This is a genomic window from Streptomyces sp. NPDC001532, from assembly GCF_040298625.1.
In the GTDB taxonomy this organism is placed as follows: domain Bacteria; phylum Actinomycetota; class Actinomycetes; order Streptomycetales; family Streptomycetaceae; genus Streptomyces.
This window is the reverse complement of record NZ_JBEPAL010000017.1, coordinates 1-88,592: the sequence shown is the minus strand read 5'-3', so window position 1 is coordinate 88,592 and position 88,592 is coordinate 1. Positions and strand designations below refer to the sequence as shown.

General features: G+C 73.5%; 82 protein-coding genes, 1 tRNA gene and 2 pseudogenes. 39 read left to right on the top strand and 46 right to left on the bottom strand.

The window, feature by feature from the left end; translation table 11 throughout:
- Nucleotides 1-182: 182 nt before the first annotated feature.
- The 5 genes and pseudogenes from ABT232_RS17880 to ABT232_RS17860 all read right to left on the bottom strand — a co-directional run bounded on the left by ABT232_RS17880 (nucleotide 183) and on the right by ABT232_RS17860 (nucleotide 6,674).
- Complete coding sequence (locus tag ABT232_RS17880; protein ID WP_351840866.1) at nucleotides 183-2,315, bottom strand: SpoIIE family protein phosphatase; 2,133 nt, start codon at nucleotides 2,313-2,315, stop codon at nucleotides 183-185.
- A 64-nt stretch (nucleotides 2,316-2,379) separates the two neighbouring features.
- Nucleotides 2,380-2,860 (bottom strand): annotated as a pseudogene (locus ABT232_RS17875) (hypothetical protein).
- A gap of 254 nt (nucleotides 2,861-3,114) precedes the next feature.
- Nucleotides 3,115-4,029, bottom strand: a pseudogene (locus ABT232_RS17870) (molybdopterin-dependent oxidoreductase); the annotation flags it as partial.
- 125 nt (nucleotides 4,030-4,154) lie between these two features.
- Nucleotides 4,155-5,402: an MFS transporter gene (locus ABT232_RS17865; RefSeq protein WP_351840865.1), complete on the bottom strand. Its 1,248-nt coding sequence runs from the start codon at nucleotides 5,400-5,402 to the stop codon at nucleotides 4,155-4,157.
- A gap of 333 nt (nucleotides 5,403-5,735) precedes the next feature.
- The gene (locus tag ABT232_RS17860; protein WP_351840864.1) at nucleotides 5,736-6,674 is read right to left on the bottom strand and encodes a LysR family transcriptional regulator; all 939 of its coding nucleotides are present in this window, start codon (nucleotides 6,672-6,674) and stop codon (nucleotides 5,736-5,738) included.
- Between the two features lie 139 nt (nucleotides 6,675-6,813).
- On the opposite strand from ABT232_RS17860, the gene ABT232_RS17855 reads away from it, so the two are divergent.
- From ABT232_RS17855 to ABT232_RS17810, 10 genes are read left to right on the top strand one after another with little or no spacing between them, the layout of a single operon-like run.
- The gene (locus ABT232_RS17855; RefSeq protein ID WP_351840863.1) at nucleotides 6,814-7,815 is read left to right on the top strand and encodes a fumarylacetoacetate hydrolase family protein; all 1,002 of its coding nucleotides are present in this window, start codon (nucleotides 6,814-6,816) and stop codon (nucleotides 7,813-7,815) included.
- Entirely contained in the window at nucleotides 7,812-8,768 is a 957-nt protein-coding gene (locus tag ABT232_RS17850; protein ID WP_351840862.1) for a cyclase family protein, read from the top strand. The genes ABT232_RS17855 and ABT232_RS17850 overlap by 4 nt, the downstream gene beginning before the upstream one ends.
- Nucleotides 8,769-8,817: 49 nt before the next feature.
- Nucleotides 8,818-9,948: an FAD-dependent oxidoreductase gene (locus tag ABT232_RS17845; protein ID WP_351840861.1), complete on the top strand. Its 1,131-nt coding sequence runs from the start codon at nucleotides 8,818-8,820 to the stop codon at nucleotides 9,946-9,948.
- Nucleotides 9,945-10,943, top strand: coding sequence for an amidohydrolase family protein (locus ABT232_RS17840; protein ID WP_351840860.1), 999 nt, complete (start codon nucleotides 9,945-9,947; stop codon nucleotides 10,941-10,943). The genes ABT232_RS17845 and ABT232_RS17840 overlap by 4 nt, the downstream gene beginning before the upstream one ends.
- 4 nt (nucleotides 10,944-10,947) lie before the next feature.
- The gene (locus tag ABT232_RS17835; RefSeq protein WP_351840859.1) at nucleotides 10,948-11,880 is read left to right on the top strand and encodes a VOC family protein; all 933 of its coding nucleotides are present in this window, start codon (nucleotides 10,948-10,950) and stop codon (nucleotides 11,878-11,880) included.
- A 13-nt stretch (nucleotides 11,881-11,893) separates the two neighbouring features.
- On the top strand, nucleotides 11,894-12,865 hold the full coding sequence (locus ABT232_RS17830; RefSeq protein ID WP_351840858.1) for a fumarylacetoacetate hydrolase family protein: 972 nt from the start codon (nucleotides 11,894-11,896) through the stop codon (nucleotides 12,863-12,865).
- The gene (locus tag ABT232_RS17825; RefSeq protein WP_351840857.1) at nucleotides 12,862-13,617 is read left to right on the top strand and encodes an SDR family NAD(P)-dependent oxidoreductase; all 756 of its coding nucleotides are present in this window, start codon (nucleotides 12,862-12,864) and stop codon (nucleotides 13,615-13,617) included. The genes ABT232_RS17830 and ABT232_RS17825 overlap by 4 nt, the downstream gene beginning before the upstream one ends.
- Nucleotides 13,614-14,384 carry an SDR family NAD(P)-dependent oxidoreductase gene (locus ABT232_RS17820; RefSeq protein ID WP_351840856.1) on the top strand — a complete coding sequence of 257 codons (771 nt, stop codon included), beginning with the start codon at nucleotides 13,614-13,616 and terminating at the stop codon, nucleotides 14,382-14,384. The genes ABT232_RS17825 and ABT232_RS17820 overlap by 4 nt, the downstream gene beginning before the upstream one ends.
- A gap of 12 nt (nucleotides 14,385-14,396) precedes the next feature.
- On the top strand, nucleotides 14,397-15,152 hold the full coding sequence (locus ABT232_RS17815; RefSeq protein WP_351840855.1) for a CoA transferase subunit A: 756 nt from the start codon (nucleotides 14,397-14,399) through the stop codon (nucleotides 15,150-15,152).
- On the top strand, nucleotides 15,152-15,838 hold the full coding sequence (locus tag ABT232_RS17810) for a CoA transferase subunit B (RefSeq protein WP_351840854.1): 687 nt from the start codon (nucleotides 15,152-15,154) through the stop codon (nucleotides 15,836-15,838). Before ABT232_RS17815 ends, ABT232_RS17810 begins: the two co-directional genes overlap by 1 nt.
- Here the strand turns inward: ABT232_RS17810 and ABT232_RS17805 are convergent.
- A complete protein-coding gene (locus ABT232_RS17805) occupies nucleotides 15,787-17,667 on the bottom strand; it encodes an ABC transporter ATP-binding protein (protein WP_351840938.1) in 1,881 nt (626 codons plus the stop codon). The genes ABT232_RS17810 and ABT232_RS17805 overlap by 52 nt on opposite strands.
- Nucleotides 17,668-17,853: 186 nt before the next feature.
- On the opposite strand from ABT232_RS17805, the gene ABT232_RS17800 reads away from it, so the two are divergent.
- Nucleotides 17,854-18,771: a lysylphosphatidylglycerol synthase transmembrane domain-containing protein gene (locus tag ABT232_RS17800; protein WP_351840853.1), complete on the top strand. Its 918-nt coding sequence runs from the start codon at nucleotides 17,854-17,856 to the stop codon at nucleotides 18,769-18,771.
- 42 nt (nucleotides 18,772-18,813) lie between these two features.
- On the opposite strand, the gene ABT232_RS17795 is transcribed toward ABT232_RS17800, so the two are convergent.
- The 6 genes from ABT232_RS17795 to ABT232_RS17770 all read right to left on the bottom strand — a co-directional run bounded on the left by ABT232_RS17795 (nucleotide 18,814) and on the right by ABT232_RS17770 (nucleotide 24,326).
- Complete coding sequence (locus ABT232_RS17795; protein WP_351840852.1) at nucleotides 18,814-19,254, bottom strand: SRPBCC family protein; 441 nt, start codon at nucleotides 19,252-19,254, stop codon at nucleotides 18,814-18,816.
- A gap of 30 nt (nucleotides 19,255-19,284) precedes the next feature.
- Nucleotides 19,285-19,620 carry an ArsR/SmtB family transcription factor gene (locus ABT232_RS17790; protein WP_351840851.1) on the bottom strand — a complete coding sequence of 112 codons (336 nt, stop codon included), beginning with the start codon at nucleotides 19,618-19,620 and terminating at the stop codon, nucleotides 19,285-19,287.
- Nucleotides 19,617-20,075 carry an SRPBCC domain-containing protein gene (locus ABT232_RS17785; protein WP_351840850.1) on the bottom strand — a complete coding sequence of 153 codons (459 nt, stop codon included), beginning with the start codon at nucleotides 20,073-20,075 and terminating at the stop codon, nucleotides 19,617-19,619. Before ABT232_RS17785 ends, ABT232_RS17790 begins: the two co-directional genes overlap by 4 nt.
- A 119-nt stretch (nucleotides 20,076-20,194) precedes the next feature.
- Nucleotides 20,195-21,412, bottom strand: coding sequence for an NAD(P)/FAD-dependent oxidoreductase (locus tag ABT232_RS17780; RefSeq protein WP_351840849.1), 1,218 nt, complete (start codon nucleotides 21,410-21,412; stop codon nucleotides 20,195-20,197).
- Nucleotides 21,409-22,890, bottom strand: coding sequence for an FAD-dependent oxidoreductase (locus ABT232_RS17775; RefSeq protein WP_450871797.1), 1,482 nt, complete (start codon nucleotides 22,888-22,890; stop codon nucleotides 21,409-21,411). The genes ABT232_RS17780 and ABT232_RS17775 overlap by 4 nt, the downstream gene beginning before the upstream one ends.
- Nucleotides 22,887-24,326: an FGGY family carbohydrate kinase gene (locus tag ABT232_RS17770; protein ID WP_351840848.1), complete on the bottom strand. Its 1,440-nt coding sequence runs from the start codon at nucleotides 24,324-24,326 to the stop codon at nucleotides 22,887-22,889. The genes ABT232_RS17775 and ABT232_RS17770 overlap by 4 nt, the downstream gene beginning before the upstream one ends.
- A gap of 259 nt (nucleotides 24,327-24,585) precedes the next feature.
- On the opposite strand from ABT232_RS17770, the gene ABT232_RS17765 reads away from it, so the two are divergent.
- Together ABT232_RS17765 and ABT232_RS17760 are read left to right on the top strand one after the other, a co-directional pair.
- Complete coding sequence (locus tag ABT232_RS17765) at nucleotides 24,586-25,575, top strand: hypothetical protein (protein WP_351840847.1); 990 nt, start codon at nucleotides 24,586-24,588, stop codon at nucleotides 25,573-25,575.
- A gap of 31 nt (nucleotides 25,576-25,606) precedes the next feature.
- The gene (locus ABT232_RS17760; RefSeq protein WP_351840846.1) at nucleotides 25,607-27,121 is read left to right on the top strand and encodes an amino acid permease; all 1,515 of its coding nucleotides are present in this window, start codon (nucleotides 25,607-25,609) and stop codon (nucleotides 27,119-27,121) included.
- A gap of 9 nt (nucleotides 27,122-27,130) precedes the next feature.
- On the opposite strand, the gene ABT232_RS17755 is transcribed toward ABT232_RS17760, so the two are convergent.
- The gene (locus ABT232_RS17755) at nucleotides 27,131-28,330 is read right to left on the bottom strand and encodes an IS701 family transposase (RefSeq protein ID WP_351840845.1); all 1,200 of its coding nucleotides are present in this window, start codon (nucleotides 28,328-28,330) and stop codon (nucleotides 27,131-27,133) included.
- Nucleotides 28,331-28,523: 193 nt separating this feature from the next.
- Between ABT232_RS17755 and ABT232_RS17750 the strand changes: the two genes are divergently transcribed.
- Complete coding sequence (locus ABT232_RS17750) at nucleotides 28,524-29,360, top strand: SDR family NAD(P)-dependent oxidoreductase (RefSeq protein ID WP_351840844.1); 837 nt, start codon at nucleotides 28,524-28,526, stop codon at nucleotides 29,358-29,360.
- Nucleotides 29,361-29,528: 168 nt separating this feature from the next.
- On the opposite strand, the gene ABT232_RS17745 is transcribed toward ABT232_RS17750, so the two are convergent.
- From ABT232_RS17745 to ABT232_RS17735, 3 genes are all read right to left on the bottom strand, one after another.
- Nucleotides 29,529-31,019: an MFS transporter gene (locus ABT232_RS17745; protein WP_351840843.1), complete on the bottom strand. Its 1,491-nt coding sequence runs from the start codon at nucleotides 31,017-31,019 to the stop codon at nucleotides 29,529-29,531.
- Between the two features lie 77 nt (nucleotides 31,020-31,096).
- Entirely contained in the window at nucleotides 31,097-31,552 is a 456-nt protein-coding gene (locus ABT232_RS17740; RefSeq protein ID WP_351840842.1) for a VOC family protein, read from the bottom strand.
- A 160-nt stretch (nucleotides 31,553-31,712) separates the two neighbouring features.
- Nucleotides 31,713-33,146 (bottom strand): MFS transporter, encoded by a 1,434-nt coding sequence (locus ABT232_RS17735; RefSeq protein WP_351840841.1) that lies wholly within the window; start codon nucleotides 33,144-33,146, stop codon nucleotides 31,713-31,715.
- Nucleotides 33,147-33,380: 234 nt separating this feature from the next.
- Here ABT232_RS17735 and ABT232_RS17730 point away from each other — a divergent pair, with 234 nt between their 5' ends.
- Entirely contained in the window at nucleotides 33,381-33,827 is a 447-nt protein-coding gene (locus ABT232_RS17730) for a nuclear transport factor 2 family protein (RefSeq protein WP_351840840.1), read from the top strand.
- A 104-nt stretch (nucleotides 33,828-33,931) separates the two neighbouring features.
- Here the strand turns inward: ABT232_RS17730 and ABT232_RS17725 are convergent, their stop codons facing one another.
- The 3 genes from ABT232_RS17725 to ABT232_RS17715 form a co-directional block, all read right to left on the bottom strand.
- Nucleotides 33,932-35,101, bottom strand: coding sequence for an acyltransferase family protein (locus tag ABT232_RS17725; protein ID WP_351840839.1), 1,170 nt, complete (start codon nucleotides 35,099-35,101; stop codon nucleotides 33,932-33,934).
- A gap of 257 nt (nucleotides 35,102-35,358) precedes the next feature.
- Nucleotides 35,359-35,652, bottom strand: coding sequence for a putative quinol monooxygenase (locus tag ABT232_RS17720; protein WP_351840838.1), 294 nt, complete (start codon nucleotides 35,650-35,652; stop codon nucleotides 35,359-35,361).
- 29 nt (nucleotides 35,653-35,681) lie between these two features.
- Complete coding sequence (locus tag ABT232_RS17715) at nucleotides 35,682-36,503, bottom strand: ester cyclase (protein WP_351840837.1); 822 nt, start codon at nucleotides 36,501-36,503, stop codon at nucleotides 35,682-35,684.
- Nucleotides 36,504-36,802: 299 nt separating this feature from the next.
- Between ABT232_RS17715 and ABT232_RS17710 the strand changes: the two genes are divergently transcribed.
- Nucleotides 36,803-37,900, top strand: coding sequence for a mechanosensitive ion channel family protein (locus ABT232_RS17710; RefSeq protein ID WP_351840836.1), 1,098 nt, complete (start codon nucleotides 36,803-36,805; stop codon nucleotides 37,898-37,900).
- 34 nt (nucleotides 37,901-37,934) lie between these two features.
- Here the strand turns inward: ABT232_RS17710 and ABT232_RS17705 are convergent, their stop codons facing one another.
- Nucleotides 37,935-38,984 carry a YncE family protein gene (locus ABT232_RS17705; protein WP_351840835.1) on the bottom strand — a complete coding sequence of 350 codons (1,050 nt, stop codon included), beginning with the start codon at nucleotides 38,982-38,984 and terminating at the stop codon, nucleotides 37,935-37,937.
- A 231-nt stretch (nucleotides 38,985-39,215) separates the two neighbouring features.
- Here ABT232_RS17705 and ABT232_RS17700 point away from each other — a divergent pair, with 231 nt between their 5' ends.
- Nucleotides 39,216-41,435, top strand: coding sequence for an NADP-dependent isocitrate dehydrogenase (locus tag ABT232_RS17700; RefSeq protein ID WP_351840834.1), 2,220 nt, complete (start codon nucleotides 39,216-39,218; stop codon nucleotides 41,433-41,435).
- A 61-nt stretch (nucleotides 41,436-41,496) separates the two neighbouring features.
- Here ABT232_RS17700 and ABT232_RS17695 read toward each other — a convergent pair whose 3' ends face one another.
- Nucleotides 41,497-41,838 (bottom strand): DUF5713 family protein, encoded by a 342-nt coding sequence (locus tag ABT232_RS17695; RefSeq protein ID WP_351840833.1) that lies wholly within the window; start codon nucleotides 41,836-41,838, stop codon nucleotides 41,497-41,499.
- Between the two features lie 89 nt (nucleotides 41,839-41,927).
- On the opposite strand from ABT232_RS17695, the gene ABT232_RS17690 reads away from it, so the two are divergent.
- Nucleotides 41,928-42,710: an N-formylglutamate amidohydrolase gene (locus ABT232_RS17690; protein WP_351840832.1), complete on the top strand. Its 783-nt coding sequence runs from the start codon at nucleotides 41,928-41,930 to the stop codon at nucleotides 42,708-42,710.
- Nucleotides 42,711-42,729: 19 nt separating this feature from the next.
- Here the strand turns inward: ABT232_RS17690 and ABT232_RS17685 are convergent, their stop codons facing one another.
- Genes ABT232_RS17685 through ABT232_RS17675 form a run of 3 tightly spaced genes read right to left on the bottom strand, consistent with a single transcriptional unit; the run spans nucleotide 42,730 to nucleotide 45,380 of the window.
- A complete protein-coding gene (locus ABT232_RS17685; protein WP_351840831.1) occupies nucleotides 42,730-43,290 on the bottom strand; it encodes a hypothetical protein in 561 nt (186 codons plus the stop codon).
- The gene (locus ABT232_RS17680) at nucleotides 43,287-43,925 is read right to left on the bottom strand and encodes an RNA polymerase sigma factor (RefSeq protein WP_351840830.1); all 639 of its coding nucleotides are present in this window, start codon (nucleotides 43,923-43,925) and stop codon (nucleotides 43,287-43,289) included. Before ABT232_RS17680 ends, ABT232_RS17685 begins: the two co-directional genes overlap by 4 nt.
- A gap of 24 nt (nucleotides 43,926-43,949) precedes the next feature.
- Nucleotides 43,950-45,380, bottom strand: coding sequence for a S8/S53 family peptidase (locus tag ABT232_RS17675; protein ID WP_351840829.1), 1,431 nt, complete (start codon nucleotides 45,378-45,380; stop codon nucleotides 43,950-43,952).
- Nucleotides 45,381-45,497: 117 nt separating this feature from the next.
- Between ABT232_RS17675 and ABT232_RS17670 the strand changes: the two genes are divergently transcribed.
- Nucleotides 45,498-48,101 (top strand): CHAT domain-containing protein, encoded by a 2,604-nt coding sequence (locus tag ABT232_RS17670; RefSeq protein WP_351840828.1) that lies wholly within the window; start codon nucleotides 45,498-45,500, stop codon nucleotides 48,099-48,101.
- Nucleotides 48,102-48,488: 387 nt separating this feature from the next.
- Nucleotides 48,489-49,001 carry a cytochrome P450 gene (locus ABT232_RS17665; protein WP_351840827.1) on the top strand — a complete coding sequence of 171 codons (513 nt, stop codon included), beginning with the start codon at nucleotides 48,489-48,491 and terminating at the stop codon, nucleotides 48,999-49,001.
- 56 nt (nucleotides 49,002-49,057) lie between these two features.
- Here the strand turns inward: ABT232_RS17665 and ABT232_RS17660 are convergent, their stop codons facing one another.
- Nucleotides 49,058-50,947: a LuxR family transcriptional regulator AbsR2 gene (locus tag ABT232_RS17660; protein WP_351840826.1), complete on the bottom strand. Its 1,890-nt coding sequence runs from the start codon at nucleotides 50,945-50,947 to the stop codon at nucleotides 49,058-49,060.
- A 98-nt stretch (nucleotides 50,948-51,045) separates the two neighbouring features.
- Here ABT232_RS17660 and absR1 point away from each other — a divergent pair, with 98 nt between their 5' ends.
- Both absR1 and ABT232_RS17650 read left to right on the top strand, forming a co-directional pair.
- A complete protein-coding gene (absR1, locus tag ABT232_RS17655; RefSeq protein WP_351840825.1) occupies nucleotides 51,046-52,131 on the top strand; it encodes a beta-glucuronidase AbsR1 in 1,086 nt (361 codons plus the stop codon).
- Nucleotides 52,132-52,445: 314 nt separating this feature from the next.
- A complete protein-coding gene (locus tag ABT232_RS17650) occupies nucleotides 52,446-52,883 on the top strand; it encodes a hypothetical protein (RefSeq protein WP_351840824.1) in 438 nt (145 codons plus the stop codon).
- 28 nt (nucleotides 52,884-52,911) lie between these two features.
- Here the strand turns inward: ABT232_RS17650 and ABT232_RS17645 are convergent, their stop codons facing one another.
- Nucleotides 52,912-53,298 carry a hypothetical protein gene (locus ABT232_RS17645; protein ID WP_351840823.1) on the bottom strand — a complete coding sequence of 129 codons (387 nt, stop codon included), beginning with the start codon at nucleotides 53,296-53,298 and terminating at the stop codon, nucleotides 52,912-52,914.
- A 268-nt stretch (nucleotides 53,299-53,566) separates the two neighbouring features.
- On the opposite strand from ABT232_RS17645, the gene ABT232_RS17640 reads away from it, so the two are divergent.
- The 15 genes from ABT232_RS17640 to hypE all read left to right on the top strand — a co-directional run bounded on the left by ABT232_RS17640 (nucleotide 53,567) and on the right by hypE (nucleotide 68,878).
- A complete protein-coding gene (locus tag ABT232_RS17640) occupies nucleotides 53,567-55,282 on the top strand; it encodes a hydrogenase maturation protein (protein ID WP_351840822.1) in 1,716 nt (571 codons plus the stop codon).
- Between the two features lie 57 nt (nucleotides 55,283-55,339).
- Complete coding sequence (locus ABT232_RS17635; RefSeq protein WP_351840821.1) at nucleotides 55,340-56,428, top strand: NADH-quinone oxidoreductase subunit B family protein; 1,089 nt, start codon at nucleotides 55,340-55,342, stop codon at nucleotides 56,426-56,428.
- Between the two features lie 71 nt (nucleotides 56,429-56,499).
- Complete coding sequence (locus ABT232_RS17630; RefSeq protein WP_351840820.1) at nucleotides 56,500-58,281, top strand: nickel-dependent hydrogenase large subunit; 1,782 nt, start codon at nucleotides 56,500-56,502, stop codon at nucleotides 58,279-58,281.
- Nucleotides 58,278-58,856: a NifU-related iron-sulfur-binding protein gene (locus ABT232_RS17625; RefSeq protein WP_351840819.1), complete on the top strand. Its 579-nt coding sequence runs from the start codon at nucleotides 58,278-58,280 to the stop codon at nucleotides 58,854-58,856. Before ABT232_RS17630 ends, ABT232_RS17625 begins: the two co-directional genes overlap by 4 nt.
- Entirely contained in the window at nucleotides 58,853-59,554 is a 702-nt protein-coding gene (locus tag ABT232_RS17620) for a DUF5947 family protein (RefSeq protein ID WP_450871999.1), read from the top strand. The genes ABT232_RS17625 and ABT232_RS17620 overlap by 4 nt, the downstream gene beginning before the upstream one ends.
- 23 nt (nucleotides 59,555-59,577) lie before the next feature.
- Nucleotides 59,578-60,216: a DUF6084 family protein gene (locus ABT232_RS17615; RefSeq protein ID WP_351840932.1), complete on the top strand. Its 639-nt coding sequence runs from the start codon at nucleotides 59,578-59,580 to the stop codon at nucleotides 60,214-60,216.
- Nucleotides 60,213-62,021, top strand: a complete 1,809-nt coding sequence (locus tag ABT232_RS17610; RefSeq protein WP_351840818.1) for a hypothetical protein — start codon at nucleotides 60,213-60,215, stop codon at nucleotides 62,019-62,021. The genes ABT232_RS17615 and ABT232_RS17610 overlap by 4 nt, the downstream gene beginning before the upstream one ends.
- Nucleotides 62,018-62,533 carry a hydrogenase maturation protease gene (locus ABT232_RS17605; protein ID WP_351840817.1) on the top strand — a complete coding sequence of 172 codons (516 nt, stop codon included), beginning with the start codon at nucleotides 62,018-62,020 and terminating at the stop codon, nucleotides 62,531-62,533. Before ABT232_RS17610 ends, ABT232_RS17605 begins: the two co-directional genes overlap by 4 nt.
- A 50-nt stretch (nucleotides 62,534-62,583) precedes the next feature.
- Nucleotides 62,584-62,700, top strand: coding sequence for a DUF6893 family small protein (locus ABT232_RS38465; protein ID WP_450872000.1), 117 nt, complete (start codon nucleotides 62,584-62,586; stop codon nucleotides 62,698-62,700).
- Between the two features lie 132 nt (nucleotides 62,701-62,832).
- Nucleotides 62,833-63,228: a hydrogenase maturation nickel metallochaperone HypA/HybF gene (locus tag ABT232_RS17600; protein ID WP_351840816.1), complete on the top strand. Its 396-nt coding sequence runs from the start codon at nucleotides 62,833-62,835 to the stop codon at nucleotides 63,226-63,228.
- 2 nt (nucleotides 63,229-63,230) lie between these two features.
- Nucleotides 63,231-63,926 carry a hydrogenase nickel incorporation protein HypB gene (hypB, locus tag ABT232_RS17595; RefSeq protein WP_351840815.1) on the top strand — a complete coding sequence of 232 codons (696 nt, stop codon included), beginning with the start codon at nucleotides 63,231-63,233 and terminating at the stop codon, nucleotides 63,924-63,926.
- Nucleotides 63,923-66,304 (top strand): carbamoyltransferase HypF, encoded by a 2,382-nt coding sequence (gene hypF / locus ABT232_RS17590; RefSeq protein ID WP_351840814.1) that lies wholly within the window; start codon nucleotides 63,923-63,925, stop codon nucleotides 66,302-66,304. Before hypB ends, hypF begins: the two co-directional genes overlap by 4 nt.
- Before the next feature lie 39 nt (nucleotides 66,305-66,343).
- Entirely contained in the window at nucleotides 66,344-66,652 is a 309-nt protein-coding gene (locus ABT232_RS17585; protein ID WP_351840813.1) for a HypC/HybG/HupF family hydrogenase formation chaperone, read from the top strand.
- On the top strand, nucleotides 66,649-67,818 hold the full coding sequence (hypD, locus tag ABT232_RS17580; protein WP_351840812.1) for a hydrogenase formation protein HypD: 1,170 nt from the start codon (nucleotides 66,649-66,651) through the stop codon (nucleotides 67,816-67,818). The genes ABT232_RS17585 and hypD overlap by 4 nt, the downstream gene beginning before the upstream one ends.
- Complete coding sequence (gene hypE / locus ABT232_RS17575) at nucleotides 67,811-68,878, top strand: hydrogenase expression/formation protein HypE (protein ID WP_351840811.1); 1,068 nt, start codon at nucleotides 67,811-67,813, stop codon at nucleotides 68,876-68,878. Before hypD ends, hypE begins: the two co-directional genes overlap by 8 nt.
- A gap of 9 nt (nucleotides 68,879-68,887) precedes the next feature.
- On the opposite strand, the gene ABT232_RS17570 is transcribed toward hypE, so the two are convergent.
- From ABT232_RS17570 to ABT232_RS17535, 8 genes are all read right to left on the bottom strand, one after another.
- Nucleotides 68,888-69,118: a hypothetical protein gene (locus tag ABT232_RS17570; RefSeq protein ID WP_351840810.1), complete on the bottom strand. Its 231-nt coding sequence runs from the start codon at nucleotides 69,116-69,118 to the stop codon at nucleotides 68,888-68,890.
- Nucleotides 69,102-69,359, bottom strand: a complete 258-nt coding sequence (locus ABT232_RS17565) for a DUF6400 family protein (RefSeq protein WP_351840809.1) — start codon at nucleotides 69,357-69,359, stop codon at nucleotides 69,102-69,104. The genes ABT232_RS17570 and ABT232_RS17565 overlap by 17 nt, the downstream gene beginning before the upstream one ends.
- Nucleotides 69,360-69,511: 152 nt before the next feature.
- Nucleotides 69,512-69,585 (bottom strand) — tRNA-Pro (locus ABT232_RS17560).
- Between the two features lie 120 nt (nucleotides 69,586-69,705).
- Entirely contained in the window at nucleotides 69,706-70,785 is a 1,080-nt protein-coding gene (locus tag ABT232_RS17555; RefSeq protein WP_351840808.1) for an Ldh family oxidoreductase, read from the bottom strand.
- Nucleotides 70,786-70,805: 20 nt separating this feature from the next.
- Nucleotides 70,806-72,521 (bottom strand): thiamine pyrophosphate-dependent enzyme, encoded by a 1,716-nt coding sequence (locus ABT232_RS17550; protein ID WP_351840807.1) that lies wholly within the window; start codon nucleotides 72,519-72,521, stop codon nucleotides 70,806-70,808.
- A gap of 12 nt (nucleotides 72,522-72,533) precedes the next feature.
- A complete protein-coding gene (locus tag ABT232_RS17545) occupies nucleotides 72,534-73,394 on the bottom strand; it encodes an amidohydrolase family protein (RefSeq protein WP_351840806.1) in 861 nt (286 codons plus the stop codon).
- Between the two features lie 159 nt (nucleotides 73,395-73,553).
- Nucleotides 73,554-74,753, bottom strand: coding sequence for an L-2-hydroxyglutarate dehydrogenase (lhgD, locus tag ABT232_RS17540; protein WP_351840805.1), 1,200 nt, complete (start codon nucleotides 74,751-74,753; stop codon nucleotides 73,554-73,556).
- Nucleotides 74,754-74,768: 15 nt separating this feature from the next.
- Nucleotides 74,769-76,211 carry an aldehyde dehydrogenase family protein gene (locus ABT232_RS17535; protein ID WP_351840804.1) on the bottom strand — a complete coding sequence of 481 codons (1,443 nt, stop codon included), beginning with the start codon at nucleotides 76,209-76,211 and terminating at the stop codon, nucleotides 74,769-74,771.
- 171 nt (nucleotides 76,212-76,382) lie between these two features.
- On the opposite strand from ABT232_RS17535, the gene ABT232_RS17530 reads away from it, so the two are divergent.
- Nucleotides 76,383-76,670 (top strand): putative quinol monooxygenase, encoded by a 288-nt coding sequence (locus tag ABT232_RS17530; protein ID WP_351840803.1) that lies wholly within the window; start codon nucleotides 76,383-76,385, stop codon nucleotides 76,668-76,670.
- A 53-nt stretch (nucleotides 76,671-76,723) separates the two neighbouring features.
- On the opposite strand, the gene ABT232_RS17525 is transcribed toward ABT232_RS17530, so the two are convergent.
- The 12 genes from ABT232_RS17525 to ABT232_RS17470 form a co-directional block, all read right to left on the bottom strand.
- Nucleotides 76,724-77,710, bottom strand: coding sequence for a methionine synthase II (cobalamin-independent)-like protein (locus ABT232_RS17525; protein WP_351840802.1), 987 nt, complete (start codon nucleotides 77,708-77,710; stop codon nucleotides 76,724-76,726).
- A gap of 5 nt (nucleotides 77,711-77,715) precedes the next feature.
- Complete coding sequence (locus tag ABT232_RS17520) at nucleotides 77,716-78,183, bottom strand: GlcG/HbpS family heme-binding protein (RefSeq protein WP_351840801.1); 468 nt, start codon at nucleotides 78,181-78,183, stop codon at nucleotides 77,716-77,718.
- A 9-nt stretch (nucleotides 78,184-78,192) separates the two neighbouring features.
- Nucleotides 78,193-78,966: an alpha/beta fold hydrolase gene (locus ABT232_RS17515; protein WP_351840800.1), complete on the bottom strand. Its 774-nt coding sequence runs from the start codon at nucleotides 78,964-78,966 to the stop codon at nucleotides 78,193-78,195.
- A gap of 34 nt (nucleotides 78,967-79,000) precedes the next feature.
- Nucleotides 79,001-79,372, bottom strand: a complete 372-nt coding sequence (locus ABT232_RS17510) for a VOC family protein (RefSeq protein WP_351840799.1) — start codon at nucleotides 79,370-79,372, stop codon at nucleotides 79,001-79,003.
- Nucleotides 79,369-80,166, bottom strand: a complete 798-nt coding sequence (locus ABT232_RS17505; RefSeq protein ID WP_351840798.1) for a fumarylacetoacetate hydrolase family protein — start codon at nucleotides 80,164-80,166, stop codon at nucleotides 79,369-79,371. Before ABT232_RS17505 ends, ABT232_RS17510 begins: the two co-directional genes overlap by 4 nt.
- On the bottom strand, nucleotides 80,166-81,614 hold the full coding sequence (locus ABT232_RS17500; RefSeq protein WP_351840797.1) for an NAD-dependent succinate-semialdehyde dehydrogenase: 1,449 nt from the start codon (nucleotides 81,612-81,614) through the stop codon (nucleotides 80,166-80,168). Before ABT232_RS17500 ends, ABT232_RS17505 begins: the two co-directional genes overlap by 1 nt.
- A 22-nt stretch (nucleotides 81,615-81,636) precedes the next feature.
- Nucleotides 81,637-82,554 carry a VOC family protein gene (locus ABT232_RS17495; protein ID WP_351840796.1) on the bottom strand — a complete coding sequence of 306 codons (918 nt, stop codon included), beginning with the start codon at nucleotides 82,552-82,554 and terminating at the stop codon, nucleotides 81,637-81,639.
- A 97-nt stretch (nucleotides 82,555-82,651) separates the two neighbouring features.
- Complete coding sequence (locus ABT232_RS17490; RefSeq protein ID WP_351840795.1) at nucleotides 82,652-83,563, bottom strand: LysR family transcriptional regulator; 912 nt, start codon at nucleotides 83,561-83,563, stop codon at nucleotides 82,652-82,654.
- A gap of 108 nt (nucleotides 83,564-83,671) precedes the next feature.
- Nucleotides 83,672-84,631 (bottom strand): sugar ABC transporter substrate-binding protein, encoded by a 960-nt coding sequence (locus tag ABT232_RS17485; protein WP_351840794.1) that lies wholly within the window; start codon nucleotides 84,629-84,631, stop codon nucleotides 83,672-83,674.
- A gap of 108 nt (nucleotides 84,632-84,739) precedes the next feature.
- The gene (locus ABT232_RS17480; protein WP_351840793.1) at nucleotides 84,740-85,762 is read right to left on the bottom strand and encodes an ABC transporter permease; all 1,023 of its coding nucleotides are present in this window, start codon (nucleotides 85,760-85,762) and stop codon (nucleotides 84,740-84,742) included.
- Nucleotides 85,759-87,270 carry a sugar ABC transporter ATP-binding protein gene (locus ABT232_RS17475; protein WP_351840792.1) on the bottom strand — a complete coding sequence of 504 codons (1,512 nt, stop codon included), beginning with the start codon at nucleotides 87,268-87,270 and terminating at the stop codon, nucleotides 85,759-85,761. The genes ABT232_RS17480 and ABT232_RS17475 overlap by 4 nt, the downstream gene beginning before the upstream one ends.
- A gap of 20 nt (nucleotides 87,271-87,290) precedes the next feature.
- Nucleotides 87,291-87,854 carry a carboxymuconolactone decarboxylase family protein gene (locus ABT232_RS17470; protein ID WP_351840791.1) on the bottom strand — a complete coding sequence of 188 codons (564 nt, stop codon included), beginning with the start codon at nucleotides 87,852-87,854 and terminating at the stop codon, nucleotides 87,291-87,293.
- A 246-nt stretch (nucleotides 87,855-88,100) separates the two neighbouring features.
- Between ABT232_RS17470 and ABT232_RS17465 the strand changes: the two genes are divergently transcribed.
- A complete protein-coding gene (locus tag ABT232_RS17465) occupies nucleotides 88,101-88,508 on the top strand; it encodes a cupin domain-containing protein (RefSeq protein ID WP_351840790.1) in 408 nt (135 codons plus the stop codon).
- Nucleotides 88,509-88,592 lie beyond the last annotated feature (84 nt).

The following is an 88,592-nucleotide window of genomic DNA, read 5'->3' as shown; positions in this document are numbered from 1 at the left end:
AGGCGGCGCGTCTGCCCTCCACCTCGGCCGTGAACCGTCCCTGGAGGCGGCGCGTCTGCCCTCCACCTCGGCCGTGAACCGTCCCCGAAGGCGGCGCGTCTGCCCTCCACCTCGGCCGTGAACCGTCCCCGAAGGCGGCGCAGCGCCCACGGCCTCGGCCGTGCGCCGGTCTCGGCGCGGCGTCAGTGCTCCGGCTCCGGCTGGTGGTGCAGGACCAGCAGGGCGATGTCGTCGGCGCGCTGTCCCGCCGTGCCCCCCTTGCGCAGCAGCTCGTCGACGAGTGCGTCCAGGTCCCGCGTGTCGGCGTGGGCGAGATGGCGGGCGAGCTTGGCGATCGACTCGTCCAGGTCCTCGCCCGGTGCCTCGACGAGGCCGTCGGTGTAGAAGAGCAGCAGCATGCCGGGGACCAGCGGGATCTCGGTGACGGGGAAGACGGCGTCGGGGACGATGCCGAGCAGCGGGCCGGGCGGGGCGACGACCGGCCGCGTGTCGCCGTCGGGGAGGCGGAGCACCGGTGGCGGATGGCCGGCGCTGGCCAGCGTGACGCGGCGGCGGGCGAAGTCGAGCTGGGCGTAGAGACAGCTGGTGAACAGGTCGGGGCCGAGGTCGACGAGGAGCCGGTTGGTGGCGCGCAGGACCTGGTCGGGAGGTGTGCCGACGGTGGCGTGGGCGTGGACGCCGGTGCGCACCTGGCCCATGAGGGCCGCGGCGGCGACGTTGTGGCCCTGGACGTCACCGATGACGGCGGCGGCGCCGGTGTCGCCGAGGCGGAGCAGGTCGTAGAAGTCGCCGCCGATGTCCATGCCGCGGGTGGTGGGCAGGTAGCGGGCGGCGACCCGCAGGCCGGTGACCGCGGGCAGGGCGCGCGGCAGCAGCGCCTCCTGGAGGCCGTGGGCGAGGTCGTGCTTGGCGTCGTAGAGCCGGGCCCGGTCGAGCGCCTGGGCGATGAGTCCGGCGAGCGACGTCAGCACGGCGCGTTCCTCGGACGAGAAGTCGTGCGGGTGGTCGTAGGACAGGATGCAGATGCCGACGGGCCGGCCGGAGATGACCAGCGGCAGGAAGGCCCAAGCCTGTTTGCCGCTGACCAGCGGGGCCTCGGGGTAGATGCGCCGCATCTCCTCGACGTCGGCGAAGAAGGCGGGGATGCCGCTGCTGAGGGCGCGCCCGGCCGGGGTGAACGCGGTGTCGATGGGCAGGCCGTCGAGGCGTTCGATGGCCTCGGGGGCGTAGCCGCGGTGGCCGGTGATCCGCAGGCGGCCGGCGTCGGCGGCGGACAGCACCAGTCCCTCGGCGCCGAAGGCGGGCATGATCTGGTCGGCGGCCAGGTCGATGACGTCCTGGACACCGACGACCTCGGTGAGCGCGGCGGCCAGGTGCATCAGTTGGTAGAGCTGTCCGGCGCGGGCCGGGGTCACGGCGCGCGAGGTGAGGCGGGGCGCCGGGACGGGCGGAGGCGGGGCGCCGCTGGGCACGACCCGGATGCTGATGCCGCTGGCGTCCGGGTACAGGTGCAGCTCCAGCCAGCGGCCCGGCGGGCGGCAGGCGGTGAAGGACACCGGCTCGCGGCTGAGCACGGCGGCGCGGTAGCGGTCCTCGTAGGTGGGGTCGTCGAGCCAGCGCAGGGACTGCCACGGCCGGGTGCCGAGCAGCCGGCCGGCGTCGGCGCCGAGCAGTTCGCAGGCACCGGAGCTGAGGTAGGTGAAGCGGCCTTCCAGGTCGAGCGCGCAGCTGCCGCCCGGCAGGCGTTCGATGAAGTCGGTGGCGGCCCAGGACGAGCCCGCGGCGGGGCGGTCGACCTCGGCGGGCACCACCCGCGGGCGGTCGGCGGGGACCGGGGGCCGCCCGCGTTCGGCGGCCTCGTCCAGCAGCAGGGCCAGCCGGCGGCAGCTGGACTCGACGTTGCCGCGTTCCCGCCCGGTCATGTACGGGGGCCGGCCGGCCGGCCACATCAGCAGCAGTGCTCCCCAGCGCCGGACCCCGTCGACCGGCGCCGCCACCAGCGCCAGGGGGTAGGGCAGGGCCATCGCGGTGCGCGGGTAGGCGTGGGACATCTCCTCGTGGCTCGCCACCCACACCAGACGGTCGTCGCGGACCGCGTCGGCCACCGGTGCCGGTGCGGCCAGCGGCACTCGCGCCCAGGGGGCGGCCAGCTCGGCGGACGCCCCGGCCAGCAGGTGCAGGCTCAGCACGTGCTCGTCGGGGGCGACCAGGTAGAGCGCGCCGATGGACGCGCCGGTGCGGCGGACCGTCTCCGCGAAGGCCGCCCGCAGTTCGTCGTCCTCGGTGGCCGGATCAGCCGTACCGGCATCGCCCATAGGGGAACGCTATGCCGGTACGGGGCGGTAGGCACGCCGTGCCCGCTCGCTCTCGGGGCGCGGTTCACACGCTCGTGAGGACCTGTGGCGAGAGATTCTTGATCATCGTGTTGGTCCAGCGCATCTGGCGCAGGGTGCGCGGGTGGCAGCCGCCGGCCAGGGCCAGGAGGCCGTCGTCCCTGGTGGCCTGCGCGGCCTGGGCGAGCATCTCCCAGTACAGGGAGTTCTCCGCGGCGGCCAGATGCACCGCGCGCAGGTCGCGCAGGAGCAGCAGGCCCGGCTCGGGGCGGTGACCGAGCGCTTCGGCGGCCGTCTCCGCGTGCTCCGCCTTCTCCGCGTTCTCGGAGGGTGCCGCGAGGTCGAGGCCGTGCGGCTCGGCGGCCTCGGCCAGCCGCCGGACGTGCTCGGCGGACCAGCGGGCGAGGTCGGTGGCGACGTGGTGGACCTCGTGGTCGGTGCGGTGCCGTTCGGCCAGCGCCGTCAGCTGCCGGGCGAGCCGCCGCTCGCCGTGGTGGAGGGCTCAAGGTGAGGGTGATGCCGTTCACTCGGGGTCCTCCTCGCGGCGGGCGGGCCGGGCCGACTCGGTCACGAGGGCGGCCGGTCCGCCGGTGGTGGCCGGGACCGCGTCGGCGCGCACGGGGGCGGACGCGGTGGTGGTCGGGGCGGGCGCGGCGCTGCCGTCGCCGCGTGCCACGAGCCGCAGCGCGGCCGCGGCGGTCTTGAACAGGGGCTGCTTGGAGACGGGATCCCAGTCGGTGACCGTCGTCTCGTTCGCGGCGCGCCCCTGGGTGTCGCCGTCGGGGCCGTGACCGCCCACCCGGGCCGCCAACTCCTCGAAGCCGACGGTGTTGGCCTCGACGTAGGCGTGGTCGACGCGGTCGGTGCGGATGATCTCGTGGAGCAGCGCGTTGAGCAGCGCCACGTTCGTGCCGGCGCGGGGCGCGAGGTGGACGGCCGCCTCGCGGGCGACCCGGGTGGGCCGCGGGTCGACGCACAGCAGGCGGGGCGGGTCGCCGCCCGCCAGCCGGTCGAGGACGCGCATCCATTGCACGGGCTGGGTCTCGGCGACGTTGTGGCCGAACAGGGCGATGACGTCGGCGTGGTCGATGTCGTCGTAGCTGCCCGGCTGGCCGTCGCAGCCGAAGGACTCCTTCAGTGCCTCGGCGGCCGTGGCGGTGCACAGCCGGGTGTTGCCGTCGAGATGGTGGGTGCCGATGCCGGCGCGGGCCAGCACGGCGAGGGTGTAGTACTCCTCCAGGAACAGCTGTCCGGAGGTGTAGAAGCCGATCGAGCCGGGGCCGCGTTCATCCAGCAGTTCCCGGGTGCGGCCGACGACGTGCGCCATGGCGGTGTCCCAGTCGCACTCCACGAGCCGCCCCTCGCGCCGGATCAGCGGCCTGGTCAGCCGGTCCGGTGAGGCGTTGGCCTGCCAGGCGAAGAGGTCCTTCGGGCCGAGCCGGCCGCGGTTGACGCGGTCGCCGGCCCGGCCGCGCACCCCGGCCATGCGTCCGTCGACGACGGCGATGTCCATGGCGTCGCCGTCGGAGTGCAGGAGCGACGCGGTCTGCACCCACCGCTCCACCCGGCGCGCCTCGACGCCCTCGGCGAGGTGGGTGTCCACCCGCACGGGCCACGGCTCATGACGTCCGTACGGGGTACGTCCGCCCCACGGGTCCGCGATCCGGTCCGCGATCCGGTCCGCGATCCGGTCCACCGAAGCGTCCACGTCTGCCTCCCAGCGCGCTGCGGACGGCAGTGGACCGCACCGCGCGTCCACCGGTACCCCACCGGCACCGCCGCGTAACGCCCGCCCGGCGCGGGAGCGTCCGCGCCCGCCGGCTACGGCGCCGTCGGGCTGCCCGCGTCCACGGCGGTGCCGGTCGCCCTGGCGCGGCCGGCCGTCGTCAGGGGCAGGAGTACGGCGGCCATGAGGGCGGTGACCAGGCCGAGCAGGGCGACGGACGTGGCGAGGTCGCCGAGCGCGCCCTGGCCGCCGAGCAGCACGAGCGGGCAGACGAACTCACCGAGGAAGAAGGCCGACGTCCACAAGCCGGTGCCGCGGCCCCGGTCGGCGAAGTCCAGCCGGGACATGGCGAGCGTCAGCAGCGACGGCAGCAGGAGCCCGGTGCCGACGCAGTTGACCACGGCGCCCGCGATCAGCAGGGCCGGACTGTCGGCGAGGCCCATGATCCCGAACCCGGCGGCGCACAGCAGGAAGAGGGCGGGCAGCCGGCGTCGCGGACCGTCGGTGAGCCGGGTGAAGGCGATCGAGCCGAGGACGGTGGCGGCACTGGCGAGGGCGGTGGCCGCGCCGATCGCGCCGGTGGAGGCCACACCGACGTCGTCGAGGAGATAGGCCATCTCCACGGGAACGGTGTAGAAGACGATCGCGCCGAAGACCGTCAGCAGGCAGATCCCGGCCATCCGGCGCACCGGGAAGGGGCGCGGCGCGGCGGGCTCGGCGGAGGTCCGCGGCGCCTCGGGGGCCGGGGCCGGCAAGGCTTTCGCCATGGCCGGGGCGAGCAGCAGGCCGACGGTGTAGAGCCAGAACGGCGCCTGCCAGCCGGCCGCGCCGAGGGCGCCGCCGAGGACGAAGAAGACGGTGGCGGAGGCGGAGGCGCACATCGTCTGCAGGGCGAGGTACCGGTCGCGGACCCGGCCGGAGTAGTAGTCGCCGATCAGCGTGGTGCAGGCGGTCATGACGGCCGCCTCGGCGACGCCGACGAGGACGCGGCTGGCCAGGATGCCGTAGAGGGAGTCCAGCCACAGCGGGACGGTGCCGAAGAGCGCGTACAGGACGGTGGCGGCCACCAGCAGGCGCTTGCGGCCGAGCCGGTCGACGACCACGCCGGCGAACGGGGCGAGCAGGGCCAGCGACAGGGCCGGCACGGTCAGCACGAGCGGCACCAGGGCGGTGCTGCCGGCCACGTCCTCGAAGTGGTCCTGCATCCGGGGCAGCACCGGCGCGAGCAGCACCGCGCCGAGGACGGGCAGACAGCTGCCGGCCATCAGCAGGACGGCGGGCAGCCTGCCGGGGACGGCCGTGGCGGCGCCGGGGTCTGGAGCGGGCGGGGCGGAAGCGGGCATGGCGGCACTCCAGGGAGCGAGGCGGGAGGGCGGCGCCGCATGGCGGGCGAGGAGGGCCGGCCGGCGCGCGATGTGCCACGACTATGCGTCCCGCGCACCGGCCTGCCCAGCCCCGGGGCGATCGGAGTTCCGGATGCCGCTGATCCAGGGCGTGGATACCGCCCCGAGCGGGGGCGCTCCCCGGCCCCGCACCCGCTCACACCCTCCCGCACCCGCTCACGCCCCGACGCTCCCGCTCAGGGCCCCTCCCCGACACTCCCGCTCAGACCCCCTCCCCGACACTCCCGCTCAGACCCCCTCCCCGACACTCCCGCTCAGACCCCCTCCACCGCCTTACCCGTCTCCCCCGCCGCCCCCCGCCGCCCCCGCCTCCCCCAGCCGCTTCCCCACCCGTGCCGCCGTCTCGCGCAGCCAGATGTGGGCCGCGTCGTGGGTGTGGACCGGGTGCCACCACAGGGCCTCGCGCAGGGGGACCGCCTCGTACGGGGGTTCCACGACGCGGACCGCGGCGAGCGGGGCGAGGAGGCGGGCGAGGCGGGCCTGGGCCAGGGCGATGCGGCGGGTGCCGGCGACGAGGAGCGGGAGCAGCTGGAAGCTGTCGACGGAGACCTCGACGCGCGGTTCGATGCCGAGCATGCCGAGCTGGCGGACGGCCGGGGCGTCGTAGGTGCGCTGGTAGGTGACCCAGGGCAGCCGGGCGAGGTCCTGCCGGGTGAGCCGGTCGTCGACGCTCGGGTGGTCCTCGGAGACGAGGAAGACCCACCGGTCGTCGTAGAGGTCGGTGGCGGGGAAGTCGCTGATGACGCCGTGCGGCATGAGCAGTCCGTCGGTGGCGCTGAGCAGGGTGGCGGTGTCGTCGACGACGGTGGGCGGGGTCTGGGTGAACCGCAGCCGGATGCCCGGGGCCTCCTCGTGCACGACGCGGGCGAGTTCGGTGCCGAAGACGGCCACCGCGTAGTCGGAGGCGACGAGTTTGAACTCGCGGCTCTCCTGCGCGGGGTCGAAGTCGGCCTGGCTGGCGAAGAGGCGTTCGAGGACGGCGTAGGCGGTGGAGGTGCGGTCGAGGAGGACCTGGCCGAGGGCGGTCAGCTCGTAGTGACCGCCGACGCGGGCGAGCAGGTCGTCGTCGAAGTGCCGGCGCAGCCGGGCGAGGGCGGCGCTCATCGCGGGCTGGCTGAGGCCGACGCGCTGTCCGGCGCGGGTGACGTTGCGTTCCTCCAGCAGGGCGCGCAGGGCGACGACGAGGTTCAGGTCGAGACGGGCCAGATTCACGGGACTCCCCTTGCGGTACGGCGCCGAAGCCAGAGCATACCCGCAGTATATAAACGCGATGGATGTCGATCATCCACAGAATCTATTTCCCTGATCACGGGTGGCGGGTCCAGATTAGTCACACCGCAATCAGGAGGACATGTTCGTGAAACCTGAACCCGCGTCGGCTCTCTTCGCCGGACCCTTCGCGCTCGCCACCCTCTCCGCTCCCGACGGGCCCGCCTTCCCCGCCCTCGTCACCCCGGACGCCAAGGTGCTCGACCTCCGGGTCGCCTTCGACGCGCCGCGGCTGACGGTCCGGGGCCTGCTGGACGACTGGGCTGCGGCGCTGCCCAGGCTGCGGACGCTGGCCGACGACGAGAGCGCGCGCCGCGAGCCGCTGGCCGGCTTCCGGGTGCACGCCCCGGTGGAGCCGCGCCAGGTCTTCCAGTCCGGCGCCAACTACCGGCAGCACGTGATCGATCTGCACGTGGCCCACCGCGCGCCCGGCGACGACCGGCCGGACGAGGAGCGGCGCGCCGAGGCGGCGGAGATCATGGACCGGCGGGCGGCGGAGGACCTGCCGTACGTGTTCATCGGTCTGCCGAGCGCCATCACCGGCCCTTATGACGACGTGGTGCTGCCGGCCTGGGCCGAGAAGCCCGACTGGGAGCTGGAGCTGGCGGCCGTCATCGGCCGGCCCGCGTACCAGGTGTCCGTCGAGGAGGCGCTGGAACACGTCGCCGGCTACACCATCGCCAACGACCTGACCGACCGGGCGACCGTCTTCCGCCGGGACATGCCGCAGATCGGCACCGACTGGCTGCGCAGCAAGAACGCGCCCGGTTTCACCCCGCTCGGTCCGTGGATCGTGCCCGCCGAGTCGGTCGCGAACCCCGGCGACCTGCGGGTGACGCTGAAGCTCAACGGCGAGACCATGCAGGACGAGTCCACCAAGGACATGATCTTCGACGTGGCGCGGATGGTGTCGTACGCCTCGCAGAGCGCCCGTCTCCTCCCCGGCGACCTGGTGCTGACCGGCAGCCCGTCCGGCAACGGCATGCACTGGGGCCGGCTGCTGCGCGACGGCGACGTCATGGACGGTTCCGTCACCGGTCTCGGCGCGCAGCGCACCCGCTGTGTCGCGGAGGAGACCTCGTGAACCGCGACGACCCCGAGGGCGCGATCGCCGAGGCCGCGAAGGCGTACTCGAACTGGGGCCGCTGGGGCGAGGACGACGTGCTCGGCACGCTGAACTTCCTCGACGAGGCCAAGCGCCGTGAGGGCGCGGCGCTGGTGCGGCGCGGGGTCAGTTTCTCGCTGTCGCAGCGGTTCGACATGAACGGCCCGCAGAAGGGCTGGCGGCGGCGCACCAACCCGGTGCACACCATGCTGGACACCGGCACCGACGCCGCCCTCGGCAACCAAGGCTTCCCGCACGGGATCGGCGGCGCCGACGACGTGATCGCGATGCCGTTGCAGTGCTCCACCCAGTGGGACGGGCTCGGCCACATCTTCGACCACGGCAAGGCGTGGAACGGGCGGCCCGCGGAGAAGGTCGTCACCTCCGAGGGCGACCTGGTCACCGGTATCGAGCACATGGCGCCGCATGTCGCGGGGCGGGGTGTGCTGCTGGACGTGGGCCGGGTCGTCGGGGAGGACGGCGAGCTGCCCGACGGGTTCGCGATCACCGCGGAGCACCTGACCGCGACCGCCGAGGCGCACGGGGTGACCGTGGGCCGCGGGGACATCGCGCTGGTCCGCACCGGGCAGCTGGCCCGCGTCCGGCGGGACGGCTGGGGCGAGTACGCCGGCGGTCCGGCGCCCGGTCTGTCCTTCACCACGGCGGGCTGGCTGCACGGCACGGAGATCGCCGCGATCGCCACCGACACCTGGGGTTTCGAGGTGCGGCCCAACGAGTTCGAGCACGCCTTCCAGCCACTGCACCAGGTGGTCATCCCCAACACCGGTCTGCTGATCGGCGAGATGTGGGACCTGGAGGCGCTGGCCGAGGACTGCGCCACGGACGGCGTGTACGAGTTCTGGCTCACCGCCGCGCCGCTGCCCATCACCGGCGCGGTCGGCTCCCCCGTCAACCCGATCGCCGTCAAGTAGCCCGGCCTTCAACAGCCCTCAACCCGCTTGAGGAACAAGGGAGTTCCCCATGACCCAACCCCGCACGGTCCTCGTCGTCGGCGGCGGCGCGGCCGGCAACGCCGTGACGATCCTGCTGCGCCGCGCGGGCCTCGCCGTCGACCTGGTCGAGGCCAAGGACGACTGGAACGCCACCGCGGGCTCCGGTATCACCCTCCAGGGCAACGCCCTGCGCGTGCTGCGCGAACTGGGCGTCTGGGAGCAGGTGAAGGCGTCCGGCTTCGGCTTCGGCTCGGTCGGCATCACCGCCCCCGACGGCACGGTCCTGCACGTCCAGCGCGATCTGCGCACCGGCGGCGACGACCTGCCCGCCACGGTCGGCATGCAGCGCCCGCAGCTCCAGCGGATCCTGATCGACGCGGTCCGCGCCTCCGGCGCCACGGTCCGCCTGGGCACCCGCGCGGAGATCCTGGAGCAGGACGGCGACGGTGTGCGCGTGCGTCTCAGCGACGGCACCGAGTCCCGCTACGACCTGGTGATCGCCGCCGACGGCCTCGGCTCCGCCACCCGCGCGGCGATCGGCATCACCGCCAAGCCCGAGCCCACCGGCATGGCCATCTGGCGGATCGCGGCCCCGCGCCCGGCGGGCGTGGTGCGCACCGACCTCGCCTACGGCGGCCCCGCCTACATCGCCGGGTACTGCCCGACCAGCGACACCACGCTCTACGCCTACGTCGTCGAGGCCAACCGCGACCGGGCGTCGATCCCGGCCGACTCCTACGCCGACGAGATGCGCCGCCTGGCGTCCTCGTACGGCGGGTTCTGGCCGGAGATCACCGCGCACATCACCGACCCGGCGAAGGTCAACTACACCTGGTTCGACCGGATGCTGGTGGAGGGTTCCTGGCACCGCGGCCGGGTGGTGCTGGCCGGTGACGCCGCGCACTGCTGCCCGCCCACCCTGGCGCAGGGCGCCGCCATGTCCCTGGAGGACGCCTGGGTGCTGGCCGAGCTGCTGACCGGCTCCGACGACTGGGACGACGCGCTGTTCCAGGCGTACTACGAGCGGCGCATCGGCCGGGTCCGCCCGGTCGTGGAGGCGTCCGTACAGCTCGGGCAGTGGCAGCTGGACGGCGTGCGGGACGCGGACGTGCCCGGACTGATGGCCCGCACGATGACGATGCTGAGGGAACTGCCGTGACCCCACCCACCGTCGACGTCCACGCCCATGTCCTGCTGCCGGAGGTCGAGGCGCTGGTGGCCGGGCTGCCCGGCCACGACGCGGCCCGTGCCCTGGACGCCCGCCGCAACGGCCCCGACGCCCTCGCCGTCAACGGCCCGATGGTGCGCGACCGCATCCCGCGGCTGACCGATCCCGCCGTGCGGCTGGCCGCGATGGACGCGCAGGGCGTGGACGTCCAGCTGGTCAGCCCCTCCCCGTCGCACTACCACTACTGGACGGACGCGGCCACGGCCGAGAAGGTGTACCGGCTCGCCGACGAGGCGACCGCCGCGCACTGCGCGGCCGCCCCGGACCGGCTGCGCGGCCTCGGCCTCGTGCCGCTGCACCACCCCGAGCAGCTGGTGCCCGCCCTGGACCACGCGCTGGAACTGGGCCTGGCGGGCGTGGAGATCTCCAGCCACGCGCCGGGCCGGGAGCTGTCCGACCCCGCCTACGAGCCCTTCTGGTCACGGGCGGCGCAGACCGGCGCGATCGTCTTCCTGCACCCGTTCGGCTGCACGCTCGACGAGCGTCTGGACCGCTGGTACCTGTCCAACACCGTCGGACAGCCCACCGAGAACGCCGTCGCCCTCTCGCACCTGATCTTCTCCGGTGTCCTGGACCGCCATCCGGGGCTGAAGGTGCTCGCGGCGCACGGCGGCGGCTATCTCCCGACCCACATCGGCCGTTCCGACCACGCCTGGTCGGCCCGCTCCGACGCGGGCGCCGGCTGCGCCCACCTGCCCAGCAGCTATCTGCGGCGGCTGTACTTCGACTCCCTGGTGCACGACCCGCACGTGCTGCGGGAGCTGATCCGCGCCGCGGGCGCCGACCGGGTGCTGCTCGGCTCCGACTTCCCCTTCGACATGGGCACCGAGGACCCGCTCGGCGCGCTGCGCGCCGCGCATCTGCCCGATGCCGACTTCCACGCCGTACGGGGCGGCAACGCCGCCGCCCTCCTCCGGAAGGACTGACACCATGCGCCTGCTCACCCATCTGCGGCACGTCGACCTGGCCGTGCCCGACTACGACAAGCAGCTCGACTTCTACGCGGGCGTCTGGGGCCTGACCAAGGTCGCCGAGGACTCCGGCATCTCCTTCCTGGCCGCCGAGGGCTCCCCGGAGCAGTACGTCGTCCGGCTGCGCAAGTCCGACGAGAAGCGCCTCGACCTGGTCTCCTACGGGGCCGCGAACCCGGCCGACGTCGACACCCTCGCCGAACGGCTCCTCGCGGGCGGCGTCCAGCTGATCTCCCGGCCGGGCAAGGTCGACACGCCCGGCGGCGGGTACGGCTTCCGTTTCTTCGACGTGGACGGCCGCACCATCGAGGTCTCCGCGGACGTCGAGGTGCGGCAGCACCGCAAGATCGAGGAGAAGGAGGCCATCCCGGTCAAGCTGTCGCACGTCGTCCTGAACTCCCCCGACCTGGACCGGACCCGGCAGTGGTACGAGCAGCACCTCGGCTTCCGCCTGTCCGACACGCTCAGCTCGCCGCACATGGGCGAGGTCATGCACTTCATGCGGATCAGCAACCAGCACCACTCGATGGCGCTGGCGAAGGGCCCGCACACCTCGCTGCACCACGTCTCCTTCGAGATGCGCGGCCTGGACGAGTACATGCGCGGCTCGGGCCGGGTGATCCGGGCCGGCCACCGCAAGCTCTGGGGTCCGGGCCGGCACATGGCGGGCGACAACACCTTCACGTACTTCCTCGACCCGCACGGCAACACCGTCGAGTACACCACCGAGCTGGAGCTCCTGGACGAGGACACCTGGCACCCGCACGTCTACGACTTCTCCCAGCCCGAGGTCACCGACCAGTGGGGCACCGCGAACCCGATGAACGAGCTGATCGCCAAGGAGTCCTTCAACGACGTCGACCGCGGCGTGTTCGTCGCCCCGCCGGTGTGAGAGGAGCCGACCCATGCGTTTCGCCTCCTACGCGCAGCACCAGCAGCAGCGCGTCGCCGTCGTGGCCGACGACGGCACCCTCTACCCGGTCCCCGGGGTCCGCTCGCTGACCGAACTCCTCTCCGTGGGCGAGGGGTTGCCGGCGCTCCTGGACGCCGGTGCCGCCTCGCTCGACGTGCCGCCCGGACCGCACGTCTCCCAGGTGCGGCTGCTGCCGCCGCTCCAGCCCGCCTCCGTGCGGGACTTCGTCACCTTCGAGGAGCACGTCGAGGGTGTCCGGCGGTCGGTGGACGGTGTCTCGGGGGTGCCGGAGCAGTGGTACGCGGCACCGACGTTCTACTTCACCAACCCGCACGCGGTGTACGGCCCGCACGACGACATCCCCGTGCCGCCCGGCTCGGCCGTGCTCGACTTCGAGCTGGAGGTGGCCGCGGTGATCGGCCGCGAGGGCCGTGACCTCACCCCCGGTCAGGCCCGCGACCACATCGTCGGCTACACGGTGTTCAACGACTGGTCGGCACGCGACCTCCAGTCCGCGGAGATGAAGGTCGGCCTCGGCCCGTGCAAGGGCAAGGACACCGCCACCACGCTCGGCCCGTACCTGGTCACCGCGGACGAGCTGGACCCGTACCGCGACGACGAGGGCTTCCTGCGCCTCGCGCTGACCGCCGAGGTCAACGGCGAGGTCGTCGGCCGGGACCTGCTGTCCCACATGAGCTGGACGTTCGAGGAGATGGTCGCCTACGCCTCCCGCGGCACCCGGGTCGTCCCGGGCGACGTCCTCGGCTCGGGCACCTGCGGCAACGGCGGCTGCCTCGCCGAGCTGTGGGGCGTGCGCGGGGAGCGGACACCGCCGCCGCTGAAGCCCGGCGACACGGTCACGCTGACCGTGGAGGGCATCGGCACGGTCTCCAACACGGTGGTGCCGGGCGCCGATCCGGTGCCGCTGCCCGCCGGCCGCCGCCGCTCGAGGGAGCGGGTGTGAGCGAGCTGCACCCCAAGCGGCTGCTCGGCAAGGTCGTCGTGGTCACGGGCGCGGCCCGTGGCCAGGGCGCCGCCGAGGCCGAGGCGCTCGTCCGGGAGGGCGCCCGGGTCGTCGCCACCGATGTGACCGAGGCGCCCGGCTGCCGGCGCCTGGACGTCACCAGCGACGAGGAGTGGGCGGCGCTCGCCGCCGAGCTGCGCGAGTCGTACGGCCGCGTCCACGGCCTGGTCAACAACGCCGGCGTCACCTGGCGCGCCCGGCTCGGCGACGTGCGTCCCGAGGACATGGCGCGGGTGCACGCGGTCAACGTCACCGGGCCGTTGCTGGGCATCCAGCACCTGGCCCCGCTGATGCCGCCGGGGTCGTCGGTCGTCAACGTCGGCTCGTCGGCCGCGCTCACCGCTCACTACCCGGTCGCCTACACCACCAGCAAGTGGGCGCTGCGCGGCCTGTCGAGGACCGCCGCGCTGGAGCTGGGCCCGCGCGGCATCCGCGTCAACACCGTCCACCCCGGCTACATCGAGACGGAGATGACCGCGTCCGCCGCCCCGGCGTTCCGGCGGGCCAACATCCGTGAGACCCCGCTGGGCCGCACCGGGACCGTGGACGAGGTGGTCCCGCTGGTGGTCTTCCTGCTGTCGGACGAGTCGTCGTTCGTCACCGGCGCGGAGATCCCCGTCGACGGCGGGCTGACCGCGCACGGCGGTGTGAAGTCGGTGTCGGACGCGCTGCGCGCGGAGGCCGGCGGATGAAGCGGCTCGAAGGCAAGGTGGCCCTGATCTCCGGCACCGCCCGCGGGCAGGGCCGGGCGGCGGCGCTGCGGTTCGCGGCCGAGGGCGCGCTGGTGGTCGGCGGCGATCTGCGGCACGAGGAGGCGCTGGAGACCCAGCGGCTGATCGCCCGCGTGGGCGGCACCGCCCTCACCCCGGGCCCGCTGGACGTCACCGACGAGGACCGCGTGCGCTCCTGGGTCGAGGAGGCCGTCGGCGCGTTCGGCGGCGTGGACATCCTGTACGCCAACGCCGGTGCCGTGCGCTTCGGCGCGGTCGACGCCCAGCCGTACGCGGACTTCTCGTTCACGATGCGCGCCGAGCTGGACTCGGTGTGGCTGAGCGTGCGGACGGCCTGGCCGCATCTCGTGCGCGCCCGGGGCTGCGTCCTGACCGTCGGCTCGACCGCCGGTCTCACCGGCTCGCTCACCAACCGGCGCACGGCTCACTCCGCGTCCAAGGGCGCGGTGATCGCGCTGACCCGGCAACTGGCCGCGGAGGGCGCGCCGTACGGCGTCCGCGCCAACTGCGTCAGTCCCGGGATGATCGACACCGAGGGCTCGCGCGGCGATCTGCTCGCCGACGACCACCCGATGCGCTCGATCGCCCGCCACATCCCGCTGGGCCGGGTGGGGCTCCCCGACGACGTCGTGAACGCGGCCGTCTTCCTGGCCTCCGACGAGGCCGCGTACATCACGGGCGCCAACCTCGTCGTCGACGGCGGCTGGTCCTCCGTGCTCCCCGGTTGAAAGGACCGATTCGTGAACAAGGTCAGCGCGAGCGCCCGGGAGGCGGTCGCCGACATCCCCGACGGGGCCTCACTGGCCGTCGGCGGCTTCGGGCTCAGCGGAGTGCCCGAGGTCCTCGTCCGCGCCCTGTACGCGCAGGGCGCGAGCGGCCTGGAGGTCGTCTCCAACAACTGCGGCGTGGACGGCCGGGGTCTGGGCGTGCTGCTGGCCGCGGGCCGCATCGCCCGCGTCACCGGCTCGTACGTGGGCGAGAACAAGGAGTTCGCCCGGCAGTACCTCAGCGGTGAGCTGGAGGTGGAGCTGACCCCGCAGGGCACCCTCGCCGAACGCCTGCGGGCCGGCGGCGCCGGCATCCCCGCCTTCTACACGCCCGCCGGCGTGGGCACCCAGGTCGCGACCGGGGGCCTGCCGTGGCGGTACGCGCCCGACGGCTCGGTCGCGGTCGCCTCCCCGGCCAAGGAGACCCGTGACTTCGCGGGGCGCCCGCACGTCCTGGAGCACGGCATCACCACCGACTTCGCCCTGGTGCGGGCCTGGCGCGGCGACCGGCACGGCAACCTGTGCTTCCGCAGGGCCGCCGCCAACTTCAACCCGCTCGCCGCGATGGCCGGGCGCGTCACGGTCGCCGAGGTGGAGGAGCTGGTGGAACCCGGCGAGCTGCGGCCCGACGAGGTGCACCTGCCCGGCGTCTACGTCCAGCGGGTCGTCGCGCTCAGTGCCGACGAGGCCGCCGACAAGCAGATCGAGAAGAGGACGGTACGTCCCTGATGGCCTGGAACCGCGACCAGATGGCCGCCCGCGCCGCCGCCGAACTCACCGACGGCTCCTACGTCAACCTCGGCATCGGCCTGCCCACCCTGATCCCCGGCCACCTCCCGCCGGACGTCCGGGTCGTCCTGCACTCGGAGAACGGCATCCTCGGCACCGGCCCGTACCCCACCGAGGACGAGGTCGACCCGGACCTGATCAACGCAGGCAAGGAGACGGTGACCGTCCTTCCCGGGGCGAGCTTCTTCGACTCGGCGCTCTCCTTCGGCATGATCCGCGGCGGCCACATCGACACGGCCGTGCTCGGCGCCATGCAGGTCTCGGCGGCGGGCGACCTGGCCAACTGGATGATCCCGGGCAAGATGGTCAAGGGCATGGGCGGGGCGATGGACCTCGTGCACGGGGCCCGGCGCGTCATCGTGCTGATGGAGCACACCGCCAGGGACGGCTCGCCGAAGCTCGTCGAGCAGTGCTCGCTGCCGCTGACCGGCGAGCGGTGCGTCCACCGGGTCATCACCGACCTCGGCGTCCTGGACGTCACCGAGGACGGTTTCGCGCTGGTCGAGACCGCCCCGGGGGTGGCCTTCGAGGAGATCGCGGCCCGCACGGACGCCCCGCTGCTGCCGTCGGCCCGTCACACCGCGGCCGCGCCGACCGGGCCGCGCTCCTCGAACTGGGCGCGGTAGAGCTCCGCGTACCGTCCGCCCGCCGCCAGCAGGCTCTCGTGGGTGCCGCGTTCCACGACGCGGCCCGCCTCCAGCACCAGGATCAGGTCGGCGGCCCGCACCGTGGACAGCCGGTGCGCGATCACGATGGCGGTCCGGTCGCGCAGCGCCTCGGCCAGCGCCTCCTGGACGGCCGCCTCGGAGGTGTTGTCCAGGTGGGCGGTGGCCTCGTCGAGGACGACGACGCGCTGGCGGGCCAGCAGCAGCCGGGCGATGGTCATCCGCTGGCGTTCGCCGCCGGACAGCCGGTAGCCGCGCTCGCCGACGACCGTGTCGAGGCCGTCGGGCAGCGAGCGCACCAGGTCGTCGAGGCGGGCCCGGCGCAGCGCGTCCCACAGCTCGTCGTCGGTGGCCCGCGGGCGGGCGAGCGCGAGGTTGGCGCGGACCGTGTCGTGGAAGAGGTGGCCGTCCTGGGTGACCATGCCGAGGGTGGCGCGCAGCGAGTCGGCGCTCAGGTCGCGCACGTCGACGCCGCCGATGCGTACGGCGCCGGCGTCGACGTCGTAGAGCCGCGGCAGCAGCTGTGCGACGGTCGACTTGCCGGCGCCCGAGGAGCCGACGAGGGCGACGGTGCGGCCGGGTTCGGCGCGGAAGGAGACGCCGTGCAGGACCTCGGCGCCGCCGGAGGTGTCGAGGGTCGCGACCTCCTCCAGGGAGGCGAGGGAGACCTTGTCGGCGGACGGGTAGGCGAAGCGGACGTCGTCGAACTCGACGGCGACCGGACCGTCGGGCACCGGCCGGGCGTCGGGCCGGTCCTCGATGAGCGGCTCGAGGTCCAGCACCTCGAAGACCCGCTCGAAGCTGACGAGCGCGCTCATCACCTCCACGCGGGCTCCGGCGAGCGCGGTGAGCGGCGCGTAGAGCCGGGTGAGCAGCAGGGCGAGGGAGACGACCGCGCCGGGTTCCAGGGTGCCACGCAGGGCGAGGGTGCCACCGAGGCCGTAGACCAGGGCCAGGGCCAGGGCGGAGACCAGGGTGAGGGCGGTGATGAACGCGGACTGGGCGGTCGCGGTGCGGATGCCGATGGCGGCGACCCGGCGGGCGCGGTCGGCGAACTCGCGGGACTCCTCCTCGGGGCGGCCGAACAGCTTGACGAGGGTGGCGCCGGGCGCGGAGAACCGCTCGGTCATCCGGGTGCCCATCGCCGCGTTGAGGGCGGCCGCCTCGCGCTGCATCCGGGCCATCCGGCGGCCCATCCGGCGGGCGGGCAGCACGAACACCGGCAGCAGCACCAGGGCGAGCAGGGTGACCTGCCAGGACAGGGTGAGCATCACGGCGAGGGTGAGCACCAGGGTGACGAGGTTGGCGACCACTCCGGAGAGGGTGTTGCTGAACGCCCGCTGGGCGCCGATGACGTCGTTGTTGAGACGGCTGACGAGCGCGCCCGTACGGGTACGCGTGAAGAACGCGACCGGCATGCGCTGCACATGATCGAAGACAGCCGTCCGCAGATCGAGGATGAGGCCCTCGCCGAGGGTCGCCGACAGCCTTCTGCCGAGGATGCCGAGGGCCGCCTCGACGACCGCGAGGACCGCGATGAGCAGGGCGAGCCGTACGACGGTGCGCTCGTCGCCGTCCGACACGAGCGCGTCGACGACCAGTCCGGCGAGCACGGGGGTGGCGACGGCGAGCAGTGCGGTCACCACCCCGAGCAGCACGAACAGGGCGATGCGGCGGCGGTGCGGGCGGGCGAAGGCGCCGATGCGGCGCAGGGTGGCGCGGGCGAAGGGCCGCCGGTCGTCCTGGGCGTTGAGGACGCTGTGCAGCTGTGTCCACGCCGTGGTCTCCATGCTCATGCCGCCGAAGGTAGGACCTCGACCAAGGTTGAGGTCAAGGGCGGCCGGACGGGCGTCCGTAAGCCCGTGGTCCAGCCCGCGCAACGTGCCGTTGGGACGCGGCGGAGAACCTCTTCGAGTGTGACGACGGTTCCGCTCCCCCGACGCCCCGGCCGCCTCGGACCATCCCGGCGCCTCCCCGTGCGCCCGCTCCTGTGCCTGCTCCCGCTCGCGCTGGTCGCGGTGGTCGCGGTACGGCACCGGGCTGTGCTCGCCGAAGGGTTCGGGCAGTTGGCGACGGCCCGGTGGCCTTGGCTGCTGGCGGCCGTCGGCGCGACCTGCCTGACCTGGGTGGCGGCGGCCGTGACCCGGCAGGGCGCGGTCGTCGAGCGGCTGCCCGGACGACGGCTGCTCGCCGCCCAGTTCGCGGCCGGCGCGGCCAACCATCTGCTGCCCGGCGGGCTGGGCGCCGGCGCGGTCAACCTGCGGTTCATAACGGTGTGCGGGCTGCCGCTCGCCCGGTCCTCGGCCGCGCTCGCGCTCTATCTGCTGGCGGAGAGCATCGGCCGGGTGGGGCTGCTGGCCGTGCTGCTCATCGCCTTCCCGGGCGCGCTGCGGCTCGGCCCGCTGCTGCCGGCCGGCGCGGTCGGCCCGCTGCTGCTCACCGTCGGCGCGGCGGCCGGGGTGGTGGCGCTCGCGCTGCTGTGCGTACGGCGGCTGCGCGCGACCGCCGGCTCGTTCCTGCGCACCGCGCTCGGCGAGGCCCGTTCGGTGCACCGGCGTCCGTCGCGGGCCCTGGCGCTGTGGGGCGGCTCGCTGGCGTTCCCCGCGCTCCAGGCGGCCGGTCTGGTCGCGGTGGGGCAGGCGTTCGGGCTGCCGGTGCCGCTGTGGCACATCGCGGTCGCGTATCTGGCGGCGACGGTCGCGGTGGCGCTGATCCCCACACCGGGCGGGATCGGCTCGGTGGAGGCCGCGCTGATCGTGGCTCTGGTGGCGGCGGGCGGCCCGGCGGCGGTGGCGACGGCGGTGGTGCTGGCGTACCGGATCATCACCGTGTGGCTGCCGCTGCTGCCGGGCGCGCTGACGCTGGGGGCGCTGGTACGGCTGAAGGTGATCTGAGGCCGGCGGGGCCCTCGCGGGGCCTTCGCGGTCCTGCCGTGCTCAGTGCCAGTTGCTGATCCGGACGTCGTGCGGGGCGGGTTCGCCGGTGCCGGTCTCCAGCAGGCGCTTGAGGCTCATCAGGAAGGTCGCCCACTTGGTGCTGCAGTGGGACATGAACTCCACCGGCTCACGCCAGCCCTCGTGCCGGAACAGGACGATGGTGTACTCGCCCTCCTGCTTGAGGTCGAAGCCGATCCGCGTGCCGATCCACTCCTCGGGCCCGTCGACGACCTCCCAGAGCACGCGCTCCGCCGGGCTCGACTCCAGGACCTTCATGTCGAAGCCGCCGGGCGCGAAGCGGAACCGGATGACGCCGCCGGGCGCGGGGTCCCCGTCCGTCTCCTCCGTCCACCAGCCGGAGAGGCCGTCGACGGTGGTCAGCGCCGTGTAGACGTCCTCGGGCGCGGTGGTGATGCCGATGCGGTGCAGGATGTCCGCCATGTCGATGTCTCCTTCCGCGCGGCGGGCCGGTCAGCCCTGCTCGCGCTGGATCGCCTCGGCGATCCGCTTGATGCGGTGCAGTCGGGCGTCCCAGGCGGCCCCGACCGAGGACAGTTGGGCGACGGCGCGGGCGAGCTGGGTCTCGTCCACCTCGTAGCGGCGTTCGCGCCCGGAGGGTGTGGCGTGGACGAGTCCGACGCGGTCGAGCACGCCGAGGTGCTTGGCCACCGCCTGGCGGGTCACCGGGAGGTGCTCGCTGAGCGTGGTGGCGGTGCCGCCGTTCCCGGCGAGCAGCAGGTCCAGCATCCGCCGCCGGATCGGGTCTCCGACAGCGGACCACAGCTCGTCGTCGACGGTGCCGCTCATCGCGTCGCCACCTCGGCCGCGTAGCCGGCGAGCCGGGGCAGGAAGTGGTCCCAGCCGCGTGCGTGGTCCCGGTAGGCCTCCTCCAGCACGGCGGCCTCCCAGCCCCGCTCACGGAAGCCCGCCTCGGAGAAGCGCAGCAGCGTGCCGTCGCCGTCGGGCACGAGGTCGAAGGTCACCAGCAGCGAGTTGCCGGGCCCGGGGGCCTGCCCTTCCTCGCCGACCCACCGGAAGGCGAACCGCCGGGGCGGGTCGGCCTCCACGACGGTCAGCAGTTCGACCTTGGCCGACGACCCGCTCCCGAAGCGCACCGTTCCGGTGGCACCCGGTTCCGGCGTCTCGAGGTCGGCCTCGTCGGGCCACCACTCCCGCAGGTGCTCCGGGCTGCTGATCACCTGGTAGACCACCTCGGGCGTCGCCTCGATGCGGATCTCCCGCGAGATGCTGCCGTACTCCATCGCGCCACTCCTCACGCAACCTTTGGTTGCACATGACTCTACGCCGGACGGGTCAGACGTGCAACCTTTCGTTGCGCATTCCGGCGAGGGCGGTCCGCAACGGGGACCGCCCGCATGAGCTACCGCGCGAGCGCCACCCGCACCGCGCCGCCCCGCGGATCGACCCGGTCGGTCCAGCCCGCCGCCAAGGTCAGCGACCGGTCCGCGGCGGCGCCGCGCACCCGCGCGCGGTGCAGGACCCGGCCGTCCTGGGTGACTTCGAGGAGCGGGCGGGTCAGCCGTGCCGCCGTGCGCAGCGTGTAGGGCAGTGCGTCGCCCGGGGTGACGCGGTGGGGGCTGATCCACCGGAACGGCGGGGCGACGGTCAGCGGCGGGCCGGCCGGCCACACCGGCGCGCGCAGCGACGCCAGCACGGCGGTGGCCGCCCACGCGCCCTCGCGGGCCGCCACGCCGGCGCGCTCCACCGCGTGCAGCACGTTGCCGGCGGCGAACACACCGGGCCGTGAGGTGCGCAGGGCACCGTCGACGGCGGGGCCGCGCGTGCTCGGGTCGAGGGTGAGGCCGCCGTACCGGGCCAGTTCGTGCTCGGGTACGAAGTCGCCGGTGAACACGACCGTGTCGCAGGGCAGGACGGTGGTACGGCCGTCGTGGTGGCGGACGCGGACGCCGGACAGCCGTCCGTGGCCGAGGAGTTCGGCGACCGTGGTGCCGGTGAGCAGCGGGACGCCCCGGCGCAGCCGCGAGTCCAGGGCCCGCGCGGGTGCCGTCCGGGGTCCGGGCAGGTCGGTGACGAGGGCGACGACCCGGGCTCCGGCGCGCCGCACGGTGTCGGCGGCGGCGTACGAGACGTCCTGCGCGCCGACGATCACCGCGCGGGTGCCGATCGGCTGCCGGTACAGGTGCACGGCCTGCTGGAGTTCCCCGGTGGTGTAGACGCCGGCCGGGCGGGTGCCGGGCACGAGGCGGGCGGCGCGGGGGCGTTCGCGGGCGCCGGTGGCGAGGACGACGGCTCGCGCGCGCAGGGTCTCCGCACCGTGCGGGCCGACCGTGGCCAGGTCCAGCGGGCCCGTCCAGTCCAGGGCGGTGACACCGGTGCGGACGACCGCTCCGGCGCGGACGGCGGCCTCGGCGAGGCCCTGCGCGTACCGAGGTCCGGTGAGGGGGCGTCGCCGGGTGCCGAAGCCGCCGTGGGCGCAGTGCCGGGGCGCTCCGCCCGCCGCCTCCCGCTCCAGGACCTCGACGCGGCCCGCGCCCGCGGCGGCCAGCCGGGCGGCCGCGGTGAGTCCCGCGGGTCCGGCGCCGACGACGAGCACGTCCACCTGTCGTACGACCGTCATGTCCGCCCCTCCCGCCTCTCCCCTGACTCCCGTGTCTTACGCCTCCGCGCCTCCTCCTCGAAGAGGGCCCGTACGGCCGCCCCGCAGTGGAAGCCCTGGCAGCGGCCGGCCCGGGCGCGGGTGCGGCGGCGCAGCCCGTCGAGGCCGCGCGGCGGAATCGTACTGGCGAGGGCGTCGCGGATCTCGCCCAGGGAGACGCGTTCGCAGTGGCAGACGAGGGTGCCGTACGCCGGGTCGGCGGCGATGAGGTCGGGGCGCTGGTAGGGGCGCGGTGAGGCCTCGCCGAGGTGGGGCATGCGGACCGGCTCCAGGGCGCGGGCCGGCCCGGGGTCGAGCCCGGTCTCGCCGAGCAGGCCCATGACGTGCTCGGCGATGGCGAGGGAGGCGGTCAGGCCGGTGGAGCGGATGCCGCCGACGGTCACGTGGCCCTGCTCGGGGTGGACGCGGATGCGGTAGTCGTCGTGCTCGGTGGCGGCGCGCAGCCCGGCGTAGACGGCGGTGACCTCCTCGCGCAGCAGCGCGGGCAGGATGCGGCGGCCCTGCTCGCGCAGTCCCGCGAGGCCGTCGGCGGTGGTGCCGGTGGCGCGCTTGTCGTCCAGGTTCTCGGCGGTGGGGCCGAGCAGGACGTTGCCGTGGACGGTGGGGGCGACCAGGACGCCCTTGCCGAGGGCGGTGGGGACGGGCAGCAGGATGTGCCGGACCAGGTCGCGGGCGAACTTGTCGTAGACGAGGAGCTGGCCGCGGCGCGGGGTGACGGTGAAGTCGTGGTGGCCGAGCCGCCGGTCGAGGGTGTCGGCGTGCAGTCCTGCCGCGTTGACGAGCCGGCGGGCGGTCAGGGTGCCGCGCGAGGTGACCAGTTCGTGGCCCTCGCCGCGCGGGACCGCTTCCCGCACCCCGCAGTTCAGATGCAGGTCGACGCCGTGGCGGACGGCCTGGGTGGCGTAGGCGAGGGTGGTCGTCCAGGGGCAGATGACGCTCTCGCCGGGGACGTGCAGCGCGCCGAGGGCGCCGGGGCCGAGGTGCGGTTCGCGGGCGTACAGCTCGGCCGGTCCGAGCAGGCGGGTGTCGTGGCAGTCGTTGCGGGCGGCCTTCTCGGCGAGCCGGGGCAGCGCGGCGAGCTGTTCCTCGTCCCAGGCGACGAGGAGGGCGCCGACCCGCTCGACGGGGATGCCGGACTCGGCGGCGTACCCGGCGAGCAGCCGGGCGCCCTCGCGTACCAGCCGGGCCTCCAGGGAGCCGGGGACGGCGTCGAAACCGGTGTGCAGGATCGCGGTGTTGGCCTTGGAGGTGCCCTGACCGACGTCGTCCTGCGCCTCGACGAGCGCCACCCGCAGCCGGGGGTGGCGGGCGAGGGCGCGGGCGATCGCACCGCCGACCACGCCCGCGCCGACGACCACGACGTCGTACGGCCGGGCGGGCAGCGGGCCTTCGGCGGTGAGGACGCCTCGCCCGGCGGGCGGCTCGTCCGTCGCCGTCACGCCCGCTCCCTGGACAGCAGGGCGCTCACCGCGGTGCGGAACGCGGCGCGGCGTTCGGCGGCCTCGGCGGGGCCGATCCGGGGCTCGTAGACGGTGGCGGGCTTCCAGTCCGGGAGGGCGTCGGCGAGGTCCAGGCCGGGGGTGGCGCCGAGCCGGGCGAGGGCGGCCGCGCCGAGGGCGGTGGCGTCGGGCAGGGCGGACACCTCGACGGGGCGTTGCAGCAGGTCGGCCTGGGTCTGCATGAGCAGGGCGGAGCGGGTGAGGCCGCCGTCGACGCGGAGCACGTCCAGCGGGGTGCCGAGGTCGCCGGCGGCGGCGTCGGCCAGTTCGGCGACCTGGGCGGCCAGGCCCTCGCACAGGGCGCGGACGAGGTGGCCGGGGCCGGTGTCGAGGCCGAGTCCGGTGAGCGAGCCGCGCAGGTCGCCGCGCCACCAGGGGGCCGCGAGCCCGGCCAGCGCGGGCACGAAGGTGACGCCGCCGCTGTCGGGAACACTCCCGCCGACGGTGTCGAGGTCGGCGGCCCCGGCGATGACGCCGAGGCCGGTGAGCCAGCGGACGGCGGAGGCGGCCGTGTAGACCTGGCCGTCGAGGCAGTAGCTGGTGTGTCCGGCGAGCCGCCAGGCGACACAGCTGACCAGTCCGGAGTCGCCGCGCCGGGGCGTGTCGCCGGTGTGCGCGAGGAGGAACGCGCCGGTGCCGTAGGTGCACTTGGCGCCGCCGGGTGCGGTGACGCGCTGGGCGAGCAGGGCGGCCTGCTGGTCGACGACGAGTCCGGTGAGCGGGATCCTCGGCCCGAACGCGGTGGTGGTGCCGACGGGCCGGGCGGCGTCGACGACCTCGGGGAGGTGTTCGCCGGCCAGGCCGTACAGGTCGAGGGCGCGCGGTGACCAGGCGGCGCTGTCGAGGTCGAGCAGCTGGGTGCGGCCGGCGGTGGCGGCGTCGGTGACGTAGGCGCCGGTGAGCCGGTGCACCAGCCAGGCGTCGCTGGTGGTGACCACGCCTTCGCCGGTCAGATGGCGTCGTATCCAGGCCATTTTCGGCGCGGCGAAGTAGGGGTCCAGGGGCAGTCCGGTCAGCTCTCGTAACTCGTCCGCGTGCGGGGCGAGGTCCGCGCAGACGGTCTCGGCGCGGCGGTCCTGCCAGACCAGGGCGTCGGTGAGCGGGCGGCCGGTGGCCGGGTCCCAGGCGAGGACGGTCTCGCCCTGGTTGGCGAGGCCGAGCGCGGTCACGGGTTCGCCCGCCTCGGCGAGCGCCTGCCGCCCGGCGTCCACCACCGAGTCGTACAGCTCAGCGGGGTCGACCTCGACCAGGCCGCCGGGCAGGAAGCGGGGGCGCACGGCGGTGAAGCCGGTGCCGAGCACGCCGCGTTCGGGGCAGACGACCAGGGCCTTGGTGCCGGAGGTGCCCTGGTCGACGGCGAGTACCGGTCCTGTCATCGTGTCTCCTGCCCCGTGGTGATCACGGTGCGACAGCCTGCCGCCGTCGGCCACACGGCGTCAAGCACCGCTGACCCACCGTCAACTCCCGTGCCCAGTGCTGTCGTTTCCTCGCATGGCGAAACCGGCGTCTCATCCGGATCACACGCCTCTATAGTGACCGCCGACCGACGTGATCTCCTCAACCGCCGCCCCAGGGAGGGCTGTTGTTACGCCACCTCGCCGTCCTGACCCGCCCGTGGACCGGGGCGGGAGGCTGATGGCCAGAGACGGAGCACGCCCCGCCTACGACCCCGCCGGACCCGACACCGCGCTGCGCGCCGCCCTCCAGGAGGTGCGCGCCGGGCGCTGGATGTCGATGCGCACCCTGCTCTCGGAGACCGCGTCCTGGTGGCAGTGGACCCAGCGCACCCAGGTCCTGGCGGCCGCGGCGGCCGGCACCGACGTGGTGCGGGCCTGGCGTACCGAGGAGCCGCACAGCGCCCCGGCGGCCGTGATGCACGCCCGCGTCGCCGTCGAGCGGGCGCTGCGCGCGCACCGCGAACGGCACGACCGGACCAAGGAGTTGTGGCGCGACGCGTGGCGGGCGTGCGACGCGCTGACCCGTGCCGCGCCGCACGACCCGGTGCCGTGGGTGTGTCTGCTGGCGCTGGCCCGGCTGGACGGGCAGCAGCGCTGGGACGAGCACCGGGTGGCGCCGCCGGAGCCGATGCTGCCGCCCGGCCCGTGGGGTCTGCTGGCCGAGGCGGACAAGCGCGACCCGTACAACCGCGAGGCCCACCACCGCATGCTGCAGTTCCTGTACGGGCGCTCGGCGTCCGGGCGGCTCGCCGAGGCGGCCGGTTTCGCGCACTGGGCGGCCGACGCGGCGCCGCCGGGCTCCGCGCTGCATCTGCTGCCGCTGTACGTGCGGGTCGAGCGCTACCGGCTCGGCGGCGGGCGGGAGGCCGCGCTCGATCTGCACTGGGTCGCCGAGGACGCCTGCCGGGAGGCCGTCCGGGCGTTCCACGGCTGGTTCGAGCACACCACCGCCGCCGAGCGCACCCCGCTGGACCTGAACCATCTCGCGCACGCCCTGTGGGGCGCGCTCCGGTTCCCGGAGGCGGCCCGGGTGTTCGACGCGCTCGGCCCGTACTGGACCCCGCTCCCGTGGGCCTACCGCACCGCCGCGCCCGGCGAGCACGCGCAGGCCGCGGAGGTGTTCCTGCTGGCCCGCGCCCGCAGCGGCGCCGGGGCCCGCCGCCCTTGACCGTTCCCGCCCGTCTCCCAGGAGGTTCCGCATGCCCCGCACCCCCCAAGGCGCCCAGCAGGACGAGGAGCAGCGCCTGCGCGAACTCGGCTACCGGCCGGTGCTGGCCCGCCGGATGGGCGGCTTCGGCAACTTCGCGATCAGCTTCTCGGTGATCTCGATCCTGTCCGGCTGCATGACGCTGTACGGCTTCGGCATGGGCGCGGGCGGTCCCGCGGTGATGCTGTGGGGCTGGGCGGGCGTCGGCCTGTTCGTGCTCTGTGTGGGTCTGGCGCTGGCGGAGGTCACCAGCGCCTATCCCACCTCCGGCGCGCTCTACTACATGGCGGACCGGCTCGGCGGGCGCCGCTGGGGCTGGTACACGGGCTGGCTGAATCTGCTCGGCCTGCTCGGCGCGATCGCCGGCATCGACTACGGCGCGGCCCTGTTCACCGGCGCGTTCATGAACCTCCAGTGGGGGTTCCAGCCGACGCCGGAGAAGACCATGCTCATCTTCGCCGTGATCCTGCTGCTGCACGCCGTGCTGAACCTGTTCGGCGTGCGGCTGGTCAGCGTGCTCAACTCCATCAGCGTGTGGTGGCATCTGGCCGGTGTGGCGCTGATCGTCGGCGCGCTGGCGATCGTCCCCGACCACCACCAGTCGCCGTCGTTCGTCTTCACCGAGTTCGTCAACGACACCGGCTGGTCGAACCCGGTCTACGTCGCCGCGATCGGCCTGCTCCTCGCGCAGTACACGTTCTCCGGCTACGACGCCTCCGCCCATCTCTCCGAGGAGACCGCGGGCGCCTCGGTGGCCGCCTCGCGCGGCATCGTGCGCGCCATCTGGGTGTCGTGGCTCGCCGGCTTCGTCCTGCTCGCCGGGCTGACCTTCGCCATCCAGGACTACGACGCCACCCGCGCCAGCGAGACGGGGGTGCCGCCCGCGCAGATCCTGCTCGACGGCCTCGGCACCGACGGGGCGAGCGCGCTGCTGCTGGTGGTGATCGTCGCCCAGCTGTTCTGCGGCAACGCCGAGGTCGCCGCGGCCAGCCGGATGGTGTTCGCGTTCAGCCGGGACCGGGCGCTGCCCGGCTCGCAGCTGTGGCGCAAGGTCAGCCCCCGCACCCAGACGCCGGTCGCCGCGGTCTGGCTGTCGGTGGTGGTGGCCGCACTGCTCGCGCTGCCGTCCCTGTACTCGGCGACGGCGTACGGCGCGGTCACCGCCATCAACGTCATCGGCATCACCCCGGCCTACGCCATCCCCGTCTTCCTGCGGCTGCGCGCCGGGGACCGCTTCACGCCCGGCCCGTGGCACCTGGGCCGGTGGAGCAGGCCGATCGGCTGGATCGCGGTGGTGTGGGTGGCCGGGGTGACCGTGCTGTTCTGCCTGCCGCAGTCCTCGCCGGTCACGGTGGACACCATGAACTACGCGTCCGTCGCCCTCGCCGTCGTCCTGGTGCTCGCCACCGTGTGGTGGTTCGTCGCCCGCCGGTCCTACGGAACGCCCACGACCGCCGCGTACGGAACCGACCGGGAGCAGGCGGAGCTCGCCGAGAACATCGTCTGAGCCGCGCGTCTACCGCGTCAGCAGGGTCCCGCCGGCCTCACCGGCGGGACCGAGGGCCGCGTCGCGGCCGGCGAGACCCGGCCGGCTGATCGCGTAGGCGGCGCTCACCAGGGTCATGTGGTGGTGCCAGCCGGGAAAGGAGCGGCCCTCGAAGTCCAGCAGGCCGAAGGTGCCGGCCAGCTCCTCCAGGGCGGTGCCGGTGCCCTGGAACAGCCGCAGCAGCGCCACCAGCTCGCTGGGCCGCCGCTCCGCGCGGCCGGTGATCCAGAACCGGGGCGGGGTCCGGTCCGCCGGGGACCACTGGGCGAACAGCCGGTGCACACTCGCCGCGGGCCGCGGTCCGGGCAGATGCACCAGCCGGGTGACGACATGCAGCCGGCGCTCCCGCCCGCCCTCGCAGACGCTCATCGCGTACGGGTGCGTCATGCCCTCGCGGACCAGTTCCCGGGCGGGCAGCCACGGCCCCGGCCCGCGCGCCGCCCCGCCGCGCGCCGCCGCGTCGCCCGGCGCGACCGCCACCGGCTGCGTGGGCCCCACCTCCACCAGGAAGTCCGCGCCCCGCGCGGCAAGCCGGCTGACGAGCTTGCCGCCGTCGCCCGTGGTGCGCAGATCGGCGAGAACCGGCACATCCGGCACCGCGACGCCGGAGGCGGTCAGCTCGTCGACGAGGTCCAGTACGTCCGCCCAGGACGGCCGGCAGCGGGCCTCGGGGGGCACCCGGGTGCGCCGGCGGCGCTCGTCCTCGCTCCACGGCCCGCTCAGCAGGATGCGCCAGTCGACCGGGACCGCACCGGCGGCGGTCGCGGCGAACAGGCCGACGCCGACCTGGCAGTTGATGGTCCGGCCGTGCTCGGGCACGAACCGCCGGTGCACACCGACGGAGTGGTCGCCGCGCTTGGGGATGACGGCGAGGTCCGCGACCCAGGCCCGCACCGGGGTGCGGGCGGTGACCCAGCGGGTCAGGGCGTGCCGGGCCGGGCCCCAGTCCCACGGGCTCTGGTTGATGAACTGCTGGAGCGAGTGGGAGGCCGTACGGGAGCGGGAGACGGCGCGCGCGAGTTCCTGGATGGACTTCTTGCCGGGGGCCGTGAGCAGCCCGTGCAGATAGGTCTCGGCCCACCGGCGCTGATCGGCTCGGTTGAGGTGTCCGAACAGTTCCTCGGCGAAGCCGGCCAGCGACTCCGTCCCGTCCGCCTGCGATGTGTACACGTGATGCCCCCATCCCCGTCTCGTTCCCGGGCGCCGTACCGATGACGGCACAGCGCGCCCGCGCGGGGCGTACCGCGGCCCGGGGTACCGGGCACTGTCGCAAGTCGCCTCGCGAACTCTGGCAACTTCGCGCCCGCTGCGACTCGTACAGGTCCACCGGGCCGAGCGGCGCCGATTCGGCCACGATGGGGGGATGACCTCTGTGGCACTGGTAACCGGAGCGAATCAGGGACTGGGCCTCGCGCTGGTGCGCGGGCTCGCCCGGCAGTGGGGCGACGACGGCGTCGTGTACCTGGGCGCGCGCGACGAGGAACGCGGACGGCGCGCGGTGGCGGCGCTGCGCGAGGAAGGAGTGGAGACCCGGCTTCAGCTCATCGACGTCCGGGACGACGCGTCGGTCGCCGCGGCCGCCGGCGCCCTGCGCGAGCGGCACGGCGGAGTGGACGTGGTGATCTCCAACGCGGCGGCCCGGATCAGCCCGGGCGTGCCGTTCGCGGAGCAGGTGGACGAGTTCGTCGACACCAACAACCACGGCACGTACCGCATGATCAAGGCGTTCGTGCCGCTGCTGAACGACGGCGCCCGCTTCCTGGTGGTGGCCAGCTCGTTCGGCACCCTGCGCAGTCTCTCCCCGAAGCTGCACGACCGCTTCGACGAGGCGACCGCGACCCCGGAGAGCGTCGAGAGCGCGCTCGACGAGTACGCCGCCCTGGTGCGCGAGGGACGTGCCGAGGCCGCCGGCTGGCCCGAGTGGATCAACATCCCGTCCAAGGTCGGCCAGGTGGCGGCCGTACGGGTGCTGGCGCGGGAGCTGGGCGCGGAGGCCGCCGAGCGGGACCTCCTCGTCGACGCGGTCTGCCCGGGGCTCGTCGACACCGACGCCTCCCGGCCGTGGTTCGCCGACATGTCCGGGGCGCTCAGCCCCGACGAGGCGGCCGTGGACGTGCTGTGGCTGGCCACCCGCCCGGCCGGCACCCGGGAGCCGTACGGGGAGCTGGTCCAGCGCCGGCGGATCCTGCCCTACCGCTGAGCACAGCGGCGAGCCCGCCCCGGCCTGGCCGGGGCGGGCTCTTCGGGTGCGGATTCCCGGGTGCGGATTCTCGTGGGTGCGGGTTCCCGGGTGCGGATTCTCGTGGGTGCGGATTCTCGTGGGTGCGGATTCCCGGGTGCGGGCTCTATCGGGTGCGGCCTTTCGGGCTCAGGCCGTGCGCGCCGGGTCCTTCTGGCGGGTGGCGAGGCCGACCAGTGAGCCGACGACACCCACCGCGAAGGACACCACCAGCGCCCAGCGGTAGCCGCTGACCAGCGCCGCGTCGCTCGCCGACTCGACGCCGACGCCGTCGGGCAGCAGCCCGGCGGTGCGCGCCGAGGCGATCGCCGCGAAGGTGGCGACGCCGATGGCGGCGCCCAGTTGCTGTGCCGTGGTCAGCAGCGCGCTGGCCAGGCCCTGCTGGTGGTCGGGCACGCCCGCGGTACCGGAGATGGTCACCATGACGACGCCGGTGACGTTGCCGAACCCGACCAGGGCGGTGCCGACGAGGATGAGCGCGAGATCGCCGTCGGACGGCAGGATCGCGCACACCAGCATGCCGACCGCCTGGATGAACAGCCCCGCGAAGGTGGTGACGGCGACGCCCAGCCGGGCCGAGAGCGGTCCGGCCGTCTTGCCCGCGACGGCCGCCACCAGACCGAGCACGGCGAAGCTCAGGCCGGTCTGGAGCGGGCTGTAGCCCTTGACGAGCTGGAGGTAGAGCGTGAGCACGTAGGTGACCGCCACGAAGGAGCCGACCATCAGCACGAAGACGATGTTGGCGGCCACCAGGGTGCGCATCCGGAAGATGGACAGCGGGATCAGCGGGTGCTCCACGCGGCTCTCCACCACGACGAACGCGGCGAGCAGCACGGCGAACGCGGCGAAGCCGATCAGCACCTCGCCGGAGGTCCAGCCGGCCGCCTCCGCGCGGGACACGGCGTAGACCAGGGCGAGGACGGACCCGGTGATGGTGACGGCGCCGGGGACGTCAACCCGCCGGTCCGCGCCCCCGCCGCGGCTCTCCTTGAGCAGCGCGGGCGCGACCAGTGCGGCCGCCAGGCCGATGGGCACGTTGACGAAGAAGACCCAGCGCCAGTTCAGCAGGTCGGTGAGGACACCGCCGAGGATCACACCGGCCACGAAGCCGAAGGCGATGACCGCGCCGAAGAAGCCGAGCGCCCGGTTGCGGGCCTCGCCCTCCGCGAACGAGGTGGTGAGCAGGGCCAGCGCGGCGGGCGCGACCAGCGCGGCGCAGAAGCCCTGGGCGCCGCGCAGCAGGATCATCTGCTCGGCGTTCTGGGCCAGTCCGGCGACCAGGGAGACGGCGGCGAAGCCGATCAGCCCGATCATGAACAGCCGGCGCCGGCCGAACAGGTCACCGATACGGCCGCCGAGCATCAGGAAGCCGCCGAAGGCGAGGGCGTAGGAGCTGACGACCCACTGGAGGGCGCTGGTGCTGAAGCCGAGGCTGGTCTGGATGTCGGGCAGGGCGACGTTGGTGATCGAGTAGTCGAGGACGATCATGAATTCCGCGACGCACAGGAGCAGCAGCACCAGGCTCGGACGGCGCAGCCCTGTGGTCTGGCCCTCGGCGGTGGCGCTCGGCTCCGCGGTCGCGGTCCCGATGGGGGGAGCGGGTTCTGCTGTCTGCGACATATTCCTGATTCCTTGTTCGCCGCGCGGCCGCGGCCGGCGCGGCACGGTGGAGGGACGGAGGTGCGGGAGGCGGGCGGTCAGCCGACCGGGGCGGCGGCGTCGGCGCCCGCGTCGGAGGGGTCCTTGTAGCCCTGGCTGACCTCGACGACGACGCCGTCGGGATCGGTGATCCACACGCTGCGCCAGCCCTCGATGAACTCCGAGAAGTCCAGCGGGCCGAGCGTGATGTGCGCGTGCTCCCCCATGCGTTCCAGGAAGCCGGGCACGTCGTCTGTCTGGAAGGCGATGTGCCGCACGGTGCCCAGCAGCTGGGGCCCGTCGGCCTCGGGGCTCGCGGGCGGCGCGGCGGCGGCCGGCTCGGGTTCCCGCGCGGGCCCGAAGAGTTCCAGATAGGAATCCCCGAGGCGCAGGAAGACGATCCTCACGTCACCGAGTTCGAATGCGCGGGCGCGACGGAATCCGAACCAGCGGGTGTAGAACTCCTCGGTGACGGATATCCGCGCGCAATTGAGCGCGACATGGGACCAGTTCACGGTATGGGCCTCCTTGCGCGTGTTCGATGATGCGTCCGCGCGGGCGGCGCACCGGGTCCGCGCCGAACAGCAGAATTGAATCGACGGGGTTCCGGATCGGCAATGAACGCCGGTTGTGGAAGGCTTACTTCGGCAAGTCGGGGACGCTGCTGCGTCGAGTTCACCGGCCCGCGCCCGCCGCCGTGCGCCGCACCCTGCTGCCGGGCGGCACCGCGAGCCGGGGCACGCTCACCGCGCAGGCGGTCAGCAGCACGCCGAGCGCCGTGGCGGCCCCGAACAGGGCCTCGTCACGGCCGGCCGCGACCAGCGGCGCCGCGGCGGCCGTGCCGAGCGCGCCGGCCAGCATCCCGGCGGTGGCGAACACCGAGGCGGCGGTGGCCCGTTCGCCGTCCGGCAGCAGATACGGCACCCAGGCTTGCAGGACGATGTGCAGATGCCCCCAGGCCGCACCGAGCAGCGCCGCGCTCGCCAGCAGCGCGCCGGTCGAACTGTCGCAGGAGGCCAGCGCGCACGCGGCGACGGCGAACAGACCGCCGAGCACCAGCAGCCCCTGCGCGGAACGGCGGCGGGCGGAGCGGCGGACCAGCTGCGAGGCGGCCCAGACGCTGACGCCGTAGACGATGACGACAGCGGTCGCCGCGGCGCCCGCACCCCTGGTGGCGAGCACGGCGGGCAACAACGCCGGCACGACCAGGAGCACGGCCCCCTCCGCGGCCCCCACACCGACCAACGTCCACCAGCCACGCCGCCGGGGCGGACGGGTGGGTGGGGGTGCGGGGTCGGAGGGGTGGGAGGAGCCGAACCCGCGCGGCGCGCGAGGCGGCGGCTCGGGGGCAGAGAGGCGAGGACGGCCGGGCGGTGGTGCCGTGTCGACGTACGGGTGGGGTGCGGCTGGGTGGTCGGTCGGTGCGGCGCGTTCGGAAAACGCGCCGCGGGACCGGACAGGGCGCAGGTCGCCTGGTGCGACGTCCCATGCTCCCCGCCGCGCCGCGAGATGGCCGGGCTGCGGGTCGGGCACCGGCGGGGGTCGGCGGGATGCGCGGGGCGGTGGCAGGTGGGGCAGGTCGCGGGTGGCGAGCGCGATCAGCGCGGTGGCGGCGGCGAGCGCCACGAAGGACAGCCGCCACATGCCCGGCCGGGCCGCGGCCCCGATCAGCAGCGGCGCCACGACCGCGGTGAGGGCGGCGGCCGCGGTCAGCCGGGCGTGCCCGCGCTGGCGTTCCGCCGCCCGGCGTTCGGGGTCGAGGAAGAGCGCCGTGGCCGGGGTGACGGCGGCGAAGCCGGCGCCGGTGAGCGCCCGCAGGGCCAGCCAGACCGTCGCCGACCAGGTGAGCGCGCAGGCGGCGAGGGCGACGGCGGCCAGCGCCAGGCCGGCGCGCAGGACGGCGCGCGGGCCGTGGCCGTCGGCCAGCCGGCCCCACACCGGCAGCGCGAGCCCGTAGCCGAGGGTGTGGGCGCCCAGGGCCAGGGTGACGGTGGCGAGGTCGGTGCCGAGGGCGCCGGGAAGCACGGGCAGCAGCGGGGCCACGGCGTACCAGTCGGCGTTGGCGACGGCCGCGGCACACGCCAGTTTCCGGGTTCCGCCGGATCGCATGCCCACCGCCTCCTTCCTTTCGGTGCGTTGTGTCGCTCGGCCGAGGAGTTCTTCCGCGGCCTCGGCACAGCGGATCACGCGGGCGGGAAAGGGCGGTCCTGGTGGTGCGGAACGACAAGTCACTGAGGCAAGTCAACGGAGTCGTACCGTTATTTCGGGTCCCGGTTGACCGGCCGGAGTGCACGTCAGTTGACTCGACGGCACGGCGTTTCACCGACGCGAAGGAGCACCGTCATGACCGTGTCGCCGCAACTGGAACTGACCGAAGAGGCACTGCGGGAATTCGTGGGCGAGTGGTATCGCGCCCTGGACCGGCACGACCCCTTGGAGCAGGTGCTGGAATTCCTGGTTCCCGAAGGGCTGGTGATGAATTTCCCGGAGGGCACCACTCGGGGCCTCGAGGGCTTCGGCGAGTGGTACGAGACCGTCACGCACAAGTTCTTCGACGAGGTGCACGAGGTGCGTTCCGTGCACCTCGAGGACGCGGCCGAGGACCGGCTCACGGTCAAGGTCGTCGTCAACTGGCAGACGAAGATCTGGAACCCGCCGGCGCCGGAGAGCGTGTGGCTGGGCTTCGACGCCTACCAGACCTGGACGGTGGTGGTGCACGAGGGCACCCCGCGCATCCTCGACTACACGGTGGACGGGCTGGAGGCCATGCCCGGCTCCCCCGCCCTGTGAGAGCCGCGGGGCCCCGGGCCGGCCGAGCGGACCGGTCCGGGGCCCCGCGCACGGCGACGCCGCAGGATGCTCGGGCATCCTGCGGCGTCGTCCGTGTCCGCGGGTCAGTTCCGCTCCCGCGGACCCTCCCCGGCGCCGCTCCGGTCCAGGACCGGTTCGGCGGCGGACGTCACGCGGCTCGCCTGCTCGGAGGTGAGCACCACGGTGCTGGGCACGGCCGCGCGGCGGCGCGGCTTGCTCCAGCGCTTCATCACCGGTTCCTCCACGAGGGAGTACAGCGCCCAGGCCAGCAGCAGGGTCACGGTGAACGCCAGGGCGATGTAGCCGAGCGCTCCGGCGGTGTTCCAGTTCTGCGTCAGGCCGCCGAGCGCGCGGTGGAGTTCGGTCAGCACGATCTGGTGCCAGAGGTAGAAGGCGAAGGAGACGTTGCCGAGCCACACCATGGCCGGGCTGCGCAGCGGCGACCAGCGGCCGTTCACGTCCGCGTCGGCGCCCGCGGCGATCATCAGGGCGAGCGGGACGACCATCACGGCGACCAGTCCGTAGGTGAAGCCCACCTGGTAGCTGAGGGCGTAGGCCGCGACGACCAGGGCCATGGCGGGCGCGAGGCCCAGCCGGATCCACTGGCCGCGCTGCACGATGCGGGCCAGCAGCATGCCGAGGGTGAAGTCGAGGACGCGGGTCAGCGGGAGGACGTAGACGGCCCAGAACTGCCACTCGGAGGCGCCGGCGAACCACAGGCGCGGCTCGTCGGGCACCGCCCAGGCCACCATCGGCATGACCATGATCACGGCGATGACCGCGCCGGCGGCGTACCACAGGTGCCGGGGGCGGATCTTGTCGACCACGCGGATCAGCAGCGGGAACGAGGCGTAGAAGAGGAACTCGACGGACAGCGACCAGGAGACCGGGTTGACGCTGGTCTCCACCTCCAGCTGCGGGAACCAGGCGTGCAGGAGCAGCAGGTTGGCGACCGCCTTCCAGCCGCCCAGGGACTGGCCGAGCCAGAGGAGGATCGCGCCGGCCGCCACGTAGGTGACGAGGTGGTTGGGGAAGATTTTGAAGAACCTGCGCCGCCAGAAACGGCGGAAGGTGTCGTTCGGGCGCATGGACCAGGTGAGGACGAATCCGCTGAGGACGAAGAAGAATCCGACCCCGGTCCAGCCGCCCTGACCGAACAGCGCGTGGTACACGTCCGCCGCGCCCTCGTCGCGGAACGGGTACTGGTAGAGGGCGTGGAAGAAGAACACCATGAGCGCGGCGATGATACGCATTCCGGTGAGCGAGGGAAGCCGGCTGAGATCGGTGCCGGATGCCGCCCCGGAAGCTTTGGTCGGGGACATTGTCTCTCCCGTCAGAAGGACGACCAGTGGCCGATATTGAACCTGTGCCGTCCGGACCGGAGCAATGAATTCAGCCACGCGGTGTGCTACTTGGCCGAGTTGCCTTAGTAGCGCCCGCACGGGAACGGAAAACCGGCCGCCGGCGTGTATGCCGACGGCCGGTTGCCATTCCCCGGAGTTTTCGGAGCTCAGCGCTCCGCGCGCACCACCGGGGCCATGCTCGCCGAACGCGGTTCATCGGCGAGACACGGCACGAATTCCTCCCACAGAGGCAGGATCTTCTCGATGTGGGTGTCCAGATCCTGCTGGGACTCCCACTGCTCGAACAACGTGAACCGGTCGGGTTCCGCTTCGTGCTGGTACCAGCCGAACTGAATGCACCCGGAGTCCTTCTGGGAAATCCCCTCGATGCCGGCCAGCGTGTCCAGGGCGGTGCCGCGGTGTTCCGGGGCCACGCGAATGTCCAGGGTGAAGGTGAGCATTTTCCCTCTCCTTTCTGCGGAAAAGACGGTCAGGGCAGCTCGACGCCGGTCTGCCGCATCAGCCCCGTGGTGTCGGCCTGCACCCAGCGCTCGGCGATCCGGCCGCGTTCGATGCGGTAGACCTCGATGCTGGTCCACCGGATCTCCCGGCCCGTCGGCTGCTGCCCGAAGAAGGGCTTCACGTGCCGTCCGGAGAAGGTGATGTGGATGACGACCTTGTCCGGGTCGGCGGCGTAGATCAGGTCGTGGTGCGAGGTGAAGTCGAGGGCCTCGTGGGCGGCGGCGAGCAGTTCCTTCAGCTCGGCCACGTTCCGCACCGACCAGGCCGGGTTGTTGTCGGTGAACTCCTCGGCGAACAGGGCGTCCATGTCGTCGTAGCGGCGTTCGTTGACGACGTCGTTCAGCTCGGTGATCAGGGCGATGTTCGCCTCGGCGGACGACAGCTGGCCGCGCAGGCCGAGCAGGTCGTCCTCCGCCCAGCGCTCCACGAGCATGCCGTCGGCGACCCGCCAGATCTCGGTGGTGGTCCAGGTCAGGTCGCGTCCGGTGGGCGGCTGGCCGAGGGCCGGGCCGAGGTGGCGTCCGGTGAGGACCGAGCGCATCACGACCCGGTCGCCGGCCGCGAACAGGTCCTCCACCTCCACCCGCACGTCCAGCGCCTCACGGACGCCGTGCAGGGCACGGAGGTAGTCCTCGACGCCGTGCACCTCGAAACCCGGGTGGTGGTCCTCGAAGTCGGCGGCCATCACCTCGCGGATGCCGGCGTCGTCCGCCTCGTTCAGCGCCTTCACGAACCGCCGGCACAGTTCCGTGGGCTCGGGGGTGGCTCGGTGTGGTGCGGAGTTGGCCATGACTGGGCTCCTTACGCTCCTCAACTGCGGCGGGGCAGGCCCCGACCCTAGGAGCGCGGGCCCGGGCGGACCGCCGGGCCGTACCGGGCGCGGCACACTGTGGCAGGTCGCGACCGGCTCTTCGGCAGCTCGGCCCGACCCGCACGGCCGGCGCCCGCCGCGGTACGAACAGCTGTGCCGGATACGGCAGGATGAGCGCTCGCACATCCCGTACCCCGAGCAGGTGACCACGTGACGAAACTTCACATCCGTCCCGCCGCAGGCCCTTCCGGCGCCGACCGCCTCCGCGGAGGTGACCGGTGACCCGCGCGCTGACCCTGCACGACCTCGTCGTCGCCGGCATCGCGCTGGCGGCGGGCCTGCTGGCGGCGTTCGCGCTGCGCGTCCTGCTGCGCTGGCTGGGCAGGCAGGCCGACCGCACCCGCTGGGGCGGCGACGACGTCATCGTGGACGCGCTGCGCTCGGTCGTGCCCTGGGCGGCGATCGCGGGCGGAGCGGCCGCCGCGGCGGCGGTGCTGCCGCTGACGCGGACGGTGCAGCACCACACCAACCAGACCCTGACCGTGCTGCTGATCTTCGTGGTGACGGTCTCCGCGGCCCGGGTCGTGGCCGGTCTGGTGCGGACCGTCGCCCAGTCCCGCTCGGGCGTCGCCGCGTCGGCCACGATCTTCGTCAACATCACCCGGGTGATGGTGCTGGCGATCGGCTTCCTGGTGGTGCTCCAGACCCTGGGCATCTCCATAGCCCCGCTGCTCACCGCTCTCGGCGTGGGCGGTCTGGCGGTCGCGCTGGCCCTCCAGGACACCCTCGCCAACCTCTTCGCGGGCATCCACATCCTCGCCTCGAAGACCGTCCAGCCCGGCGACTACATCCGGCTGAGCAGCGGCGAGGAGGGTTACGTCACCGACATCAACTGGCGGCAGACGACGATCCGCAACCTCTCCAACAACCTGGTCATCATCCCCAACGGCCAGCTGGCGGGGACGAACATGACCAACTACAACCGGCCCGAGCAGGAACTGACCATCATGGTCCAGGCCGGCGTCGGCTACGACAGCGACCTGGAGCACGTGGAGCGGGTCACCTGCGAGGTGGTCACCGAGGTGATGACGGAGATCACCGGTGCCGTGCCGGAGCACGAGCCGGCGGTCCGCTTCCACACCTTCGGCGACTCGCGGATCGGGTTCACGGTGATCCTCGGCGTCGGCGAGTTCAGCGACCAGTACCGGATCAAGCACGAGTTCATCAAGCGGCTGCACCGGCGCTACCGCGCGGAGGCCATCAGCATCCCGGCCCCCGCCCGCACGGTGACACTGCGCCAGAACACACCGTCCATCCCACAACAGCGCGACGGCGCGGAGGAGGCGGGCGGCATCCCCGCCGCCCGCCTCGACTGACCCGCTCCGGCGCGCCCGGGCCGCGGGCTGCCCGCTACCGGCGGATCACATGCAGGTTCAGCGCGCTCCCGTACTCCCCGGTGAGCGCGAACAGCCGGGTGCCGTCCGGGGACCAGACCAGTCCGTGCGGACGCAGGGCGAGAGCGCTGCCCGGGTCCAGGTCGACGACCTGGAACGGGGTGTCGGCGCCCGGCGCGAAGAGGAAGACGTCCTCGCCGTAGGACTGGTCGATGCCGGCGGCGATCGTGCCGTCGGGCGCCACCGCGACGGCGTCCGGGTAGCTGCCGGTGGGGTAGGTGTCCGCCACCGACAGGTCGGCGAGCCGGAGCGCCACGTGGTGGTACGGCGCCCCGCTCACCGCGAAGAGCGTGCCGCCGTCGGGTGTGAGGGCCAGGTCACGGACGTCGTAGATGCCGCCGGGGTTGTTCTGGGTGGTCCGCACCGCGGGCGCCCCGGAGGTCACGTCGTACACGGTCACGGTGCCGGCGGTGGAGTACTGGTCGGCGGCGATCACCAGGCCGGGCGCGGCGGGCGAGGACAGCAGCATCGGCGGGCCGGCCCAGGTGCCCTGGGGAAGGTGTGCCAGGCGCACCGCCGGGCGGCGGCCGGGAGCGAGGGAGCCGAGGTTGCTGTCCCACTGGTCGCCGTAGCTGAACCAGAGGGTGCCGTCCACCAGCGCGAGCCGGAGCGGGGCGGTGCCGTCGCCGGTGGCGTAGCGCGCCTTGGTCCGGTAGGTGGCGGTGTCGACGGCGGCGATGGCGTCACCGCGGCTGAGGGCCACGTAGAGGGTGCGTGCGTCCGGGGAGAGCACCAGGTCGGCGGCGCCGGGCAGTCCGGTGAGGGTGCGCAGGACACGGCCGTCGAAGTCGGTGACGACGATCGATCCGGTCACGATGTCGGCGATGTAGAGCCGCTGGTGCACGGCGTCGACGGCCGTGTCGGCGTGCCAGGAGACCGGCAGCGCGGTGGTCGTGGTGTTCGCGGTGGCGGCCGGGGCCGCCGCGGCGCCCGGGGCACCGCCGAGCAGCGCCAGCAGGGTCAGGAGCAAGGCACCGAGAACGGCTCTGAGCCGGGTTCGTCGCATCGCGGATGTCGTCCTCACGTACAGGCGCCCCCCACGGGCGCGAAACGGCTGGGACCGAACAGGGCGACATCTGCCCGCGCAGGTCATGTCCATGCAACTGGGGCGACGGGTTCCGCGGGGCGCGCGGGCTTCATGATTCGGCCCCCTTTGGCTCCGGCCCCTGTCGATCCGACCCCGATCACGAGATATCTTGATGTCGAGCAATGTTGCAGACGTGGAGCGGAGCACCCGGTGACTGACTCGACCATCATCTATACGCACACTGACGAGGCCCCGGCCCTGGCAACGTATTCCTTCCTGCCGGTGGTCCAGGCGTACGCCTCGCAGGCGGGTGTCGCCGTGGAGACGCGGGACATCTCGCTGGCCGGCCGCATCATCTCGGTGTTCCCGGAGTACCTGACCGAGGAGCAGCGCATCCCGGACGCGCTCGCCGAGCTGGGCGAGCTGGCCAAGACGCCCGAGGCCAACATCATCAAGCTGCCGAACATCTCGGCGTCGATCCCGCAGCTGAAGGCCGCCATCGCCGAGCTGCAGGGCCAGGGCTACGCGCTTCCGGCGTACCCGGACGACCCGAAGACCGACGAGGAGCGGGAGATCCAGGCCCGCTACGACAAGGTCAAGGGCTCCGCCGTGAACCCGGTCCTGCGTGAGGGCAACTCCGACCGCCGCGCCCCGGGCTCCGTGAAGAACTACGCCAAGAACCACCCGCACCGCATGGGCGCCTGGTCCGCCGAGTCCAAGACCAACGTGGCGACGATGGGCGTGGACGACTTCCGTTCCACCGAGAAGTCCGTGGTGATCTCCGAGGCCGGTTCGCTGCGCATCGAGCTCAAGGGCGACGACGGCTCCACCACCGTGCTCCGCGAGTCCGTACCGGTCCAGGCGGGCGAGGTCGTCGACGCCTCGGTCATGCGGGTCGCCGCGCTGCGCGAGTTCCTGACCGCCCAGGTCGCCCGCGCCAAGGAGGAGGGCGTCCTGTTCTCCGTGCACCTCAAGGCCACGATGATGAAGGTCTCCGACCCGATCGTCTTCGGTCACGTGGTGCGCGCCTTCTTCCCGAAGACGTTCGCGCAGTACGGCGAGACGTTCGCCGCCGCCGGCCTGACCCCGAACGACGGTCTGGGCGGCATCTTCAAGGGCCTGGAGGCCCTGCCGAACGGCGCCGAGATCAAGGCCTCCTTCGACGCCGAGCTGGCCGAGGGCCCGGCCCTGGCGATGGTCGACTCCGACAAGGGCATCACCAACCTGCACGTGCCGTCCGACGTCATCGTCGACGCCTCGATGCCGGCCATGATCCGCACCTCCGGCCACATGTGGGGCCCGGACGGCCAGGAGGCCGACACCCTCGCGGTGCTGCCGGACTCCTCCTACGCCGGCGTCTACCAGGCCGTGATCGACGACTGCCGCGCCAACGGCGCCTACGACCCGTCGACCATGGGCTCCGTCCCGAACGTCGGCCTCATGGCGCAGAAGGCCGAGGAGTACGGCTCCCACGACAAGACCTTCGAGATCCCGACCACGGGCACCGTCCGCCTGGTCGACGAGGCCGGCAACGCCGTGATCGAGCAGCCGGTCTCCCAGGGCGACATCTTCCGCGCCTGCCAGACCAAGGACGCGCCGATCAAGGACTGGGTCAAGCTCGCCGTCACCCGCGCCCGCGCCACCGGCGACCCGGCGGTGTTCTGGCTGGACGAGACCCGCGCGCACGACGCCAACCTGATCGCCAAGGTCAACGCCTACCTGCCGGAGCACGACACCGAGGGCCTGGACATCCGCATCCTCGCCCCGGTCGAGGCCACCAAGCTGTCGGTCGAGCGCATCCGCCGCGGCGAGAACACGATCTCCGTGACCGGCAACGTGCTGCGTGACTACCTGACCGACCTGTTCCCGATCCTGGAGCTGGGCACCAGCGCCAAGATGCTGTCGGTCGTCCCGCTGATGGCGGGCGGCGGTCTGTTCGAGACGGGCGCCGGCGGCTCCGCGCCGAAGCACGTCCAGCAGCTGGTCAAGGAGAACTACCTGCGCTGGGACTCCCTCGGCGAGTTCTTCGCCCTGGTCCCGTCGCTGGAGCAGTACGCCAAGGCCACCGGCAACACCCGCGCCCAGGTGCTCGCCGACGCCCTCGACCGCGCCACGGCGACCTTCCTCAACGAGGACAAGTCCCCGACCCGTCGCGTCGGCGGCATCGACAACCGCGGCAGCCACTTCTACCTGTCCCTGTACTGGGCCCAGGAGCTGGCCAAGCAGACCGAGGACGCCGACCTGGCGAAGGCCTTCGCGCCGCTCGCCGAGACGCTCACCGCCAACGAGGCGAAGATCGTCGAGGAGCTGAACGCCGTCCAGGGCAAGCCGGCCGAGATCGGCGGCTACTACCAGCCCGACCCGGCCAAGGCCGCCGAGGTCATGCGCCCCTCGGCCACCTGGAACGAGATCCTGGCGTCCCTGAGCTGACGCTCCTGGCCTGACCGCCTCCGCCCCGCCCGGCCCTCGCGCCGGGCGGGGCGGAGCCGTCTCACCAGTCACGGGTGGCGATCAGCTCCTCGACGTCGGCGTCCGCGAAGCCGTACGCCTCGGCGACGAAGGCGAACTCCTCGGCTATGACCTCCCGCGCCACCGTCTCGATCTCGCTGCCCGCGGCGTGGAACGCGGCCTCCAGCGCGTTGAACTCCTCGGTCGCCGCGTGCGTCAGCGCGTACAGCGCGGGCAGACCGTCGGGCCGTTCGGCCTCGATCCGCTCGCACAGCCGCTCCAGCACCTGCCGGCCCAGGTCCACCACGTGGTCCGGGTAGTAGCCGTCGTCGTACATCCCTCGGAGCAGCGCGTGCTCCCGTACCCGCGGACTGCCGATCGGCATGACCGCCCCCGTCGCTCTCGGTGATGTGGCACCTTGATCGTGCCGTACACCACTGACAACGCCACCAAGAACGCCCCTGGAGCCGCCCCGTGCCCCCGTCCTTCGAGCTGCTGCCCGGTGACGACGACTCGCCGGTGATCCTGCACGTGCCGCACTCCGCGCGGGAGATCCCGGCGGACGTGCGCGCGGAGATCGTGCTGGACGACGCGGCGCTGGAGCGGGAGCTGGACCACATCGTCGACGCGCACACGGCGCGGATCGCGGAGCGGGCGGCGGAGCTGGCCGGGGGCAGGCCGTGGCGGTTCGTGAACCGGCTGTCGCGGCTGGTGGTGGACCCGGAGCGGTTCCCGGACGAGCGGGAGGAGATGCTGGCGGCCGGCATGGGGGCCGTGTACACGCGGACCACGCACCAGGAGGTGCTGAGGCCCGCCGGTCACGACCCCGGGCCGCTGGTCGAGCGGTACTTCCGGCCGTACGCGCGGGCGATGACGGAGGCCGTGGCCGACCGGCTGGCGGCGACCGGCCGGGCGGTGATCGTCGACGTGCACTCCTACCCGGCCGAGGCGCTGCCCTACGAGCTGCACGGCGCGGGCCCGCGGCCGCCGGTCTGCCTGGGCACCGACGGCTTCCACACGCCGCCCGCGCTGGTCGCCGCCGCACGCGCCGCCTTCGGCGCGGACACCGGACTGGACAGCCCGTTCAGCGGGGCGTACGTCCCGCTGGAGTACTACGGGACGGACCCGCGGGTGTCCGCGCTGATGGTGGAGATCCGCCGGGACACCTACATGAGCGAACCGGGCGGTCCGGCCGGGCCGGGGCTGGAACGGCTCGCCGCGGCGCTCGCGTCGCTGGTGGCCGCCGTACCGCGCTGACGCCCCCGGGCCCGCGGGCTCAGGCCCGCAGCCACTCCGTCACGACCACCTCCCCGCCGGCCCGCAGTCGCAGCGCGAACGGCCCGGCGGGCGGGGCGTCGCTGCTGAAGCGGCCCAGGGCGTCGGCAGTGAGGGTGCCCGGCGCGGCCGGATGCGGGCCGCCGAGGACCTCGATCCGGGCCGGCTGCGGCGGCAGCAGCTGTCCGATCAGTCCATCCGCGGTGACCTCCACGTCCACGCTCAGCTCACCGGCGCGGAACGTCAGCATCCGCGGTACCTCGACCGCGCCCCGCACCGGGATCGCGTCGACCAGCGAGTCGAAGGTCAGCTCGGCGAGGCGGGCGTCGAGGTCGTGCAGGCCGAACGCGTCCACGGCGATCTGCCGCAGCTCCGGCGGGACCGGGTCGAGGATGGCGGCGGCCTGCCGCAGCTCCTCCTCCAGCGGTCCGGCGCCGGACTCCGTCCCGTCCGGGACGGCTTCCTCGCCGAGGCCCTCGTCCGCGGCGTCCGCGGCGTCGACGGCGGCGGCCTCATCGTCGTTGTCGTTGTCGTTGTCGTTGTCGTTGTCGAAGCGGTTCACGATGCTCCCCGTGCGTCGAGTCGGGCGCGCAGCCGGCGCAGACATCGCTGGCGCAGCGGCCCGATGCTGCCGACGGCGATGCCCAGGGCGGCGGACACCTCCTGGTAGCTGGGCGGCGGCGAGGCCATGAGCACCCGCAGCAACTGCCGGCAGCGCTCCCCCAGTTCCTCGAACTCCTGCCACAGCCGCCGGATCCGCTCGCTCTGCGCGGCGGCCTCCTCGGAGTCCAGCAGCGACTGTTCCGGCGTGCGGTCCTCGCTGACGCGGTCCAGCAGGCGCGGGTCGTCGGTCGGTGTCAGCCGCTGCCAGCCCCTGATCACCTTCAGCGACTCGTGCCGCGCGGTGCTGGCCAGCCAGGAGCCCGCCTTCTGCGGTTCGCGGATCCGCCCGAGGTGCTGGGCGAAGCGGAACCAGACCGTCTGGTAGACCTCGTGTGCGTCGGCGTCCGAGAGCCGGTGGGCCCGCACCACCGACCACACCAGCGGGCTCAGCCCTTCCACCAGCGCCTTCCAGGCCGCGGCGTCGCCGTCGACGGCGGACTGGAAGAGCGCGCCGACATCTGTACGGTCCACGGCCCCACCCCTCGTGTACGGCAAGTCATCGTACGCGGTGGCGGGGGCTGCTCCGGCCCTCATGTTCCGGCCCTCATGCCGCGGCCCTCACGCGCCGGTGGCCGGCGGTCCGACCGGCACGGCCCGCCAGGTGGGCGGCCGCAGCGCCGGCACATGCGCGCCGCGCACCTCGGCGAACTCGTCGTTGGCGGCGAGCAGTTGGCCGCGGGCGGCGCGCGGGTCGGTCTCCTTGTGCGCCGTCATGTGCGCGGCGACCAGTCCGGCCACCACCGGGGTCGCGAACGAGGTGCCGCTCCACTGCGCGAGGCCCTGGAACATCACCTGGTCCGGCTTGGCGGCGGCGCCCTCGTCGCTGAGCACGCCGGTGTGCGAGGGCGACTGGCAGGTGCAGCCGTAGCCGAAGCCGTAGCGGCAGGCGTCGTACGTCGAGTGCTGGTACACGTACGGCACGGGTGTGGCCCAGCCGGTCAGGGCGCTGGTCAGGCGCTCGCCGGGGGCGTAGACCTTCACCCAGGGGCCGTGGTTGCTGAAGCAGGCGCCGAACTCGCCGTCGCCGCGCAGCGCGCCCACCGACAGCACGGTGTCCTCCCAGCCGGGCAGGTCGGCGTAGGCGGCGGGCCAGAACGGGGAGGCGCTGCCGTTGTTGCCGGCGGCGGCGACCAGCAGGGTGTGCCGCTCGCGCAGTTCCTCCATGAACGCCTGGATGCCGAGGAGTCCGTCGGTGCGGCCGTTGGAGGTGCCCGCGGAGAGGCTGAGGATGTCCGGCCAGCCGCCCGCGTCCACGGCCTCGAAGAGCTTGTCGCCGAACTCCGACTCCAGGATCGCGCCGGCGTCGTTCAGCGTGTTGCGCACGGTCACGTCGGTGTTGGGCGCGACCGCCGCGACGAGTCCGGCGATGAACGTGCCGTGCCCGACGTACTGCTGGAGGACGCCCTGGTCGTCGGTCTCGTGGAGCTGGAGGTCGCCGTCGGTGTGCGCGAGCAGCGGGTAGGAGGCGTAGTCGCGCATCAGGCCGGTGTCGACGACCAGGACGCCGACCGCGGTGTCCGGGTCGTGCGGGCCGTCGGCGGCGGCCGGGTTCGGGGTGTCGCCGGGCGGGGCCGGGGCGGGTTCGTCGCCGGGGCAGGCGTTGACCGCGATGGACACCACGTGGTTGCGGCTGACCAGCCGGCGGCCGGCCCGGCCCTCCGCCTGGCGCAGCGCCCGCAGCGCGCCGGCGACCGCGCGGTCGGAGCCGACGGCGCCCTCGCCGGGGTCGCCGACCTGGATGCGGGTGATTCCGGAGCGGTTGCGCTGCGGGCTCGCCCGGCGCACCGGGTCGGGGGTGTGGTCGGCCGCCTCGGTGAAGAAGGTGCGGACGGTGTCCTCGACGAGCCGGGCCTCCTCGCCGTCGCGGGCGAGGACGACGCCCTTCTCGTAGAGGAACTCGGCCGAGTCGTCCGGCCCCATGGCGAGCGGGACGCCGGACATCGAGCGCTGGATCTGGTCGAACTGCTCGCGGAATCGCTGTGGGGCCATAACGTGTCCTCCCGTTGGGGCGACGGTCGTCAACTAGAGCCGTGCGGTCGCCGATTGATACAGAGACCGACCGGTGCGGCGTGGTTCCGCGGAACGGGGACCACTACCATCCGTGGGGTGAGAGCGGGAAGCGACTCGGTTCTCGAACTGCTGCCGATGGTGTTCGCGGCCCCCAACGAGGCGCTGGGTCAGGCGCGGGAGGTGCTCGCCACCGGTCCGTCTCCGCTGCACGCCTCCGTGGCGCATCAGGTGATCGGCATCTGGCAGCGGGACTTCGGCGATCTGCGGATCGCCCTGCACCATCTTCGGCGTGCCCGCGATCTGGCGGCCCGCGCGGACTCCGCGGAGCGCGAGGCGGACGTCCTCGGCACGCTGGGCGTGGCGCTGGTGCACGCGGGCCGCACCCGGCAGGGCCTGGCCGCCTTCGAGCGGGGCGTCGCCCGCGGCACCGGACACACCCGGGCGCGGGTGCGGTACCGCAGGGCCTACGTCTGGTGGGTGCTCGGCCGTCATCCCGAGGCGCTGGAGGACGTACGCCGGGCGATTCCCGTGCTGCGGCAGGCGGACGACGTGATCTGGACGGCGCGGGCGCTGACGCTGCGGGCGACGGTGCATCTGGCGCTGGGCGCGGTGGACCGCGCGGACGCCGACTTCACGGCGGCGGAGGCGCTGTGGGAGACCACCGGCCAGGAGCACGACAAGGCCGACGCGGTGGAGAGCCGGGGCCTGGCCGCGTTCCGGTCCGGTGACGTGCCGGCGGCGCTGCGGCTGCTGGACGAGGCGGAGGAGCGGTACGCGAAGCTGGGCACGCCGACGTTCATGCTGAACATCCGGCGCTGCGAGGTGCTGATGGCGGCGGGGCTGGCGCCGGAGGCGCTGGCGGAGGCGGACGCGGCGATAGCGGTGCTGGACGGGATGGGCGGGCAGTCCACCCGCAAGGCGGAACTGCTGCTCGCCGCGGCCCGCGCGGCCCGGCTGGCGGGTGACCCGCACACCGCGATCGCCCGCGCGGCGGTGGCCGTACGGCTGTTCTCCGGGCAGCGGCGCACCTGGTGGGAGACGCATGCCCGGCTGGTGCTGATCGAGGCGCGGGTGGCCGCCGGGCGCAGCTCGGGCCGGCTGGTCGCGGACGCCGCCGCGGTCGCCGAGCGGCTGGCCTCGTTCGGGGCGCCGGCCGCGCCGGAGGCGTCGCTGCTCGCGGGCCGGATCGCGCTGTGCCTGGGCTGGACGGCGGACGCCGAACGGCATCTGGCGGTCGCCGCGCGCAGCCGGCACGGCGGGCCGCCGCTGGCGCGGATGACGGGCTGGGCGGCGCAGGCGCTGCGGGCGCGGGCCGCGGGTTCGGCGCGGGGTGTGCTGGAGGCGTGCCGGCGCGGTCTGGACGTGCTGGACGATCACCGGATGACGCTCGGCGCCTCGGAACTGCGGGCCCGGGCGACCGAACAGGGCGCGGAGCTGGCGGCGCTGGCCCAGCAGGCCAGTCTCGCGGGCGGCGGGCCACGGCGGCTGCTGATGTGGAGCGAGCGCTGGCGGGCCACCGTGCTGTCCGCGCCGCCCACCCGGCCGCCCGCCGATCCGGCGCTGCTGAGCGGGCTGACGGCGTTCCGGGAGATCGCCGCCCGTGCGGAGGCGGCCCGTTGGGAGGGCCGTCCGGTACCGGCTCTGGAGCGGGAGCAGCGGCGGCTGGAGCGGGAGGTGCGGTCGCGGACGCTGCACATCCGCGGGGACGCGCCGGGTGACGGGCACCGGTTCGACGCGGGCCGGCTGCTGGAGCGGCTGGGCGGGACCCGGCTGGTGGAACTGGCGGTGCTGGACGGGCGGGTGCAGGTGCTGCTGTGCGGCGGCGGGCGGGTCCGGCGGTTCGAGGCGGGGCTGCTCGCCGAGGCGGAGATCGAGGCCGAGCACGTGCAGGCGGGGCTCCGGCGGCTCGCCCATCCGGGGGCGGAGGGCCGGCTGCCGCTGGTGGAGGCCGCGGGCCGGCGTCTGGAGGAGCTGCTGCTCGGACCGGCGGCCGAGCGGCTGGGTGCGGGGCCGGTGGTGATCGTGCCGCCCGCCCGGCTGCACAAGGTGCCGTGGGCGCTGCTGCCGTCGCTGCGGCAGCGGGTGGTCAGCGTGTCGCCGTCGGCGGGCAGCTGGCTGCGTGCCCGGGAGACCGAGCCGCCGCCGGGCGGGCGGCATGTGCTGGTGCGCGGTCCGGGACTGGCGACCGGGGGCGCCGAGGTTCCGGAGGTCGCCGACCGGTACGCCGAGGCGACCGTCCTGGAGGACGAGGAGGCGCGGGTGCCGCGGGTGCTGACGGAACTGGACGGCGCGGCACTCGCCCATATCGCCGCGCACGGCACGTTCCGCGCCGACAGCCCGATGTTCTCGTCGCTGCGGATGGCGGACGGCCCGCTCATCGTCCACGACTTCGAGCGCCTGGCCCGCAGCCCGTACCGGATCATCCTCTCCAGTTGCGACACCGCGCGGCTGGCCTCGGTGGGCGCCGACGAACTGCTGGGCCTGGTCACCGCGTTGCTGCCGCTCGGCACGGCCGGGGTGGTGGCGAGCAGCGCCCCGGTGAACGACGCGGCGGTCGTCCCGCTGATGCTCGCCCTGCACAAGGGCCTCACCGCTGGCCTCTCCCTGGCCGAGGCCCTGCGCGACGCCCGCGCCGCGCTTCCGGAGGACGCCGTGCACCAGGCGACGGGCTGGGCGTTCACCGCCTTCGGGGCAGCGTGAACGACGGATGGACTCCCGGCGACGGCCGGGGGAACGCTTCGGCGTTCCGTGTCCGCCCGGCGCCGTCCGGAGCCGAACCGTCCGGATCTACCGCTGAGTCACTTGGCGATCATGCTGCGTGACGGGCGGATGCTCCGCTGGGTTCTCCCCTCGAAGCCGCCACACCTGGGGCACGGGGCCCCAAGGGACTAGGTAGCGTCTTGTCGATCACGTCTGGAGCCAGATGAGCGTGCCGGCCAGGGTGATGGCGGCGAGGTAGCGCGTCGGGCTGTTTGTCGTAGCGGGTGGCGATGCCGCGCCACTGCTTGAGGCGGTGGAACCGCCGCCACCGACACCGGCCTGCTCGACTTCCCGTTCTCGCCGCACGGCGACCGCCTCCCGGACGAGGTGCCGTCCCTGCTGCGCGACCGGCCGGTGACCCGAGTGCGCACCATCGCCGGGGACGTCGCCTGGCTGGTCTCCTCGCACGCCCTGTGCAAGCGGGTGCTGGAGGACGACCGGTTCAGCCTCAAGGAGACCTCCGCCCCCGGAGTGCCGCGGCAGTACGCGCTGACCATCCCGTCCGAGGTCGTCAACAACGACGTCCGGCTCGGTGACGTCACGGTGCGCCGCGGCGAGCTGGTCCTGGTGCTGGTCGAGGCCGTCAACCACGATCCCGCCCAGTACGACGACCCGCGCGCGATCCGCCTGGACCGGCCCAACGCGGGCACCCACCTGTCGTTCGGCGGCGGCGGCCACTACTGCCCGGCCACCGCCCTCGGCAAGAAGCACGCCGAGGTCGCCCTGCGCGTCCTGCTGGACCGCATGCCCCGGCTGGACCTGGCCGTGCCCGTCGAGCAACTGGTGTGGCGCACCGGGTTCATGAAGCGGATCCCGGAGCGGCTGCCCGTGCGCTGGTGACACGGCGGCCGTGCCGGAACGGGCCCCGGGGCGGTGCCGTGCCCCGGGGCGCCTGGTCAGGCGGACCGGACCTCCGGCAGCTCCACCAGCCACGGCAGCGATCCGCGGTCGCTCGCGCCGAGCCGGGCGTAGGCGCTGTAGAGGTGGTTGCCGACGGTCCGGATGGAGAGGGTGAGGCGTTCCGCGATCTGCCGGTTGCTGAGACCGGCCGCCGCCAGCGTCACGATCTGCCGCTGGCGGGCGGTGAGTTCGCCGAGCACCAGGCCGGAGAGGGCCGGGGTGCGCGCGCCGGGGCAGCGGCGGGCCAGCGCGACGGCGCGGGTGCGTGAGGTGCGGGCGGCGAGCGGGTCGCGGTGGGCGGGGACGGCCTGGGCGTACGCCTCGGCGGCGAACAGCAGCAGACCGCGCTCCTCCAGGCGGGCGGCCACCCGGTCCAGGGCCGGTCCGTCCCGCCGGGCGAGCGCGGTGGCGTGCTCGGCGAGGACACCGCCGACGGGCAGCCGGCCGAGGACCGCCTCGGGAGCGCCGAGGCGTACGGCGTCGTAGAGCGCGAGGACGTCCTCCCCGCCCGGCCCCTCCCCGCCCAGCTCCTCCCCGCCCGTCCGCTCCCCGCCCGGCTCCTCGCGGACGAGGTCTCCTGAGTCGGGGACGGGCTCTCCTCGCGCGGCGGTCAGCCACCGCGCCACCGTCCCGCTCGCCGGACGCCCGCCGAGGGCGTCCCGCGCCGCCTCGGCGTCGCCCGACTGGGCCGTGGCGAGGACGAGTTCGGCCCGGCAGGCGGCGTCGTCGGGAGTGTCCCGCAGTCCCTCGCGGGCCCATGCGGTCGCCTCGTCCAGCTCTCCGCGCAGCCGCGACCAGCGGGCCCGTACGGCCGCGTAGTCGGCCGGCACCGGGTGTCCCTCGGTCACCAGCCACTCCCCCACCGGTGTGGGCAGCTCCCGTACGTCGGTCCGGGCGATGCGGCCGGTCAGCGCGGCCGCCTCGGCGGCGAGGGCCGGGCCGTGGCGCTCGGGGGCGCCGGCCAGGCGGCGGGCCCGCAGCCGGCCGGCGGTGGCGCGCAGGGCCGGGCCGTGCAGCGGGTGGGCGAGGCGGACGTCGTGGCGGTCGTCGAGGTTGACCAGTCCGTCGGCCTCCAGGCGTTCCAGGACCCGCAGGTCGAAGGCGTCGGCCGGGGCGGGCAGCGGTTCGGCGAAGGCGAGGCGGTCCAGGGCCTCCCGTTCGCCCGGGTCGGTACGGCCGGTGACCGCGGCGGTGTGCTCACGGACGGCCGGGGTCACCGGCACCGGGCCCCGCCACGCCCATACGTCCGCGTCCGGCATCCGGCCCAGCAGGCCGCCGTCGCGGACCGCGCCCAGCAGCTCGCGCAGCAGCCGCAGATCGCCCCGGCACAGCCGGTGCAGCCGCCGCACGGTGATCGGGTCCAGGGCCCGGCCCGCGCCGGCCGTGAGCACCTCGGCGGTGTCCTCGGCGGGCAGCGGCTCCAGGGCGAGCCGGGGCAGCAGTTCGCCGGTCCACAGCCGGGACACCGCGCCGGGGGCCGGGGCGCCGTCGGTGGCGACGACCACCAGGCGGGTGCGGCCGTGCACGGCGAGCTGATGGACGAGGGCGGCGGAGGCGTCGTCCAGCAGCTGGGCGTCGTCGACCAGGAGCAGCCGTACGCCGGAGAGCAGCTGCACCGCGCGGTGCAGGGTGACCGACTCGGGCAGCAGATGCGCGAACGCGGCGAACGGGATGTCCCGGGACTCGGGCGAGCCGGCGGCCCGGACGCACTCGGTGCCGCGGACGGCCTCGGTGACCAGCCGGGTCTTGCCGGAGCCGGCCGGTCCGGTGACCACGATGCCGTGCCGCCCGGCCGCCACCGCGCGGCGGACCAGCTCCAGTTCGTCCTCCCGCCCGGTGAACGGCCAGGGCAGTCGCAGGGTCTTCGCATCCTGTTCGTAAGTCATCACGCCAACAGGAGCCGCGCTACTCAGTCCTGATACAGGGGCACTTGAGTAGACCCCGACTCAGGTGTCCGGCGGGTGCGGGACGGCAGTCTGTGCCCATGACCGCACGCTACTGCTCCCTCGCGCAGCAGCCCGCCCCCGCCTTCGCGCCGGGGCTGGCCGCCGAGCGGCTCAGTGCGCTCGTCCGGGGACACCGGATGTGGGTCAACGGCACCGTGCTGCACTACCACTTCTTCGACGGCGACACCGACGGCTCCGTCGTCCAGGTGCCGGGCACCGGGGAGACCCGGCACCTGTCGTGGGTCGGCTCCAAGGAGCAGCGGGACGTCGTCCGGGAGTGCTTCGAGGAATGGCAGGGCCTCGGCATCGGGCTGACCCTCACCGAGGTCGGCGACCGGTCGGAGGCGGAGCTGCGCATCGGGTTCCAGCCCGGCGACGGCTCCTGGTCGGCCGTGGGCCGCGACGCCCTCGGGATCGGCGTGAACGAGCGCACCATGAACTTCGGCTGGGACCTGACCGCGCCCGGGGAGCGCGCGACGGCCCTGCACGAGATCGGGCACGCGCTGGGCATGCTGCACGAGCACCAGAGTCCGTTCGCGGGCATCCTCTGGGACGACGAGGCCGTGTACGAGGAGCTGGCGGGCCCGCCGAACTTCTGGAGCCGGGACCGGACGTACGGCAACATCCTGCACAAGCTGGACCGGGACGAGGTCAACGGCTCGGTCTGGGACCCGCTGTCGATCATGGAGTATCCGTTTCCGCCGGGGCTGATCCTGGAGCCGGAGCAGTACCGCGGAGGGCTGCGTCCGCCCGGCACGCTGTCCGCGACGGACAAGGAGTTCGCCCTGCGCTGGTACCCGCCGGCCACCGCGCCGCGGCCGGCGGCGCTGGTGCCGTTCCAGTCGGTTCCGCTGCGGCTGGGGCCGGGCGAGCAGGCCGACTTCACGATCGAGCCGCCGGACACCCGCGCCTACACCGTGGGCACCTTCGGCGCCGGTGACTGCGTCGTCGTGGTCTTCGAGGAGCGGGACGGGGAACCCCGCTACCTCACCGGCCGGGACGACGGAGGCACCCCCGGCAACGCCACCGTCCGGGCCCGGCTCGTCCGCGGCCGCCGCTATTTCGTCCGGGTGCGCCTGTACTCCGCATGGGGTTCGGGCGAGACCGCCGTCATGTGCTGGTGACGGAAGGTCCACCGCACCCGGACCCGCCAACCACAGTCCGGCACCGGGGGAGCGGCCGAGCGCGTCGACTTCGGGGGAGGTTGACGCGTTCGGCCGCACGGGAAAGCCCCGCACCGATGGGTGCGGGGCTTTCCGTTCTTCACCGGCGGAACCCGCCGTGGGCGTGGAGCCGGTGAGGCGCTCCGCTTGCCGCTACGCCGGATACAGCTCGGCCGCCTCCACGCACTGACGTGAGCGGCTTCGCTCCGGACGGGCCCTGGAACCAGGAGTTGCCCGGCCGATCACGATCGCGGGAGGTCCGGCATGATGCCGGGGTGAGCATCATCGTCGAGTTCTTCGCGGCCCCGGATGACGCGTCGGCGGCTGCTGTTCTTCGGACCGGGCCGCGAGGCGCGTTCGAGTCGCTCTCCTTCGGCAACTTCGATGCCGAGGAAGCCGTGGTCGAGTGGGAGTGCCTTCTCGTCGGCGGCAGCAGCGCGGATGAACTCCTCGACGCCGGCGAGCCTCGCCTCGTCGCCGGCCAGGACGATGACGGGTGCGTCGTCCTCGCGCTCTCGCCACGCCTGTCGGCGGCGCTCGCCGAGGCCGAGCCGTCCGCGTTGAAGGGCGCCGCTGCCGCATGGTCCGCGCAGCGGGCGGAGGACGGTGAAGTCATCGACGTGGAGATCGCCGAAGCGATCCTGAGCGATCTGTCCGCTCTCGCGGGCAGCGCCCGACACCGGGATCACGGCGTCTACTGCTGGGTCGCCTAGGAGGAGGGCTCGCCGCTGTCGCGGCCGGTCAGCCGGGGCGGTGGCCGGGTTCCGAGTCGTCCGGGTCGACTCCGGTGAACGCGGAGTCGTCCTTGGTGCCGCTGGGGCGGCCGGAGCGGCCTCTGCGGCCGGTCTGCCGCATGCCCTTCTCGTCCTCGGTGCCGTACTCCTCGCCGCTCTGGGTCTCGCTCTTCGCGATGTCCCCGGGGACCGGCTTGCGCTCTTCCTTCGACCGGTCGCGGCCCCGTCCGCGCGCCGGTGCGTGTTCCTCCGCGTGGAAGGAGCGGCGGGCGCTCGGGTTCTCCTGCTGCTCGGTCGCGTCCACGTCCGGGGACCAGCCGTGGTGCTCGGAGCCCTTGTGACGGCTGGGTCCATGGTCACCCGACGGTGTGGACGACCCCTGCTCCTTGGCCATGCGCCGACCTGCCTGTCCGCTGTCGTGGGAGGGCACGCTGCTCGGTGCCCCGAACAGTGAAAGTCTCCCACTTCGATGGATGACCGGCATGTCCGTAATCCTCCGCATCTCCCGGTGTGGGCGTTCCGCCGCCTGCCAGGTGGCCGGAACCACCACTCTTGCGGGTGACGAACGGGATTCGTGTCGACGCGCGCGGGCCGGAATGTCCAACCATCTCAGGCAGCCGACCGCCTCACCGCCCACGGCCGCAGCCCCGGGAAGGCCCTCCATGCGCATCCTGCTCATCGCCAGCGCCTACAACAGCCTCACCCAGCGCGCGCACGCCGAGCTGCGCGATCGCGCGCACAGCGTCGCCGTCGAGGTGACCCGTACCGGGGACGACGTACGGGCCGCCGTCGACCGGCACGGGCCCGAGCTGGTCGTGGCCCCCATGCTGAGGACCGTCGTGCCGCGTGAGGTGTGGACCGCCCGGCCCTGCCTGATCGTGCATCCGGGACCGGTCGGCGACCGTGGGCCGTCGTCGCTGGACTGGGCGCTCCAGGAGGGTGCCGAGCGGTGGGGCGTCACCGTGCTCCAGGCCGAGGAGGAGATGGACGCCGGGCCGGTGTGGGCGACGGCGGACTTCGCGGTGCCGCCCGTCGGCAAGAGCGACCTGTACCGCAACGAGCTGGCCGACGCGGCGCTCGGCGCGGTGCTCACGGCCGTCGAACGCTTCGCGTCCGGCGGGTTCTCCCCCGCCGACCAGCGCACCCTGCCGAGCGCGCCGGGCGCCCGCGTCCGGCCGCCGATGCGCCAGGCGACCCGCAGGATCGCCTGGGTCGAGGACACCACCGAGACGGTCCTGCGGAAGCTGCGCGCCGCCGACTCCCAGCCCGGTGTCCTCGACGAGCTGCTCGGCGCGGAATGGTTCCTGCACGGCGGCCGGCCCGAGCACCGGCTGCACGGCCGCCCCGGCGAACTGCTGGCCACCCGGGCGGGCGCCGTCTGCCGGGCCACGACCGACGGCGCGGTGTGGATCCCCGAGCTGCGGGCCCGTACCGGGCCGGGCGAACCCCGGGCCTGCAAGCTGCCCGCCACCCTCGCGCTCGGCGAGCTGCTGCCCCCGCTGCCGGAGGTGAGCGCGCCCGCGCTGCCCGCCGCGGACGACGGCCACTGGTCGGACATCCGGTACGAGGAGGCCGGGCCGGTGGGCGTGCTGTCGTTCTCGTTCCCGGGCGGGGCGATGTCCACCGACCACTGCCGGCGTCTGCTGCGCGCCTGGCGAGCGGCCTGCGAGCGGCCCACCGAGGTGCTGGTGCTGGGCGGCGCCCGGGACTTCTTCTCCAACGGGATCCACCTCGGCGTCATCGAGGCCGCCGCCGACCCGGCAGCGGAGTCCTGGGCCAACATCGACGCCATGGACGATCTCGTGGAGGCCGTCCTGACCACCACCGACCGGCTGGTGGCCGCCGCGGTCGGCGGCAACGCGGCGGCCGGCGGCGTGATGCTGGCGCTGGCCGCGGACGAGGTGTGGTGCCGGGCGGGCTCGGTGCTCAACCCGCACTACCGCCGGATGGGGCTGTACGGCTCGGAGTACTGGACGTACACCCTGCCGCGCCGGGTCGGCGCCGCCGCCGCCGAACGGCTCACCCGGGAGGCGCTGCCGGTCAGCGCCACCCGGGCCCGGGACCTCGGCCTGGTCGACCGGGTCGTCGAGTGCGCGCCGGCCCGTTTCACCGCCGAGGTCACCCGGCTGGCGGAACGGTGGGTGGCCTCGCCGGGAGCGCGGGCGCGCCTCGCGGCGAAGAAGGCGGAGAGCGAGCGGCGGCAGGCCGTCACACCACTGGCGGCGGTCCGCGAGCGGGAACTGGAGCGGATGCGAAAGATCTTCCATGACCCCGAAGCGGCTTATCACGCGCTGCGCCGGGCCTTCGTCCGCAAGGAGACGGCACCGGACGGGGCCCTCGCCACGTATGCGCGCACGGCCGAGGTGACCGACTCTTAGCAGGATCGAACGGGCCGATTCATCCGGCTCTGCCGCATTCCTCCCCGGGAGGCACAGATGAACGCAGCATCCCCGGCCACGCGCGAGGAGCCGGACGCCTCCGGCGCGCTCGGCACGGACGAGAAGCCGATCCACATCCTCTGGATCAACGCGGGACTGAGTTGCGACGGCGACTCGGTCGCCCTGACGGCCGCGATGCAGCCCAGCATCGAGGAGATCGCCCTCGGCGGTCTGCCCGGGCTGCCGAAGATCGCCGTGCACTGGCCGCTGATCGATTTCGAGTGCGGGCCGGTCGGTGGCGCGGACACGTTCATCGAGTGGTTCTTCAAGGGCGAGCGCGGCGAGATCGACCCGTTCGTCCTGGTGGTCGAGGGGTCCATCCCCAACGAGGCGATCAAGCAGGAGGGGTACTGGTGCGGCTTCGGCGACAACCCGGAGACCGGCCAGCCCATCACCACCAGCGAGTGGATCGACCGGCTCGCGCCGAAGGCCCTCGCGGTGGTCGCCATCGGCACCTGCGCCACCTACGGCGGCATCCACGCCATGGCGGGCAATCCGACCGGCGCCATGGGCGTGCCCGACTACCTGGGCTGGGACTGGAAGTCCGAGGCCGGGATCCCGATCGTGTGTGTGCCGGGCTGTCCCATCCAGCCGGACAACTTCGCCGAGACCCTCACCTACCTGCTCTACCAGGCCGCCGGCTCCGCTCCGATGATCCCGCTGGACGACAAGCTGCGCCCGACCTGGCTGTTCGGGGCGACCGTGCACGAGGGCTGCGACCGGGCCGGCTACTACGAGCAGGGCCAGTTCGCCACGGAGTACGACTCCCCCAAGTGCCTGGTGAAGCTGGGCTGCTGGGGGCCGGTGGTGAAGTGCAACGTGCCCAAGCGCGGCTGGATGAACGGCATCGGCGGCTGCCCGAACGTGGGCGGCATCTGCATCGCCTGCACGATGCCCGGCTTCCCCGACAAGTTCATGCCGTTCATGGACGAGCCGCCCGGCGGCAAGCTCTCCAGCACCGCCAGCGGTGCGTACGGCGCGGTGATCCGCAGACTGCGCACCATCACGGCGAAGACCGTGGACAAGGAGCCCAGGTGGCGGCACACCGGCCGGGAGATCACCACCGGCTACCGGCCGCCCTGGTGACGGCTTCTGCTCCGTGACCTTCCCTCCCCCCGCTCGCAGACCTCGACCGACCGAAGGGCAGCACAGACACGATGGCGACCTCGACGACGACCGGTGACGGCACCGGCCTGGTGGAGATGGCGTGGGACCCGATCACCCGGATCGTGGGCAGCCTCGGCATCCACACGAAGATCGACTTCAAGCAGAAGCGGGTCGCCGAGTGCTACAGCACCTCGTCGGTCTTCCGCGGCTACAGCGTCTTCATGCGCGGCAAGGACCCGCGCGACGCGCACTTCATCACCAGCCGCATCTGCGGCATCTGCGGCGACAACCACGCCACCTGCTCGGTGTACGCGCAGAACATGGCGTACGGCGTGAAGCCGCCGCACCTCGCCGAGTGGATCATCAACCTCGGCGAGTCCGCGGAGTACATGTTCGACCACAACATCTTCCAGGAGAACCTGGTCGGGGTCGACTACTGCGAGAAGATGGTCCGCGAGACCAACCCGGGGGTCCTCGAACTCGCCGAGCGCACCGAGGCACCGCACGCCGCCGAGCACGGCTACCGCACCATCGCCGACATCATGCGCTCGCTCAACCCGCTGGAGGGCGAGTTCTACCGGGAGGCGCTCCAGGTCAGCCGGTACACGCGCGAGATGTTCTGTCTCATGGAGGGGCGCCATGTGCACCCCTCCACCCTGTACCCGGGCGGCGTCGGCACCATCGGCTCCGTCCAGCTCTTCACGGACTACATGTCCCGCCTGATGCGCTACGTGGAGTTCATGAAGCGGGTCGTGCCGCTCCACGACGACCTGTTCGACTTCTTCTACGAGGCGCTGCCCGGCTACGAGGAGGTCGGCCGCCGGCGGGTGCTGCTCGGCTGCTGGGGCGCGCTCAACGACCCCGAGTACTGCGACTTCACGTACGCCAACATGACGGACTGGGGCCGGCGGATGTTCGTCACGCCGGGCGTCATCGTGGACGGCAAGCTGGTCACCAACGACCTCACCGAGATCAACCTCGGCATCCGCGTCCTGCTGGGCAGCTCGTACTACGAGGACTGGGAGGGCCAGGAGCAGTTCGTCACCCACGACCCGCTCGGCAACCCGGTCGACCCGCGCCACCCGTGGAACCAGCACACCATCCCGGCGCCGCAGAAGCGGAACTTCGACGACAAGTACAGCTGGGTCATGTCGCCGCGCTGGTTCGACGGCAAGGACCACCTGGCGCTCGACACCGGCGGCGGCCCCATCGCGCGGCTGTGGTCCACCGCGCTGTCGGGGCTGGTCGACATCGGCTACGTCAAGGCGACCGGGCACAGCGTCGTCATCAACCTGCCGCGCACGCTCACCAAGCCGGAGACCACCTTCGAGTGGAAGATCCCGCGGTGGAGCAACGCGCTGGAGCGCAACCGCGCCCGCACCTACTTCCAGGCGTACGCCGCCGCCGTGGCGCTGCACTGCGCGGAGAAGGGCCTCGCGGAGGTGCGCGCCGGACGGACCCAGACCTGGGAGAAGTTCGAGGTGCCGGACGAGTCGATCGGCGTCGGCTTCACCGAGGCGGTGCGCGGTGTCCTCTCGCACCACCTGGTCATCCGCGACGGCAAGATCGCCAACTACCACCCGTACCCGCCGACCCCGTGGAACGCCTCCACCCGTGACACCTACGGCACCCCCGGACCGTACGAGGACGCCGTGCAGAACACCCCGATCTTCGAGGAGAACCCCCCGGAGAACTTCAAGGGCATCGACATCATGCGCGCCGTGCGCAGCTTCGACCCGTGCCTGCCGTGCGGTGTGCACATGTACGTCGGCGGCGGCAAGACGGTGAAGAGCATGCACGTGCCCACCGGCCTGAGCGGTCTGGCCGGATGAGCGGCGCGCACGGCACGGTGACCGCCCAGGCGGCGGGACGGCGGGTCGAGGAGGTCCTCGACCGGCTGGCCGCCTCCGGGGACCGCGCGGCCTGCGAGGCCGCCGAGGAACTGGTCCGGGTGCTCATGGAGTTCTACGGCGCCTCCTTCGCCCGGGTCCTGGAGCTGCTGAACCGCGAGCCGGGCGCCCCGGCCGCCCGGGTGCGGACGGCGCTGCTCGGCGACGAGCTGGTGGCGAGCCTGCTGGTGCTGCACGGGCTGCACCCGGACGACGTGACCATGCGCATCGACCGGGCCCTGGACGGCGTGCCGTATCTCGTGGAGCGCGCCGGTTTCGACCCCGCGTCCGGCGAGCTGCGGCTGCGGATGACCGGCTCGTCCGGCTGCGGCTGCGGCAGCACCCGCGAGGCCGTCGAGGAGGCGGCGCGCGAGACGCTGGCCGGCCTCGCGCCGGAGGTGACGGCGGTGGTGCTGGAGGCGGGCACGGCACGTGAACCGGCCCTGCTCCAGATCGGCGCGGGCCCGCCGGCCGGCACCGGGTCGAACGGCCGCCCGCCGGCCACCACGGCCTCGTGACGGCCGCGCACCACGGCGCCGTCGGCCCCGCGGGCCCCGGCGTCCTTCCGACGCGCCCGGCCGGGCCGCGGCGCACCGGACTGCTGCGGTTCGCCGCGCCGCGCCCGCCGCGTGAGGAGCGCTGCGAGCTGTGCGGGGCGAGGCTCGCCGACGAGCGGCACCGGCATCTCGTCGACACCGAGAAGCGTGCGCTGGCCTGCGCCTGCGATCCGTGCGCCCAGCTGCTGGACCGCTCGGGCGGACCGGCCGGCCGCTTCCGGACGGTTCCCGGGCGCTGTCTGAGCGACCCGGCGCACCGCCTCGACGAACAGGCGTGGGAGCGGCTGGCCATCCCGGTCGGCGTCGCCTTCTTCTTCCGCAACTCCGCCCTGGACCGGCTGGTCGCGCTCTACCCGAGCCCGGCCGGGGCGACCGAGAGCGAACTGGAGCCGGACGCCTGGCAGTCGGTGCTGGGCGGCTCCCCGCTCTCCGGCCTCCTCGAACCGGACGTGGAGGCGCTGCTGCTGCGCCGCCACGAGGGCACCGTGGAGCTGTATCTGGTGCCCGTCGACCTCTGCTACGAGCTGGTGGGCCGGATGCGGCTGCGCTGGCAGGGCTTCGACGGCGGCGCGGAGGCGCGGGCCGACCTGGACGCCTTCTTCACACGGGTCCGCGGCCTCGCCCGCGACGTCCGAGGGCCCGAGGGGAGCCGGGCATGACGGACGCGACGGCCGTGACGGCCATGACACAGTTCTCCTTCACCTGCACCGGGGTGCGCGCCGACCCGTACGCCGCCGGGCCCACGCTGGTCTTCCGGCTGCGGGCCACCGCGTCGCCTGAAACCCGTGTGCACGCGCTCGCGCTGCGCTGCCAGATCCGTATCGAACCGGCCCGCCGGGGCTACGCCGACTCCGAGGCCGAGGGGCTGACGGACCTGTTCGGGGAGCGGTCCCGCTGGGGCAGCAGCCTCCACCCCGTGCAGTTCGCGCAGGTGGCGGTGATGGTGCGGAGCTTCACCGGCGAGACGGAGTTCGACCTGCCGGTGCCCTGCACCTACGACCTGGACATCGCCTCCTCCCGCTACTTCCACGCCCTTCAGGAGGGCGAGGTGCCACTGCTCCTGCTGTTCTCCGGCACCGCCTTCACCGGCGCGGGCGGCTTCCACGTGGAGCCGATCCCCTGGGACCGGGAGGCCGCGTTCCGGATGCCGGTGAAGACCTGGCAGGAGATGGTCGAGCAGCACTTCCCCGGCTCCGGCTGGCTGCGGCTGCCCCGGGACACCATGGACGCGCTGCTCGCCCTCCGGTCACGGCACGCGCTGCCGTCCTGGCAGGCGACCGTCGAACATCTGCTGGCCGCGGCCGGGGAGAGGACACCGTGACCACGACGCCCACCACGACGTTCAGCCCCGCGGTCGAGGCCCGGCTGGACGTGGCCCGGCAGGTCGCCGACGCCGTGCTGTTCGAGGGGTACGTGCTCTATCCGTACCGCGCGTCGGCCGCGAAGAACCGGCTGCGCTGGCAGTTCGGGGTGCTCGTGCCCCCGTCGTGGACGGCGACCGCCGAGGAGCACGACTTCCAGCACACCGAACTGCTGATGGAACCGCGGCGCGGGGCGGTGCTCGCCGTCGAGGTGCGGTTCCTGCACGCCCAGCGGCGCACGGTGCAGCGGGCGCTGCCGGACGGCGGGTTCGAGACCGTGCCGGAGCTGCGTCTGGAGGACCGGGTGGTGGTGGCCTGGGACGAGGGCCACGAGGAGCGGGTCCGGCTCGCGGTGCCGGTGACGGAGCTGGCGGGCGCGGGCGTCGAGGTGCCCTTCACCCGGCCGGCCGGCGAGGACACCGAGCCGGTCACGGAGGCCGACGGGCGGGTCGTGGGACGGCTGGTGCGGCGCCGTGCGGAGATCAGCGGCTCGGTGCGGCTGTCGGCGAGCGAACTGGACGGCCCGTACGCCACGCGGCGTCTGAGCGTGGTGGTGGAGAACACCAGCGGCTGGCTGCCCGCGGAGCGCGCCGAACGCGACGCCGCGCTCCCCCACTCCCTGATCGCCACGCACACGCTGCTGTGCCTGGACTCCGGCGGGTTCCTGTCGCTGACGGACCCGCCCGAGTGGGCCAAGGGCTCGGCCGCCGCCTGCCGCAATCTGCACACCTGGCCGGTGCTGGCGGGCGAACCCGGCTCCCGCGACCTGGTGCTGTCCTCACCGATCATCCTGGAGGACCACCCGGCCATCGCGCCCGAGAGCCCCGGCGCCCTGTACGACGCCACGGAGATCGACGAGATCCTGGCGCTGCGCACCGCCGCGCTCACCGACGAGGAGAAGCGAGAGGCCCGCGGCACCGACGACCGGGCCGCCGCGGTGATCGAGCTGGCCGACTCGATGCCGGCGGAGGTCCTGGAACGCCTGCACGGCGCGGTGCGCGGCCTCCGCGAGATCACGGCCCCGGGCCCGGCCGCACCGCGGCCCTCCGCGGCCGAGGCGGTACCGGTCTTCCGTGAGCCGACGCCGGCGGCCGAGATGGGCACCACGCCGGGCGGCCCGCTCACCGCGACACCCGCCGGACCCAACGCGACCGCCGCCACGGCCGCCACGGCCGACCGGGCCGCCACGGCTCCCGGCACCTTCGGCGCGGGCGCCATGGTGATCAGCCGCGACGCCGCCCCCGGCGACGGGGACAGCGGGATCGGCGGGATCGGCGGGGCCGCTGTGCCCGACGCCGAGTCCGACGGCGAGTCCGGTGCCGGGGCCACGGTGACCGGCCGCGGCAGCGCCGGCGCCGCGTTCACCGCCGGAGGCGCACCGGGCGGACCGGGCGCACCGGGCGACGCGGACGCCGGTGGATTCGGGCCCGACGGGCCGCTTCGGCCGGAGGTTCCCTGGTGGGACCCCGGAGCGGACCGGTCGGTGGATCCGGGGACCGACCATGTGTTGGTCGACGGGCGGCCGGTACGGGCGGGCAGCCGGGTGGTGCTGCGGCCCGGCCTGCGGCGCACCGACGCCCAGGACCTGTTCCTGGAGGGGCGGCGGGCACTGGTGGAGGCGGTGCTGCACGACGTCGACGGCGGCGTGCACATCGCGGTCACCGTCGACGACGACCCGGGCGCCGACATCCGCCGGGAGCAGGGCCGCTACCTCTACTTCCAGCCCGACGAGGTCAGCGTCGCGGACGCCGAGGAGGACGTATGAGCGCCGAGACCGCCCACCGCCCGCGCACCCTGGTCGCCGGGTGCGGCAACGTCTTCCTCGGCGACGACGGCTTCGGCGTGGAGGCCGCACGCGTCCTGGCCGGGCAGGAGCTGCCGGAGGGCGTCGAGGTCGCCGACATCGGCATCCGCGGTGTGCACCTGGCGTACCAGCTGCTCGACGGCTACGACACGCTGGTGCTGCTGGACGCGACGGCGCGGGGCGGACCGCCGGGCACGGTGTATCTGATCGACGCCTCGGACGCCGGCGGCGAGGGCCGCGCGGACGGGGTCGCGCTGGACGGTCACCGGATGTCCCCGGACGCCGTACTGGCCCTGCTGGACACCCTGTGCGCGGGCACCGGGGCCCGGCCGCCGCGGCGCACACTGGTGGTGGGCTGCGAGCCCGCCACCGTCGAGGAAGGCATCGGCCTCAGTCCGCGGGTGGCCGCCGCGGTGCCGGAGGCGGTGCGCATGGTCGGCGAGCTGGTCCGCGACGAGGCCGTCATCCGGTGAGCGTCCGCACCGGGCCGCTCTCACATCGAACACCGTTCTGGGAGACCACCATGAACAAGCGCTTCATCGGCGGCGCCGCCGCCACCGTCACCGCCACCGCACTGGCGGCCGTCGTCGCCAACATCTGGCCCGACGTCCGGCGTTACCTGCGGATCCGCAAGATGTGACGCCCGCCGGAGCGGCGTGCACCGATCGGGTTGTCCGTCCGCGCCGGCGCGGCGTGCCGGTCGGTGCGCCCACCCGGCCCCGCCTTCAATGGGCGGCGGCACGAGACACCCCGGCCCGAGGACGGAGCGGCGATGCACGAGATGTCCGTCGCCCTGTCGGTCGTGGACCAGGTCGAGCAGGCGGCACGCTCCCGGGGCGCGCGCGGTGTGCGCCAGGTGCGGGTCGACATCGGTGAACTCGCCGGGGTGGTGGCCGACTCGCTCGCCTTCTGCTTCGAACTCGCCTGCGCCGGAACGCTGCTGGAGGGTGCCGAACTCGTCACCCGGTCCGTGCCCGGCAGGGCGAGCTGCGCGCCGTGCGGCCGGGACTGGGAGACGGGGATGCCTCCCGATCTGATCTGCGCGGGCTGCGGCGCGGGCGCCGGTGAGCTGGTCGCGGGCCGTGAGCTGAGGATCACCGAAGTGCGCTGGGCCGCGGAGTCCGCCGCGGCCGGCCCCACCCCCGCAACGCGTACCGAGGAGTTGTGACGATGTGCCGCACAGTCGACCTCCGGCAGGCCGTGCTCGCCAAGAACTCGATGGCGGCAGGCATCCTGCGCACCGAACTGACCGCCCGGGGCACGACGGTGGTCAATCTGCTGTCGAGCCCCGGCAGCGGCAAGACGGCGCTGCTGGAGCGTGAGCTGCGGCTCGCCCGGGAGCGCGGGATCGCGGCGGCGGCGCTCACCGCGGACCTGGCCACGGAGAACGACGCCACCCGGCTGGCCCGGTCGGGCGTGCCGGTGAAACAGGTGCTGACCGACGGGCTGTGCCATCTGGAGGCGGACATGCTCGCCGGGCATCTGCACGACTGGCTGCCCGAGGACACCCGTCTGCTGTTCGTGGAGAACGTGGGCAATCTGGTCTGCCCGGCCTCCTACGACCTGGGCGAGTCGCTGCGGGTGGTGCTGGCCTCGGTGACGGAGGGCGAGGACAAGCCGCTGAAGTACCCGACCGCGTTCGGTCTCGCTCAGCTGGTGATCGTCACCAAGTCGGATCTGGCCGGTCCGGCGGAGTTCGACGAGGCCGCCTTCCGCGCCCATGTGCAGCGGGTCAATCCGGGGGTCGACGTGGTGCTCTCCTCGGTGCGCACCGGTGAGGGCGCCGGGGTGCTGGTCGACCGGGCGCTGGCGGCGGCCGAGGGTGACGCCGTGCACGCGCCGGTGATGGCCCGGGCCGAGGCGTGAGCACCGCCCCGGACGTCGAGGCCCCACCTCCGGACGCCGGGCCGGCACCGGCGCGCGCCCGGCTCGTCGTCCGCGGGGTGGTGCAGGGTGTGGGGTTCCGGCCGTTCGTGTACGGGCTGGCCACCGGGCTGCGGCTCGCCGGGCATGTGACGAACACCGGTGACGGTGTGGTGGCGGAGGTCGAGGGCCCGCCCGAGGACGTCGACCGGTTCCGTGCGCGGCTCGCCGCCGAGGCGCCGCCGCTCGCGGTGGTGGAGTCGGTGGAGACGGCCGCGCTGCCGGTGCTCGGCGAGAGCGGCTTTCGGATCGTCCCGTCCCTGGCCGGCGGGCCAGTCCGGACGCTGGTGGCCCCGGACACCGCCACCTGTGCCGACTGTCTGGCCGAGCTGGCCGATCCCGCCGACCGGCGCCACCGGCACCCGTTCATCGCGTGCACGCACTGCGGCCCGCGCTTCACCATCGTCACCGGGCTGCCGTACGACCGTGAGCACACCACGATGGCGGGCTTCGCGCTGTGCGCCGACTGCGAGCGCGAGTACCACGACCCCGCCGACCGGCGGTTCCACGCGCAGCCCGTGGCCTGTCCGGCGTGCGGTCCGCGGCTGCGGCTGGTGGCCGCCGACGGCGGCGTGGAGCACGGCGACCCGGTGGGCGCGGCGCGGTCGCTGCTGGCCTCGGGCGCGATCGTCGCGGTCAAGGGCCTCGGCGGCTATCACCTCGCCTGCGACGCGACCCGCCCGGAGGCGGTGGCCGAGCTGCGCCGCCGCAAGGCGCGGGGCGACAAGCCGTTCGCGCTGATGGCCCGGGACGTCGCGGACGTGGAGCACCTGGCGCACGTCGGCCCGGTCGAGCGGGAGCTGCTGACCGGGCGGGTGCGTCCGGTGGTGCTGTTGCGCCGGCGCCTCGGCGTCCGGCCCGCTCCCGGTGTCCCGCTGCCCGCCGACGCGGTCGCGCCGGGCAGCCCCGATCTCGGGGTCGTGCTGCCGTACACGCCGGTGCATCATCTGCTGCTCGACGGCGCGGGGGCCGGGCCCCGGCTGCTGGTGATGACGAGCGGGAACCTCTCCGGGGAGCCGATCGTCACGGACGACGACGAGGCCCTGGAGCGGCTGGCCGGCCTGGCGGACGCCTGGCTCACCCACGACCGGCCGATCCACGTGCCCTGCGACGACTCCGTGGTGCGGGTCTGCGACGGTGAGCCGCTGGTGCTGCGCCGCTCGCGCGGCCACGCACCGCTCCCGGTGACGCTGCCGGTGGCGGTCCGGCCCGCGCTCGCGGTCGGCGGCGACCTGAAGAACGCCTTCTGTCTCGGCGACGGCGCCAAGGCGTGGCTGTCCGCGCACGTCGGGGACATGGACGACCTGGCCACCCAGGAGGCGTTCGGCCGTGCCGAGCGGCAGCTGGAGTCGGTCACCGGTGTCCGTCCGCGGCTGCTGGCCGCCGACCGGCACCCGGCCTACCGGTCGGCCGCGTGGGCACGGCGGCACGCCGACGGCCGGCCCGTGGTGCCGGTGCAGCACCATCACGCGCATGTCGCCGCCGCCCTGGCCGAGCACGGGGTGCCGGCGGGCACCCGGGTGATCGGGGTCGCCTTCGACGGCACCGGGCACGGCGACGACGGCGCCGTGTGGGGCGGTGAGTTCCTGCTCGCCGACTACGCCGGGTACCGGCGCTTCGCCCATGTGGCCTACGCCGCGCTGCCCGGCGGGGACGCCGCGGTGCGGCGCCCGTACCGGATGGCGCTCGCGCACCTGCACGCGGCGGGGATCGACGCCGGCCCTGACCTGCCGTGCACCGCCGCCTGCCCGCCCGCCGAGCTGCCGGTGCTGCGGGCGCAGCTGGAGCGCGGTCTGCACTGCGCGCCGACGTCCAGCATGGGCCGGCTCTTCGACGCGGTGTCGTCGCTGGCGGGCGTCTGCCACCACGCCGGGTACGAGGCGCAGGCGGCGATCGAGCTGGAGGCGGCGGCGGTGTCCGCGGGCGAGGTGCCCGAGGACCCGCGCTACGCCTTCCGGCTGGCCCCGGCCACCGGGCCGGGCGCCGGGCCGCTCGTCGCGGAGCCGGGGCCGCTGCTGGCCGCGGTGGTGGCGGACGTACGGCTCGGGGTGCCGGCGCCGGTGATCGCGGCGCGTTTCCATCTCGCCGTCGCGCGGCTGGTGCGGGCGGTGTGCGCGGCGGCCCGCGAGGCGTCGGGGCTGGGGACGGTGGCGCTGACCGGCGGTGTGTTCGCCAATGTGCTGCTCTCCTCGGCCTGTGCCCGCGGTCTGCGCGCGGACGGCTTCACCGTGCTCCGCCATCGCGACATCCCTCCCAACGACGGCGGGCTGGCCCTCGGCCAGCTCGTCGTCGCCGCCCGCGCGACGCCCGGCGACGGGTGACGGGCGCGGGCCCGCCGCACGACCAGTGAGGAGACACACATGTGCCTGGCGGTACCCGGCAGAGTGCTGGGCGTCGAGGACCGGGACGGCACCCGGATGGCCACCGTCGACTTCGGCGGGGTGATCAAGGAGGTGTGCCTGGAGTACCTGCCCGACCTGAAGGTCGGCGAGTACGCCATCGTCCATGTCGGATTCGCCCTCCAGCGGCTCGACGAGGAGTCGGCCCGCAGAACCCTGGAGCTGTTCGAGAACCTCGGGATGCTCCAGGAGGAGTTCGGCGATCCGTGGGAGCAGGCCGCGCACGCGGAGGACGGCGACGGCGACCTCGCCGGGGAGGTGCGGCGGTGAGGTACATCGACGAGTTCCAGGACCCGGAGCTGGCGGCGCGGCTGCTCGACGACATCAGGGCGACGGTGACCAGGCCGTGGGCGCTGATGGAGGTGTGCGGCGGCCAGACGCACACGATCATCCGGCACGGCATCGACCCGCTGCTGCCCGACGAGGTCGAGCTGATCCACGGTCCGGGCTGCCCGGTCTGCGTGACCCCGCTGGAGGTGATCGACAAGGCGCTGGAGATCGCCTCGCGGCCGGGCGTGATCTTCTGCTCCTTCGGCGACATGCTGCGGGTGCCGGGCACCGGCCGGGACCTGTTCCAGGTCCGCAGCGAGGGCGGTGACGTGCGGGTGGTGTACTCGCCGCTGGACGCGCTGCGGATCGCCGAGCGGCATCCGGACCGGGAGGTGGTGTTCTTCGGCATCGGCTTCGAGACGACGGCGCCGCCGAACGCCATGACCGTCCATCAGGCCCGCAAGCTGGGCATCCGCAACTTCAGCCTGCTGGTCTCCCATGTCCGGGTGCCGCCCGCGATCGAGGCGATCATGCAGTCGCCGGACTGCCGGGTGCAGGGCTTCCTGGCGGCGGGACATGTGTGCAGCGTGATGGGGACCGAGGAGTATCCGGCGCTCGCCGAGCGGTTCCGGGTGCCGATCGTGGTGACCGGGTTCGAGCCGCTGGACATCCTGGAGGGCGTCCGGCGTACGGTCCGCCAGCTGGAGCGGGGCGAGCACACCGTCGACAACGCCTACCCGCGTGCCGTGCGGCCCGAGGGCAACCCGGCGGCGCGGGCCATGCTGGACGACGTCTTCGAGGTCACCGACCGCGCCTGGCGGGGCATCGGGGTCATCCCGGACAGCGGCTGGCGGCTGTCCGCCCGCTACCGCGACCACGACGCGGAGCACCGCTTCCAGGTCGGGGACATCACCACCCGGGAACCGGCCGAGTGCCGCAGCGGCGAGGTGCTGCAGGGGCTGCTCAAGCCGCACGAGTGCGAGGCGTTCGGCACCACGTGCACCCCGCGGACGCCGCTCGGCGCGACGATGGTCTCCAGCGAGGGCGCCTGCGCCGCGTACTACCTCTACCGGCGGCTGGAGCTGCCGGCCCGCCCGGCGGCAGCCATGCCGGCCCCGGCGCCGACCACGCCCGCCCCGACCCCGCAGGAGAGCTCCGTTGTCTGACACCACCGCAGCGCCGGACATGCTCTCCTGGACCTGCCCCGCTCCGCTGCGCGACCGGCCGCGCGTGGTGATGGGCCACGGCGGGGGCGGCGCGCTCTCCGCCGAGCTGGTCGAGCAGCTCCTGCTGCCGGCCCTCGCCGGGGGGACGACCGCCGCGCTCACCGACTCGGCGGTGGTCGAGCTCGGGGGCGCGCGGCTGGCGTTCTCCACCGACTCCTTCGTGGTCCGGCCGCTGTTCTTCCCCGGCGGCAGCATCGGTGACCTCGCCGTCAACGGCACGGTCAACGATCTCGCGATGAGCGGCGCCCGCGCGGCGTTCCTGTCGTGCGGGCTGATCCTGGAGGAGGGCGTCGAGATCGAGACGGTCGGCCGGGTCGCCGAGGCGCTCGGCGCGGCGGCCCGCGCCGCCGGGGTGCGGGTGGTGACCGGTGACACCAAGGTGGTGGAGGCCGGGCACGGGGACGGCGTCTACATCAACACCGCGGGTGTCGGTCTGGTGCCGGACGGTGTCGACCTGCGCCCGGAGCGGGTGGTGCCCGGGGACGTGGTGCTGGTCAGCGGGGCGATCGGCATGCACGGTGTGGCCATCCTGAGCGAGCGCGAGAACCTGCGCTTCGAGGCCGACGTGGAAAGCGACTGCGCTCCGCTCACCGGGCTCGTGGAGGCGATGCTGGCGGTCACCCGGGAGCTGCGGGTGCTGCGCGATCCGACGCGCGGCGGGCTGGCCGCCTCGCTGAACGAGATCGCGGCGGGGTCCGGGTGCGGGGTCGTCGTCCAGGAGCGTGCCGTGCCGGTGCCGCCGCCGGTGGCCGGGGCCTGCGCGATGCTGGGCCTGGACCCGATGTACGTGGCGAACGAGGGCAAGCTGGTGGCCTTCGTGCCCCGGGAGCACGCCGACGCGGTGCTGGCCGCGCTGCGGGCGCATCCGCTGGGCGCCGAGGCGGCGATCGTCGGCGAGGTGGTCGCGGAGCACCCCGGCATGGTCGTCGCGCGGACCGGGCTCGGCGGTACGCGGGTGGTGGACATGCCGCTCGGGGAGCAGCTGCCGCGGATCTGCTGAGCGCCTCGGTCAGTCGTCCGGACCGCGCCGGCCGGGGCGGGTGTCCAGGGTCCAGGTGTGGGTGCAGCCCGGGCACTGGAGGTGGACGCGGGCGCCCTGGCTGGAGATGAGGTAGCGCCAGTGCGCCGGGCAGTTGCGCCCCTCGGCGCAGGTCGCGCAGGAGCGGGCGTCGTCGCAGCCGGGGCAGGGGACCCAGGCGCGGCGCGCCCGGTCCGCCTGGGGATCAATCGGCAGGCGCATCGTGGGTGTCCCGTCCCCGGTCCGGCAGCACGCCGGCCGCCACGAGCATGGCGTACGTCCGTTCCTGCTCCGCGTCGAGTCCGGAGTAGAGCAGGTCCCAGGCGGCCTCCTCGGAGCGGAGCGCGGCCACGGGATCCCAGTCGGGGCCGAGCGCCGCCAGCACCTCGGCGCGCCGCCGGGCCTCCTCCAGGGTCAGGTCGAGCGTGAAGGGCACATGGCCGGGATCGGGGCTGACTGGCATGGGGGGCGCTTTCGCGGGGGGACGTCGGGCTCCTGCCATCCCTACCAGAGCGGTGCGAGGCACCGGAAGGCGATGTGACCGACGCCATGACACGGCCGAGGGGCCGCTTCGGATCTCTCCGAAGCGGCCCCTCGACAGGTGCTTTCCGCAAGTCGGGACGACAGGATTTGAACCTGCGACCCCTTGACCCCCAGTCAAGTGCGCTACCAAGCTGCGCCACGTCCCGGCGGACGACACGCGGTTCACCGCGTGATCATGCAGGTCAACTCTACCCCATCGACCGGGGGCGTCCGCCGCACCGGACGCCCCCTCCCCCTCCCCCTCCTCCGGGCGGGCCGCGATCGCGCTAGGCGGCGTCCGGAAGCTCGACCCCCAGCTGCCCGGCGCGTTCGGCCAGGTCCCGCCACAGCTTCGGGGCCACGGGGATGCCCTGCGCGGACCGGCCGGCGGCCACCGCGGCGCTGCGTTCGCCGGGGTAGTGCACTCCGCCCGCGCCCTCCGCCGCGGGCAGGCCCTTGAGGGTGGTCAGGGTCGAGTCGACCGCCGCGGTGAACGCCTCGGTGCCGCCGAAGGCAGCCGGGTCGAGGGCGATCAGCAGGGCGTTCTGGCGGTGCTTGCGGCCGGCCGGGTCGCCGGAGTGGAACGCGGCGAAGATCGGCGCGCCGACCAGCACGCTGGTGAGCAGTTCGAAAGCGAGTGACATGCCGGATCCCTTGGCGCCGCCGAGCGGGAGCGGCATCACCGCCTGCCGCGGGTCGGTGGTGGGAGTGCCGTCCTCGGTGGCCGCGGCGCCCTCGGGCAGCGAGGTGCCGCTCGCCCTGGCCTGCCGGATCCTGCCGAGGGCGATGGTGGCGGTGGCCATGTCGAGCAGCAGCGGGGCGTGGCTCGACGACTCGGGTGTGGGGACGGCGACGGCGAGCGGGCTGGTGGCGACGGCGGCGCCCTTGACGCCGGTGTAGCCCATGTTGGGCATGCCGGCCACGAACCCGAGGCCGACCAGTCCCTGTGCGGCGATCCGGGAGACGTAGTAGCCGATCGCGCCGGTGTGCACGGTGTGCCGTACGCCGACGGCGGCGATGCCGGTGGTGCGGGCCCGGCGGACCGCCTCGTCGGCGGCGGCGGTGAGGGCGACCGGGCCGGGTGCGCGGTCGGCGTCGAGGACGGCGGCGGCCGGGGCGCTGGACTCGATGGCGAGGGTCGGCCGGGCGTTGGCGACGCCCTTGGCCAGCAGGTCGAGGTAGGCGGGGACGCGGGCGATGCCGTGCGAGTCGACGCCGCGCAGCGCCGCCCAGACGAACACGTCGGCGGTGGTGCGGGCGTGTGCGGCGCTCAGGCCGCCCTTCTCCAGCAGGGCCGCGCTGAAGGCGCGCAGCTCCTCGGCGGGGACGAGGACCCTGCCCGGCTCGGGAGTCGGTGTGTCGGTCATGGTGGCGGGTGTCTCCTGGTTCAGCGGGTGACGAGCACGTCGACGACGGCGGTGGTGCCCTCGGCGACGGCCTTGAGCGCGCGCTCCAGGGCGGGCGTCAGGGCGTCGGGCGTGTCGACGGTCTCGGTGTGCATCCCGAACGGCTCGGCGAAGGCGGCGAGCCGGGGCAGCCGGTGCAGGTCGGTGCCGAGCCATTCGCCGGTCTCGGCGGCGGCGCCGTCCGGGTAGAAGCGGCGGTGGTTGAGGTTCATCGACTTGTAGACGCGGTTGTTGAACACCACGATCAGCAGCGGCAGACCGTAGGCCTCGGCGGCGTCGTACGAGGGGATGACCGGGTTGTAGGTGAAGGCGCCGTCGCCGATGGTGAGGACCACCGGGCGTTCGCGGGCGGCGAGTTTGACGCCGAGGGCGACCGCGATGCCCTGGCCGAGGCCGCCCTGGACGTAGAAGTAGGAGTCGGGGGTGTCGGTGCGGAGGTGCCGTTTGACGACGCGGCTGTGGGTGATGGTCTCGTCGACGACGATGCCGTCCCGGCCGGCGAGGAGGCGGCGCAGGGTGGCGGCGACGAGGACGGGGTCGACGCCGGCCGCCCGGGTCTCGGCGGCCCGGGTCTCGGCGGCCTCGATCGCCCGCTGTTCGCCCGCGTGCCGCTCCCGCTGGGCCGCGCGCCGGGCGGCGGCCGCCGTCGGGTCGAGGTCCTCGGCCCGCTTGGTGAGCTGGCGCAGGGTGTTGGCGACGTTGCCCTCCAGGTACACGTCGGCGAACAGGACCTGGTAGACGATGTGCGGGCGCTGCGGGACCTCGTCGATGACGACGACGGTCGCCCTGGAGGGGCGGCGGCTCGGCGGGTAGAAGGGTGCCCGGCAGTTGACGAGGAGGATGAGGTCCGCCTCGTCCATCCACGGGCCGATGTCGCTGCCGGCGTGCAGCGGGTGGGTGCGCGGGAAGTTGCCGCACACCGCGGAGTCGGGCTCGACGACCGGGATGCCCCAGGCCTCGGCGAAGGCGGTGAGGGCCTCGAAGCCGCCCGGCTCGCGGCCGGCCGTCTCGGTGACGATCACCGGGTTGGCGGCCTCGCGGATCAGCCGGGCGACCTGGTCGGCCTCCTCGGGCGAGCTGTGCGTGGAGCCTGGCGGCACGACGGGCTTGGCCTCGCGGCCGCCCCAGTCCTCGAGCAGGATCTCCAGCGGGATGTTGAGGTAGGCCGGTCCGGCGGGGGCGCGCCGGGACAGCTCCGCGGCGCGCGTGACCATGGTCGGCAGGGTGTGGACGCTCGCGGCCTCGTTGGACCACTTGGTGACGGGGGCCGCGATGCCGTGCGGGCCGCCCACGATGGACAGGTTGCGGTACCACTGGCCGCCCGGGTCCTTGCCGGGGCCGTCGCCGTAGGTGGCCGACTCCGAGGAGGTGACCACCATGGGGACGCCGGCCAGCAGGGCGCCGTGGACGGCCATGGAGCCCTGGAGCAGACCGGGGGCGGCGTGCAGCAGGACGCCCTGCGGGCGGCGGGTGACGAGGCCGTAGCCGGTGGCCATGCCGACGGCCACGGTCTCGTGCGTCAGGTCCAGGTACCGCGGGCAGGGCAGTCCGTCGCGGTGGTGGCGGGCCAGGGACTCCCACACCGGGGCCCATTCGGACCCCGACGAGCAGAAGAGGTAGTCGGCGCCGACGGCGTTGAAGGCGGATACGAGAGCGTCACCGCCGTCGGCGCCCGAGGTGTTCTGAGTGTCCGTCATCTCGGTTCTTCCTCAGCCCTCGATCGGCCAGTCCAGGACCTCGCTGATGCCACGGCCCATGATCCACTCCAGCTCCTCGGGAGTGAAGTCCCAGTGCTTGGTGAACTGTTCGATGGTGTCGGTGTAGGTGATGCCGTGGCCGAGCAGCCGGGTGATGTCGGTGCCGTAGAAGCAGCGCTGCGGGCCCATCCTGTCGACCATCTCGCGCACGTACTTCTCGATGTTCTTGTTCGGGAAGGGGTGCGTGGAGTAGCCGGGGAGCGCGGAGACCTTGACGTAGATGTTGGGGTGCACGGCGAGGTCGGCGGTCTCCTGGACCCAGTAGCCGATGGCGTCGTCGACGCAGCGGGCCATGATGCCCATGTGGTCGATGATGATCTTCAGGCCGGGGTGCTTGGCGGCGATCTGGCCCAGCTCGCGCTTCCAGATGGGCGCGTGGACCATGGTGGGGACGCCCAGCTCCTCGGCGACCGGCCAGTACCAGTCGTTGGTGCCGTCGATCATCCAGTTGCGGTCCTGCGGGCGGTGGAAGGTGAGGCGGGTGCCCTTGATGTGCGGGTTCTGGGCGAAGTCCTTGAGCATCGCGGTGCCCTCGACCGGGTCGTCCTGCGGGATGCGGGCCATGATCCCGAAGCGGTCCGGGTGGGCCTCGCAGGCCTCCAGGGAGTAGTCGATGCGGTTGCCCTCCCAGGACGGCGGCAGGATCAGCGCCCGGTTGACGCCGGCCTCGTCCATCAGCTCCAGGGCCTCCTCGTAGGAGAAGGGCTCCTCGCGGTGGCCGTTGAGGCGGATGCGCTCCCGCGCGCCGGGGACCCAGGGGCGGTCCGGGGTCTCTTCCTTCCAGAGGTGGATCTGGGTGTCGACGACGAACATGTGTCTGCTCTTTCTCTCGGTGCTGCGAAGGGCTGGTGCACGGGGTTCCGGCGTGCCGCGGAAGGAACGCTAGGCGTGCGGTGGGCCCTTGCTAAGGGCCAGGGATGCAAGCTGTTGTTGCGCGGAAGTGCCCTCTGGACAGGGCGTTCCGGGAGCCGCTCAGGAGTCGCCGAAGACGGCGTCGACGATGTGCTCGGCGATCGCCAGGCAGGCGGTCGCGGCCGGCGAGGGGGCGTTGCGCACGGCGGTGATCCGGTCCGCGCGATGGATGCGGAAGTCGTCGACGAGGGTGCCGTCGCGGTCCAGGGCCTGGGCGCGGACGCCCGCGCCGCCGCGCAGCACGTCGTCGGGGCCGACGCCGGGGACGTAGAGCCGGGCGTCCTTCATGAAGGCCTTGACCGAGAACGAGCCGCGGTACTCCTTGACGCCGGTGCGCCAGTGCTGTGCGGCCATCCGCCAGGCGCCGGGGTAGGCGGCGAGGCCGAGCAGGTCGCGGGGTGAGACACGGCCGCGCCGGTAGCCCTCCCTGGCGAGGGCGAGGACCGCGTTGGGGCCCACCTCCACGGTGCCGTCGACGCGTGGGGTGAAGTGCACGCCGAGGAACGGGTAGCGGGGGTCGGGCACCGGATAGAGCAGGCCCCGCACCAGATGGGTCCGGTCCGGCCTGAGCAGCATGTACTCGCCGCGGAACGGGACGATCCGCGGTTCCGGCCGGTCCCGGGCGAGCCGGGCCACGGTGTCGGAGTGCAGGCCGGCGCAGAGGACCAGCCGGTCCACCCGGACCCGTTCCGCGCCGGAGGCCACCTCGACGCCGCCGGGCACCCGGGTGAGGCCGGTGACGGGGAAGCCGAGGCGCACCTCGCCGCCGGAGCCGGTGATGTCCTCGGCGAACTCCCGGGCGATCGCCGGGTAGTCGGTGATCGCGGTGCGCGGCGAGTGCAGGGCGGCGATCCCGCCGGCGTGCGGTTCGATCTCGGCGATCTCCTCCTTCGAGATCCGCCTGAGGTCGGGCACGTGGTTGTCCCGGGCCCGCTCGTACAGGGCGTTCATCCGGCCGAGTTCGTCCTCGCGGACGGCGACCACCAGCTTGCCGGTCTCCCGGTACGGCAGCCCGCGGTCCTCGCAGTACGCGCGCAGCAGGGCGACGCCCCGGACGCACAGGTCGGCCTTGAGGCTGCCCGGCGCGTAGTAGAGGCCGGCGTGCACGACGCCCGAGTTGTGGCCGGTCTGGTGGGCGGCGACGCGGGATTCCTTCTCCAGCACGACGACCCGGGTGCCGGGGCGGCGCAGGGCGATCTCACGGGCCGTCGCCAGGCCCACGATGCCGGCGCCGACGATGCCGATCGTCTCGTCAGCCATCTCTTCTCCTCACGTTCAGAAGTGGACGGCGACGGTCTTGACGCGGGTGGAGAAGCGCAGGACCTCCTCGCCCTGCTCCTTGTAGGCGGTGCCCGAGTCGTGGAACCCGCCGAAGGGCAGATGCACGTCCCAGCCGGTGGTGGTGGTGTTGACGGCGACCTGGCCGCACTCGGCCTCGTCGGCGAACCGGTGCGCGCTGGCGAGGTCGCGGGTGAAGACCGCGGCGGCGAGGCCGTAGTCGGAGTCGTTGACCGCCTCGACGGCCGCGGTGAAGTCGTCGACCGCGCGGACGGCGAGGACCGGTCCGAAGACCTCCTCGCGCCAGATCGCCATGCCGGGGGTGACGTCGGCGAGCACGGTGGGCCTGACGTAGCAGCCGTGGGCGCGCTCGGCGCCGGTGTCGGCCTCGCCGCCGGTCAGGACGGTGGCCCCCTGCTCGACCGCGCGCCACAGATCGGCGAGGACGCCGTCGCGCTGCCTGGGGCTGGAGAGCGGGCAGAGGGTGGTGGCGGGGTCGCTGCCGGGGCCGACGGTCAGCGCCTCGACCTCGGCGATCAGCAGCGGCAGGAACTCCTCGTAGACGGGCCGTTCGACGATGACCCGGCTGGTGGCGGTGCAGCGCTGTCCGGCCTGGCCGAAGGAGGCGGCGACGACCGCGCGGGCCGCGGCCGGCAGTTCGGCGTCGCGCAGCACCACGGAGGCGTTCTTGCCGCCGAGTTCGCCCTGGAAGCGCACGTTGCGCTCGGCGAGGCGGCGGCGGATGCGGTTGCCGACCGCGTTGGAGCCGGTGAAGGTGATGCCGGCGATCCGCGGGTCGTCCAGCAGCGCCTCCTCGATCTCGGCGGTGCGGCCGGTGACGACGTTGAGCACTCCGGGCGGCAGGCCCGCCTCGTGCAGGGCGCGGGCCAGGTGCAGTCCGGACAGCGGGGTCTCGCCGGCGGGCTTGAACACGGCCGCGTTGCCGGTGGCGAGCAGCGGGGCGAGCTTGCGGGCCGGGGTGATCAGCGGGTCGTTCCACGGGCTGATCACCAGGATCACGCCGATCGGTTCGCGCTGGGTGTGGGTGCGGTGGTCCGGGCGTGCGTCGTGCAGCAGGGTGCCGTAGCCCTGGCGGGCCAGGCCCGCGTAGTAGTCGAGGAAGTCGGCGGCCTTCAGGGTCTCGCCGCGTGCCTCGGCCAGCGTCTTGCCGTTCTCGGCGGTGACGTCGGCGGCGATCTCCTCGGCGCGCTCGCGGATCAGCCGGGCCGCGTCGGTCATGATCCGGGCGCGCTCGAAGGGGCTGGTGCGCCTCCAGCGGGCGAAGCCGCGCTCGGCGTGGTCGTAGGCGCGGGTGACGTCCTTGGCGGCGAGGGCCGGGACGCGGGCGAGGGGGGTGCGGACGTCCGCCGGGTCGTGGACGTCGATCCAGTCGCCGGTCGTCACCCACTCCCCGCCGAGGAGGGTTTCGAGGGTACGCATCGAGCTCATCTCTCTCGTCGGTGGCGGTGCCGGACCGACAACACACGACCGGGGGGCCGGGCGACCAGAGCCGGGCCGGCAGACATTGGTTTCGCGCCGCGCGCGTCGCTCAGCTGGGGATTCGTGCTGGAATCGGCGAGCCCACGACCACCATCGGACCGAAGGACTCACATGGCTTTCGCCGTCGTCGCCCACTACCGCTGCGCGCCCGCCGACGCGGACACGGTGCGTGCCGCGCTGCTGAGGATGCGCGAGCACACCCGCGCCGAACCGGGCAACCTGGCGTACGAGGTGCACGCCGAGTCGGACCGGCCGGGCGGCTTCGTGCTGTACGAGCGGTACGCCGACCGGGCCGGGTTCGACGCCCACGCGGCCGCGGACCACTTCGACGAGCTGATCGTGCGCACGGTGCGGCCGCTGCTCACCGACCGCACGGTGACCTTCGCCGACGTGCTCTGACGCCGCGGGCGACGGTGCCGGGCGGCTCGCGCGAGCCGCCCGGCATCCGTGTGTCAGAACTCGTTGCCCCAGCAGTACCGGGCGATCGTCTCCACCAGCACCAGCTTGCGGCGCTGGTCCTCGGCGCTCAGCAGCGGCCGCCCGGCCACGTCGGCGAAGCCGCGCGACGGTGCCACGGCCATGTCCTCGATGTCCTTCAGCTCGGCGGCGGCGTCGATCCGGGCCATCACGGTGCCGATGTCCTCCAGCGCGGGCACCGTCGCGTCGACCACGCCCAGGCACAGGTCGCGCTCCTCCGGCAGCGCCCGGACCAGGTCGAGTTCGGCGTCGGTGCCCTGGTCGTAGGGCAGCACCCAGCGGTCGGCCGGGATGCCGGCGTACAGCCGCTCGACGCGCGCCCGGTCGACGGCGGCCGGTGCCGCCCAGCCGGGGCAGACGCCGAGGCGGACCCCTTCGGGGCGCTCGTCCAGGCGGACCGCCGACGCCTCCACGGCCAGCGCGTCGTCGAAGGAGAGCGCGCTGTCGGCGGGCCAGTCGAGCAGCAGCGGGTTGTTCAGCTGGATCAGCCGGACGCCCTTGCCGACCAGCAGCTCGATCTCGGCGTGCACGATCTCGGCCAGGGCCTCGCCGAGTTCGCGGGCGGAGGCCGGGCCGAGCCCCGGTACGAAGGTGGTGGCGGCCAGGTAGGCCGGGGAGGGCAGGGAGGCCTTCGGCGCGATCACCGTCTGCTCGGCGAGCCGGGCCGCCCAGTCGGCCAGCAGCGGGCCCTTCGCCGTGGGCAGCGACTCGGCTACCCAGCGGGTCAGGCCGCCGCTGGTCTCGTCCGTGCGGCGGAAGCCGGAGACGGCGTCGAGGACGGCGCCGCGGAAGTCCTCGCGCGGGAAGTCGCCGTCGGTGACGACGGTGGTGCGCAGTCTGCGCTGGTACGCGACCACCTCCCGGACCGCGTCCGCCAGGGCCTCCGGGTCGACGGGCGCGAGGCCGGCGGGGCGGACCAGGCTGCCGTGGTGGTCGATGCGGTAGTTGAACGTGTCCGCCATGATCGTCAGTCCTTTCCGGCGGGCTCGCCCGCGACGCCCCAGGCGGCGAACTCCAGTTCGTAGCCGAGCGATTCCAGCACCTCGTCGGCGATCTGCTGGTCCTCCTCGGCGGTGCCGCCGGCGATGCCGAGGCCGCCGATGATCTGGCCGTCCTTCTTGATGGTGACGCTGCCCTCGGTGGCCATGATCGGCAGGGCGGCGCCGGGGAGCTGGGAGAGCTGGGAGAAGAAGACCGGCTGGCTCTCCTGCCACTTCTTCAGCATCTTCCCGGGCCGCTGCATCACCGCGGCGGTGTACGCCTTGGCGCGGGCGATGTCCGGGGTGAGGGGGCGGGCGCCGTCCGGGCGGCGGACGGCGACGACGAAGCCGCCGACGTCGACCACGGCGACGCTCACCGCCTTGCCGACCGCCCGGGCCCGCTGGTGGGCGGCGGCGATGATCTCCTCGGCGGCGTCGAGGCTGATGTTGCTCATACGGCTTCCTTACTGTGCGGTGAGGGTGCGACGCAGCCGGGCGACGGCCTCGTTGTACGCCGTGGGCGTCTCCCAGTACATGGAGTGCGGGGCGCCCGGGACGATCTCCAGGTGCGAGCCGGGCAGCAGTTCGTGGGCGCGGGTGACCGTCTTCACGCTCAGCACCGCGTCCTTCTCGCCGGCCAGGAACGCCACCCGCACACCCGAGGCCCCGATCTCCTGGAGGGAGGGGCCGTCGGTGTCGAGGTTGCGCAGGTCCTGCATCCGGGCCACGTTGAAGGTGCCCATCTGCTGGAACAGGAAGGTGAGGTCGGCACGGTCGCGCTGGAACGGCTCGGTGAGCAGCCGGTCGATGACGGGCAGCTTGACGGCCTCGGCGCGGTCGGCGGCGGCCAGCTCCTTCAGCTCGGGGTGGCTGATGCCGCCGAGGGAGTGGCCGAGCACGACGGAGGAGACCCGCTCGGGGCGCAGCAGAGCGGCGCGCAGCGCGGCGACGGAGCCGATGGACTGGCCGACCAGCATGGCGTCGGTCAGCTCCTCGGCGTCCAGGACGGCGACGACGTCGCCGGGGAAGTCCTGGCCGTCGAACTCCGGCATGGAGGAGTCGGACTTGCCGAAGCCGCGCAGGTCCACCGTGACGACGGTGAACTCCTCGCGCAGCGCGGCGACCTGCTGCCACCAGGCGGCGTGGTGGCCGCCGCTGCCGTGCACGAAGAGGATGGCCGGGCCGCTGCCGTGACGCTCGTAGTAGATGGAGGTGCCGTCGGAGTCGGCGAAGGGCATGGGGTGTACTCCCGGAACCGCTGGTGGTGTGCGCTCAGTTGGGGCGCTTGGCGTGGTGGACCAGCTCGATCATGGTGTGGTCGGGGTCGTGGATGTAGCAGAACTTGGACTGGTTCTCCGGGCGCTGGATCGGCCGGGTGTGACGGATGCCGAGCTCCTTGAGGTGCTCCAGGAAGTCGTCCCAGTCGTCGACCTCGACGGCGAAGTGATAGGGCGCCATGCGCTCCATCTCCTCGACCGGCGTGAAGTGCAGATCGAAGGTGCCGCGGGTCATCAGCACCACGCGGGTGTTGGACTTGGGCATGATCCGCTTCATGCCGAAGACCTTGGCGTACCACTCGGCGGTGCGGTCGGGGTCGGTGGTGGGGAAGTTGACGTGGTGGATGTAGCGGGGTTCCCTGCTCATGGGTGGTTCCCTTCGAGGTGTACGGGGTTGGAGAGCGTGCCGACGCCGCTGATCTCGACGTCGACGGTGTCCCCCGGCTCCAGCTGGCAGGTGGCTTCGGCCCCCATCCACAGCACGTCGCCGGGGTGCACGGTGACGTGCCGGGTCAGCTCGACGAGGAAGTCGAAGGGGTCGAAGACCATGTCGCCGGTGGGGAAGGCGGCCTGGACCTCGCCGTTCACACGGAGCGTGGTGGTCTGGGCGAGGGCGTCGACGTCCGTCTCGATCCACGGGCCCATCGGCTTGAAGGTGTCGCTGTTCTTGCTGCGCCAGAAGGTGCGGTCCTGGTGCTGCCAGGCGCGGGCGCTGATGTCGTTGCCGATCGTCCAGCCGAAGACCGCCTCGCGGGCCTCGTCGTGGGTGGCGTGCCGCAGGGTGCGGCCGATGACGGCGACCAGTTCGGGCTCCGCCTCGAAGCGGCCCTCGACCTCGCGCGGTCTGACGATGGGCGCGAGGTGTCCGGTGAGCGCGTTGTTGGCGCGGTAGCCGGCCTCGGGCCGCTCGGGGACGGGGACTCCGGCGTGTTCGATGTGCCGCCGGTAGTTCATGCCGACGGCGTAGAAGACGGGGGGCACGACCGGCGGCAGCCAGACGGCGGTGGCGCGCGGCACCGTGCCGATGACGCTCGGGGCGGCGGCGGAGTGCGGCGGGTGCCGCGGGTCCTCGATCGGGGAGCCGGACAGCAGCTCGACGTCCTCCTCCCCCACCCGGCCCCACACCGCCCGGCCGCCGACCGACAGACGTGCGTACCTCATCAGCCCGCCAGCAGGTGGGAGACCCGCTTGGTGACGAGGTAGGCGTCCAGGGCCTCGGGTCCGCCCTCCCGGCCGTAGCCGCTGTCCTTGACGCCGCCGGAGGGCGCCTCGTGGACGGAGCCGCCGCAGTGGTTGATCGACAGGATGCCGGCCTCCAGCTCGCCGGCGAGGCGTTCGGCGGTGGCGGCGGACTCGGTGAAGCCGTAGGCGGCCAGTCCGTAGGGCAGCGCGTTCGCGATCGCGAGCGCTTCGTCGAGCCCGGTGAACGGCACGATCGGCGCGAGCGGCCCGAACGGCTCCTCGTGCAGCAGCTCCGCGTCCGCCGGTACGTCGGTCAGGACGGTCGGCGCGTAGAACCACCCGGGGCGGTCCGGCCGTTCGCCGCCGGTGAGGACCTTGGCGCCGCGCTCGACGGCGTCGGCGACCAGGCGCTCCATGGCGGCGAGGCGCCGCTCGTTGGCGAGCGGGCCCATGGTGGTGCCCTCGGCCAGGCCGTCGCCGACCACGACCGCCTCGGCGGCCTCGACGAAGGCCGCGGTGAACTCCTCCACCAGGCTCTCGTGGACCAGGAAGCGGCTCGGCGAGGTGCAGACCTGTCCGGCGTTGGCGAACTTGGCCTGCGCGGCCCTGCGCGCCGCCCGTACCGGGTCGGCGTCGGCGCACACGATCACCGGGGCGTGGCCGCCCAGCTCCATCAGGGACGGCTTCATCACCTTGCCGGCCTCGGCGGCGAGCAGCTTGCCGACGGGGACCGAGCCGGTGAACGCGATCAGCCGGGTGACCGGGGAGGCGATGAGGTGCGCGGAGACCTCGGCGGGCTCGCCGAAGACCAGGTTCAGCGCTCCGGCGGGCAGGCCCGCGTCGACGAAGCAGCGGACCAGCTCGGCGGCGGTGGCGGGGGTCTCCTCGGAGGCTTTGATGACGATCGAGCAGCCGGCCGCGAGCGCGGAGGAGATCTTCCGCATGGGGCCGCCGGCCGGGAAGTTCCAGGGCACGAACGCGGCGACGGGGCCGATCGGTTCGCGGCGCACGGACAGCAGGGTGCCGGGGGCGGACGGGATGATCCGGCCGTAGGCGCGCCGGGCGTCGTCGGCGTGCCAGCGCAGGGTGTCGGCGACCCGGCGGGCCTCTCCGGCGGACTCGGCGAGCGGCTTGCCCTGCTCCAGGGTCATGATCCGGCCGATGCCGGCGGCGCGATCGGTGAGCAGGTCGGCGGCCCGGTGCAGCACGGCGGTGCGCCGGGCCACGGGGGTGTCCCGCCAGGTTTTGAAGCCCTGTGCGGCGGCGTCGAGGGCGCGGTCGAGGTCGGCGGCGGTGGCGAGCGGTACCCGGCCGATCTCCTCCTCGGTGGCGGGGTTGACGATCGGGGCGGTGAGTCCGCTGCCGCCCTGGCACCATTCGCCCGCGATGTGCATGCGGACGGCGGGGTAGCCGTGGTCGGTGGTCATGGGTGGGTGCCCTCTCAGGGGTTCAGGATGCGGGTGCTTCCTGGTCGCGGTTGGTGCGCAGCGCCCAGATGTGGTGGGGCGGGGTGGTGGCGTGGACGCGGGTCTCGTAGGTGTCGTCGACGCGGTCCATGTCGGCGGCGTACTCCACCCGGCCGCCGCACGGGGCGTGCAGGAAGCGGAAGACGTTGGAGCCGATGGTGTGGCGGCCGAGGCGGCGGGCCTCGCGCCAGCCGCGCTCGATCATGTGGTTGCCGCCCTCGACCACGTCGTCGAAGCCGGGGACCTCGTAGGCGATGTGGTTGACGCCGGCCTTGTCGGGTCGGTGGCACAGCAGCATGGTGTGCTGGTCGTCGTCGCCGGGGGCCTGCATGAAGACGCCCATCGGTTCGACGACGTCGGTCGGGCGGAAGCCGAGGCGGTCGGTGTAGAAGCCGACGGCCTCCTCGCGGCCGTCCTTGGGGATGTTCAGTGCCACGTGGCACATCCGCAGCGGGCGGACGCGGGTGATCGCCTCCAGGGCGGTGTTCCAGCGGCGGATGCTGCCGAGGGCGTTGGCGGGCCGGGGGGTGACGGAGACCGCCTTGGGGCGGGCCAGGGTCAGTCCGACGCCGAAGCCGGTCTCGTCGACGGTGTGGTGGACGCCGTCGGCGCCGGCCCGGACCGGGCGGTCCCGGGCGACGCCGGCCACCAGGCGGTCCAGTTCCGCGCGGGTGTCGACGCCCCAGACCACCTCGCGCAGGGTGGGGCCCTGCTCGACCGGCGGGGGCAGCGGCGGGCCGGGGCGGGTGTCCAGGTGGAGGGTCTGGCCGGTGAGCGTCTCGAAGACCGCGTGCTCGTCCGTCCGCTCCACCGGGAACAGCCCGAAGTCGTCGAAGAACCGGACGCATGCGGCGAGGTCGTCGATGCCGTAGGTGACCGATTCGATTCTCTGGATTCCCATGGTTCCTCGTTTCGCGGGTCGCCTGGCGAGCGTAGATTTCGGTCCGAGCGGCACTCAACGGTCTGAGCTCTACGGAATGCGCAATCGTTTCTTGCGCTTACGGCCGGATCGCCGGAATGGGATTCTGCGAGAACCATTCGGCGAGGAAGTCCAGGAAGACGCTGACCTTGCGCGGGGTGTCCTGTCCGGGGCCGTAGATCGCGTACAGCGGCCGGTCCGGTACCGCCAGTTCGGGCAGCAGCACCTTCAGCGCGCCGTCGACGAGGTCGTCGTAGGCCGGCCGCTGCGGGAGCAGGGCGAGGCCGCGTCCGTGGACGGCCGCCTTCTGGAGGGCGATGTAGGAGTTGGAGGAGAAGGCGATGTTGCGGATCTTGTGCAGGGTGCTGGCGTGGCCGTGGCCGATCCGCCACACGGGGTCGTTGACGTGCACCAGGCAGTCGTGGGCGGCGATGTCGTTGGGGTGGCCGACGGAGCCGCGCCGGGCGATGTAGTCCTCGGACGCGCACAGCACGAACGGCAGGGAGGCGATCTTCTTCAGCCGGACGCTGGAATCCCTGAGGTCGCGGGTGTGGAAGGCCACGTCGAATCCGCTGTCCAGGAAATCGTAGGTACGGTCGGACATTCCGCCCAGCTCGAATCGGACCTGGATTTTCGGATGGGCCGCGGAAAAGGCGGCGATCGCGTCGCCGAGGTCGAGGCTTCCTATCCATTTGGGGCAGATGATGCTGAGCGTGCCCTCGGCGCGGTCGTGCAGCTGGGAGAGGGTGGCGTCCTCGGCGTCGATCTCGTCGAGGATGCGCGCGGCGAACTCGGCGTAGCGCTGGCCCGGCTCGGTGAGGCTCACCGAGCGGGCGGTGCGGTTGACGAGGCGGACGCCCACCTGTCGCTCCAGTTCGGCGACGTGGCGGGAGACCAGGGAGCCGGACGAGCCCAGCTTCTTGGCGGCTCCGCTGAAGCTGCCGACGTGGGCGACGGTGACGAAGCTGTGCATGAGCAGCAGGCGATCCATGTTTCCTCCGGCGGGCCGCCCGGGAACGGCCCGACGAGGGCATGGCGGCGGTGTGATGCGGGTGCGGCTCGGACACGGGTGGGTGAGCGCCGGTTCCCGGTGGGGGCCCTACTTCGGGCAGTACTGCGGCGCCTCGCTCACGTTGTCCTTCGTGACCAAGACAAGAGGAATGTTCGCAATCTTGTCAACGGTCTTGTCGTCCTCGAGCAGCGCGATCGTGTTCTCGACGGCCGTCCTGCCGATCGTCAGGGCCGAGTTCGCCACGGTCGCGGAGATCCGTCCGTCCTCGATCGCGGCGACCCCGTCCTCGGTGCCGTTGACGGTGACGATCTTGACGTCCTCCGCCCCGGCGGCGTCGAAGGCCTTGCGCACCGCGAAGGCCATCTCCTCGTTGGCGACGAAGGCGTAGTCGAGGTCCGGATGGGCCTGGATCATGTTCTCCGCCACGTCCTGCGCCTTTGCGGGATTGAACATTCCGGGCTGGTTCGCGACCACCTTCGCGGTGTCCGGCAGCGCGTCCTGGAAGCCGCCGACGAGCAGGTCGGAGGCGGCGCCCGGAGCACCGGCGACCACGCCGACGGTGACGTCCTCGCCGGCCGCGTCCTTCTCGATCCAGCCGGCGTCCAGCGCGCCCACCTGCTTCAGGTCGACCTTGGCGACGCCGAGCACGTCGGACATGTCGTCGGTGGCCACCGAGGTCAGGAAGATCGGTATGCCGGCGCCCTTGGCCTTGTTGATGTCGCCTTCCAGGGCGTCCACGTTCACCGTCTGCACGATCAGGGCGTCGACGTCGCGCGCGATCATGTCCTCGATGTTGGACAGCTCGGTCCCGGCGTCCTGCTTGGAGTTGGCCGAGTAGAGGGTGGCCTTGCGCTCCTTCGCGGTCTGCTCGACCGACTTCAGCAGACAGCTGTGGAAGTGGGTGTTGGCACCGTTGACGAAGCCGAGGGTGACCGCGTCGCCGTCGGAGCCCGCGCCGCCGTTCTCCGCGCAACCGGAGAGCAGCAGCGCGGCGACGCCGACGAGACAGGCCGCGGTGGTGCGGCGGGTGCGGGCGATGGGGTTCATGGGGATACGCCTTTCCTGCGTCGTTGAAGAGAAGGGGCGTGGGGGAAGGGAAGCGGCGTGGGGGAAGGGAAGCGGCGTGGGGGCAGCCGGGTGAGCGCGGGCCGGGTGTCAGTGCCCAGGTGAGGACTTGCGCTGGAACTCGTTGACGACGGCCGCCACCAGCAGCACCCCGCCGGTCACCACGAACTGGTAGTAGCTGTTGACCTGGAGGAGGTTGAGGGCGTTGGCGACCACGCCGAGCAGCACGGTGCCGAGCGCGGTGCCGATGACGGTGCCGTAGCCGCCGGCCAGCGAGGTGCCGCCGATGACGACCGCGGCGACCGCGGTCAACTGGGTCTGCAGACCGGCGGTGTTGGGGGCGGCGGCGCCGAGCCGGGAGAGCAGCATCAGGCCGGCCAGTCCCGCGAGGGCGCCGGCCAGCGCGTACAGGGCGAGTTTGCGTCCGGGGACGTTGATGCCGCTGAGCCGGGCGACGTGTTCGTTGCCGCCCATGGCGAAGGCGTCCCGGCCGAAGGTGGTGAAGCGCATGGCCAGCCCGATCACCGCGAGCACCAGCAGCGCCACCACGAGCAGATAGGGGATGCCGAGCACCTTGGAGTTGCCGAGTTCGGTCATCCGGTCGCCGATGGAGATGGACTCACCGTTGAGGACGAGCAGGGCGACACCGTCGAGCAGCATCGCGGAGGCGAGGGTGGCGACGAACGGGGCGACCCTGGTGAAGGTGACGACCAGGCCGTTGACCAGGCCGATGAGGGTGGCCAGCAGCAGGGTGACGAGCACGGTGACGGCGGTGGAGTGCCCGTCGTGCAGCATCACCGCGGCCACCGACAGGGTGACGGCCGCGTTGCTGCCCATGGAGAAGTCCATGCCGCCGGCGGTCATCAGCAGGGTCAGGCCGCCCGCGACGACGGCGGTCACGCTGATCTGCCGGAGGACGTTCAGCAGGTTCTGTGAGCTGGTGAAGGAGTCGGCCTGGAGGGCGGTGAAGACGGCCACCAGGACGAGCACGACGATCAGTCCGCCGTGCGGGACGTGCAGCAGCGCCTTGGGCGTCCAGCGGGGCGCCGGGGCCCGGTCGGGGCGGGCGGCGAGGTCGTCGGAGGCGGCGGCGGGCGGGGTCTTGAGGCTCACTGGGGCTGTCCTCCGAGAGCGGTGGCGACGAGCTCGTCGCGGGTGATGGCGGTGATGTCGTGCTCGGCGACCACCCGGCCGGCGCTGACGACGACGACCCGGTCGGCGAGCCGCATGACCTCCTCGGCGGAGGAGGAGGCGAGCAGGACGGCCACTCCGCGCGCGGCGAGGTCGTCGACGAGGGTGTGGATGTCGGCCATCGCGGCGACGTCCACGCCGTTGGTGGGGTCTTCCAGGAAGCAGGCGACCGGATCGGTCTCCAGCCACTTGCCGAGCAGCACCTTCTGCTGGTTGCCGCCGGACAGCGAGCCGACGGGCGGGTTGCCGGTGAGGGCGACCACGCCGTAGGCGCGGCGCCGGGGGGCGGCGCGGCGGGCGAGTTCGCCGCGCCGGTGCAGCCGCCGGCGGGCGAAGCGGTCGTCGGCGAGCATCAGGTTCTCGTCCAGGGTGAGGCCGGGGACGAGACCGAGGGTGCGGCGGTCGCCGGTGACACAGCGCAGTCCGCCGCGCAGCGCGGCGCCGACCCGGCCGAAGGGCACCGGGCGGCCGTCGACGGCGAGTTCGCCCGCGTCGGGGCGGCGGCGTCCGGAGAGCAGGTCGAACAGGCGGGACTGGGCGTCCCCGGCGGGTCCGAGGACGGCGACGATCTCGCCCTTGCGCACCTCGACGGAGAAGTCCTGGACGGCCCGGCCGTCGGTCAGGCCGCGCACGGTGAGCCCGCTCTCGTCCTTCGGCGCCGGGCGTTCGGGGCGCCGGGAGACGACGTCCCGGCCGACCATGCTGCGCACCAGCGTGGCCGGGTCGAGTTCGGCGGCCGGTGCGCTGCGGACGACGGTTCCGTCGCGCAGCACGGTGAGGCGGTCGGCGACGGACATCACCTCGTCGATGTAGTGCGAGATGTAGACGACGGCGACGCCGTCGTCGCGCAGGGTCCGCACCAGGCCGCGGATCTGGTCGGCGTCCTTGGCGCTCAGGCACGCGGTCGGCTCGTCGAGGATCAGCACCCGGCCGCCGCGCCGCACCTCGCGGGCCACTTCCACCATGGTCTGCTCGGCGACCGTGAGGGTGCCCGCGATCCGCTCGACGTCGATGTCGATGCCGAGTGCGGCGAGTGCCTGGCGCGCCTCGGCGCGGACCGTCTTCCAGTGGACGGTGCGGCGCCGGGTGGGCAGGTCGCCGAGGAGGACGTTCTCGGCGACGGTCAGTCCCATGGCGAGTTCGCGGCGCTGCGGCACACAGGAGATGCCGAGCCGGCGGGCCTTGCGGACGGTGAGCCCGGTGTGCATCTCGCCGCCGACCTCGACGCTGCCGCCGTCGGGCTGGTGGGCCCCGGACAGGATCTGCACCAGCGTGGACTTGCCGGCGCCGTTCATGCCCATCAGGGCGTGAATCTCACCGGGGTGCAGGTCGAGGTCGACGCCTTTGAGGGCGGCGGCCCCGCCGAAGCTCTTGGTGACGCCTCTGACGCGCAGCACGGCCTGCCGCGCGGTGCGGGCGGGGGTGGTCACGGCGGTGCCTCCCGGGGGCGTCACGAGCGGGTCCGGTCGTCGTCGGGGCCGACCCGGCCGAAGCCGCGGATGTCGGGGAACGGGGGCTCCTTGTCGGCCTGGAGGTCCACCTGGAAGGTGTTCAGGCACATGCCGAGCATGGTGAAGTTGCCGAGCGCGCCGATGGTGTCGACGAGTCCCTTGGCGCCGAAGTGTCCGAGGGCCGCGGCGAAGGTGTCGTCGGTGACGAAGTGGTCCTCCAGGATCTCCCGGCAGAACCGGTAGAAGGCCTGGTCCGCCGGGGCTTCGAAGACGGCCTCGCGCTTCTCGGCGATGGCCTTGACGGCGGCCTCCGGGACGCCGGCCTCGATCGCCTGGTGGACGTGGGCGTTCCAGGAGTACTGCGCGTCCCAGTTCCGCGCGGCCATGAGCAGCGCCAGCTCGCGCAGATGCCTGGGGAGGCCGCAGTCGAAGCGGGCGAAGGCGCCGAGGGACTCGGCCCGTTCGCACATCTCCGGGCTGTGCAGCCAGACGCGGAAGGGGCCGCGCACGGCTCCGCGGCGGCCGGCGATCCGGGCGGCCAGCTCCTGCTGCCGCGGGTTCATTTCCTCATCGCTGAGAACGGGGAGCCTCATCTGGCCGATACCTGCCTTTTCTTTCCGGCGCGTTTCGGGCACGGAACGGGACGCCGTGCGACGCCAGGTGAAGGTACAGCCGGGTACCGGGAAGCTCACCCCTCCCGGAGCGCAAGGTAAACCTGCATGCCGGAGGGCACCCATTCACGGGGCGCGGTCCTAACGTCGGTGGACGATGCCCGTGAAGTCCCCCGTGCCGAGAGGAAGCAACTCCGGATGACCACCATCATCAAGGCCGCGTCCGTGCCCCTGCTGGACCGTGGCGGCGCCGTCGTGACGACGCCGCTGATCACCACGCCGTCGGCGGGCGGGGAGAACCGGATCACCAGCGGGATGAGCGTGTATCCGGTCGGGTCGGGGGCGCCGCTGCACTCGCACAACTGCGACGAGCACGTCACGATCCTGGAGGGCGAGGCGGAGGTGGTGGTGGACGGCGAGGTGACGAAGCTGGAGCGGTTCGACACCACCTACATCCCGTCGCCGGTCCCGCATCTGTTCCGCAACACCGGCGACGGCCCGCTGCGCATCCTGTGGGTGTACTCCTCGGGCCATGTGACGCGTACGTTCACCGAGACCGGCGAGACGGTGGAGCATCTGTCGGCGCGGGACCAGATGGGCCGCTGAGCCGGTGCGCGCCGAGCGCGGGACGACGACGCCGGCCGCCGCATCCCCCACACGAGGCCCGCGGGGGCGGCACCCGAGCGGTCG

What these genes read in the sequence shown, in the direction of transcription:
- ABT232_RS17880 (WP_351840866.1), bottom strand. Translation starts at nt 2,315, where the DNA reads ATGGGCGATGCCGGTACGGCTGATCCGGCCACCGAGGACGACGAACTG.
- ABT232_RS17865 (WP_351840865.1), bottom strand. Translation starts at nt 5,402, where the DNA reads ATGCCCGCTTCCGCCCCGCCCGCTCCAGACCCCGGCGCCGCCACGGCC.
- ABT232_RS17855 (WP_351840863.1), top strand. Translation starts at nt 6,814, where the DNA reads ATGTTCGTGAAACCTGAACCCGCGTCGGCTCTCTTCGCCGGACCCTTC.
- ABT232_RS17845 (WP_351840861.1), top strand. Translation starts at nt 8,818, where the DNA reads ATGACCCAACCCCGCACGGTCCTCGTCGTCGGCGGCGGCGCGGCCGGC.
- ABT232_RS17835 (WP_351840859.1), top strand. Translation starts at nt 10,948, where the DNA reads ATGCGCCTGCTCACCCATCTGCGGCACGTCGACCTGGCCGTGCCCGAC.
- ABT232_RS17830 (WP_351840858.1), top strand. Translation starts at nt 11,894, where the DNA reads ATGCGTTTCGCCTCCTACGCGCAGCACCAGCAGCAGCGCGTCGCCGTC.
- ABT232_RS17820 (WP_351840856.1), top strand. Translation starts at nt 13,614, where the DNA reads ATGAAGCGGCTCGAAGGCAAGGTGGCCCTGATCTCCGGCACCGCCCGC.
- ABT232_RS17810 (WP_351840854.1), top strand. Translation starts at nt 15,152, where the DNA reads ATGGCCTGGAACCGCGACCAGATGGCCGCCCGCGCCGCCGCCGAACTC.
- ABT232_RS17805 (WP_351840938.1), bottom strand. Translation starts at nt 17,667, where the DNA reads ATGGAGACCACGGCGTGGACACAGCTGCACAGCGTCCTCAACGCCCAG.
- ABT232_RS17795 (WP_351840852.1), bottom strand. Translation starts at nt 19,254, where the DNA reads ATGGCGGACATCCTGCACCGCATCGGCATCACCACCGCGCCCGAGGAC.
- ABT232_RS17790 (WP_351840851.1), bottom strand. Translation starts at nt 19,620, where the DNA reads ATGAGCGGCACCGTCGACGACGAGCTGTGGTCCGCTGTCGGAGACCCG.
- ABT232_RS17785 (WP_351840850.1), bottom strand. Translation starts at nt 20,075, where the DNA reads ATGGAGTACGGCAGCATCTCGCGGGAGATCCGCATCGAGGCGACGCCC.
- ABT232_RS17780 (WP_351840849.1), bottom strand. Translation starts at nt 21,412, where the DNA reads ATGACGGTCGTACGACAGGTGGACGTGCTCGTCGTCGGCGCCGGACCC.
- ABT232_RS17770 (WP_351840848.1), bottom strand. Translation starts at nt 24,326, where the DNA reads ATGACAGGACCGGTACTCGCCGTCGACCAGGGCACCTCCGGCACCAAG.
- ABT232_RS17765 (WP_351840847.1), top strand. Translation starts at nt 24,586, where the DNA reads ATGGCCAGAGACGGAGCACGCCCCGCCTACGACCCCGCCGGACCCGAC.
- ABT232_RS17760 (WP_351840846.1), top strand. Translation starts at nt 25,607, where the DNA reads ATGCCCCGCACCCCCCAAGGCGCCCAGCAGGACGAGGAGCAGCGCCTG.
- ABT232_RS17750 (WP_351840844.1), top strand. Translation starts at nt 28,524, where the DNA reads ATGACCTCTGTGGCACTGGTAACCGGAGCGAATCAGGGACTGGGCCTC.
- ABT232_RS17745 (WP_351840843.1), bottom strand. Translation starts at nt 31,019, where the DNA reads ATGTCGCAGACAGCAGAACCCGCTCCCCCCATCGGGACCGCGACCGCG.
- ABT232_RS17735 (WP_351840841.1), bottom strand. Translation starts at nt 33,146, where the DNA reads ATGCGATCCGGCGGAACCCGGAAACTGGCGTGTGCCGCGGCCGTCGCC.
- ABT232_RS17730 (WP_351840840.1), top strand. Translation starts at nt 33,381, where the DNA reads ATGACCGTGTCGCCGCAACTGGAACTGACCGAAGAGGCACTGCGGGAA.
- ABT232_RS17725 (WP_351840839.1), bottom strand. Translation starts at nt 35,101, where the DNA reads ATGCGTATCATCGCCGCGCTCATGGTGTTCTTCTTCCACGCCCTCTAC.
- ABT232_RS17720 (WP_351840838.1), bottom strand. Translation starts at nt 35,652, where the DNA reads ATGCTCACCTTCACCCTGGACATTCGCGTGGCCCCGGAACACCGCGGC.
- ABT232_RS17715 (WP_351840837.1), bottom strand. Translation starts at nt 36,503, where the DNA reads ATGGCCAACTCCGCACCACACCGAGCCACCCCCGAGCCCACGGAACTG.
- ABT232_RS17705 (WP_351840835.1), bottom strand. Translation starts at nt 38,984, where the DNA reads ATGCGACGAACCCGGCTCAGAGCCGTTCTCGGTGCCTTGCTCCTGACC.
- ABT232_RS17695 (WP_351840833.1), bottom strand. Translation starts at nt 41,838, where the DNA reads ATGCCGATCGGCAGTCCGCGGGTACGGGAGCACGCGCTGCTCCGAGGG.
- ABT232_RS17680 (WP_351840830.1), bottom strand. Translation starts at nt 43,925, where the DNA reads ATGAGGGCCGGAGCAGCCCCCGCCACCGCGTACGATGACTTGCCGTAC.
- ABT232_RS17675 (WP_351840829.1), bottom strand. Translation starts at nt 45,380, where the DNA reads ATGGCCCCACAGCGATTCCGCGAGCAGTTCGACCAGATCCAGCGCTCG.
- ABT232_RS17660 (WP_351840826.1), bottom strand. Translation starts at nt 50,947, where the DNA reads ATGACTTACGAACAGGATGCGAAGACCCTGCGACTGCCCTGGCCGTTC.
- absR1 (WP_351840825.1), top strand. Translation starts at nt 51,046, where the DNA reads ATGACCGCACGCTACTGCTCCCTCGCGCAGCAGCCCGCCCCCGCCTTC.
- ABT232_RS17645 (WP_351840823.1), bottom strand. Translation starts at nt 53,298, where the DNA reads ATGGCCAAGGAGCAGGGGTCGTCCACACCGTCGGGTGACCATGGACCC.
- ABT232_RS17640 (WP_351840822.1), top strand. Translation starts at nt 53,567, where the DNA reads ATGCGCATCCTGCTCATCGCCAGCGCCTACAACAGCCTCACCCAGCGC.
- ABT232_RS17635 (WP_351840821.1), top strand. Translation starts at nt 55,340, where the DNA reads ATGAACGCAGCATCCCCGGCCACGCGCGAGGAGCCGGACGCCTCCGGC.
- ABT232_RS17630 (WP_351840820.1), top strand. Translation starts at nt 56,500, where the DNA reads ATGGCGACCTCGACGACGACCGGTGACGGCACCGGCCTGGTGGAGATG.
- ABT232_RS17625 (WP_351840819.1), top strand. Translation starts at nt 58,278, where the DNA reads ATGAGCGGCGCGCACGGCACGGTGACCGCCCAGGCGGCGGGACGGCGG.
- ABT232_RS17615 (WP_351840932.1), top strand. Translation starts at nt 59,578, where the DNA reads ATGACACAGTTCTCCTTCACCTGCACCGGGGTGCGCGCCGACCCGTAC.
- ABT232_RS17605 (WP_351840817.1), top strand. Translation starts at nt 62,018, where the DNA reads ATGAGCGCCGAGACCGCCCACCGCCCGCGCACCCTGGTCGCCGGGTGC.
- ABT232_RS38465 (WP_450872000.1), top strand. Translation starts at nt 62,584, where the DNA reads ATGAACAAGCGCTTCATCGGCGGCGCCGCCGCCACCGTCACCGCCACC.
- ABT232_RS17600 (WP_351840816.1), top strand. Translation starts at nt 62,833, where the DNA reads ATGCACGAGATGTCCGTCGCCCTGTCGGTCGTGGACCAGGTCGAGCAG.
- hypB (WP_351840815.1), top strand. Translation starts at nt 63,231, where the DNA reads ATGTGCCGCACAGTCGACCTCCGGCAGGCCGTGCTCGCCAAGAACTCG.
- ABT232_RS17585 (WP_351840813.1), top strand. Translation starts at nt 66,344, where the DNA reads ATGTGCCTGGCGGTACCCGGCAGAGTGCTGGGCGTCGAGGACCGGGAC.
- ABT232_RS17570 (WP_351840810.1), bottom strand. Translation starts at nt 69,118, where the DNA reads ATGCGCCTGCCGATTGATCCCCAGGCGGACCGGGCGCGCCGCGCCTGG.
- ABT232_RS17565 (WP_351840809.1), bottom strand. Translation starts at nt 69,359, where the DNA reads ATGCCAGTCAGCCCCGATCCCGGCCATGTGCCCTTCACGCTCGACCTG.
- ABT232_RS17555 (WP_351840808.1), bottom strand. Translation starts at nt 70,785, where the DNA reads ATGACCGACACACCGACTCCCGAGCCGGGCAGGGTCCTCGTCCCCGCC.
- ABT232_RS17550 (WP_351840807.1), bottom strand. Translation starts at nt 72,521, where the DNA reads ATGACGGACACTCAGAACACCTCGGGCGCCGACGGCGGTGACGCTCTC.
- ABT232_RS17545 (WP_351840806.1), bottom strand. Translation starts at nt 73,394, where the DNA reads ATGTTCGTCGTCGACACCCAGATCCACCTCTGGAAGGAAGAGACCCCG.
- lhgD (WP_351840805.1), bottom strand. Translation starts at nt 74,753, where the DNA reads ATGGCTGACGAGACGATCGGCATCGTCGGCGCCGGCATCGTGGGCCTG.
- ABT232_RS17535 (WP_351840804.1), bottom strand. Translation starts at nt 76,211, where the DNA reads ATGCGTACCCTCGAAACCCTCCTCGGCGGGGAGTGGGTGACGACCGGC.
- ABT232_RS17530 (WP_351840803.1), top strand. Translation starts at nt 76,383, where the DNA reads ATGGCTTTCGCCGTCGTCGCCCACTACCGCTGCGCGCCCGCCGACGCG.
- ABT232_RS17525 (WP_351840802.1), bottom strand. Translation starts at nt 77,710, where the DNA reads ATGGCGGACACGTTCAACTACCGCATCGACCACCACGGCAGCCTGGTC.
- ABT232_RS17520 (WP_351840801.1), bottom strand. Translation starts at nt 78,183, where the DNA reads ATGAGCAACATCAGCCTCGACGCCGCCGAGGAGATCATCGCCGCCGCC.
- ABT232_RS17515 (WP_351840800.1), bottom strand. Translation starts at nt 78,966, where the DNA reads ATGCCCTTCGCCGACTCCGACGGCACCTCCATCTACTACGAGCGTCAC.
- ABT232_RS17510 (WP_351840799.1), bottom strand. Translation starts at nt 79,372, where the DNA reads ATGAGCAGGGAACCCCGCTACATCCACCACGTCAACTTCCCCACCACC.
- ABT232_RS17505 (WP_351840798.1), bottom strand. Translation starts at nt 80,166, where the DNA reads ATGAGGTACGCACGTCTGTCGGTCGGCGGCCGGGCGGTGTGGGGCCGG.
- ABT232_RS17500 (WP_351840797.1), bottom strand. Translation starts at nt 81,614, where the DNA reads ATGACCACCGACCACGGCTACCCCGCCGTCCGCATGCACATCGCGGGC.
- ABT232_RS17495 (WP_351840796.1), bottom strand. Translation starts at nt 82,554, where the DNA reads ATGGGAATCCAGAGAATCGAATCGGTCACCTACGGCATCGACGACCTC.
- ABT232_RS17490 (WP_351840795.1), bottom strand. Translation starts at nt 83,563, where the DNA reads ATGGATCGCCTGCTGCTCATGCACAGCTTCGTCACCGTCGCCCACGTC.
- ABT232_RS17485 (WP_351840794.1), bottom strand. Translation starts at nt 84,631, where the DNA reads ATGAACCCCATCGCCCGCACCCGCCGCACCACCGCGGCCTGTCTCGTC.
- ABT232_RS17470 (WP_351840791.1), bottom strand. Translation starts at nt 87,854, where the DNA reads ATGAACCCGCGGCAGCAGGAGCTGGCCGCCCGGATCGCCGGCCGCCGC.
- ABT232_RS17465 (WP_351840790.1), top strand. Translation starts at nt 88,101, where the DNA reads ATGACCACCATCATCAAGGCCGCGTCCGTGCCCCTGCTGGACCGTGGC.